At 36.8% G+C, this 115343-nt stretch carries 109 protein-coding genes and 1 tRNA gene (2 of these 110 cut by a window edge); 80 read left to right on the forward strand and 30 right to left on the reverse strand.

Going from position 1 to position 115343, the window contains the following annotated elements; translation table 11 throughout:
• The 8 genes from folB to purD all read left to right on the forward strand — a co-directional run.
• Positions 1-231 carry the 3' portion of a dihydroneopterin aldolase gene (gene folB, locus P278_RS14035; RefSeq protein ID WP_038268260.1) on the forward strand. The gene continues 126 nt to the left of window position 1, outside the view, so only the last 231 of its 357 coding nucleotides appear in the window; the start codon falls outside the window, past its left edge; its stop codon occupies positions 229-231.
• 49 nt (positions 232-280) lie between these two features.
• Positions 281-351 (forward strand) — tRNA-Cys (locus P278_RS14040).
• Positions 352-510: 159 nt separating this feature from the next.
• Positions 511-921 carry a hypothetical protein gene (locus P278_RS14045; protein WP_051413591.1) on the forward strand — a complete coding sequence of 137 codons (411 nt, stop codon included), beginning with the start codon at positions 511-513 and terminating at the stop codon, positions 919-921.
• Between the two features lie 115 nt (positions 922-1036).
• Positions 1037-2722 carry a DUF6909 family protein gene (locus P278_RS14050; protein ID WP_038268263.1) on the forward strand — a complete coding sequence of 562 codons (1686 nt, stop codon included), beginning with the start codon at positions 1037-1039 and terminating at the stop codon, positions 2720-2722.
• 269 nt (positions 2723-2991) lie between these two features.
• Positions 2992-4395, forward strand: coding sequence for a UDP-glucose 6-dehydrogenase (locus P278_RS14055; RefSeq protein WP_038268266.1), 1404 nt, complete (start codon positions 2992-2994; stop codon positions 4393-4395).
• Positions 4396-4401: 6 nt separating this feature from the next.
• Positions 4402-4536: a GIY-YIG nuclease family protein gene (locus P278_RS16780; RefSeq protein ID WP_235444300.1), complete on the forward strand. Its 135-nt coding sequence runs from the start codon at positions 4402-4404 to the stop codon at positions 4534-4536.
• A gap of 209 nt (positions 4537-4745) precedes the next feature.
• Entirely contained in the window at positions 4746-5732 is a 987-nt protein-coding gene (locus P278_RS14065; RefSeq protein WP_038268661.1) for a UDP-glucuronic acid decarboxylase family protein, read from the forward strand.
• A 95-nt stretch (positions 5733-5827) separates the two neighbouring features.
• Positions 5828-7099, forward strand: a complete 1272-nt coding sequence (gene purD, locus P278_RS14070) for a phosphoribosylamine--glycine ligase (RefSeq protein WP_038268269.1) — start codon at positions 5828-5830, stop codon at positions 7097-7099.
• Positions 7100-7298: 199 nt separating this feature from the next.
• On the opposite strand, the gene P278_RS14075 is transcribed toward purD, so the two are convergent.
• Complete coding sequence (locus P278_RS14075; RefSeq protein WP_038268273.1) at positions 7299-7520, reverse strand: DUF6341 family protein; 222 nt, start codon at positions 7518-7520, stop codon at positions 7299-7301.
• A 49-nt stretch (positions 7521-7569) separates the two neighbouring features.
• On the opposite strand from P278_RS14075, the gene P278_RS14080 reads away from it, so the two are divergent.
• Complete coding sequence (locus P278_RS14080) at positions 7570-8493, forward strand: DUF6427 family protein (protein ID WP_038268275.1); 924 nt, start codon at positions 7570-7572, stop codon at positions 8491-8493.
• Here P278_RS14080 and upp read toward each other — a convergent pair.
• A complete protein-coding gene (gene upp / locus P278_RS14085) occupies positions 8482-9141 on the reverse strand; it encodes a uracil phosphoribosyltransferase (protein ID WP_038268278.1) in 660 nt (219 codons plus the stop codon). The genes P278_RS14080 and upp overlap by 12 nt on opposite strands.
• Before the next feature lie 107 nt (positions 9142-9248).
• Here upp and P278_RS14090 point away from each other — a divergent pair, with 107 nt between their 5' ends.
• The 3 genes from P278_RS14090 (at position 9249) to P278_RS14100 (ending at position 12152) form a co-directional block, all read left to right on the forward strand.
• Positions 9249-9977, forward strand: coding sequence for a hypothetical protein (locus tag P278_RS14090; protein WP_038268280.1), 729 nt, complete (start codon positions 9249-9251; stop codon positions 9975-9977).
• Between the two features lie 277 nt (positions 9978-10254).
• Complete coding sequence (locus tag P278_RS14095) at positions 10255-11259, forward strand: TlpA disulfide reductase family protein (RefSeq protein ID WP_161808366.1); 1005 nt, start codon at positions 10255-10257, stop codon at positions 11257-11259.
• A 65-nt stretch (positions 11260-11324) separates the two neighbouring features.
• Entirely contained in the window at positions 11325-12152 is an 828-nt protein-coding gene (locus tag P278_RS14100; RefSeq protein WP_038268283.1) for a carboxypeptidase-like regulatory domain-containing protein, read from the forward strand.
• A gap of 44 nt (positions 12153-12196) precedes the next feature.
• Here P278_RS14100 and P278_RS14105 read toward each other — a convergent pair whose 3' ends face one another.
• Positions 12197-13249: a ferredoxin--NADP reductase gene (locus P278_RS14105; protein WP_038268286.1), complete on the reverse strand. Its 1053-nt coding sequence runs from the start codon at positions 13247-13249 to the stop codon at positions 12197-12199.
• A gap of 190 nt (positions 13250-13439) precedes the next feature.
• On the opposite strand from P278_RS14105, the gene P278_RS14110 reads away from it, so the two are divergent.
• From P278_RS14110 to atpG, 12 genes are all read left to right on the forward strand, one after another.
• Complete coding sequence (locus tag P278_RS14110) at positions 13440-14912, forward strand: DUF5687 family protein (protein WP_038268289.1); 1473 nt, start codon at positions 13440-13442, stop codon at positions 14910-14912.
• A gap of 14 nt (positions 14913-14926) precedes the next feature.
• Positions 14927-15622 (forward strand): ABC transporter ATP-binding protein, encoded by a 696-nt coding sequence (locus tag P278_RS14115; RefSeq protein ID WP_038268292.1) that lies wholly within the window; start codon positions 14927-14929, stop codon positions 15620-15622.
• Positions 15623-15850: 228 nt separating this feature from the next.
• Positions 15851-18400 carry a type IX secretion system periplasmic lipoprotein PorW/SprE gene (porW, locus tag P278_RS14120; protein ID WP_038268296.1) on the forward strand — a complete coding sequence of 850 codons (2550 nt, stop codon included), beginning with the start codon at positions 15851-15853 and terminating at the stop codon, positions 18398-18400.
• A gap of 2 nt (positions 18401-18402) precedes the next feature.
• On the forward strand, positions 18403-18810 hold the full coding sequence (locus P278_RS14125) for a bactofilin family protein (RefSeq protein WP_038268298.1): 408 nt from the start codon (positions 18403-18405) through the stop codon (positions 18808-18810).
• Positions 18779-19027 (forward strand): AtpZ/AtpI family protein, encoded by a 249-nt coding sequence (locus tag P278_RS14130; protein WP_038268301.1) that lies wholly within the window; start codon positions 18779-18781, stop codon positions 19025-19027. The genes P278_RS14125 and P278_RS14130 overlap by 32 nt, the downstream gene beginning before the upstream one ends.
• A gap of 26 nt (positions 19028-19053) precedes the next feature.
• Positions 19054-19434, forward strand: a complete 381-nt coding sequence (locus tag P278_RS14135) for a DUF6168 family protein (RefSeq protein WP_038268304.1) — start codon at positions 19054-19056, stop codon at positions 19432-19434.
• 146 nt (positions 19435-19580) lie between these two features.
• Complete coding sequence (gene atpB / locus P278_RS14140) at positions 19581-20672, forward strand: F0F1 ATP synthase subunit A (protein ID WP_051413592.1); 1092 nt, start codon at positions 19581-19583, stop codon at positions 20670-20672.
• A 40-nt stretch (positions 20673-20712) separates the two neighbouring features.
• Positions 20713-20913: an ATP synthase F0 subunit C gene (gene atpE / locus P278_RS14145; protein WP_008611555.1), complete on the forward strand. Its 201-nt coding sequence runs from the start codon at positions 20713-20715 to the stop codon at positions 20911-20913.
• Between the two features lie 91 nt (positions 20914-21004).
• Positions 21005-21502, forward strand: a complete 498-nt coding sequence (locus P278_RS14150) for a F0F1 ATP synthase subunit B (protein ID WP_038268311.1) — start codon at positions 21005-21007, stop codon at positions 21500-21502.
• A 7-nt stretch (positions 21503-21509) separates the two neighbouring features.
• Positions 21510-22049: an ATP synthase F1 subunit delta gene (atpH, locus tag P278_RS14155; RefSeq protein WP_038268313.1), complete on the forward strand. Its 540-nt coding sequence runs from the start codon at positions 21510-21512 to the stop codon at positions 22047-22049.
• Positions 22050-22112: 63 nt separating this feature from the next.
• Positions 22113-23693, forward strand: a complete 1581-nt coding sequence (gene atpA, locus P278_RS14160; RefSeq protein ID WP_038268316.1) for a F0F1 ATP synthase subunit alpha — start codon at positions 22113-22115, stop codon at positions 23691-23693.
• Positions 23694-23765: 72 nt separating this feature from the next.
• The gene (atpG, locus tag P278_RS14165; protein ID WP_038268319.1) at positions 23766-24626 is read left to right on the forward strand and encodes an ATP synthase F1 subunit gamma; all 861 of its coding nucleotides are present in this window, start codon (positions 23766-23768) and stop codon (positions 24624-24626) included.
• 63 nt (positions 24627-24689) lie between these two features.
• On the opposite strand, the gene P278_RS14170 is transcribed toward atpG, so the two are convergent.
• Complete coding sequence (locus tag P278_RS14170; protein ID WP_038268321.1) at positions 24690-25742, reverse strand: zinc metalloprotease; 1053 nt, start codon at positions 25740-25742, stop codon at positions 24690-24692.
• Positions 25743-25900: 158 nt separating this feature from the next.
• On the opposite strand from P278_RS14170, the gene P278_RS14175 reads away from it, so the two are divergent.
• The 7 genes from P278_RS14175 to P278_RS14205 all read left to right on the forward strand — a co-directional run bounded on the left by P278_RS14175 (position 25901) and on the right by P278_RS14205 (position 32469).
• Positions 25901-26401, forward strand: coding sequence for a hypothetical protein (locus P278_RS14175; protein WP_038268324.1), 501 nt, complete (start codon positions 25901-25903; stop codon positions 26399-26401).
• 55 nt (positions 26402-26456) lie between these two features.
• Positions 26457-27908: a lipopolysaccharide biosynthesis protein gene (locus P278_RS14180; protein WP_038268326.1), complete on the forward strand. Its 1452-nt coding sequence runs from the start codon at positions 26457-26459 to the stop codon at positions 27906-27908.
• Entirely contained in the window at positions 27905-28339 is a 435-nt protein-coding gene (gene dut / locus P278_RS14185; protein ID WP_038268329.1) for a dUTP diphosphatase, read from the forward strand. The genes P278_RS14180 and dut overlap by 4 nt, the downstream gene beginning before the upstream one ends.
• Before the next feature lie 134 nt (positions 28340-28473).
• On the forward strand, positions 28474-29484 hold the full coding sequence (locus P278_RS14190; protein ID WP_038268332.1) for a sugar phosphate nucleotidyltransferase: 1011 nt from the start codon (positions 28474-28476) through the stop codon (positions 29482-29484).
• 7 nt (positions 29485-29491) lie between these two features.
• Complete coding sequence (locus P278_RS14195; RefSeq protein WP_038268335.1) at positions 29492-30415, forward strand: tetratricopeptide repeat protein; 924 nt, start codon at positions 29492-29494, stop codon at positions 30413-30415.
• Positions 30416-30425: 10 nt separating this feature from the next.
• Positions 30426-31208 (forward strand): DUF4292 domain-containing protein, encoded by a 783-nt coding sequence (locus P278_RS14200; protein ID WP_038268338.1) that lies wholly within the window; start codon positions 30426-30428, stop codon positions 31206-31208.
• A gap of 1 nt (position 31209) precedes the next feature.
• Positions 31210-32469: a murein hydrolase activator EnvC family protein gene (locus tag P278_RS14205; RefSeq protein ID WP_038268341.1), complete on the forward strand. Its 1260-nt coding sequence runs from the start codon at positions 31210-31212 to the stop codon at positions 32467-32469.
• A gap of 22 nt (positions 32470-32491) precedes the next feature.
• On the opposite strand, the gene P278_RS14210 is transcribed toward P278_RS14205, so the two are convergent.
• Both P278_RS14210 and P278_RS14215 read right to left on the reverse strand, forming a co-directional pair.
• Positions 32492-33007: an acyl-CoA thioesterase gene (locus tag P278_RS14210; RefSeq protein ID WP_038268344.1), complete on the reverse strand. Its 516-nt coding sequence runs from the start codon at positions 33005-33007 to the stop codon at positions 32492-32494.
• Between the two features lie 233 nt (positions 33008-33240).
• Entirely contained in the window at positions 33241-34179 is a 939-nt protein-coding gene (locus P278_RS14215) for an HU domain-containing protein (protein ID WP_038268347.1), read from the reverse strand.
• Positions 34180-34390: 211 nt separating this feature from the next.
• On the opposite strand from P278_RS14215, the gene dprA reads away from it, so the two are divergent.
• From dprA to P278_RS14265, 10 genes are all read left to right on the forward strand, one after another.
• Positions 34391-35494: a DNA-processing protein DprA gene (dprA, locus tag P278_RS14220; protein WP_038268351.1), complete on the forward strand. Its 1104-nt coding sequence runs from the start codon at positions 34391-34393 to the stop codon at positions 35492-35494.
• A 117-nt stretch (positions 35495-35611) separates the two neighbouring features.
• The gene (locus P278_RS14225; protein ID WP_038268665.1) at positions 35612-36352 is read left to right on the forward strand and encodes a hypothetical protein; all 741 of its coding nucleotides are present in this window, start codon (positions 35612-35614) and stop codon (positions 36350-36352) included.
• Positions 36353-36414: 62 nt separating this feature from the next.
• The gene (locus tag P278_RS14230) at positions 36415-37461 is read left to right on the forward strand and encodes a sensor histidine kinase (RefSeq protein WP_038268354.1); all 1047 of its coding nucleotides are present in this window, start codon (positions 36415-36417) and stop codon (positions 37459-37461) included.
• Positions 37454-38230 carry a LytR/AlgR family response regulator transcription factor gene (locus P278_RS14235; protein WP_038268357.1) on the forward strand — a complete coding sequence of 259 codons (777 nt, stop codon included), beginning with the start codon at positions 37454-37456 and terminating at the stop codon, positions 38228-38230. Before P278_RS14230 ends, P278_RS14235 begins: the two co-directional genes overlap by 8 nt.
• Positions 38231-38308: 78 nt before the next feature.
• Entirely contained in the window at positions 38309-38665 is a 357-nt protein-coding gene (locus P278_RS14240; RefSeq protein WP_038268360.1) for a hypothetical protein, read from the forward strand.
• 203 nt (positions 38666-38868) lie between these two features.
• A complete protein-coding gene (locus P278_RS14245; RefSeq protein WP_038268363.1) occupies positions 38869-39894 on the forward strand; it encodes a carboxypeptidase-like regulatory domain-containing protein in 1026 nt (341 codons plus the stop codon).
• A 144-nt stretch (positions 39895-40038) separates the two neighbouring features.
• Positions 40039-42399, forward strand: coding sequence for an alpha/beta fold hydrolase (locus P278_RS14250; RefSeq protein ID WP_038268365.1), 2361 nt, complete (start codon positions 40039-40041; stop codon positions 42397-42399).
• A 164-nt stretch (positions 42400-42563) separates the two neighbouring features.
• Entirely contained in the window at positions 42564-44108 is a 1545-nt protein-coding gene (locus P278_RS14255) for an arylsulfatase (protein ID WP_038268368.1), read from the forward strand.
• 36 nt (positions 44109-44144) lie between these two features.
• A complete protein-coding gene (locus tag P278_RS14260) occupies positions 44145-44654 on the forward strand; it encodes an O-acetyl-ADP-ribose deacetylase (RefSeq protein WP_038268371.1) in 510 nt (169 codons plus the stop codon).
• A gap of 202 nt (positions 44655-44856) precedes the next feature.
• Entirely contained in the window at positions 44857-45276 is a 420-nt protein-coding gene (locus P278_RS14265) for a hypothetical protein (protein WP_139226581.1), read from the forward strand.
• A gap of 197 nt (positions 45277-45473) precedes the next feature.
• Here P278_RS14265 and trpS read toward each other — a convergent pair whose 3' ends face one another.
• The gene (trpS, locus tag P278_RS14270; RefSeq protein WP_038268376.1) at positions 45474-46445 is read right to left on the reverse strand and encodes a tryptophan--tRNA ligase; all 972 of its coding nucleotides are present in this window, start codon (positions 46443-46445) and stop codon (positions 45474-45476) included.
• A 76-nt stretch (positions 46446-46521) separates the two neighbouring features.
• On the opposite strand from trpS, the gene P278_RS14275 reads away from it, so the two are divergent.
• Complete coding sequence (locus P278_RS14275) at positions 46522-47256, forward strand: lysophospholipid acyltransferase family protein (protein ID WP_038268379.1); 735 nt, start codon at positions 46522-46524, stop codon at positions 47254-47256.
• A gap of 40 nt (positions 47257-47296) precedes the next feature.
• Complete coding sequence (locus P278_RS14280; RefSeq protein WP_038268382.1) at positions 47297-47812, forward strand: DUF3124 domain-containing protein; 516 nt, start codon at positions 47297-47299, stop codon at positions 47810-47812.
• Between the two features lie 169 nt (positions 47813-47981).
• Here the strand turns inward: P278_RS14280 and P278_RS14290 are convergent, their stop codons facing one another.
• From P278_RS14290 to recA, 4 genes are all read right to left on the reverse strand, one after another.
• Positions 47982-49418 (reverse strand): outer membrane beta-barrel protein, encoded by a 1437-nt coding sequence (locus tag P278_RS14290; protein WP_038268388.1) that lies wholly within the window; start codon positions 49416-49418, stop codon positions 47982-47984.
• 9 nt (positions 49419-49427) lie between these two features.
• Positions 49428-49964 carry an RNA polymerase sigma factor gene (locus tag P278_RS14295; RefSeq protein WP_038268391.1) on the reverse strand — a complete coding sequence of 179 codons (537 nt, stop codon included), beginning with the start codon at positions 49962-49964 and terminating at the stop codon, positions 49428-49430.
• 45 nt (positions 49965-50009) lie between these two features.
• Complete coding sequence (locus tag P278_RS14300) at positions 50010-50453, reverse strand: hypothetical protein (RefSeq protein ID WP_038268394.1); 444 nt, start codon at positions 50451-50453, stop codon at positions 50010-50012.
• Between the two features lie 102 nt (positions 50454-50555).
• Positions 50556-51563 carry a recombinase RecA gene (gene recA, locus P278_RS14305; protein ID WP_038268397.1) on the reverse strand — a complete coding sequence of 336 codons (1008 nt, stop codon included), beginning with the start codon at positions 51561-51563 and terminating at the stop codon, positions 50556-50558.
• A 490-nt stretch (positions 51564-52053) separates the two neighbouring features.
• On the opposite strand from recA, the gene P278_RS14310 reads away from it, so the two are divergent.
• The 9 genes from P278_RS14310 to P278_RS14350 all read left to right on the forward strand — a co-directional run bounded on the left by P278_RS14310 (position 52054) and on the right by P278_RS14350 (position 60818).
• Positions 52054-53295 (forward strand): peptidase U32 family protein, encoded by a 1242-nt coding sequence (locus P278_RS14310; protein ID WP_038268667.1) that lies wholly within the window; start codon positions 52054-52056, stop codon positions 53293-53295.
• Positions 53295-53525: a ferredoxin gene (locus P278_RS14315; RefSeq protein ID WP_038268401.1), complete on the forward strand. Its 231-nt coding sequence runs from the start codon at positions 53295-53297 to the stop codon at positions 53523-53525. The genes P278_RS14310 and P278_RS14315 overlap by 1 nt, the downstream gene beginning before the upstream one ends.
• Before the next feature lie 126 nt (positions 53526-53651).
• Positions 53652-54698, forward strand: a complete 1047-nt coding sequence (trhO, locus tag P278_RS14320; RefSeq protein WP_038268403.1) for an oxygen-dependent tRNA uridine(34) hydroxylase TrhO — start codon at positions 53652-53654, stop codon at positions 54696-54698.
• Between the two features lie 111 nt (positions 54699-54809).
• Positions 54810-55979, forward strand: coding sequence for a PSP1 domain-containing protein (locus P278_RS14325; protein WP_038268405.1), 1170 nt, complete (start codon positions 54810-54812; stop codon positions 55977-55979).
• Positions 55972-56457, forward strand: a complete 486-nt coding sequence (locus P278_RS14330; RefSeq protein WP_038268408.1) for a gliding motility lipoprotein GldH — start codon at positions 55972-55974, stop codon at positions 56455-56457. Before P278_RS14325 ends, P278_RS14330 begins: the two co-directional genes overlap by 8 nt.
• 1 nt (position 56458) lies before the next feature.
• Positions 56459-58789 (forward strand): penicillin-binding protein 1A, encoded by a 2331-nt coding sequence (locus tag P278_RS14335; RefSeq protein WP_038268411.1) that lies wholly within the window; start codon positions 56459-56461, stop codon positions 58787-58789.
• Between the two features lie 14 nt (positions 58790-58803).
• Positions 58804-59343 carry an isochorismatase family protein gene (locus P278_RS14340; RefSeq protein WP_038268414.1) on the forward strand — a complete coding sequence of 180 codons (540 nt, stop codon included), beginning with the start codon at positions 58804-58806 and terminating at the stop codon, positions 59341-59343.
• A gap of 114 nt (positions 59344-59457) precedes the next feature.
• Positions 59458-60159, forward strand: coding sequence for a CoA transferase subunit A (locus P278_RS14345; RefSeq protein ID WP_038268417.1), 702 nt, complete (start codon positions 59458-59460; stop codon positions 60157-60159).
• Between the two features lie 2 nt (positions 60160-60161).
• The gene (locus tag P278_RS14350; protein ID WP_038268420.1) at positions 60162-60818 is read left to right on the forward strand and encodes a CoA transferase subunit B; all 657 of its coding nucleotides are present in this window, start codon (positions 60162-60164) and stop codon (positions 60816-60818) included.
• Positions 60819-60867: 49 nt separating this feature from the next.
• Here P278_RS14350 and P278_RS14355 read toward each other — a convergent pair whose 3' ends face one another.
• The 6 genes from P278_RS14355 to P278_RS14380 all read right to left on the reverse strand — a co-directional run bounded on the left by P278_RS14355 (position 60868) and on the right by P278_RS14380 (position 70232).
• Entirely contained in the window at positions 60868-62553 is a 1686-nt protein-coding gene (locus tag P278_RS14355; RefSeq protein WP_038268423.1) for an ABC transporter ATP-binding protein, read from the reverse strand.
• A 67-nt stretch (positions 62554-62620) separates the two neighbouring features.
• Complete coding sequence (locus P278_RS14360; RefSeq protein ID WP_038268427.1) at positions 62621-63364, reverse strand: succinate dehydrogenase/fumarate reductase iron-sulfur subunit; 744 nt, start codon at positions 63362-63364, stop codon at positions 62621-62623.
• 73 nt (positions 63365-63437) lie between these two features.
• On the reverse strand, positions 63438-65441 hold the full coding sequence (locus P278_RS14365; RefSeq protein ID WP_038268429.1) for a fumarate reductase/succinate dehydrogenase flavoprotein subunit: 2004 nt from the start codon (positions 65439-65441) through the stop codon (positions 63438-63440).
• A 12-nt stretch (positions 65442-65453) separates the two neighbouring features.
• On the reverse strand, positions 65454-66113 hold the full coding sequence (locus tag P278_RS14370; protein WP_038268431.1) for a succinate dehydrogenase cytochrome b subunit: 660 nt from the start codon (positions 66111-66113) through the stop codon (positions 65454-65456).
• A gap of 332 nt (positions 66114-66445) precedes the next feature.
• Positions 66446-69289 carry a sialidase family protein gene (locus tag P278_RS14375; RefSeq protein ID WP_038268433.1) on the reverse strand — a complete coding sequence of 948 codons (2844 nt, stop codon included), beginning with the start codon at positions 69287-69289 and terminating at the stop codon, positions 66446-66448.
• An 82-nt stretch (positions 69290-69371) separates the two neighbouring features.
• Positions 69372-70232 carry a ChaN family lipoprotein gene (locus P278_RS14380; protein ID WP_038268435.1) on the reverse strand — a complete coding sequence of 287 codons (861 nt, stop codon included), beginning with the start codon at positions 70230-70232 and terminating at the stop codon, positions 69372-69374.
• Between the two features lie 56 nt (positions 70233-70288).
• On the opposite strand from P278_RS14380, the gene P278_RS14385 reads away from it, so the two are divergent.
• On the forward strand, positions 70289-71593 hold the full coding sequence (locus tag P278_RS14385) for an aminopeptidase P family protein (protein ID WP_038268668.1): 1305 nt from the start codon (positions 70289-70291) through the stop codon (positions 71591-71593).
• 63 nt (positions 71594-71656) lie between these two features.
• Complete coding sequence (locus P278_RS14390) at positions 71657-72040, forward strand: VOC family protein (protein ID WP_038268437.1); 384 nt, start codon at positions 71657-71659, stop codon at positions 72038-72040.
• A 17-nt stretch (positions 72041-72057) separates the two neighbouring features.
• On the opposite strand, the gene brnQ is transcribed toward P278_RS14390, so the two are convergent.
• Positions 72058-73347: a branched-chain amino acid transport system II carrier protein gene (gene brnQ / locus P278_RS14395; RefSeq protein ID WP_038268439.1), complete on the reverse strand. Its 1290-nt coding sequence runs from the start codon at positions 73345-73347 to the stop codon at positions 72058-72060.
• Positions 73348-73412: 65 nt separating this feature from the next.
• Here brnQ and P278_RS14400 point away from each other — a divergent pair, with 65 nt between their 5' ends.
• A complete protein-coding gene (locus P278_RS14400; protein ID WP_038268441.1) occupies positions 73413-74192 on the forward strand; it encodes an alpha/beta fold hydrolase in 780 nt (259 codons plus the stop codon).
• A gap of 293 nt (positions 74193-74485) precedes the next feature.
• Here the strand turns inward: P278_RS14400 and thiL are convergent, their stop codons facing one another.
• Positions 74486-75556: a thiamine-phosphate kinase gene (gene thiL, locus P278_RS14405; protein ID WP_038268443.1), complete on the reverse strand. Its 1071-nt coding sequence runs from the start codon at positions 75554-75556 to the stop codon at positions 74486-74488.
• A 137-nt stretch (positions 75557-75693) separates the two neighbouring features.
• Here thiL and P278_RS14410 point away from each other — a divergent pair, with 137 nt between their 5' ends.
• The 15 genes from P278_RS14410 to P278_RS14480 all read left to right on the forward strand — a co-directional run bounded on the left by P278_RS14410 (position 75694) and on the right by P278_RS14480 (position 88336).
• Positions 75694-76164 carry a DinB family protein gene (locus P278_RS14410; protein ID WP_038268445.1) on the forward strand — a complete coding sequence of 157 codons (471 nt, stop codon included), beginning with the start codon at positions 75694-75696 and terminating at the stop codon, positions 76162-76164.
• A gap of 9 nt (positions 76165-76173) precedes the next feature.
• A complete protein-coding gene (locus P278_RS14415; protein WP_038268447.1) occupies positions 76174-76863 on the forward strand; it encodes an ArsR/SmtB family transcription factor in 690 nt (229 codons plus the stop codon).
• A gap of 144 nt (positions 76864-77007) precedes the next feature.
• Positions 77008-77337 (forward strand): HesB/IscA family protein, encoded by a 330-nt coding sequence (locus tag P278_RS14420; protein WP_038268449.1) that lies wholly within the window; start codon positions 77008-77010, stop codon positions 77335-77337.
• Between the two features lie 44 nt (positions 77338-77381).
• Positions 77382-78827: a Fe-S cluster assembly protein SufB gene (gene sufB, locus P278_RS14425; RefSeq protein WP_038268451.1), complete on the forward strand. Its 1446-nt coding sequence runs from the start codon at positions 77382-77384 to the stop codon at positions 78825-78827.
• A 63-nt stretch (positions 78828-78890) separates the two neighbouring features.
• Positions 78891-79643 (forward strand): Fe-S cluster assembly ATPase SufC, encoded by a 753-nt coding sequence (gene sufC / locus P278_RS14430; protein ID WP_038268453.1) that lies wholly within the window; start codon positions 78891-78893, stop codon positions 79641-79643.
• Positions 79644-79728: 85 nt separating this feature from the next.
• Positions 79729-81045 carry a Fe-S cluster assembly protein SufD gene (sufD, locus tag P278_RS14435; RefSeq protein WP_038268669.1) on the forward strand — a complete coding sequence of 439 codons (1317 nt, stop codon included), beginning with the start codon at positions 79729-79731 and terminating at the stop codon, positions 81043-81045.
• Positions 81046-81051: 6 nt separating this feature from the next.
• Entirely contained in the window at positions 81052-82290 is a 1239-nt protein-coding gene (locus P278_RS14440; protein WP_038268455.1) for an aminotransferase class V-fold PLP-dependent enzyme, read from the forward strand.
• A 221-nt stretch (positions 82291-82511) separates the two neighbouring features.
• Complete coding sequence (locus P278_RS14445; protein ID WP_038268457.1) at positions 82512-83489, forward strand: zinc metalloprotease; 978 nt, start codon at positions 82512-82514, stop codon at positions 83487-83489.
• A 161-nt stretch (positions 83490-83650) separates the two neighbouring features.
• Positions 83651-84736, forward strand: a complete 1086-nt coding sequence (locus P278_RS14450; RefSeq protein WP_038268459.1) for a zinc metalloprotease — start codon at positions 83651-83653, stop codon at positions 84734-84736.
• A gap of 96 nt (positions 84737-84832) precedes the next feature.
• Positions 84833-85240: a hypothetical protein gene (locus P278_RS14455; RefSeq protein ID WP_038268461.1), complete on the forward strand. Its 408-nt coding sequence runs from the start codon at positions 84833-84835 to the stop codon at positions 85238-85240.
• Between the two features lie 335 nt (positions 85241-85575).
• On the forward strand, positions 85576-86019 hold the full coding sequence (locus P278_RS14460) for a hypothetical protein (RefSeq protein WP_038268462.1): 444 nt from the start codon (positions 85576-85578) through the stop codon (positions 86017-86019).
• 34 nt (positions 86020-86053) lie between these two features.
• Entirely contained in the window at positions 86054-86476 is a 423-nt protein-coding gene (locus P278_RS14465; protein WP_038268464.1) for a SufE family protein, read from the forward strand.
• Between the two features lie 18 nt (positions 86477-86494).
• Positions 86495-86824: a DUF59 domain-containing protein gene (locus P278_RS14470; RefSeq protein WP_038268466.1), complete on the forward strand. Its 330-nt coding sequence runs from the start codon at positions 86495-86497 to the stop codon at positions 86822-86824.
• Positions 86825-86849: 25 nt separating this feature from the next.
• A complete protein-coding gene (locus tag P278_RS14475) occupies positions 86850-87359 on the forward strand; it encodes a DUF2480 family protein (protein WP_038268468.1) in 510 nt (169 codons plus the stop codon).
• Between the two features lie 62 nt (positions 87360-87421).
• The gene (locus P278_RS14480; protein ID WP_038268470.1) at positions 87422-88336 is read left to right on the forward strand and encodes a DUF3078 domain-containing protein; all 915 of its coding nucleotides are present in this window, start codon (positions 87422-87424) and stop codon (positions 88334-88336) included.
• Between the two features lie 49 nt (positions 88337-88385).
• On the opposite strand, the gene hflX is transcribed toward P278_RS14480, so the two are convergent.
• Positions 88386-89606: a GTPase HflX gene (gene hflX / locus P278_RS14485; RefSeq protein ID WP_038268472.1), complete on the reverse strand. Its 1221-nt coding sequence runs from the start codon at positions 89604-89606 to the stop codon at positions 88386-88388.
• A gap of 50 nt (positions 89607-89656) precedes the next feature.
• On the opposite strand from hflX, the gene P278_RS14490 reads away from it, so the two are divergent.
• Positions 89657-90646 carry an endonuclease/exonuclease/phosphatase family protein gene (locus P278_RS14490; RefSeq protein ID WP_051413595.1) on the forward strand — a complete coding sequence of 330 codons (990 nt, stop codon included), beginning with the start codon at positions 89657-89659 and terminating at the stop codon, positions 90644-90646.
• A 36-nt stretch (positions 90647-90682) separates the two neighbouring features.
• On the opposite strand, the gene P278_RS14495 is transcribed toward P278_RS14490, so the two are convergent.
• Positions 90683-90877 carry a cold-shock protein gene (locus P278_RS14495; RefSeq protein ID WP_038268474.1) on the reverse strand — a complete coding sequence of 65 codons (195 nt, stop codon included), beginning with the start codon at positions 90875-90877 and terminating at the stop codon, positions 90683-90685.
• A gap of 499 nt (positions 90878-91376) precedes the next feature.
• Between P278_RS14495 and P278_RS14500 the strand changes: the two genes are divergently transcribed.
• Positions 91377-92126 carry a hypothetical protein gene (locus tag P278_RS14500; protein WP_051413596.1) on the forward strand — a complete coding sequence of 250 codons (750 nt, stop codon included), beginning with the start codon at positions 91377-91379 and terminating at the stop codon, positions 92124-92126.
• A gap of 113 nt (positions 92127-92239) precedes the next feature.
• On the opposite strand, the gene P278_RS14505 is transcribed toward P278_RS14500, so the two are convergent.
• The 4 genes from P278_RS14505 to P278_RS14520 all read right to left on the reverse strand — a co-directional run bounded on the left by P278_RS14505 (position 92240) and on the right by P278_RS14520 (position 96094).
• Positions 92240-93688, reverse strand: a complete 1449-nt coding sequence (locus tag P278_RS14505; RefSeq protein WP_038268476.1) for a hypothetical protein — start codon at positions 93686-93688, stop codon at positions 92240-92242.
• 25 nt (positions 93689-93713) lie between these two features.
• Positions 93714-94754, reverse strand: coding sequence for a DUF481 domain-containing protein (locus tag P278_RS14510; protein WP_051413597.1), 1041 nt, complete (start codon positions 94752-94754; stop codon positions 93714-93716).
• Between the two features lie 35 nt (positions 94755-94789).
• Entirely contained in the window at positions 94790-95443 is a 654-nt protein-coding gene (locus P278_RS14515; protein ID WP_051413598.1) for a hypothetical protein, read from the reverse strand.
• A gap of 162 nt (positions 95444-95605) precedes the next feature.
• On the reverse strand, positions 95606-96094 hold the full coding sequence (locus P278_RS14520; protein WP_038268481.1) for a DUF2938 domain-containing protein: 489 nt from the start codon (positions 96092-96094) through the stop codon (positions 95606-95608).
• Positions 96095-96174: 80 nt separating this feature from the next.
• Here P278_RS14520 and P278_RS14525 point away from each other — a divergent pair, with 80 nt between their 5' ends.
• On the forward strand, positions 96175-96564 hold the full coding sequence (locus tag P278_RS14525; RefSeq protein ID WP_038268483.1) for a Fur family transcriptional regulator: 390 nt from the start codon (positions 96175-96177) through the stop codon (positions 96562-96564).
• Positions 96565-96590: 26 nt separating this feature from the next.
• On the opposite strand, the gene P278_RS14530 is transcribed toward P278_RS14525, so the two are convergent.
• The 4 genes from P278_RS14530 to P278_RS14545 form a co-directional block, all read right to left on the reverse strand.
• Positions 96591-98789 carry a DUF748 domain-containing protein gene (locus P278_RS14530; RefSeq protein ID WP_449488629.1) on the reverse strand — a complete coding sequence of 733 codons (2199 nt, stop codon included), beginning with the start codon at positions 98787-98789 and terminating at the stop codon, positions 96591-96593.
• 35 nt (positions 98790-98824) lie between these two features.
• On the reverse strand, positions 98825-100540 hold the full coding sequence (locus tag P278_RS14535; RefSeq protein WP_038268487.1) for an amidohydrolase: 1716 nt from the start codon (positions 100538-100540) through the stop codon (positions 98825-98827).
• Positions 100541-100579: 39 nt separating this feature from the next.
• The gene (locus P278_RS14540) at positions 100580-101386 is read right to left on the reverse strand and encodes a hypothetical protein (protein WP_038268489.1); all 807 of its coding nucleotides are present in this window, start codon (positions 101384-101386) and stop codon (positions 100580-100582) included.
• 83 nt (positions 101387-101469) lie between these two features.
• Positions 101470-103044: an arylsulfatase gene (locus P278_RS14545; protein WP_038268674.1), complete on the reverse strand. Its 1575-nt coding sequence runs from the start codon at positions 103042-103044 to the stop codon at positions 101470-101472.
• A gap of 533 nt (positions 103045-103577) precedes the next feature.
• Here P278_RS14545 and P278_RS14550 point away from each other — a divergent pair.
• Both P278_RS14550 and P278_RS14555 read left to right on the forward strand, forming a co-directional pair.
• A complete protein-coding gene (locus P278_RS14550; protein ID WP_038268491.1) occupies positions 103578-105032 on the forward strand; it encodes a sulfatase in 1455 nt (484 codons plus the stop codon).
• Positions 105033-105041: 9 nt separating this feature from the next.
• Positions 105042-106475, forward strand: a complete 1434-nt coding sequence (locus tag P278_RS14555; protein WP_082436184.1) for an arylsulfatase — start codon at positions 105042-105044, stop codon at positions 106473-106475.
• 90 nt (positions 106476-106565) lie between these two features.
• On the opposite strand, the gene P278_RS14560 is transcribed toward P278_RS14555, so the two are convergent.
• Positions 106566-108131, reverse strand: a complete 1566-nt coding sequence (locus tag P278_RS14560; RefSeq protein ID WP_038268677.1) for an arylsulfatase — start codon at positions 108129-108131, stop codon at positions 106566-106568.
• A gap of 883 nt (positions 108132-109014) precedes the next feature.
• Here P278_RS14560 and P278_RS14565 point away from each other — a divergent pair.
• The 5 genes from P278_RS14565 to P278_RS14585 all read left to right on the forward strand — a co-directional run.
• Positions 109015-110613: a sodium:solute symporter family transporter gene (locus tag P278_RS14565; protein ID WP_038268493.1), complete on the forward strand. Its 1599-nt coding sequence runs from the start codon at positions 109015-109017 to the stop codon at positions 110611-110613.
• 82 nt (positions 110614-110695) lie between these two features.
• Positions 110696-112243 carry a sulfatase family protein gene (locus P278_RS14570; protein WP_038268494.1) on the forward strand — a complete coding sequence of 516 codons (1548 nt, stop codon included), beginning with the start codon at positions 110696-110698 and terminating at the stop codon, positions 112241-112243.
• 11 nt (positions 112244-112254) lie between these two features.
• On the forward strand, positions 112255-113328 hold the full coding sequence (locus P278_RS14575; RefSeq protein ID WP_038268496.1) for a Gfo/Idh/MocA family protein: 1074 nt from the start codon (positions 112255-112257) through the stop codon (positions 113326-113328).
• Positions 113329-113346: 18 nt separating this feature from the next.
• Complete coding sequence (locus tag P278_RS14580; protein WP_051413599.1) at positions 113347-114966, forward strand: alpha-L-fucosidase; 1620 nt, start codon at positions 113347-113349, stop codon at positions 114964-114966.
• 57 nt (positions 114967-115023) lie between these two features.
• On the forward strand, positions 115024-115343 hold the 5' portion of the coding sequence (locus tag P278_RS14585) for an enolase C-terminal domain-like protein (protein ID WP_038268497.1). Its footprint extends 916 nt past the window's final position; only the first 320 of its 1236 coding nucleotides appear in the window; its start codon is at positions 115024-115026; its stop codon lies off the right edge, out of view.

Consider the following 115343-nt stretch of genomic DNA (forward strand, 5'->3'; position numbering starts at 1 on the left):
GTTAGTGATGCCCTGGCAGACACGGTAGATTATGTTCATGTAAACCGCATTGTCAAGGAAGAAATGGCTATTCGTTCGAAGCTCCTTGAACATGTGGCTAAAAGAATCATAGACAGGATCTTTGATGAAATAGCAATTGCGAATGAAACCACAGTTCAGGTATCCAAGATCAATCCGCCTATCGGGGGTAATGTAGAAATGGTTACCATTGAAATGACATTGAAGCGATAATTTTTGTAAATAAATAAAATAAACTCTTATATTTGTCGCCCAAAATAACGGCATCGTGGCCGAGTGGCTAGGCAGAGGTCTGCAAAACCTTGTACAGCGGTTCGAATCCGCTCGATGCCTCAACAGAAAAGCACCTTTTTAAGGTGCTTTTTTTATACTTCTTCTTCAGTTGTTAACAGTTTACTTAAAAGTTAAGCCTATGTAATCTATTTCCTAATATGATATTTTTATTTAAATTTATAGGTATCAATAGATTATAAACTATTAAACTATCACATTATGAGAATTCGTTTGGTAATGCTTTTACTTTTCGTAGGGATCCTTGGAGTAAATGCACAAAGTAACTCCTGGATTAAATTGGCTGAAAAGACCGTAGCTTTTAAAAGTGAAACAGACAAAGTAACCTTAGTAGGGAAAGAGCAACGCGTAGATAGGATTAAAATAAAATGCACGCAGGGAACTCTGCAACTAAAGAAAGTGACCATTGTGATGAGTAATGGCACCAAAAAGGAATACGATGCCAAAGCTGGTGGTGTTCTTACCAAAGGAATGTCATCTCGAAGCTTTGACGTGCCTGGAAAAGATGAAAAAATCAAGCACATAGAGCTGGAGTATGACTCGAAAGGAAATGTAGTCTTAACAAAAAAAGCAAAAGTTGAAATATTAGGAAAACAAGGCAAGGACGATTAAACACCTATCAAACAGGCTAATAATTTGCAGTTTAATACATAGAAACCCCCGATTCTATGTATAAAATAACTATGTTTAGAAAAAGTTCTCGTACTTTTGTTTAGTAAAAATCTTTATGAATACAATTAAAGGAAGAACCAGGGCGCAGGAATCTACGAACGCCATCGAACGGATGTATATAACTATGAGACATCTGTTTAACAGGGGATTTTACAAACCGACAGGAGTCTCCGGAGATACTTTAAGAGAAGCATTACTAGAGTTAAGACCAGAAATATACGGATCTGTAGCTGAGGATAAAGCAGAGCTTAACGGATTGATGTATGTGCTGGATCGATTGCCTATAGGAATAGAAGAATGTCGTTATATTAATCTTATTTCTGATGAAGGGTATAAAGAGTCTCATTTTAAGGTGATCGTCCCTCCTAAAAGACGTAGAAACTGCTACCGTGTAGATGAGGAACAGATGAATATTGAAATCACCCGAGGACGGTCAGATATCTATGATATCTTAACGCATCTTACCTTTTTGTTCATCGAATCGCATAAAATCAGTAAAAATGTTCTGGTCAATAAGTCAGGTGAGGTAACCAGAGATTGGACCAAGATTGAAAATATCGTAGGTAAAAAGAAATTAACCCTGGCAGAACGGGAAAATGCCTTAATTCATTTATCGAATATCTTGGGAAGGACATTCGATGAACTGCTTCAAGCCCATAAAACTTTTGCCACCAAAGAGAATCCTGAACGCTTTCTATCCATTATGTACTGGTTAGGAAAATTAGGTATCGAAGAGGTGGTGGATGAAAATAAAAGAAGTATCACCTTTAGCCCGATACTGCGCGAACGTCTGGGTCACCACATTCACGGGGAGATTTGGGCAAACACTATTAAAAAAACGCTTAAAAAGGAAGAACTGCTAGGTCGTCCTATTCATATTATAAGTGCCAATATGCACAGTGTTATGAATTCTATTTATGCACCAATAGTAATCAATAAGGAAATTAAATCTAAAGGAGAATACAAGGTGTACGAGATGCTAAGCGACCCTAATAATGAGGAGCTTAGGGAAAAAGTGAAACAATATGCTGAAAAGAACGGGATGATTAGTATTCCGGATACATCAGGTACTAACATAGATGTTCAGATATTCGACACTTCCAAAATAAATTATGCCAAAGCAGATCTTAAATTAAAAGAGCATCTGAACAACCAAGAAAAGCCGGTGCTGTTTGTCATGGATTACGCCTTTGGAGAACAGGCTTACGAAACCATTGATGAATTGCTTAAACCTTATAAAGAAGGGAAGCATAAAGAAGAATACTTAAATGTAGTATCAGTATCCATCATGGGTAAAGCTGGAATTTTAGAAGGAGGTAAAGGTGATTTAATGATTCCAACCTCTCACATCTTCGAAGGAACTGCAGACAACTACCCTTTCCATAATGAACTCAAAGTTTCCGATTTTGAAGAAAGTGAACTAAAAGTATTCGAAGGTGCCATGGTTACTGTGTTGGGTACTTCTTTACAGAACAGAGATCTTTTAAAGTTCTTCCATGACAGTACCTGGAATGTGATTGGTTTGGAAATGGAAGGAGCACACTATCAAAAGGCTGTTCAATCTGCTTCAAAAATACGAAGGAGTATCCGGGAGGATGTTAAAGTCCGTTATGCCTACTATGCATCGGATAATCCATTAGAAACAGGTAGTACCCTTGCATCCGGAGGTCTGGGTATTACCGGTGTCAAACCTACCTACCTGATCACTAAAAAAATTCTGGAACAAATATTCGAGGGCTAAGCCTAAAATGCTGGTATTTAAAACTATTCATAGAAAATAAAAGCCCTTAGTCAGCTTTGTTTGTGGAGAAACATAAATATAGTACTTTTATCAGCCGTAAACTTTAAAGCAAATCAAGCATTATACTTAAGGGATGAAATAAGCGTTTTTAAATTTAATCAGATATCAATTGAAGGGTTGAATCGATTAAATTTAATTGGTAAATCTCTGAATATAACTTAGGGTTTAGCGCTTTATTTCGTTAATAGAATTGATAAATTATAAAACAGATGAAAATAAAAAACATTTGTTGTATTGGAGCCGGATATGTTGGAGGCCCCACCATGGCGGTGATCGCACAAAAATGTCCACACATAAATGTAACCGTAGTTGATATCAATGCCGACCGTATCGCTGCATGGAACGATGAAGACGTAAGCAAGTTGCCGGTATATGAACCGGGATTAGATGCTGTAGTAGCTGAAGCACGAGGGCGAAACCTCTTCTTCTCTACCGATGTCGATAAAGCGATCGACGAGGCAGAAATGATCTTTATGTCGGTAAACACCCCAACCAAAACCTATGGTAAAGGAAAAGGGATGGCGGCCGATCTTAAATATATTGAATTGTGTGCCCGTCAGATAGCACGCGTGGCTAAAGACGATAAGATCGTTGTTGAGAAATCTACTTTACCGGTGCGTACTGCATCGGCCATTAAAAATATTCTGGATAATACCGGAAACGGAAACGGAATTAAATTTCAGATCTTATCAAATCCGGAATTCTTAGCTGAAGGTACAGCCATAGCTGATTTAATGAACCCTGACAGAGTCCTGATCGGAGGTGATACCACCCCGGAAGGACAGGAGGCCATTCAGGCCTTGGTAGATGTATATGCCAACTGGGTGCCTGAAGAACAAATACTCACAACCAATGTATGGTCGTCTGAGCTGTCAAAACTAACAGCTAATGCCTTTCTGGCACAACGTGTATCCTCGATCAACGCCATGTCTGAGCTATGTGAAAAGACAGGGGCTGATGTTAATGAAGTGGCTAAAGCCATCGGAATGGATAGTCGTATCGGACCTAAGTTCCTGAAAGCCTCTGTAGGTTTTGGAGGTTCTTGTTTTCAGAAAGACATCTTAAACCTGGTATATATCGCTAAGACGTATGGTTTGGATGAGGTGGCTGATTACTGGGAACAGGTAATTATAATGAACGACCACCAGAAAAGACGTTTTGCGGATAATATCGTAAGTACGCTTTATAATACCGTTTCAGGAAAAAAGATAGCCTTTTTAGGATGGGCATTTAAGAAAGATACCAACGATACGAGAGAGTCTGCAGCGATCTATGTAGCTGACGACCTGTTGAACGAACAGGCCAAAGTGAGTGTGTACGACCCGAAGGTAGTGGCAGAACGTATGTATGCGGATCTGGATTATTTAAACACCCGCACGGCAGAAGAAAACAGAGAAGGCTTAGAGGTTTGCAAAGATTCTTATCAGGCCTGTGAAGGGGCACATGCCATTGCAGTGCTTACGGAGTGGGATGAGTTTAAAACCTACGATTGGAAAAAGATCTATGATCAAATGCAAAAACCTGCTTTTGTTTTTGATGGTCGGGGAATTCTGGATAAGGAGCAATTAAAAGAAATAGGATTTGTATATTACAAAATCGGAGAAGGAGAATAAACCAGAATGGTTTATATTGTAGAAAGTGCTGATGGTTCCTTTTACACAGGAATTACATCTGATATTGAAAGACGAATAAGTGAGCACAACCCAGGTATAGATAATTTGGCATATACATTTAAAAGAAGGCCTGTATTTTAAAGTGGTATGAGCGTTTTTACAGATCCTAGAGAAGCTATTAAAGTTGAAAAACAATTAAAAGGCTGGAGTAAAAGGAAGAAAAAAGCTTTAATAGAAAAAAATTTGGATAAGTTAGTTCGGTTTTCTGAAAATTATACTCAGCATGGGTCTTCGACAAGCTCAGATTGATAAAAACAGGTTATATTAATAGAACGACAAAATTTAAACATTTGAAAAGAGTATTGATAACCGGTGCAGCCGGATTTTTAGGATCGCATCTGTGTGATAGATTTATCAAAGAAGGGTGTTATGTAATTGGAATGGATAATTTAATTACAGGAGATTTAAAAAATATTGAGCATCTTTTCAAATTAGAGAATTTTGAGTTTTACCATCACGATGTGACTAAGTTTGTGCATGTACCCGGACAACTTGATTACATTTTACATTTCGCATCTCCTGCAAGCCCTATAGATTATTTAAAAATTCCAATACAAACCTTGAAAGTGGGAGCATTAGGAACCCATAACCTTTTGGGTTTGGCGAAAGAGAAGAATGCCAGAATTTTAATTGCATCCACCTCTGAAGTCTACGGGGACCCTCTAGTACACCCGCAATCAGAAGATTACTATGGCAATGTAAGTACGATTGGTCCAAGAGGTGTATATGATGAAGCCAAAAGATTTATGGAGTCGATTACCATGGCCTACCATCGTTTTCATGGATTAGACACCCGTATTGTTCGTATTTTTAATACTTATGGCCCTCGAATGCGATTGAACGACGGTCGGGTAATTCCTGCCTTTATAGGACAAGCGCTCCGAGGAGAGAATCTGACGATATTCGGTGATGGTATGCAAACGAGATCCTTTTGTTATGTAGACGATCAGATCGAAGGAATCTATAGGTTGTTAATGAGTGATTACCACTTGCCGGTTAATATTGGGAACCCCGATGAAATAACCATAAAGGATTTTGCAGAAGAAATCATTAAATTAACCAATACCGACCAGAAGGTAGTATATAAACCATTGCCTCAAGATGATCCGCTTCAGCGACAGCCTGATATTTCGAAGGCCAAGGAAATATTAGATTGGGAACCTCAGGTGAGTCGTCAGGAAGGAATGCGTGTCACCTATCAATATTTTAAATCCTTACCTTCAGAGGAATTGTATAAAAAGGCACATAAAGACTTTTCTAATCATAACAAAAAATAAGGTTTCCGTCAATTCGACTAAATTAAATTGCACTATCAGCGCATAAAGCCTTAATTTTGCCGAATCATTTTCATTTTTTAAATAGTAAGAAAATCATGAATATCCTTATTCTAGGTTCTGGAGGAAGAGAACACACGTTTACTTGGAAAATAGCTCAAAGCCCTAAAGTTGGTAATTTATTTGTAGCTCCTGGTAATGCTGGTACCGCTAAAATTGCAACCAATGTAAATATTGGCGTTACAGATTTTGAGGCAATAAAAGAGTTTGTTGTAGGGGAAGACGTAAATATGGTGATCGTAGGACCCGAAGATCCATTAGTTCTGGGAGTGGCTGATTTCTTTTTAGAAGATGATGCATTGAAACATATTCCGGTAATTGGACCGCAAAAGGCAGGTGCTGCCTTAGAAGGCAGTAAAGAGGTAGCCAAAGAGTTTATGTCACGTCATAAAGTGCCTACTGCGGCCTATAAAAGCTTCACAGCTGATAATCTCGAAGAGGGGTACGAGTTTTTAGCATCTTTGAACCCTCCTTATGTTTTAAAAGCAGATGGATTGGCTGCTGGTAAAGGTGTATTGATTATCGATAACCTGGAAGAGGCTAAGACGGAGCTTAAAAACATGTTGGTGGATGCTAAGTTTGGTGCTGCCAGCACTAAAGTGGTTATTGAAGAGTTCCTGAAAGGAATAGAATTAAGTGTTTTTGTGCTTACCGATGGTAAAGATTATGTGATTCTTCCAAATGCAAAAGACTATAAACGTATTGGCGAGGGAGATACAGGGTTGAATACTGGAGGAATGGGGGCTATTTCGCCGGTTCCTTTTGCAAACGACGAGTTTATGCAGAAAGTTGAAGATCGTATTGTAAAACCTACCGTAGGCGGTTTTCATAAAGATGGCATCCCTTATAAAGGTTTTGTCTTTATTGGCTTGATGAAAGTGGATAATGATCCTTTCGTTATTGAATATAACGTCCGAATGGGAGATCCTGAAACTGAGGTAGTACTTCCAAGAGTTAAAAATGACTTCGTTGACCTGTTCCAGGCTGTTGCTGATCAGAAACTAGGTGAAGTTGAGCTCGATATAGATGAGCGTACTGCTACTACGGTAATGGTGGTTTCGGGAGGATATCCGGAAGCGTATGAAAAAGGAAAAGAGATTACGGGAATTGAGGCGATTGAAGATTCTGTCGTTTTTCATGCAGGAACCAAACTGGATGACGGTAAAGTAGTAACCTCAGGAGGTCGCGTGATTGCTATTACCTCTTATGGTTCCGATTTTAAGGAAGCCCTTGACAAATCATATGTGAATGTCAAAAAATTAAACTTTGATAAAATGTATTACAGAACAGACTTAGGGTTTGATTTGTAGTATCATTAAATAATAAAAAAGCCTGCTAAATGCAGGCTTTTTTTATTTCTATACCCATTATTCAACGCTAATAGTGGAAGTTTTCCGTAAAACTCTGTTAATGAGACACAAAAAAATACCCTTTCAATTTTGAAAGGGTATCAATTATATTTTAGCTGAAGTAAAAACCTTCAGTTAATAGACGCTGTAAGTAATCGGATTAAATGTATGAATGTGCTGAAACATCCTTACGTTCCTCGTTATTATCGTTAAATTTCTTTAACTGAAGTACCCAGTATACCAAGGCTACGATACCGATAATTATAAAGATCCAGTTAATCGCGTTAGATCCCCACCAGCTATGCATAAAGCGTAAACTGTTTAAAGGAACAAATAAAATATCTTCAAATAAATATTGAATACCTTCAAAAAAATCTTTCATCAGTAAAAAGTTATATTAATTTTACGCTACAAAAGTATAAAAACACATCATGATTTCAAGCATTTTTGGTAAAACAAAACCCATAAATTTCATTTTTATTGGATTTTTTTTGTTTCTGTACTTTTGGAGTGTACAGTTTTTTGTGTTTGACAGTGCTTTTAAAGGTACTGAATGGCTTGAAAAATTCGGATTGTGTTTATTGCTTATTTTAAGTGCTCTTTTGGTGGATTTTATCAGCAAAAAGAACGATCTATCGCAAAGTAACTCCTATCCTATCCTCCTGTTTGTTTTACTTATGTGCATGTACCCGCCGATTTTAAAATCGAGTAAATTTATTATTGCTAATTTCTTTGTTCTTCTGGCAGTCAGGAGGCTGATGAGCTTACGGACGAACATGGCGATCAAACAGAAGCTTTTTGATGCTTCACTTTTGATTGGTTTTTCGTTTTTATGGTATCAGTGGAGTTTACTATTCGTATTGCTGGTATATACCGGAGTTTTGTTTTACGATGCAAAAGATTACCGAAATTGGCTGGTTCCTGTTATTGGAATTGGTGCGGTGTTATTCTTTGTGGTTACGTATTATTATATAACCGATAACATTTCCGGGTTGATTGAGGTTTTTACCTTTCATGTTGAATTTAATATTCAAAAGTATAAAGATTTAAGCTTCTCCATTCCAATCGTAACTACCCTGATTATTGGAGTCTTTGCGTTGCTGGCATATCTGGTGAATATTAAAATACGCTCTGCAAAAGCCCAAAAAGCTATGGCATTGGTTGTGGCAAGTTTGTTTATTGGTTTGGGCATCTCAACCTTTTCGGAAGATGTAAACGTTGCAGAACTTATCTTTATCGCATTTCCTTTGGCGATGATTATCGCTAATTACCTTCAGATAACCAAGGTTAAATGGGTTAAAGAAACCGTATTATGGATATTTGTCTTGTTGCCCTTCCTGGCGCTAGTGTTGTAATTTAGCTCCATAAGAAAGGTCTCCCGCATCGCCCAAACCCGGTACGATATAGTCTTTTTCGTTTAACTTTTCATCAATGTCGGCTACCCATAATTTAGTATCAGGGCGTAAGGTGTTTTCCAGATGTTTAATACCCTCCGGAGTCCCTACCACTGCTGCTACATGGATATTCTTAGGAGCTCCAACACTTTCAATAGCTTTGTAGGCAGCTTCAAAAGATCGTCCGGTTGCAAGCATGGGGTCGACAAGAATCAACGTTTTATTTTCCAGAGATGGGCATGCTAAGTATTCGATTTCAATGTCAAAAGCATTACTATGATCGCGATGCTTTCGGTACGCAGAAATAAAAGCATTATCTGCCTGGTCGAAATAATTTAAGAATCCCTGGTGTAATGCCAGTCCCGCTCTGAAAATACCACAAATCACTAATTCCTCATTGATTTGATGTGTGTGTTTTATGCCTAAAGGTGTTTGAACCTCCAGGGTTTTATATACAAAGGTTTTACTCATCTCATACGCAAGCAACTCACCTATGCGTTCCATGTTCTTTCGAAACCGCATCCGATCTTGTTGAATATTAATATCTCTAAGGTCAGAAAGAAAGTGTTTTAATACCGAATTGTTTTTAGCAAGATGATGCGTTTCCATAAACCGTTTGTTTTAGAATGAGAAGAATCTCCCTCAAAAATAAGTAATAAAAGGTATATTTGCATTCAAAGTATCAGGAATGATACAATACACTAAAAAAGATTCTAATGCATAAAGATATCCACATATTTTGCATGAAGTGGGGTACCCTCTACGATGCTACTTATGTAAACCGATTGTACAGCATGGTAAAACGCAATTTAAACTTGCCTTTTACTATGGTATGTTTTACCGATGATGAAAAGGGAATAGACGATCATATTAAATGTTTTCCAATTCCTGAAATTGATATTCCCGGCAACCTGCCAGAGCGCATGTGGAAAAAGCTAACCACATTAAAATCAGATCTCTATGGTTTAGAAGGGACGGCCTTGTTTTTAGATCTGGATGTGGTAATTGTCGACAATATCGATTGCTTCTTCGAAGATGATAATCCGTTTATGATCATCAAAGATTATCGAAAGCAATGGCGTATTACGGGAAACTCTTCTGTTTACAGATTCGAAATCGGGAAACACGGTTATGTATTTGACTATTTTGTAGCGAACTTTGATACCATCAGAAAGCAACATAGAAATGAGCAGGAATATTTAACCTGGGCGGTTCACGAGAAAGGAATGCTGAACTATTGGCCAAAACCTTGGTGTCCTAGCTATAAATATGATTGTATTTCTAAATTTCCATTAGCGGTTTGGAAAAAACCTACCATTCCGGAAGGAGCAAAAATTATTATTTTTCACGGAGAGATCAATCCGCCTAAAGCTATTAAAGGCGGAAGAGGCAAATGGTATCGCTATGTGCGACCTGCTAAATGGATTGCTGATTATTGGAAATAAAAACTGTAATAAAAATATACATAAAAAAAGGGCTCTTCTCAGAGCCCTTTTTTTGTGGTTATTCCAACCTGAATAAATTGGTTATGGCGGATTAAAGATATGTTAATTATTATTTTTTAACATTATAAACCCCTACGTATTGTTTTATTTTACTTTCAAAATAGAGCAAATTAAATCTTGAAAAACAATGCTAATAAAGTTTCTATATGTCCTACTTGGATCAATTTTACTCGTGTTTTCATCAACAACTTTTAAAGGTAACCAAAGGAGGTTTGTGTTGAAAGGAAGTATAAATGATCAAAATGGTAAATACATTTTTATAAAATATGAAGGTAAAAAGGATAGCACTTTAATTAAAAATAACTCATTTGAATTTAAGGGTGGGGTAGATTCCCCTACCAGTGCATTCATAAGTTTACCTAATAATACTGATACTCCATGGGCTATTGGCACAGAATTTATTCTTGAGAACAGTACCATTTTTATAACTCTTCATTACTCAACAGAAGTTAAAAAAGATAAAGTTCTTGAAGATTTACATCTTATAGATATTAAAGGATCTAATTCTCAACTTGCATTCGATAATTATAATGAGGATTTAATTAAAGCCTTTCATAAAGAAAAAAATGACAGTCTTAAAGAAGTAAATTTATTTAGGAGCCTAAATAAATTTCTTAGTAAGAACCCACGATTAAAAAAGAGTGGAGATGAATTGATTTTTAGAGCGTATAAAAATGAAAGCTATTTATCTACAGAAAATTTAGAAGCACTTTTTGAACTGCTGGACACATCATATCAGGAAAAGAAGGTTATGCAAAAGATTGAACTTTTAATCCAGCAGAGAAAAAAATTGGGTATTGGTAAGCAGGCTCCTCATTTTAAACTACAGAAAATAAATGGAGAAATGTTTAATAGTGCTCAACTAAAAGCAGATTATATTTTAATAGATTTTTGGGCGTCTTGGTGTATGCCCTGTAGAATTAACCACCCTGAGATGGTTTCTTTTTATAGAACGAATCGTGGTAAGAACTTTGAAATTGTAAGTGTTTCAATTGATAAAGATAAAAAAGCCTGGCAAGAGGCTGTTAAAAAGGATAGCTTAGATTGGATTAATGTTATTGATACAAATAGAGTAATGCTTAAAAAATACTTTATCAGTGGGATTCCAACCTCATTTTTAATTGATAAAAATGGAAAGATTTTGGGTAAAAACTTAGCCCTTTTTAAAAGCAATGATAATAAACCTTCAGTATTAGAAATTTTAGACGCAAAAGAAAAGTGATAGTTAAGGTATTGATTTCTTTAATATAGTTTCAAGATTTGAAAGAACTCCAAATTTTAAAATAGATGAATAAATTAATCCTGGCTACAACCTTTCTCGCAATATTTATTAACAATAATGTTGTCGCACAAGAAATTAAAATGAGTGGAATAATCACCTGCTCAAAAACAAATGAACCAATTGAATTTGTAAATATTGGTGTTTTTAATAAGAACAAGGGGACAGTTACCGATCAGAAAGGCAGGTTTACCATTGTACTCTCGAAAGAATTTTTAAATGATAGTCTAACCATAAGTCATGTAGGTTACAAAACTCTGAAAATCCCTGTTCAAAGGGCTAATAATATCTTCTTTACGCTACAGCCAAAAGCAAATCAATTATCTGAGGTAGTAGTTATTAGTAACAAAAAGAAAAAAAATCGAAAAATTGGAGTAAAAAGCTATAATCCTTTATTGTGGTTAACAGCTATTTCAGAGGATAATGATATCATAGAAAATGCTCAAAAAATTAATATTCCAAACAAATCTATTGTAAAGATAAATTATGTAAATATATACTTGCGGAGGGGGATTGATACGGAAAGTAGCTTTATAAGAGTTAATTTTTATAAAAACTTAAATGATTTACCTGGAGAAAGAATATTATTTGAGAATATAGTTAAAAAGAAGAAAATGGAACCAGGATGGTTACAAATTGATCTTACCGAATTTAATGTTTATATTAAGGAAGACTTTTTTATTGGAATAGAATTCCTTCCGGATTTTAAAAATACTCAGAGCGTATATATGGGAGCCATACTCAGTAAAGGTAAAGGCTTCAGTAGGAGAAGTAGTCAAGGAAAATGGGAAAAACTCCCGGGGGCGTCTGCCATCAATGTTGAAATTGAATTTTAAAAAGAGTTCAACAAGAAGGGCTCTGAGAAGAGCCCTTTTTATTGTTATATATCATCGTAGTCTACTACAATAGTATCTGTAAGAGGGTGCGATTGGCAGGTTAATATTAACCCTTCCTCCAATTCGCTATCGGTTAAGATCTGGTTTTTCACCATTTCAACTTTCCCTTCTTTCAATTTAGCCATACAGCTACTGCAAATACCTCCCTGACAGGAATATGGCGCATCAATATCTTCTTTTAAGGCTGCATCCAAAACACGTTCTTTGTGATCCATGACGAATTCAAATTCTTCATCGTCAACAATCACTTTCACCTTGGTTTTTCCTTCCGGAATGGATGAAAGGTCTTCTTCTCCTTCATCAGAGGTGGTGAATAATTCAAACTTAATATGCTCTTTGGCAATACCCTTTTCAGTTAAAGTGTCAGAAACTGTATGAATCATAGCCTCCGGACCACATAAATAAAAAGCATCGAAGTCGATCTCCTTATGCTTGTTATTAAGCACAAAATTAACGGTTGAGCGCTCTATCCTCCCGAACATGCTATCACCATCTTGCTCCTGGCTGTAAATAAAGTATACACTTAGACGATCAGGATATTTGGCTACAAGGTCTAAAATCTCCTTGTGAAACATGGTTTCAGCAACACTTTTATTACCAAAAACCAATACAAAATTACTATTGGTTTCTTCCAGTACGGTTTTCATGATACTCATTATAGGAGTAATACCACTACCGGCTGCAAAAGCGGCTATATTTTTATTGTTGCTTTCTGCAGGGTCAAAAGTGAAGTGACCTAAAGGGGGGTAAATCTCTAAAACATCACCAGCCTTTAATTCGTTGTTCGCATAGCGAGAAAACAAACCCGATGCTACCTTTTTAATCCCTATAGTTAGTTCGCCATTATTAGGCGAAGAACAGATCGAATAGGAACGACGTAGATCTTGTCCTTCTATTTCCTTTTTAACATTGATATATTGTCCAGGTGTAAACTTAAACTCGCTTTCAAGGTCATTCGGGATCTCAAATGCTACCGTAACTGAATTTGGTGTAATGCGTTCTATATGTTTAACCCTTAGTGGGTGAAAATGACTCATAACTTTAAATTTTTGGTAAAAATAATAAATCCCATTGAACTTAATTCAATAAGTAAACCGCATATAATTATTAATATTATTTGATTACAAAAATCAAATTAGACTTTAAAAGAAAATAAAACCCCTACTTTTATGTAACATATTACGAATTAGACCTACTAATACGTACAAAACAACTAACCAAATAACAATGCTTAAACAATTTATTTCACTTCAGTGGAAGTCCTTTTTTCGGTCTGCTTCCCTAAGTTCTAATCTTTTTTTTAAGATATTAACCATATTCTTTGCCTTGTACCTCATTGCAATGTTTACTTTACTTGGAGGGGGGATTTATTTTATACTTGAAGAAAAGGTACAGAAGGACCCTTTGTTGATTATTAATCAGTTCCTGATCTTTTATTTATTTATAGATCTGGTCTTTAAATACATGATGCAAAAAATGCCAGTAGTAAATATTAAACCTTTGTTGTATTTACCATTCAGCAAATCGAAGATCGTACATTTTAGTTTGTGGAAAACCATATTATCCTTCTTTAACTTTATACACTATTTCTTTTTTATTCCGTTTGCGGTTGTACTCATTATAGAAGGCTACCCCCCGGGACATGTTATCGGATGGACGATGGGAGCTCTTGCATTGATATATTGCAATAACTTCATTAATGTTTTTTTAAACGATGTGGACGCTGTTTTCTATTCATTTCTAGGAGCCTTGGTTATTTTATTCGGGTTGCATTACTATCAAATATTTGATGTAACCGTGTATACCGCTCCCATTTTTGATGCGCTATTCAATCAACCGTATTTGGTGATCATTCCGATATTATTAATGATTTCAATGTATATCCTTGCTTTTAGATATTTCAAAAACATCTTGTATTTAGATGGAGGATTACAACAGAAGCAGCAAGAAGCTAAAACAGAAAGTTTTGATTGGTTAAATCGATTTGGAGGTATTTCCGTGTTTTTAAAAAATGATCTAAAACTTATTAAGCGTAATAAACGCTCGAGAACTGCAGTAATCATGAGCCTGGTCTTTATTTTTTATGGGATGTTGTTTTTTACCGGGGCTGTAGAAGCCTATGAAGGACCGGTTTGGAGAATTTTTGCTGGTTTATTTGTCACAGGAGGGTTTTTATTCACCTTCGGACAGTATGTGCCTAGTTGGGATAGCTCGTATTACCAGCTAATGATGAGTCAGAACATAATGTATCGGGATTATCTGAATGCCAAATGGTGGTTGATTGTAATTGCCACCATTCTCACTACATTAGTGGCATCTTTTTATGCCTACTTCGGCCTTGAAGTATATCTGGCTATTTTGGTCGCAGCGATTTACAATGTTGGCGTGAATAGTCATATGGTTTTATGGGGGGGTGCCTATGTAAAAACACCTATTGACCTAACCTCCAATAAAAAAGCCTTTGGCGATAAACAGGCTTTTAATGTTAAAACCCTATTGCTGACCATTCCAAAACTTTTGTTGCCTATGGCTTTATATGCCGTCGGACATTACACTATTGGACCGATGCTTGGGTATGCCTTGGTGACGCTGGCAGGTTTGCTTGGGTTTGCGTTTAAAGAAAAGGTGTTTGACATTATTGAAAAGGTCTATAAAACAGAGAAATACAAAACGATAGCAGCATATAAACAAAAGAATTAAAATTTTTAGCAGTCATGATAACAGTCAATAACCTAACAAAAAAATACTCGGGCACAACGGTGTTAAATATCGATTCGCTTGAAATCCCTAAAGGTCAAAGTTTTGGGTTGGTCGGAAATAACGGTGCGGGAAAAACTACCTTTTTCAGCTTGTTACTCGATTTAATCAGGCCAACAACTGGGGCCATTGAAAACAACCAGATTAAGGTTAGTGAGAGTGAAGCCTGGAAACCTTATACCGCAGCATTCATAGATGAAAGCTTTTTGATAGGCTACCTGACACCAGAGGAATACTTTTATTTTATCGGCGAATTAAGAGGTCAGAATAAAGCTGATGTCGATAGCTTTTTAGCTCCCTTTGAAGATTTCTTTAATGGGGAAATTTTAGGAGGAAAAAAGTATTTGAGGGACTTATCTAAAGGTAATCAGAAGAAAGCTGGTATCGTAGCTTCATTTATAGGCAATCCTGAGGTGATTATTTTAGATGAACCATTCGCTAATTTGGATCCCACCACTCAGATAAGACTTAAAAGACTTATTAAAGAGTTAGCTGATGGTAATGATGTTACTATTCTAATTTCGAGTCATGACCTGATGCACGTAACAGAGGTATGTGAGCGTGTTGTTGTTTTGGATAAGGGAGAAATGGTAAAAGACATCCAGACCTCGACAGAAACATTGCAAGAACTCGAAACCTATTTTACCCGATAATCGAACTTTAAATTTTGCAACTCATGCATCTGAATATTTTGTTTTTAGGTGTTAGCCTCATCTGGATTGGGATGAGTTCAGTATAGAAATCAACCAAGTTTTTAAATATCTATTTCTAATCAGAGCCCGTTTTACGGGCTTTTTTTATTTATATAAAAAAGAAATGTATTTTTACATGCCTAACAATATTTGGTTTAATAATAAGTTAATCAACTAAACCACCTACGCTTGAAGTACAAATACATCATATATCCCTTATCGCTCCTGCTTTTATGTACATTCGGATGTTCGACAAAAAAAGACGCTTTTGTAAACCGAAACTGGCATGCGTTAAATGCAGAATTTAACACGATTTATAATGGACAGTTAGCGTTAGATAAAGGAGTAGAATTACTCAAGGAGAATTATCGCGATAATTACTGGGAAATATTGCCTGTAGAGCGTATGGAGATAATTGAGGAGGTGAGATTATCCGGTTCGCCAATTAATCCAAATTTTGAAAGAGCAGAAGAGAAAGCTGTAAAAGCGATTCAGAAGCACGGAATGTACATCGATGGACAAGAAAAGAACACCCAGTCTGATGAAGCATATCTTTTACTTGGAAAAGCCAGATATTACGATCAGCGTTTTGTACCGGCCCTGGAAGCCTTTAATTATATCCTGTCTAAATACACCCGTAGCGACATCATAAACCAGGCCAAGATATGGAGAGAAAAGACCAATATCAGAATGGAGTATGAAGAGTTAGCATTAAAAAACTTTAAACGATTGCTCAGAAGTGTTAACATAAAAGATCAGGATTACGCCGATATCTATGCCATCATGGGGCAGGCTTATATTAATATAGAACAGAAGGATAGCGCTGTTCAAAAATTAAAATTGGCGTCTAATTATACACGAAGTAATGAAGAAAGAGGACGGTATAATTTTATTATTGGTCAGTTGTATAATGCCATGGGGTATAAAGATAGTGCAAACCTGGCCTTTGATAAGGTAATCGACTTAAATAGAAGAACTTCCCGTGACTATTATATCAATGCTTTTATAGAAAAAATTAAGAATATCGAAGTGACTCCCGAAAACGAAGAGGCGGTTTTAGAGTTGCTAAAAGATTTGGAGAAAAACAGGGAGAACAGGCCGTATTTAGACAAAATTTATCATCAATTAGCGATGTATTACCTCGATCGGGAGGCTCCGGAAGTAGCGGAGTATTATTTTAATAAATCTCTACGCACTGATAGTCCTGACAAAATTTTAAACGCCATTAATTATGAAACGCTGGCTGAAATAAATTTTGATAATCATGAATTTGCCGAGGCAGGAGCCTATTATGACAGTACACTTACGAATATTGAAGCAACCAGTAAAAAATTTAGGATACTATCTAAAAAGCGCGAAAATCTCGATGATGTTATCAAGTATGAAGGGATTTTAGCTAGAAATGACAGTATTCTGTATGTGGTTAATTTACCCCAGGAAGAACGTGATGCCTACTACCAAAAACATATCGATTCTTTAAAGGCTATTGAAATTGAGAAAGAGGAGCAAGAAAGAATTGCAGCCTTAAGAGAAGCCCAAAACAAAGCCATGGGGCTCGCAGGGCGCACCTTTAAAAGTTCTGATGCCAATACCTTTTATTTCTATAACGATCTTACTGTAAGTTATGGTAGAAATGAATTCAGAAAAAGGTGGGGAGCAAGAGGACTTGAGGATAATTGGCGTTTAAGTGACAGAGCTATAGCCACGAATGAAGTAGTGGTCAATACTCAAAATCGAAGTTCTGACTCTTTGGATATATATTCAATTGCATATTATACAGATCATTTACCTAAGGAAGATAACGAACTCGATAGCATCCATTCAGAACAAAATTTTGCATATTACCAATTAGGTTTGATCTATAAAGAAAAGTTCAGGGAATATGGATTAGCGGTTAATCGTCTTGAATCCTTGTTGGGAAATAACCCTGAAGATAAATTAGTCTTACCTGCAAAGTATAATCTTTATAAAATCTATGAAATAAACGATTCACCATTGGCTCAGCGCCTAAAAAACGATATAATTCTTAACTATCCTGAATCCAGGTACGCCCGTATATTGGAGAATCCGAAGGCTGTCTTAAAAGAAGGCCCAAACAGTCCGAAGGCTATTTATGCTAAGTTGTATAGCGCATTTGAAAAAGAACGGTATGATGAGGTTTTAGCAGGTACTGATAAGTATATAACGGAGTTTAATGGTGACGAAATAGTTCCTAAACTAGCCATGTTAAAGGCTACCACAGAGGCACGTTTAATTGGAGTTGATGCTTATGAACAAGCCTTGAATGCCATAGCGCTTAACTATCCGAACAATGGTGAAGGTAAAAAGGCTAAAGAGCTTTTGGAGACATTAGTACCAAGATTGAAAAAAGACACTTTAGTGAACGACCTGGATACAGCCACCAAGTGGAAACTGGTTTATCCTTTTGCCTCAAGAGATACCAGTGGAATAAATGAGCTTTATAAGGTTATTTCAAAGTCGCTGATAGACCTGGAGTATGATGAATTAAAACTTTCTACAGACCTTTATGATAGTAATCAAACTTTTGTAGTAGTTCACGGACTAATTTCGAAACTTAGAGCAGAAGGATTTGCCGAGTTGCTAAAAATCAACAAATTATATTTAATAGAAAACGAAAATTTTGTAATTTCCGCCTCCAATTATAAAAGCATACAAATTCATAAGAGTTTAGAAAAGTATTTAACCCAAATCTATAATAATAATCAAACCCCATATTAGCCATGTTTGCAGAATCTAAAAAAGGAAGAACCGAACAACCAACAGGACTTACAAATAGAATTTTACCTAATACTAAATTAAAAGGAGATATTATTTCAGAATCTGATATCCGTATTGATGGAGAGTTAGAAGGAAGTGTGAATACTAAAGGAAAATTAGTAATAGGTAAAACCGGATATATTTCTGGTAAGGCAGAGAGTGCAAATGCAGACATCGAGGGTAAGTTTAATGGAACCCTGAAAGTTGATGAGGTTTTAAGTCTAAAGGCTACTGCTTTTATAGAAGGTGAGGTAGTAATTGGTAAACTTGCTGTAGAACCAGGTGCTGCATTCAATGCAACCTGTACCATGAAGGGACATGCTGTGAAATCATTAAAGAATGAATCAGGAAAAGCGGAAAAATCAGCTTAATAACTGGATAAAGTTTTCAAATATAGGCCTTCAAATGGCTATTATTATCGGAGCCGGAACCTATTTTGGGGTCTGGCTCGATGAAAAATATCCAAATAATTTTTCGGCATTTACTATAATATTCTCGCTGTTAAGTGTTTTTGCTGCGTTATATAACGTTATAAGGCAGGTAAAAAACATTAGTGAAAATGAAGATGAAACTCCCGATAAAAATTAAATCCTTATCCATACATACGCACATTAATGAAGCAAAAACTACTCAACTTTTTAAAGATTCTTATTCCGTTTACCTTGGTGTTATTTGTATTGCATCATTTAGCCATTAGAGCACTGTCTGATCAGTATACTTTTTATTATAGCACCTGGAGTATCTACCTTTTTCATTTTACAATTACCTTCTTTATCTATTTGGCTGTTTTATCGGTTAGTAATAATCTGCCTGATAAAACAGGTTTTGCTTTTTTGGCCTGCAGTGGTTTAAAAATGTTCGCTGCCGTTGTTTTTTTAATTCCGATTATCCAGGGAAAAGCCCCGGAGCCTATTGCCGATGTAGCAGCTTTCTTTATACCGTATTTTTTATTTTTATTTTTCGAAACAGTCTTTGCGGTTAAGTTGTTGAAATAGATCAACTAACTATTTAGCTATCAGTAATTCAGGATATTTTTGTTAATGATTAAAAAAATATAGTTGTTAACTTCAAAATGTGAATAAAAAATGTACCTTTGCACCAAATTTTTGGAGACCATTTATTTTTATCAAGAAAAGGTATGATGATAGCACAGAAATCTATCAAGAGTTTGTCACTTTTAGCATTAATGTTTGTTTCGCTAGCGGGTTTTGCTCAGCATGAAAATGAAACACATGAGGAAAAAGCTCAGGAAGAAGAAGCGTTTGACGCGACAGAGCTAATTAACCACCACACAAAAGATTCGCATGAATTTCATATTGCCGACTGGAATGGACATGCTATTTCAATGCCGCTTCCGGTTATTTTATGGACAGATAATGGTTTAGTAACCTTTATGTCAAGTGCGTTTCATCATGATGAAGAAGGAAAAGTTGTTGTAGAGCGTAATGGACAACAATTTGTTCGTGTGCATGATGAAATATATTATGCGAATGCAGAAGGAGGGGTTACTTATGATGCTGAACATCACCCTACCAATAGCAGACCTTTAAACTTTTCAATTACTAAAAACGTGTTTACATTATTTCTAACATCAGCAATTATGTTGTTGATCTTTATTCCTGTAGCGCGTTCTTACAAGAAGAATGATAAAGCACCAAAAGGATTAGCTGGTTTTATGGAGCCACTTGTTGTTTTCGTGCGTGATGATATTGCAAGACCAAATATCGGTGAAAAAAAATATGAGAAGTTTATGCCTTATTTATTAACGGTATTCTTCTTGATTTGGATTGGTAACCTTTTTGGTTTGATTCCTTTCTTCCCTTTTCAGGGAACTTTAACGAATGATATTCTTTTTACTGGAGTGTTAGCAACTATTACATTCCTTATTACAATATTTAATGGTAATAAACATTACTGGGGTCACATTTTCGCAACTCCGGGAGTTCCAAAATGGTTGTTGCCAATTATGATACCAGTTGAGGTGTTAGGGATGTTTACAAAGCCTTTCGCGTTAATGATTCGTTTATTCGCAAACATAACTGCAGGTCACATCATCATCCTGAGTTTAGTATCATTGATATTTATTTTTGAATCAGCAGCGGTTTCGCCAATATCAATAGGGTTCTCATTATTTATGTACGGACTTGAATTGTTAGTAGCTGCTTTACAAGCGTATGTGTTCACGTTATTATCTGCTCTTTTTATAGGACAGGCAGTAGAAGATCACCATTAGAATTGAGTTTTATTTAATAACTATTATAAATTCTTTTATTATGATTTTAGCTGGAATAGGAGCTGGATTAGCTGCAATCGGTGCAGGATTAGGTATCGGTAAAATTGGTGGTTCTGCAATGGATGCAATTGCACGTCAACCAGAAGCAGCTTCAAAAATTCAAACTGCTATGATTATTGCTGCTGCACTTATCGAGGGTGTTGCACTTTTCGCAGTAGTAGTTGCGTTGATCGCAAAATAATTTTTGAAAAAAGAAAGATCACGCTGTGACGGTTGGTTATAGCGTGATTTTAAAGTAGAAAGTAAAGAAACGTTATTTAATATCTATTATAATGAATATTACACATCCTGAAAGTTTGATCTTCTGGTCGCTTATCGTTTTTGTGATTCTTTTTGTGTTATTGCGTAAATATGCCTGGAAACCAATTTTAGGCGCAGTAAAAGGCAGAGAAGAATCTATTAACAGTGCATTGGCTTCAGCTGAAGAGGCTAAGAAAGAAATGCAGAATTTAAAAGCTGATAACGAAAAGCTTTTAAAAGAAGCGCGTGCTGAGAGAGAAGTGATCCTTAAAGAAGCTCGTGAAGTTAAAGAGAAGATGATAGCAGATGCTAAGGAGCAAGCTCAGGTGGAAGCTGACAAAATGATCAAGCAGGCACAGGCAGCAATCGAAAGCGAAAAGCAAACTGCACTTGCTGAATTAAAAGATCAGGTGGCTTCTTTATCTGTTGAGATCGCAGAGAAGGTTGTAAGGACTGAATTGTCTGATAAAGATAAGCAGTTGACATTAGTAGAAAACATGTTAGGAGAGGTAACTACCTTAAATAATTAAGAAACAGATGGCAGGATCTAGAGCAGCAATACGTTACGCAAAAGCAATTTTAGGATTGGCAACCGATCAGAATGCAGCAGCAGCTGTAAACGAAGATATGGGGCTAATCAAAAATACCATTGCCGGAAGTAGTGATCTTAAAGCGTTACTAGAAAATCCTATTGTAAAATCTAATGTAAAGGTTACAGCTTTAAAAGAGATCTTTAAAGGAATCAACACTATTAGTGAAGGCTTATTCGATTTATTAGCCGATTATAAAAGAGTTGATATTTTGGGAGATATCGCAGAAAAGTATATTATCCTTTACGATGAACAAAAGGGAAAACAAGTAGCAGTAGTTACTACGGCCGTTCCTTTAACCGCAGAACTTGAGCAGAAAGTTTTAGCAAAGGTTAAAGAATTAAGCGGAAAAGAAATTACACTTGAAAATAAAATAGATGAAAGCATTATCGGTGGATTCATTTTACGTCTTGGCGATGTTCAGTACAATGCCAGTGTAGCCAATAAATTGAATTCTTTGAGAAGATCGTTTTCAAACAGTTTATAATAACATTATAAAAAAATATAGGCGAATTAAGTAAAACGCCTTTAATCTAAATACTTAATTAAGATGGCAGAAGTTAAAGCTGCTGAAGTATCAGCAATATTAAAAAAGCAACTATCAAATTTTGATGCTACCGCTAAATTAGATGAGGTAGGAACTGTTTTGCAGGTAGGGGATGGTGTTGCCCGTGTTTTCGGTCTTTCTAATGCACAGTATGGTGAATTAGTGGAATTTGAAACCGGAATGCAGGGAATCGTTCTTAACCTGGAAGAGGATAACGTAGGTATCGTATTACTAGGGCCTTCTAAAGAAATTAGAGAAGGTGATACAGTAAAACGTACTGAGCGTATTGCTTCTATCAAAACAGGTGAAGGAATCGTAGGGCGTGTAGTTGATACTTTAGGAAACCCGATTGATGGTAAAGGACCAATTGAAGGTGAATTGTATGAGATGCCATTAGAGCGTAAAGCTCCTGGGGTTATTTTCCGTCAGCCGGTGAACGAACCATTACAGACAGGTGTAAAAGCAATCGATGCGATGATTCCTGTAGGTAGAGGGCAACGTGAGTTGGTGATTGGAGACCGACAGACTGGTAAAACAACAGTTTGTATTGACACCATCTTAAATCAGAAAGAATTTTACGATGCAGGTGAGCCTGTATATTGTATATATGTTGCAGTAGGGCAGAAAGCTTCAACAGTAGCAGCTATTGCTAAGACCTTAGAAGAAAAAGGTGCTTTGGCTTACACTACTATAGTTGCAGCAAACGCTTCTGATCCTGCTCCAATGCAGGTTTATGCTCCTTTTGCAGGTGCTGCTATCGGAGAGTATTTCCGTGACACAGGTCGTCCGGCATTAATCATATATGATGATTTGTCAAAGCAAGCTGTGGCATACCGTGAATTATCATTGTTATTACGTCGTCCTCCAGGTCGTGAAGCATATCCTGGGGATGTATTCTTCCTTCACTCTCGTTTATTAGAGCGTGCTGCTAAAGTAATTGCAGATGATGATATCGCTAAAAACATGAATGACTTACCAGATTCTTTAAAGTCTGTTGTAAAGGGTGGTGGATCATTAACGGCACTTCCAATTATCGAAACACAGGCTGGTGACGTTTCTGCTTATATCCCGACTAACGTAATTTCAATTACTGATGGACAGATATTCTTAGAGTCGGATTTATTTAACTCTGGTGTTCGTCCGGCAATTAACGTTGGTATTTCGGTATCACGTGTAGGTGGTTCGGCTCAGATTAAATCAATGAAGAAAGTTGCTGGTACATTGAAGTTAGACCAGGCACAGTATCGCGAATTAGAGGCCTTTGCTAAATTCGGATCTGACCTTGATGCTGCTACAATGAACGTGATTGAGAAAGGTAAGCGTAACGTTGAGATCTTAAAACAAGCTCAAAACGATCCTTACACTGTTGAAGATCAGGTGGCAATCATCTACGCTGGTTCTAAGAACTTGTTAAAAGATGTACCTGTTGAAAAGGTAAAAGAATTCGAAAGAGATTATATCGAGTACTTGAATGCTAAGCACAGAGATATCTTAGATACGCTTAAAGCAGGGAAACTAACAGACGAAGTTACAGATACATTAGCGTCTGTGGCGAAGGAATTGTCTGAGAAATATAAAGGATAAATTAGATTTTAGTATTGAGTAGTGGGTGTTTTTCTCACTACTGAATACTCAATACTAAATACTATCATATAAATGGCAAACTTAAAAGAAATACGCGGTAGAATATCTTCGGTTTCATCAACCATGCAAATTACCAGTGCTATGAAAATGGTATCTGCTGCTAAGTTGAAGAAAGCCCAGGATGCGATTACTGCTATGCGTCCATATGCAGATAAACTTACCGAACTTCTTCAAAGCTTAAGTGCTACATTAGAAGGGGATTCTGGAAGTGTATTTGCTGAAAAGCGCGATGTGAATAAAGTGTTGGTTGTTGCTATTACATCTAACAGAGGGCTTTGTGGTGGTTTTAACTCAAACATCATTAAAGGTGCGGTTAAATTAGCTACAGAAGATTATGCTGGTAAGGAAGTGGAATTGGTTACCATTGGTAAAAAAGGAAACGATATACTAAGCAAGCGTTATAAGGTTATAGAAAACAATAATGCTATATTCGACGACCTTACTTTTGAAAATGTTTCAGATGTAGCTGAGCAATTAATGGGTCTTTATGCTGAAGGTGCTTATGATAAGATAGTTTTATTGTATAACCACTTTAAGAATGCTGCAACTCAAATTGTAACTGCCGAAGACTTCTTGCCAATTGTTCCTGCTGAATTTGATGAAGATGTGGCATTAGATTATATCTATGAGCCAAATAAAGCTGAGATTGTGGAAACTTTAATTCCTAAATCGCTTAAAACTCAGCTTTACAAAGCAATTAGAGACTCTTTCGCTTCAGAACATGGTGCGCGAATGACTGCAATGCACAAAGCAACAGATAACGCTGGAGAGCTGAAATCTGAGCTTACGCTAACCTATAACAAAGCACGTCAGGCTGCAATTACTGCCGAGATTCTGGAAATTGTTGGAGGTGCAGAAGCATTGAATAGTTAAGAATAGATTATTATATTATAATAAAAAAAGGTTGTCTTTTTAGACAACCTTTTTTTATTGGGGTTATTCAAAGTCTGAAGGTAAATAGTAAGAATCTGGTGTTACCGGGAATAGCCCAGCTTCAAAAAAGTTGTTCATAACTCTGGTAGTTACCGGACTAATTCCTGTATTACTCCCGTCAATTTCATGCGGGTATGTCATGTTGGAAGAATGATTATAACCTATGGTGTGTCCTATTTCATGTGCCGTAATGAAACCAGTCTCTTTTTTGATATAGTCTCTGAGTATGTGTTCTGCAAAACCCAGGGTAGCACCCCCGCCCAATCCTGACACATTAACTACTTTACCACAGTTATAACGAGTTTTGTTTATGATTGCATTATATGCAGCCTCTTTTTCATTCGTGGTTAAAACTGTAATGCCGTCGTTTCCAATAATTGTTTCTTTCATAAACTCATTCTTGAAGGTGTCTGAGGCAAATACGATTCCTAGGTTAATCATTAACCCGGAAAAACGTCGAATATCTTTTGCACTAATATCTTCGGCCCAATTGTTACCAGTGTCATTATTAGGATCAAAATCATGATACTTAATGACCCATTTAAGAGAGCTCAGTTTTTTCAATTGTTGTATGATATCTGTTTCTCCAGTGTAATCAAATGTGATATTTTCAGGAGCTATCCCGGATTCTTTATATTCCGTGAGGTCTATTTCTTTATGATTAACCGTTAAATATTGGGTCGTGCCTTCTATAAAGGGATAATTAATAGTTTGTACCGCATGTGCCCTGATCCTGGAAATTTCGAAAAGTTTAATCGGTGTTTGATAACCTTCAATAGTAGCTGTGATGGTTACATCTTCTAAGGCAATTGGTGCGAAATTAGCAACTTCTATCGTTTTATGGTCAATAGCCTTCACCCTGATAACTTTACTTATTTCGTAGGCTCTCCATTCTGATGTCATGATTTCTGAATTCTCTCCATCCTGATACATAAGGGTAGAGTTAACTTCTGAATCAAATGCATAATCTTTAAGTGCTACATCGGGAATTGATTCTTTCTCGCTACATGATACAATTAGTAAAATGCATACGAAAAGTTTGTAAAATAATTTCATTTATTGTAAGATTTGGATTAATGAAACAAATATAAATCCAAATCAACTTATACCCTATAACATCATAACAGTTATTTTTATCGTAACAAATTCAACCCCATAAATTAAAATGGCATTAATTTTGAAACTGATATCTTTAGCATCTAATAGATTAGCATATGAAACAGTTGTATAAATATATATTAGGAGGTATTACAATCCTGAGTTTTGCGCAATGTGGCAGTTCACAGAAATTTGTGAGTCAGGAGGACGTCCCTTTTCAATTTGGAGAAGTGCTGGTAGAAAATTGGACCATAGAAAATAGCAGCGATACTGGGGTTAATGTGTTTTTTCCTGTTGAAAATAAGGTAGATACAGCTATCGATAGTGTTCATTTTAGGGGTCAGGTGGTCAAGCCTGAAAGGATAAAGCGAGGCACATATTTGGTATATATTGCCCGATTTAGAAATAAAATGTCTCCGGGAGATATTATTATGCATGCTGATCCAAGTAAAGAAGCAGCGAATGCGCCACCTATTATAATAAAACAAAGTCCTTTTGAGTTAGATACAGATGAAGTTGTTATTAGTTATGTTCAGGAAGGAGAAACAAAGTATTATAAGGTTTCGGGTATTAAAGAAACAACTCCCGTTGTTTACCCCCACAAATCAAAAAATTAAAACTTTGTAGCTCGTTGTTAAAACATTACTTTTAACCCAAATAAATATTTACTAGTTGAGCGCACTTAAAAAGCTTTTTAAACATACTTTCATCTATGGTATTGCAACCGTGCTGCCTCGTATCCTGGGTTTGATATTAACCCCTCTTTATATTTCTTTTTTACCAAAAGCGGACTATGGAATATATGTCAGCTTAATGGTGTATTTAATTCTGGGAAATGTATTGCTCTCTTATGGGATGGAAACAGCTTTTTTTCGTTTTATAAATAAGGAGAAGAAAGCTGAAGAAGTGCAATCTACAGCGTTGATTTCTATTTTGATTTCAACTATTTTAGTTTTGGCGGTTTCATTGCTTTTAAGAAACCAAATAGCTGATTGGTTAGAATATAAGATCGAATTTATTGTTTATGCTATTTTTATTTTGTGCCTGGATGCACTTGTGGTTATACCTTTTGCATGGTATAGGAATATGCAAATGCCTAAAAAATACTCTGCAATTAAAATATTCAATGTAATTGTAAACCTTTCTTTAAACTTATTTTTCTTTTTGATTTTACCTAAAATAGGTAAAAGTAATGAGCTGGTTCAGGCATTAACCTTTGATGATAAGGTACATTACATATTCATTTCAAATTTAATTGCCAGTTTTATTACATTAATAATCGTATTACCCCTTTATGTTAAGATTGGAATTAAGTTTAACAGGTCTATCTGGATACGAATGATTCAATACGGTTTTCCCGTATTAATTGCAGGTTTGGCATTCTCAATTAATGAAGGTTTTGACAAGCTATTACTTAGATATTTACTTCCTTCTAATACTTCAGATGCTGTAGTTGGAGTTTACGGGGCTTGTTATAAGCTAGGCGTTTTTATGACGCTCTTTGTAACGGCTTTTAAATTGGGTGTTGAACCTTTCTTTTTTCAAAATGCTAGTAAGAAAGATGCACAAAGAATATATGCTAACATCACCCTTTATTTTACCATTTTTGGTGCTTTTATTTTTTTATTTGTGGTGGCTTATACAGATGTTTTAAAGTATCTTTTAATCCCTCAGAGTGAGTATTGGGAAGCGCTATGGATTGTACCGTTGATTTTGTTGGCTAATTTTTGTTTGGGTATTTATCATAACTTGTCCGTGTGGTATAAAATAACAGACCGCACAAAATACGGGGCCTATATATCAGTAACCGGAGCAGTAATAACTTTAGTGTTAAACTTTTTGCTCATACCAATAATCAGTTATAAAGGATCGGCAATCGCCACCTTAGCTGCATACGGTACTATGATGCTGTTGTCGTACTACTATGGTAAAAAGCATTATCCAATTCCATACAACCTTAAAAAAATAGGATCGTATTTATTAGTTTCTATAGTGTTATCTGTCTTGTCATTCTACGTGTTTGACCGAAACCTTTATGTAGGAACCCTATTTGTTTTGTTATTTTTGCTGATGATATTCATTTTAGAAAAAAACGAACTTAAAAAAATACTGAAAAGAGCATGACAATAAAGATTATTAACAAATCGCAACACGACTTGCCGAATTACGAAACGGAGGCTTCAGCCGGAATGGATTTAAGGGCCAATCTCGATCAATCCATAACACTAAAACCACTTGAAAGAACCATTGTAAAAACCGGGTTATTCATAGAGTTGCCTGTTGGTTATGAAGCTCAGGTTAGACCTAGAAGTGGGCTCGCCGCTAAAAAAGGAATTACCGTGTTGAACGCTCCGGGAACAGTTGATGCAGATTATAGGGGAGAAATCGGTGTAATATTGGTGAATCTTTCAAACGAACCTTTTATTGTTGAAAATGGGGAACGCGTTGCTCAGTTGGTTATAGCTAAACATGAACGAGCCGTATGGGAAGAGGTGCAAGTCTTGAATGAAACTTCCAGAGGAGCTGGTGGTTTTGGAAGTACAGGAGTTAAATAATTAAATTCCTGCTCATGCAGGAATCTATTTAAAATATGCTTGCATAGCGTTTATTAATAATGACTAATAGTGAAATATCGCTTAGCATATTGGAGTGAAAAATAAAAAACTAAACTAATTAATACCACCTTGTAATGAAAATTATTGTACCGATGGCGGGAAGAGGTTCTCGACTACGTCCCCATACCTTAACTGTTCCTAAACCTTTAATACCTATCGCCGGAAAACCAATAGTGCAACGGTTAGTAGAGGATATTGCAAAAGTTTTAAATCAAGACTTGGATGAAGTAGCATTTATTATCCATCGTAGTTTTGGTAAAGAAGTAGAACAAGATCTCTTGGAAATTGCTAAAAGGCTTGATGCTAAAGGAATTATCTATTACCAGGATGAACCATTAGGGACAGGGCATGCAATTATGTGTGCGAAAGATTCCTTATCGGGTCCTTGCGTAATAGCCTATGCAGACACCCTGTTTAAGGCAGATTTTAATTTAGACCAGTCAGCTGATAGTGTTATTTGGGTAAAACAGGTTGCAAACCCTGAGGCATATGGGGTGGTTAGTCTGAATGACGACAGCAATATCATGGGGCTGGTTGAAAAGCCTAAAGAGTTTGTTTCTGATTTAGCTGTAATAGGAATCTACTATTTTAAAGATGCGGAAGTTTTAAAGAACGAATTGCAAAATGTATTAGATCAAAATATAATCCATGGGGGAGAATATCAAATTAATGATGGTATTAAGGCAATGATAGAAAAAGGCATGAAGTTTGTTCCGGGTAAGGTAGATGAATGGATGGATTGTGGGAACAAAGATGTTACCGTAGAAACCAATGGAAAGGTGCTTGGTTTTATTTATAAGGATGGTGAAGATTTAATTGCAAACGATATCACTTTAGAAAACGCCAATATTATTGAGCCTTGTTATATAGGGAGTAATGTAAAGCTTATAAATGCTACTGTTGGTCCAAATGTGTCGCTGGGCGATGGTTGTACTGTAGAAAATTCAACTATAAAAAACAGTCTTATACAAACCAATGCTAGTATAAAAAATGCTAACTTAGATAATGCTATGATTGGTAATCATGCGAAGTTTAACGGAGAGTTCACCGATGTTAGTATTGGTGACTATTCGGTTTTGGAATAGTGTATAGATGAAGCAATGCCTGAAAATATTATTAATATTTACCGGATTAATTATTTATCCGCAGGCTAGTATTGCTCAAGAAGAGGTGAATGCAGATACCACAAACGAGATTGTTCAGGATGCTTTTCAAGAACATTTTTATGAAGCCTTAAAACAGCGAGGCATTGAAAATTATGATAGAGCGGTACAACACCTGTTAAAATGTAAAGAAATATCGCCCGAAATTCGCGTAGTGGACTTTGAATTAGCTAAAAACTATACTGATTTAAAAGAATACCAAAAAGCGGTTTCTTATTTACAACCAATAGTTAAAAAAGATCCCGGCAATGTATGGTATTTAGAGGCGCTTCTCAATGTGTATGAAAGGCAACACGATACGGATCGAGCAATCGAATTAGCAGAGAAGCTCTCTGATAAACGCCCTTATTTTAAGCAAAATTTAGTTTTGTTGTACGCTCGGGTAGGCAGGTATGAGGAGGCTCTGAAGCTTATAGAGGAACTTGAGCTATTGTATGGGGAGAGTTATCTTTTAGACAGCCTTAGAGGTCATTTAAACGCCGTTTTAAAAAGTCAGGAATTGGCCGAGGTTGAGCCAGATGATGAAATGGTATCAGCACCTGACGATATAGATCAGGCCTTGTCAGAAATGCGTGGTTTAATTAAAGTCAATGCTTATCCGGAACTTCTTTCAATGTCAACTCAAACCTTAGAGAACTATCCTTCACATCCCGAGGTGTATTATTGTAAGGGAGTTGCGCTAAACGGGTTGAAAAAGTATAAGGATGCGGCTGAATTTTTAGAAATAGGCTTGAATTATATTATTGATGATAGAAAGCTTCAAGACAATATTTACAGGCAATTAGTGTTAGCATATAAAGGTATGGGAAATACGAAGAAAGAAAGTGAATATCAAAATAAGCTAAAAGGATAAAGCTATAGAAATGAAAATGAACCTAAAAACATATATCGTTTTTGTGATTTTGCCCATGTTGATGATTTTGCAATCATGTGGTAGTAAAAGAGCGGTGGCCTCTAAAGATGCTATTGAAGGGCTGTCTGCAAAAACCATTATAAAAAACCATTATAAAAACGAACTTGATTTTAATACCCTTAGAGGTAGGATAAAAATTGGCTTCGAGAATGAAGAAACGTCAATGTCAAATTCTGTTTCTTTACGAATGGAGAAGGATAAAGCCATATGGTTGAGTGCTACACTTGGTGTTGTAAAAGTGTTAATTACTCCAGAGCGGGTAAGCTTTTATAATAAATTAGATAATACCTACTTCGATGGTGATTTCTCCTATTTAAGTGAGTTGTTGGGAACGACATTAGATTATCAAAAGGTGCAGAACATGTTATTAGGACAGGCCCTGTTTGATTTAAAGAATGACAAATATGATGCAACCGTTGTGCAGAATAAATATCAGTTAAAGCCAAAACAGGATATAGCCTTGTTTGAAAAATTATTTTTAATAGACCCATTAAACTTTAAAATGGCCGGACAGCGTTTAAACCAACCTGGACAAAATCGTGTGTTGATGATTACCTATGATAAATATTATCAAATAAGTGGTAAGTTATTTCCGGAACAGATTGCTATATTAGCCACAGAGGGTAGTAACCAGACTAAAATAGACCTTGAATATAAAAATATAGAGTTTAACCAAAGTGTTTCATTCCCTTATAAGATCCCAAAGGGATTTAAACAGATTACCGTTAAATAATATGCCTACTAAATATCGCGCAAACTTTTTTTTAACGCTTTTAACAGTGTTTTTTGTTGTTTTAGGGGGGCAAGCCCAAAACCAGAAGCAAAAAGAGCTGGAGGCTCAAAAAAAACGCCTTGAACAACAGATAAAACAAATCAATTCGTTGCTTTCTCAACAAAAGAAGGAAAGAGCAAATGTCTTGGAAGAGGTTGAGGGACTTGACCAAAAGATTAAGGTTAGAGAACAATTAATCCGCGTTACGAATAGTCAGGCGAATCTTTTAAATCAGCAAATAAATACCAATCTTAACAATATTACGAGATTAAGGGATGAATTGACTTCATTAAAAGAGGATTATGCAGCGATGATTCAAAAGTCTTACAAAAGTAAGTCTCAGGAAAGCAGATTGATGTTCTTGTTATCATCAGATAACTTTCTTCAGGGATATAAGCGATTGATGTATATGAAGCAATATACAGATTACCGTAAAGAACAGGGTGAGCAAATTCAGGCTAAAACAGAAGAGCTTCAAAAGCTGAATAAAGAACTGGTTGTACAGCGCAAGCAAAAGGAACAATTGGTGGCAGCAAATAGAGAAGAACAAAAGAAATTAAAACAGGAAAAAGAGAATCAGCAAGCGTTAATCGCAAGCATTAAAAAGAAAGAAAGTCAATATGCCGCACAAATACGCAAGAAGCAACGAGAGGCGGATGCGATAGATGCTCAAATTGATAAAATAATTCGAGAGGCTATTGCCCGATCAAAAGCTAAAGCAGCAAAAAGTAGTACCTCAAAATCGGAAGGAAAGCCTGCCACCGCCAGATCTACAAATTTCACACTAACTGCAGAAGCCAAGCTTGTTGGGAATAATTTTCAGGCTAATAAAGGAAGATTACCATGGCCAGTTGAAAAAGGCGTTGTAATAATGGGATTTGGTAAGCAGCGTCACCCGGTGGTTAAGTCTGTAATGATACAGAGTAATGGGGTGCGTATTGCAACGGATAAAGATGCTACAGCAAGAACAGTTTTTGATGGAAAGGTGCTAAAAGTAATGGTGATCCGAGGAGGGAATAAAGCTGTGCTTATACAACACGGAAACTACATTTCTGTATATAATAACCTGGATAAAGTATATGTAAAAGAAGGTCAGACAGTAAAAACAAAGCAGGAAATAGGTCAGGTGTTTACAGGAAATGATAATAAAAGTATTCTGAAGTTTATGATCTACGAAAACTCCAAGATCCAGAATCCATCCAGTTGGGTGTATAAAATGTAAAAAGAGGCGATTGCCTCTTTTTTTATTTGTCTGTGAATAATGCCTTTAATTCAGTAGCATCATTAGGTTTCATTTTACCTGCCAAAACTAAACTTAGCTGTTTTCTCCTCAAAGCAGCTTCGAAACGCTCTTGCTCGAGTTCAGTTTCCGGGTTTAAAGGAGGTACTGCAACGGGCCTTCCGGTTTCGTCGACAGCAACGAAAGTATAGATAGCTTCATTCGCCTTCGTTCTTTTTCCACTTTCCCTATCTTCAATCCATACATCAAGATAGATTTCCATAGAACTTTTAAATGCTCGGGAAACGGCAGCCTCTACAGTTACAACACTACCTAAAGGGATTGCCCTGTTAAAAGCAACGTGATTTACAGAAGCTGTAACGGTAATTCTTCGGCTGTGTCTTCGGGCGGCAATACTTGCGGCTCGATCCATTCTTGCTAATAATTCACCACCAAAAAGGTTATTAAGAGGATTGGTTTCACTAGGTAAAACCAAATCTGTCATGGTTGTTCTCGATTCACTTGGCGTCTTTGCGTCCATTTTTATATGTTTTGAGCAAAGATACGTGCTGTTTGTTAAAGCAAAAAGCATTTTAAGGTTAACCCATTAAAAATGAATAATTCTTAATGTTCGAATTTTTACCTTTAAAAGGATATAGGTGTTTGCAGAAAAATAGTGTTAAGTCATTAAACTTTTCTGTAAAAAACAATGGGAAATAAAAAATCCTTCGCTTAAATAAGGAAGGATTTCAACCAAATTGATATTGTTTAGAGTTATTCAGAGACTAAAAGCCATGCCTCTGAAGATTCTTTTGTTTTGATTTCTCTTAAAAACTGCAAAGCCTCATTAACCTCGGCAAAACTAGCATAAGAAACTTGGTGTAATCCATATTTGTTAACCCCAATTTTATCAGCACTTTTATAGCCCTTAGCTTGCAATTGTTTGATTCTTTTATCTGCATTGGTCTCTACTCTAAATGCACCGGCAACAATATGATATTTCAAAGGCTCCTTTGCCAGGTCAAGCGTTATAGAAGGCATTTCAATAGGGGTGGTGTCAAAAAAAGTAGCTTCCTGTATATTCTTTTGAACTTCTTTTTGGGCTTCTTGTTCTACAACCTGATAATTTTTAACTTGTTGCTTGTTAAGCATCTGGTATCCAACTGCTCCAGATGATATAGCTAATAGAAAAATGGCTGCGTATTTCAGATATGATCTTCGAGCTCTTTTCTCCGGCGTAAATAAGATTGGAGTGTTTTCTTCTAAAGCTTCAACTTCTTGCTTTAAAACTTCTCTTGTTATGGTAGGTGTTACCATGGAAGATAATCCAAATGAAGAAGTAAGATAGTTGATATTATCAACAGGATCAAAAATAAATTTACTGTCTTCAGATAAGGTAAGATCTCCTATGTTTTTTAAATTGATTTTTTCTTTATTGTTAAGAGATTTTTTCCATCGCAGAACAACCTCCTCTATTTGGTGAGCCGCAATCTCATATGAAATGTCCTCAGCTTCAGAGACATATTTTGTTAATAACCCATCATTAGATTTGAGCTGTGCATTAAACGAAAGTAACTTCGTTGGCGGATAGAAGGTATTTGTATTGGTGTCTACCGCGGCTGACTGATTTTGGGTTAGAAAAGAGCCAAAGCCTGGTACCGTTACACACTGATACCTGTAAAGTAAATCGCTGATATATTTTTCTAATCTCATAGAACAAAGATTGTAAAAAAAGTGCCAAGACCGGGATAGTTATTAAACATTTTATTAACAGTTTTTGGAGGTCGTCTTTTTTGTGTTTGTACTCCAACAAGTTAACAAAAAAATATTTTTAAATAGATTTTAATTTATACAATTCGATGTATTCCCTAATCCATACTAGTTAAATATTTTTACTTATTTTTATGAAGAAAATTCTTATAAAATGAATGAAGATGTATTGCTTTATGTATTGGCTTTGCAACACTGTCCTGGAATAGGTGATATTTCAGCCAAGAAGTTGATTAAAAAATTTGGATGCGCTGAGGCTTTATTCAAAGAAAAGGAACATCACTTATTAATGCTTGAAGGAGTTAGAAAAAATGCTTTAAAAGAGTTGAGAGATTCAAAACATTTAATTGCTGCTGAAAAGGAGTTGGATTTTATAAAACAAGAACGCGTAAATTATCATTATTTTACGGAAGAATCCTATCCTCATAGATTAAAAAACTGCATAGATGCCCCCATACTCCTATTCTCTTCGGGGAGTATTGACCTCAGGCAAAAACGCATTATAAGTATTGTTGGAACGCGACAGATAACCGCATATGGTAGGACATTCTGTGAGGAACTGGTAGCGGAGTTAGCCCCTTTAAACCCGGTAATTGTAAGTGGTTTTGCCTATGGCGTCGATATATGTGCTCAAAGGGTAGCACTTGAGTGTAATTTACAAACAATAGGTTGTTTGGCACATGGGTTAAATCAAGTTTACCCCAAGGCTCATAAAAAATATGTCTCACAGATCGAACAGCATGGCGGTTTTTTCACTGATTTTTGGAGTACTGACATGCCAGAACGAAATAATTTTTTAAAACGAAACCGTATTATAGCTGGCCTTTCAGAAGCTACAGTGGTTATAGAGTCTGCAGAAAAGGGTGGTAGTCTGGTTACCGCAGATATTGCAAATTCATACAACAGAGAGGTTTTTGCAGTTCCAGGAAGAGCTATGGATAAATACAGTGTCGGTTGTAATAACCTTATCAAACAGCATAAAGCCCACGCATTAACTTCGGTTGCAGACTTGGTGTATAACTTAGGATGGGAGGTAAATACGAAGCCTCCCCAATTAGTTCAGAAGCAGCTTTTTGTAGAGTTGTCTGAGGTGGAAAGAATTATTTATGATTATCTCGAATTAAATGGAAAACAACTTTTAGATGTAATCGCTTTAGAATGTAAGCTTCCTATCCCTACTTTATCTTCAACTTTATTTGGAATGGAAATGAAGGGCCTTGTGCGCCCATTACCAGGTAAAATGTTTGAAACGGTATAGGTCAATCCGGTTTTTCATTAGTTCATGTACCATTATCCTTATTCCATTGTTTTTCCGTTTCAAAAGATCCTGAACCATTTTAATATTGTATCAGGTAATTATTTAAATCTCGATAAAATGGAAAACACAAAACGCGAATTGAATTTTTTAAGAATATGGACCCTTTGTTCAATGACGATATTCGTTTTAATTACGATTTATGGATTCAATAAATCAGGTAATCCCACATTCAATACCATAGACGTTCAAAGAATTAATATTGTTGAGCCTGATGGTACAGTAAAAATGATTATTACCAACCTAGACCAGTTTCCTAATGGTATGGATACCATTAATGGAAGATCGACTAATGTGAATAGAAAGAAACGATCAGGAATGTTGTTCTTTAATGAAGATGGAATTGAATGTGGTGGGTTTATTTATGATGGTAGTAAAAATGAAAATGGTCATAGTTCGGGACTTTCCTTAACGTATGATCAATATGATGGAGATCAGGTAATGCAATTACTTACCACTGATACTAAAAAGGGCGATAAAAGAACTGTGTCAAGCACCTTAATGTTTCAGGATAGGGCAGTAAATGAAAGTCAAGAAGGGATGCGAGAGATTATGAATGAGTTAAACAGCATAACTGATCCAAAATTGAGAAGAGCGCGGTATAAGGAATATGAACAAAAGCAGTTTATCGGATCGAAGCCCAGAATTATGCTGGGAAAAAGTAAAAGTAATAATAACGGACTTTTCCTCTTTGATCAGGATGGTAAAGCCAAGGCTATGTTTTATGTTGATGGAAACAATAATGCCAAGCTGGAATTTTATGATGACAATGGAGAAATAACAGCTTCCTTTCCTAAATAATTTAACTGAAAGCATCCTTAAAACGTAGATAAGTTTTAAGGATGTTTTGTATTTTTCCGGTCATGAAAAAACTTTTAAACTATCTGCAAATCTCTCCGGGTTTTATATTTTTTATTTTTTTGATGAGTTATTTGCTTGTCGTTGAATCACGAGTCAGAGCTGATGATAAATTGGCTGAAGTGTTTTTACCCGATGCCCCTATTGCACAGTTTCTTGCAGCTTTGTTTATTATATTTATAATACGAATATCAATAAATTATTTGGAGAGAAACCATGACGCTCCTCGTTTAAATTTTAAGTCATATTTAAAATATTTTGGTGTTTCCTTTCTTGTTTATTTGGCAATCTCAAACTTTCTTACTTTTATTGTAGCCTTACTATTTGAAACGGTTTCCAGAAATTTTAATAACTATACTATTACGGTTAATAATATTTCAAGAGGGGTGCAGTTTATCATGTTTGGTAGTATCTATTTGGCGACCTTATATTCCAGAGAAAACACCAAGTATAAACTCAAAATTGATAAGTATAGCCAAGCTCTGGATCATAATAGAATTAAAAATTTAAAGGCACAGTTAAACCCTCACTTCTTGTTCAATAGTTTAAACACCTTAGATCAGCTTATAGAAGAAGACAAAGAAGAAGCGAGTAACTTTTTAAACAGGTTTGCCGATCTTTACCGATATTCATTAGAAACGTTAGAAAAGGACTTGATTCATCTCGAGGAGGAGTTGAACTTTGTGAAAGACTATTTCGAAATCTTAAATATGAAGTATGTTAACTGTTATAAAATGAATATTATTACAAATAACAACCTGGAAAATAGTTTAATTCCTCCATTCGCGTTACAGCTTTTGGTAGAAAATGCAATACAGCATAATCTTGGAACGGATACAGATCCTGTGAAAATTATAATTCGAATTTCAGATAAGATAAGTGTTCTTAATACCAGGGTAATGAAACTAAATAATAAATCAACAAACGGGAGGGCATTGAAAAATTTATCGGCTCAATTTAAGTTATTAAGTGGAAATGATATTCAAATTAAGGAAACCAGTGATAGTTATGAAGTAATTCTTCCCCTGATAAATCTAGAAACAAATGCATAAAATATTAATTGTTGAAGATGAGGTACCAGCAAAAAAGAAACTAATTAGATTTATTGATGAAATTTGTTCTGATTATCAAATTGTCGGGGAGATTCCAACCGTAAAGGATGCTATGTCCTTTTTCAGTTCTCCAAGGGAAATTGATGTTATTTTCTCAGATATTGAATTAAGAGACGGAAATATTTTTGGTGTGTACAAAGAGCTTAGTGTTCCTTGTCCGATAATTTTCGTTACTGCCTATAATAAATTTTTGATGGAGGCTTTTGAAACAAATGGAATAGCTTATCTATTAAAACCATACTCTAAAGATCGATTTTCTAAAGCTTGGGAAAAATTTTTAAAACTGAAAGATCAATCTCAAAAAAATTATCAAGATGTAATAAATACGCTAAATGAATTACTTCTTAAAAGGCATGCAGGTTTTACCGGATATAAGGAAATGTTTCCAATTAGATCCGCAAGAGGAATTTACTTCTTGAAGGTGGCGGAAATTGTTTATTTTAAAGCAGAGGATGGTTTGGTTTTTGCTTTCGATCGCATAAATAAAAAGCATATAATGTCGCAACGTACATTAAAAGAAGTTATAGAATTGCTGGATCCAGATTTGTTTTTTAGCATTAACAGAGGAGAATTAATACATCGTAAATATATAGAGCGTATTGAGAGGTATGATAAAAACACACTTTTAGTAAATTTAAATAAAGGGATGTTTAAATTAAAAACAAGTCAGCAAAAGACGGCTGCTTTTAATCAATGGATAGGGTTGTAAAAGGTTGTATTTCAGTTGTTGTATTGTCTCTTCACGCAACCTTTTAACCTAAAAGGGATCTTATAGAAAACTTTAAAAATGAATAAATTAATCACCACAATTATTATTGGCCTTATTGTATGCGCGTGTTCTTCAGATAACTCAGATTGTTGCACGGTGATCGATATAGGAATGGATATAAAGTATGTTAATCAGGCAGGAGAAAATCTATTTGATATAGAAAATGGATTGGATATTGAAGAAATAAAAGTGTATTATAAAATTGAGAATGAATGGGAACTTCATTACAGCTATAATTTAGATTTACCTAAAGGAATTAGTTTGATTCAACGCGGAGAAGAAACTTACCTACGATTAACCCCAAGCATTGATATTGTTACCGATGGTTATTCAGAAACTAAATTGAGCTTTCTTCAGAAGAATCGGATGTCATAAGAACAATGATAGACAACAGCCAGCCAAATGTTATTGTAACCAAAGTTTGGTACAATAATGATTTGAAATGGGAAGCATATGAAGATGAGCGTATGTTCGAGGTGGTGAAATAATTAGCTGATGTTTATTGTATTCTTTTGGTTATCTTGCACTTGATACGACTTCCATAAGTGTATCTCATCAATCATTAAACAATCAATCATATGTTAGCTAAAAAATGTTTTTTTAGACTGCTGATACTGTGTGTTATTCCTGTTATCAGTTCAACTGCACAAAATAATCAAAACGAAATCAAAGGTGTAGTCTTAAGCGCTAAAGATTCTATCCCACTTATTGGAGTTTCTGTTTATTTCGATGGAACAAGTATAGGAGTATCTACTGATCAGAAAGGAAGGTTTGAATTAAATTTTGAGGCGGGTATTAATTCTCCCATGGTAATAAGTTATGTCGGCTATGAACCTGTTATAGTAGATAATTATGCTACCTATAAAGGATTGGTTCCTGTAATTTATTTGCATGAAAAACCGGAAGAATTAGAGGCCGTTTATTTGGAGGATGACCCGTGGACAAGGAAAAAGAAATTAGCGGTATTTCGAAGGGAATTTTTGGGGAGAACTGAAGCCACAATTCACTGTAAGATAAAAAATGAAGAGGTGTTGAAACTGAGATACTTCCCATCTTCTCAAACCCTCATAGCTTATGCCGATAGTCCTTTGATCATAGAAAATAAATATTTGGGGTATAAGGTATATTATACGCTTCAGGAATTTGAAGCAGAATTCATAACAAACCTTCAAGGTCTTAGGTTAACAAATAGGGTTTATTATGAAGGGGTATGTTTTTTTAATGAATTACGAAAAAAAGCCTCGAAGAAGATTATAAAGAACCGAAACATTAGTTATTTAGGTTCAAGTTTGCATTTTATGAGATCTTTAGCAGCGCATAATCTTGAAGAGAATGGTTTCAAAATTTTTTATAATAGTTGGCAAGTTCCTGCTTATAAATATTTTGAAATGAAAAAGACCACTAATTTTACCAAAGTAACCCTTTTGGTAGACCAGGTGAGTGTCTTGTACCAAGATTTTGAGCAATCGGAATTCATGACTAAAGACTCTTTTTTTATAGACACTTTTGGTAATCACAGTCCGCCTAATGTAATAATATTTGGAGGGCATATTTCCATGAGTGGTGTTTCGGAGCTATTACCATTAGATTATGGAATCCACTAGGATGCATGCGTATAGTTTTTGAAATTACTCATAAATACAGGAATTGTTTGCTTTGAAAGTTTTTAAAGGAGCATTCTGGTGGGAGTGTATAAAAACCATTAAATTGCCCCATTCTAATTTTTTTACCAAAAAACCATAAAATCCATGAAGCATTCTTCTTTATTTCTGTTTCTCTGTGTAATAGTGTTGTTTAATGCACAAAGTCAGAATCAGTCCCAACTTACAATAGATCAGGTTATGAAAGGTGAAGATTTTGTGGGATACTTACCGACAAGAATAGAATGGAAAGATGATAGTGAACGTATATATTTCAGTTGGAATCCTGATAATGATACAATTCGATCAACCTATGGCGTTGATCTTGGATCAAAAAAAATTGAGAAACTGACGTTTGATGAGCTTAAATTAAAATCAAATTCCGGTCATTATTCAAGCGATTTTAAATGGAAAGTTTATGAAAAAGGAGGAGATCTTTTTTTAAAAAATTTGGATAATTATACCGTTAAACGTATAACCAATACGCTGTCATGGGAATCAAACCCTCAGTTTTCGGGGGATCAAAAATTCATTGTGTTCTATAAGGATAATAACATTTTCGCGTGGAGCATTAAAAATGGTACTACCAGACAGTTAACTGATTTTAAAAAAGGGAATGATAAAAAAGAACCCGAACTAAGTGAGCAGGATCAGTGGTTGGAAAACGATCAGTTAGCTCATTTTGATATTCTTAAAAAAAGGAAAAATGAAAGCGATGCTGGGGAATACAGGCGCGATCAAACCAAATTCGACCGACCGGAGTCTATTTATTTTGGTAGTAGACGATTAAGGATAGGAGGTATTTCACCAGATCTGAACTATGTTGTCTATCATTTATACACATCGCCAAACGATAAAAAGACCATTGTTCCAAATTTTGTAACACAAAATGGTTATACTACAGATTTACACTCAAGAAGTAAGGTGGGAAGTCCACAAGCTAATTCAGAGACTTGGATTTATAATTTGAAATCCGGAAAGTACTATCAAATTAAAACGGATGAAATTGAAGGAATTTTTGATAAGCCATTTTATTTAAAAGAGTATGCTGAGGATGCTCAAAACTATAAGGAAGTGTTTGATGCTCCCCGAAAAGTATCTATAAGTTCCCCGGTTTTTTCAGATGATGGAAAAGCCGTTGTTAATATTACCTCTGCAGATTATAAAGATCGTTGGATCATGCTTTTAGATCTTTCAGATGGAAAGTTAAAGCTTATTGATCGACAACATGATGATGCCTGGATAGGAGGTCCTGGCGTCGGATGGTTTTCAAGACCGGAAATAGGTTGGATTGATAATTCCAATATATGGTTCCAATCAGAAAAAACAGGGTATTCTCATTTATATAAAGCGAATGTAAATACGGGTGAAATAATTGCGTTAACAAAGGGTGAATTTGAGATACTCGATGTAAGTATATCCAGGAATAAGAAAACATTCTACATAACGAGTAATAGGGTAAGTCCTCATGAACATCATTTTTATCATTTGCCTGTAAAAGGGGGAGAAATGGTTAAGATTACCTCTAGAAAAGGCGGACATGAGGTTACTTTGTCGCCGGATGAAAAGCAGTTGGCAATTCGCTATTCATATACCAATAAACCTTGGGAGCTATATTTGATGCCTAATAAACCAGGTGCGAAGATGGTACAATTAACAAAATCTACCACTGAGGATTTTGAAGCCTACGATTGGATGGATTCAGAAATCATTCATTTTACAGCCAGAGATGGTGTTAAAGTACCGGCCACGCTATATAAACCTGCAGCTCATAAAAAGAATGGAGCCGCCGTTATCTTTGTTCACGGTGCGGGTTATACCCAAAACGTTCATTATTGGTGGCCATCTTATTACCGTGAATATATGTTTCATAATTTTCTTGCCGATAATGGGTATACAGTTTTAGCAATAGATTATAGGGCCAGTGAAGGATATGGTCGTGATTGGCGTACGGCAATTTATCGTCACATGGGAGGTAAAGATCTCGAAGATCAATTAGATGGAGCAAAATATCTGATAGAAAAGCAGAATATCGATAAAGATCGATTAGGAATTTATGGAGGTTCTTATGGAGGCTTTATGACTTTAATGGCTATGTTTAAAGCCCCTGACACCTTTAAAAGTGGTGCAGCGTTGCGTTCAGTTACTGACTGGGCTCATTATAATCATGGATATACAGCCAATATATTAAATACCCCTGTAGAAGACCCTGTGGCGTATAAACGAAGTTCTCCTATTTATTTTGCCGATGGATTGAAAGGTGAATTGTTGATGCTTCACGGAATGGTTGATCGGAATGTTCAGTTTCAGGATGTGGTAAGATTGTCTCAACGTTTAATTGAATTGAAAAAAGAAAATTGGGACCTTGCTGTTTTTCCTATGGAAGATCATGGTTTTATAGAAGCTTCAAGTTGGTCGGATGAATATCGTCGAATATATAACTTGTTTGAAAACACTCTTAATAGATAAGTACATGTTCATCGACCTACTATTTCTATTGAAGTGTGCCCATTTTTATATGAGTTGAACGTATAATTGATTTACGTCAAACTCAATTTCAACTGGTCGGTTTAGACGAGGAGTTGGTGCTATTTATGTTATATTGCCCCTTTAAATCAATAGAAAAAGAAAGTATGAGAGTTTTGATTGCTTTTGTTAGTTGTGTTTTACTAGTGTTTGTCTCATGTGTTAAGAATGAGAAAAAAGAGAATAAAAGACCTAATATAATATTAATTTATACTGATGACCTGGGGATTGGTTTGTTGGGTCATGAGGGTCAGGAGATAATAAAAACTCCAAATATAGACCGATTAGCCTCAGAAGGAATCCGATTTACCAATGCTTATTCTAATATGTTGTGTGCTCCGGCACGTGCTTCATTGATTACGGGTTTACATGATTGTCATGAAAATGGGTTTCAAGTTACTGGCGGTGGAGCCTATAAGTATGTTCATACAGAAAAGGCTAGTTTAGAGGAGGTCGATAAACGACTGAATGAAGCGTTGGATCCTATTCCGGAAAATCAGGTCTTTTTGGGGCAGGTAGCGAAAGAATCAGGATATAAAACTGCTCAATTTGGTAAGCTTGAATGGGGATTTTCTGCCACTGACCACCAGATGAAGCGACATGGTTGGGATTATTATTTAGGGTATTTAGATCATGTAAGAGCTCATGGGTTTTATCCGCCATTTTTATTTGAAAATGGAGCCATTAAAATGTATGAAGGGAATACTTTAATTAATGCAGGTAAAACCGGAGAGCCCGAAACAGAGGCTATCTACAAGGAGCGTTGGAATATGGAAGGTAAGGAGGTATATTCCCAAGATATTTTTATGGAAGGGATTCTCAGTTTTCTCGAATCGAATAGCGATCAGCCTTTCTTCTTGTACTTTCCGACACAATTGCCGCATGGTCCGGTAGCGATTCCCGAAGTCCATCCTGATTTTATAAATGACGACCGTTTAACGCCTATAGAAAAAGAGTATGCCTCTATGGTTAAATTGTTGGACGATAATGTTGGGCAAATAATGGATAAGCTTGTGGATTTAGGTATTGATGATAACACTTTGATAATTTTTACGGCCGATAACGGCCATGAAATCTATTATGCTCAGGAAGGAAGAGTTACTAAACCTTATTCAAATATTAAAACAGGAGAACGTTTCGATGATCTTGGAAGAAAATATTACAGTGATTTAGCGGGAGATATTTTTGATGGAAATGGTGGTAGAGCAGGAATGAAAAGAAGTAATTTACAGGGAGGGATTAATGTGCCCTTAATCATGAGATGGCCGGATAAAATTAATGAAAATATAACTAGCGATAGGTTAATTGCAAGTTATGACCTTTTACCAACAATTGCTGAAATAGTGGGGTATAATAAACCAATAGAGGTAGATGGGGTGTCGTATTTTAAGGAGATATTTGGGGATGACAATGTTGAAGAACATGAATATGTGGTTTATTCTTCGTTTACAGGACCGACCCTTATCACCAAAGATGGTTGGAAAATTAGGACACATTTAAGGAAGAATGCTTTCGAATTATTTTATCTTCCGGAAGATTTTAAGGAAGAAAAAGACCTTTCTGAACAATATCCCGAAAAGTTTAAAGCACTTAAAGAAATGATGCTCTTGGCATGCGACGGGGATTTTAAAAATGGTTTATATGGGGGGTAAAATTCACTAAATTTGTATATAACAAAGGTTAGTGAAATGAAATTTGAACTCCTTAAGGGTGATATTACAACACTCGAGGTTGATATTATTGTTAATGCAGCTAATAGTTCACTTTTAGGTGGAGGAGGAGTTGATGGTGCTATTCACAGGGCAGGTGGGCCATCCATCTTAAAAGAGTGTAAGGAAATAGTCGACGAACAAGGGAATTGCCCCACGGGAGAGGCTGTTATGACCAATGCTGGAAATCTTAAAGCTCTAAAAGTCATTCACACGGTTGGGCCAGTTTGGAAAGGAGGTCAATTTAAAGAAGCACAAGCTTTGGCTAATTGTTATTACAACAGCTTGAAGCTTGCTGAAATAGCTGAGGTGTCATCTATTGCCTTTCCTAATATAAGTACAGGGGTTTACGGATATCCTAAACAGCAGGCTGCCGAGGTTGCTGTAAAAACAGTGTATGGCTTTGTTTTTAACCATGTTAAAAAAGTTGTTTTCGTGTGCTATGATGACCAGAACTATAACATTTATTCATCTTTGCTATTCCAATAGTTGTACATTCTGTCATTGGATGAGTAAACTTTTTCCTATTTTTACCATTAATACTCGAAAGTGAATTTTTAACCCCAAAATCATGAAACTAATATAGGGTGTCATTATTTCAAATTACTTCAAGGAAATAATTGATGCTTTTGTTAGTTCCTGAATGTGTTCAAATGTTTTGGACCATCAGGAGATTAAAAAATTTAAAAAAATGAAAAAAATCTTAACATTACTCGTGTGCGTTTTATTAATTTCTGCCTGTTCCTCAGATGATGATGGCGAATCCTGGGCAATAGAGAATGTCGATATTGCCTTTAATATTATCTCATCTGATAACAGCCGGGTCTCTGATATTTCATGTGCAATCGAAGGTAAAGGTATTATCGTAGGTGATCAATCCTATAGTAATGAACATTTACCATATTCAAAGGCTTTTACCGACCAGAATGTGGCTTCTGAAACCGTAATGGAATTGAGTTTTAAAGATGATACTAGTGCCGACGGTACTATTTTTGAACCTTATGGTATAACGATGTATATTACTTTAGATGGAGAAACAGTTGCTAGGAAAGAGGTAACGATCAGTGAAGAGGGAATGCTTGAACAATTGAATTATGTTATAAATTTTTAGCGTATAACAAAGTATAAATAATACAAAAACTGTCTCAAATGATTAAACTAGAAGCTTAGCAAAAATCAATTGAGACAGTCTTCGTTTATATTGCATCGCATTTTACATCGATGCGTTGGCACTTAATTTATTTTGTAGTTCATTCATATATTAAAAATCATCAGGATTATAAAGATGATTATATATGACATAGAGTTTTAGTATCCCAAAGTTTCTCTAACTCTGTTAAGGGTGGCATTCGCTACGCCTGCAGCTTTTTTAGCACCTATAGCCAGAGCCTCATCAATTTCTTGAAGATTCTCCATATAATAGTTGAACTTTTCACGAGTCTCGCCAAAACGATCCAGAATTAATTCATATAAGGCTTGCTTGGCATGTCCATATCCATAATTGCCACCTAAATAATTAGCCCTCATTTGCTCAACCTGTGCTGTAGTTCCTAAAATTTTGTATAAGGCAAATACATTACAGGTGTCAGGGTCCTTGGGCTCTTCAAGAGGAGTGCTATCCGTAGCTATTCCCATAATTTGTTTACGTAACTTCTTGTCCGGAAGAAAAATATTAATAATGTTTCCTCTTGACTTACTCATCTTTCCGCCATCGGTTCCAGGGACATACATTGACTCTTCTCGAACTTTGCCTTCAGGCAATACAAATATCTCCTTTTCCATTTTACTATGAATACGCGAAGCAACATCCCTGGTGATTTCCAGGTGTTGTAACTGATCCTTTCCTACAGGTACAATTTCGGCATCATATAATAAGATATCCGCAGCCATAAGCATTGGGTAAGTGAACAGGCCTGCGTTAACATCCTCAAGACGATCTGCTTTATCTTTAAAAGAGTGTGCAAGTGTCAGGCGCTGAAATGGAAAAAAGCAACTTAAGTACCAGGTGAGTTCAGCTGTTTGGGGTACATCACTTTGACGGTAAAAAACTACTCTATTAATATCTAACCCACATGCTAACCAAGTCGCCGCTACGGCATAGGTATTGTTTCTGAGTGTTTCCGCATCTTTGATTTGGGTAAGTGAGTGCATATTGGCAATAAAAAGAAAAGAGTCATTTTCTTTTTGTTGAGCCATCTCAATAGCTGGTAAAATTGCTCCTAAAATATTTCCTAAATGTGGAGTACCGGTACTTTGAATTCCTGTTAATATTCTCGCCATCTTATATATTTTCAACGAAGCACAAAGGTAAAAGGTTTGTGTTAAACTACCTGACAAATTATGTATTTTTGGGACCATGATCGTACTACTTAAGAAATTTTTGATTTTAGTGTGGCGCATATGGTTCTATGTGCTTGTAGCAGTACCAATTATTATAATGTTTCCTGTACTATTGGTCCTGTCCTCTTCAGACAGATTATACCCGCAGTTTTTTTGGGTAGCAAGAAATGTATGGGCAAATATTATCCTGTATGGCATGGGGTTTATTCCGCGAATCGATCGTCAGCAGAAAATGGAAAAAGGTAAGAGTTATATGTTAATTGCTAATCATACCAGCATGACAGATATAATGCTTATGTTGAAAGCGTCTCCTAATCCATTTGTTTTTGTGGGAAAAAAAGAATTGGTGAAGATTCCTGTGTTTGGCTTTTTCTATAAAAGGGTCTGTATAATGGTTGACAGGAATAGTGCAGGGAGTCGAACAGCGGTGTATAAAAGAGCCCAAAAAAGGTTACATCAAGGATTGAGTGTTTGTATTTTTCCGGAAGGTGGAGTTCCTGATGAGGATATCTTATTGGATAAGTTTAAAGATGGAGCTTTTCGTCTAGCAATTCAGCATCGGATTCCAATTGTACCTATGGTCTTTTATGATAATAAAAGACGCTTTCCATATGATTTTTTTGAAGGAAGTTTAGGGCTGATGCGGGTTAAGAAGTTACGTTTTATAGAAACAAATGGACATGCTACTATCGATAAAAATCATATCAGAGAGAAGTGCTGGAGTGTAATTCATGATGAATTATCCAGATAAAGATTCGTTTTTTATATCTTTATTCATTAAGCATCTAATTATGAGGAGTAGCTTTATTATATTATGGGTCTTTTTGGTCTTATGTGCTTGCACTGAAACGAAAAAGATTAGTTCTGTCAATTCGGAGAGTTGGAAGCAGCGTAGTGTATCTTTAGAAGGAAAAGATAGTCTTTTATATGGAAAAACATATTTACCTGTATATTCAGAAATATATAGTTTTTCCGAATCACAAACTACCTTTTTAACGGTAACTGTTAGTTTGAGGAATATTGATATGGATAGTCCTGTTTATATAACTTCAGCGGACTATTACGATACTCATGGAGATCTGATAAGGAATTATTTTAAAGAACCAATTGCTTTAAATCCTATAGAAACAGTTGAAATCATTATAGATGAAGAAGATGATTTGGGAGGTGTCGGAGGTAATTTTATATTTGAATGGGCAATAGACGATGATGCCGTAAATGAGCCATTATTTGAAGCGGTCATGATATCAATGAAGGGGCAACAAGGCTTGTCTTTTACAACCCAGGGAAGAAAATTAAAAAAGTAATTGCAGTAGCATAGTAAAATGAGCTTCATTTTTCATGATAACGATATTTAATACTTTTCCGACCAATAAAATGAAGCTTAGCTTGTCACGTAAAATAAAAAACGCCCCAACCACGAGGCGTTTTTTGAGGCATATTATTGCTTTTGAGCAATGAATAAAACCTAACCAACTAAAACCTAAAACTAAAACCTGTATAAACACCTAGTGTATATGGCTTAAAGCCATTGTTTCCACTAGAAAATGTATTCAATTGATATTTAAACATGGGTTCCATGTTAATGAGGAACCTGTCTGAAAAATTATAATCAAAACCTATGCCAAAATTGGTACTGAAATTAGTGCTGTTAAGATTTGTGGCTTCTCCCATTCTAGTTTTCAGTCCATCAATGGTCTCTAAGGTGATGTTGTTGTGCGTTAGGAATAATGAGCTCATACCCCCTATAAGGTTGATGCCGAATTTATCATCTAAAATTCGATACTTTAATTCTAATGGAACCTCTATATAACCTAGCTGTTGATTCATGGCTCCATCATATATAATGTTACTTTCCGCAGGTGTTTCTGCGATAGTAGCTAAGGTTCCTTTATTTAGGTCGTTACTCACCATGAGCCTTGATGATTCGTTTGAGAAAGCTACATTTGTAATCACTTCCGCATTAAAACTTGAAGGAGAAAATTCAACATTATTAGTGTTATAGCCCATGGCGACCTTATTGACTCCAGAACGCACGCTAAGTTTATCATTAATTTGATAAGCTAAATTAAGGCCATAGCTCATATTTATGTTGCCCGATTTGTTGTTGCCGTCAAATTGAGAATGTATCGGGGAACCGCCGGATAAAGTACTATAATAAACGGGAGCTACCGTAGGGTTTAAACTCCATTTATTTGGTTTCTTGTTTACGGCTAATTCTTTTTCTTTTTCAATAGCATCAAAAATTGATATTTTCCCATCACGAGAATTCTTTGCGGCAACAACCTCTTCTTCTTCTTTTAATGAATTTAGTAGGGTACTACGGTTGGTGAGGGAGTTGTCTTGCTGTACTCCTATTTTATTGTTTTTATCAAGTGGATTATTTGATTCGTTTTGCGCAATTGATAAACCGCCTTTTTTGTTGTTAGCTAAAGATTCATAATTCTTTTGCTTGCTGCTTTCTGAGTATGCTTTACTATTAATTTTGGTGGCTGTATCTGTATTTCTTTGCTTTGAACTTACAGTGCTGGCACTAGTTATGGTGGCGCTTTTGTCTTTTTTAGGGTTGGAGGATGTGTTTATTTGGTTTTTATTGGGGTTTGCTTCTACAACAGCCTCATCCTTGTTTTCAGGGTTACTGAATGACGGGTTGGAATTTTCTTTTATGCTGTTAGTTACCTCAATGGAGTTTGTTGAAGTATCATTGTCAATTAGGTTGTAACCAATCGAAAATAATATAGCGAGTCCTGCGGCAATACCTCCAAACTTCCACCAGAAAGGAATCACCTTTCGATCTTTCTTTTTAGTCTCGAGTTGGGCTTCAATAGTATTCCATAAGTCTTTTGAAGGCGAGGCCTCAAAATCTTTGAACTTTTCTTGAAACAATCGATCTATATTTCTTTTATCGCTCATTCTTTATATTCAATTCACCTTTTTTTTTAAATGATCCAGTTCTATTCTTTCCTTAAGAGATGCCCGGGCCCTGGCTAAATTTGATTTAGATGTGCCCTCGGTTATTTTTAGCATACTGGAAATCTCTTTATGAGAATACCCATCTAGTACATACAAACTAAAAGTAATTCGATAACGGTCCGGGAGTTCTTGAATTATTGATAATAAGTAATCCAGACTGATGTCGTTATCTTCCACCTCAATACTTTCATTCTCGTCGGGTACTTCATTTATAATATCAAAAACACCGTCACTTCTGTATTTTTGAAGTGAAGTGTTGATAGTTATTCGTTTTAACCAGCCTTCAAAGGAACCTTTATAGCTATATTGGTCTATTTTGTTAAAAATAGTCACAAAACTATCTTGAAGATTATCCTGCGCCTGAGCTTCATTACGTGAGTATTTTAGACATAATGAATATAGCTTATTACAAAATAATCTGTATAGCTGTTCTTGTGCCTTCCGGTCACGACGTTTGCATTGGTCTATGAGTTCTTCTAAACTCAAATATCGAGGTGTTATATATTTTGTTAATAAAGATTTACTGTTTCATTAAGGCTTTATTGCTGTTGTTTGCTCTTCCTCAACAGGAATTTCTACTATAATATACTCATCTTGTTGAGTTTCTTCGTTAATTCCTGTCCAAAATCTAAAAGTATAGGTGCCCTTAAACCTCACCTCAAATGGCAGAATCTTTGTTTCAAACGTAATACCTTCAGTACAGGCTCTATCGTCATAAACAGAAGCAACTGCAGTTACTGTTCTTTCTAAGTTTCCACTATGAACATAATCGAAACCTTGAAATACATAGCATGATGACGGCTTTTCATAAGTTATGTTGAAATCATAAGTTTCACCATACACAAAGCTTTCAGGTAAATCTACCTCAGTAATCGACATGGCTTCGAAATGAAAGTTAGATTCATCATCATCTAAGGAACATGAAGTTAAAACCAACGCAGTAAAGGTAAAAACCAAAAACTTAATCTTTTTCATCTTTTGTAAACAACTAGTTTAAATTAATCTTTTATTTATAGATGATAGTTGTTTGAAAAGGTTGCGTTTTGAGCAAAAAAAAATCCCGAGGTAATCGGGATTTTAATTTTGAAGAGTTTTTAAGGCTTCTCGTATTTTTTGTTCCAGTTCTTCCATTAGTTCAGGATTATCCTGTAGTAAAGATTTAACAGCATCTCTTCCCTGGCCTAATTTGGTGTCACCATAGCTGAACCATGAACCACTTTTCTTTACGATTTCGTATTCTACTCCCATATCTAGGATCTCACCTACTCTAGAGATCCCTTCACCAAACATGATGTCGAATTCCGCTGATCTAAATGGAGGAGCAACTTTATTTTTAACTACTTTCACTCGGGTTTTATGTCCTGATGCGTCTCCATCATTTCCTTTTATTTGAGTCGAACGTCTTATATCTAATCGAACAGAAGCGTAGAATTTAAGAGCATTACCTCCAGTAGTGGTCTCTGGATTACCAAACATTACACCAATCTTCTCCCGTAACTGGTTAATGAATATAACCGTACATTTCGTTTTACTGATGGTAGAAGTTAGTTTTCTTAAAGCCTGAGACATTAATCGGGCATGGAGTCCCATTTTAGAATCTCCCATTTCTCCTTCAATTTCGCTTTTAGGAGTAAGAGCAGCAACTGAGTCGATAATAACAATATCAATAGCTCCGGAACGAATTAAATTGTCGGCTATTTCTAGAGCTTGCTCTCCATGGTCAGGCTGAGATATAATAAGGTTGTCAATGTCTACACCTAGTTTTTCTGCATAAAACCTGTCAAAAGCATGCTCTGCATCAATGAAAGCAGCAATACCTCCCGCTTTTTGAGCTTCGGCAATTGCATGGAGTGTTAATGTTGTTTTACCAGAAGATTCTGGTCCAAATATCTCAATAACTCTTCCTCGCGGATAACCACCAACACCTAAGGCAATGTCAAGGGCAAGGGATCCTGTTTGTATAGCTTCAACTTCTTCAACTGCACTATCTCCCATCTTCATAACAGCACCTTTCCCGTATGCTTTATCTAGCTTGTCTAGGGTTAGTTTCAGTGCTTTTAATTTCGCTTCTTTATCTGAACTCATGATTGTGTTTTTCTGTGAATTAATGAATCGTGCTAAAATACTATTTTCTTTTTATACCTATAAATATTTAACTTGAATTATCGGTAAAGAGTATTCAAGTTGAATAAATTTAGAATGTAGCCTGTAAGTGCTTAGCTTTCAGTTTTAAATTAACGATTAATATTACGCAGTTTGTAAAAACATTAACATGTTTTGCCATTCTTTTAACCTTTGTTTTTCTTATCTTTATAATAGGCTGAGTGAGTTAAGATTAAATCAGTTAAAATTATAAAAAACAGGTGTTAGGTGGTGTTGTTTTCTACGACTAAGTCTTTGTAAAATATTAACCGGTCAGGTTGCTTTTAAGGCTAAGATGTTTGATGGTTAGGTAAGATGGTTTTATTGTAACAGGCCGGTTGTGAAAAGCGCTTCATGTATATGAGGCGCTTTTTGTTTCTAAATGATTATCTTTGCCGCGCAAAATGATAGTAAGATTTTAATAATCAACGAAATGACTGATTCTGGAAGGATTGAGCTAATGGCGCCTGCGGGGAACTTTGAATCGTTACAAGCCGCGATTGTAAACGGTGCTGATTCTGTTTATTTTGGAGTGGAGCAGTTGAATATGAGGGCGAGAGCCAGTATCAACTTTACACTTGATGATTTGCCTGAAATTGCACGACGTTGTAAGGAATATAGGGTTAGAACATATCTCACCTTAAACACGATTGTGTATGACCACGACCTTTCTATTATAAAAACTGTGTTAGATGCGGCTAAGCAGGCAGAGATTACTGCTGTAATAGCTATGGATCAGGCTGTTATTGCCTATGCCCGACAGATTAATCTGGAGGTGCACATATCTACACAAATAAACATAACCAACATCGAGACAGTTCGATTCTATGCTATGTTTGCTGATACAATGGTAATGAGTCGTGAGTTAAGTCTTCGACAGGTGAAAAAAATCACCGAACAAATAGAAAAAGAGCAAATCAAAGGGCCATCAGGAAATTTAGTGGAAATTGAGATTTTTGGTCATGGAGCTTTGTGTATGGCAGTTTCCGGTAAATGTTATTTGAGTTTGCATTCACATAATTCATCAGCTAATAGAGGGGCGTGTAAACAAAACTGTAGAAAGAAGTATACCGTAATTGATCAGGAAAGTGGTTTTGAGGTGGAGATTGATAATGAGTATATGATGTCTCCTAAAGACCTTTGTACTGTCGACTTTTTAGATCACGTAATCGATGCCGGAGCTAAAGTCCTGAAAATTGAAGGAAGAGGAAGAGCTCCAGAGTATGTGGCAACGGTTATTCGGACTTATAGGGAGGCTATTGACGCATATTACGAAGGTAATTACAGCAAAGAAAAAGTGTCGGATTGGATGGAGTCTTTACAGAAAGTATATAATCGTGGTTTTTGGAGTGGCTATTATTTAGGTCAGAAATTAGGCGAGTGGAGCGAAGGGCCAGGTTCACAGGCTACACAGAAGAAAGTGTATGTGGGTAAAGGAATGCATTATTTTCCTAAAGCCAATGTAGCTGAATTTAAGATTGAAGCCTATGATATTAAAGTTGGTGATAAACTCTTAATAACGGGGCCGACCACTGGAGTTGAAGAGTTTGAGTTGACCGAGATGATGGTTAATGATGAGAAATTGAACACTGCTAAAAAGGGTGATTCCTGTACGATACCTACAGGTTTCAGAGTTCGTTTATCAGACAAGTTATATAAAATAGTACAGGCTTAATGGTAGTAATTACATTGCAACGTGCAAAATGTATTGGGTGCAATTATTGTGTTGAAATGGCGCCGGGACAATTTCAAATGTCGAAAAAAGATGGAAAATCTGTATTGCTTCATGCTACAGAAAAAAAAGGGTTTTTCACATTAAAATCACATGATGATACCATTTTTGAAGAGTGCTCTGAAGCTCAAAAGGCCTGTCCGGTAAAGATTATCACTACCAAAAAAATATAGTGGGTGATTATCTTGAAAATTACCTCATAAAGTAATGGGGGATTTTTTAATTTTGAATTAGAAATTATAAAATAAATTAAGCTCACCTGGTGAGTAATTATTCTTTAACCTTAAAAATAGTATAGCATGCAACTGTACAATAATTTAAGTGCTGAAGAAAGAGCTGCTTTAATTGAAGAAGCAGGAAAAGATCGTTTAACAATCTCTTTCTACAAGTACGCCAAGATTGGAAATCCTGAAATTCTTAGAAATCATTTGTTTGTTACCTGGAATGAATTAGATGTTTTGGGTAGAATATATGTGGCAAACGAAGGTATTAATGCCCAATTGTCGGTTCCGGCAGATCACTTTCAAGCTTTTAAAAGCCATCTTGATACGATTTCATTTCTTGAAAATGTTAGACTTAATATAGCTGTCGAACAAGATAATTTTTCCTTTTTAAAATTGAAAGTGAAGGTGCGTGAAAAGATTGTTGCTGATGGTTTGAATGATCATACTTTCGATGTTACTGATATTGGTGTCCATGTCGATGCTGAAAAATTTAATGAACTAATAGAGGACCCTAACACTGTGTTGGTTGATATGAGAAACCACTATGAGAGTGAGATAGGGCATTTTAAAAATGCAGTTACTCCAGATGTGGATACATTTAGAGATTCTCTGCCAATTATTGAAGACGATCTCAGTGAGCATAAGGAAAATAAAAAACTCGTTATGTATTGTACCGGAGGAATTCGATGTGAAAAGGCAAGTGCTTATTTTAAACACAAAGGTTTCAAAGATGTTTACCAATTAGAAGGGGGAATCATTAATTATGTAAGACAGGTCGATGAGAAAGGTCTTGACAATAAATTTATAGGCAAAAATTTTGTTTTTGATGAGCGAAGGTCAGAGCGTATTTCGGAAGATGTTATTGCGCAGTGTCATCAATGTGGGAAACCATGCGACACTCATGTAAATTGCGCTAATGAGGCTTGTCATTTATTGTTTATACAGTGCGAGGAATGTGCTGTAAAAATGAATAATTGTTGTTCAGATAACTGTAAAGAAATAGCTGCTTTGCCCTATGAAGAGCAAAAAAGACTTAGAAGAGGACAATATAAAAGCAATGCTATCTTTAAAAAAGGACGTTCAGAAGTCTTAAAATTTAAGAAAAATGTTCCTGAAAGCTAGTTTTTGCTTCAGTTATAATTAATTGTATCTTTACAACATTGAGTAATTAATTATGAACCTTCCCTGTTAGCACTCATTTACTGAAAGTTAACAGGTCAACGATATAAAATTATGGGATGTAGCAGTTGTGCCACCGGTAAGGATGGGCTGCCACGCGGATGTAAGAACAATGGAACCTGCGGTACTGATGGTTGTAATAAACTTACCGTTTTTGACTGGTTGTCTAATATGGCGTTACCTGCAGGTGAAGAGCGATTCGATTGCGTAGAAGTTCGATTTAAAAATAGTAGAAAAGAATACTTTAGAAATCCAGATAATTTAACACTCTCTATTGGTGATGTTGTAGCTACAGAAGCTGCTCCAGGACATGATGTAGGTATTGTTACTCTTACCGGAGAATTGGTAAAGGTACAAATGAAGAAGAGAAAGGTTGATTGGAATGAGGAAACACTTCCTAAAGTATACCGTAAAGCTTCACAGAAAGATATAAATATCTGGCATGATTCGCGTGATAAAGAACCTGCCGTTCAAAAGAAATCCAGAGAGCTGGCATTAGCATTAGGACTTCAAATGAAACTTTCAGATGTAGAGTTTCAAGGCGATGGATCTAAAGCGACATTTTATTATACCGCCGAAGAACGTGTTGATTTTCGTCAGCTTATTAAGGATATGGCACGGGAGTTTGGAATTCGTATTGAGATGCGACAAATCGGGTATCGTCAGGAGGCGGCCAGATTGGGAGGAATTGGATCTTGCGGACGTGAATTGTGCTGTTCAACTTGGTTAACCGATTTCAGGTCGGTAAATACCGCTTCTGCCAGATATCAGCAATTATCACTTAATCCCCAAAAGCTTGCAGGGCAATGTGGTAAGTTAAAGTGTTGCCTGAACTATGAACTTGATGCATATCTTGATGCTTTAAAGGAGTTTCCGGAACAGGATGTTAAACTTAAAACGCAAAAAGGACTTGCCGCTTGTCAGAAAATAGACATATTCAAAGGGTTAATGTGGTTTTGTTATCTGGATGAACCTTCGGCCTGGCATAAGCTAACTGTTCAGCAGGTTAATGAAATCATTGATTTGAGTAAGAAGCGAAAACCAGTGGCTAGTTTAGAAGAATATGCAGCCGAACTTTTGGAAGACGATCAGAAGGACGCTACCTACGAAAATGTAGTAGGGCAAGATAGTCTTACACGTTTTGATAAGCCAAAAAAGGGACGCGGGAAAAAAAGGAAGAAACGACCAAGAAATAACAACAGAAAAAAATCGAAGAATGGCTAAGTTTTCTGCGTATTGTCTGGTGTTGTTTATTATGTTTTCTTGCGACTCAAAAAGCATATACTCAGAGTATAAGTCAATAAGCAATAGTTGGGGAAAAGACGAAAAAATCACCTTTCAGTTCAAGGCGCCCGATTCAGTTCAACCATATAATATTTTTGTGAACCTCAGAAATAATGAGGAATATAAGTACAGTAACTTGTTTTTAATTGTAAATCTTGATTTTCCAGACAATGAAACAATTACAGATACGTTAGAATATATGATGGCTGAGCCCAATGGTGAATGGCTGGGAAAAGGTTTTAGTTCTTTAAAGGAAAGTAAACTTTGGTACAAAGAGAATGTGGTTTTTCCTCGAAATGGAGAATATAAGATTACCGTAGAACAGGCAATGAGAAAGGTTGGATCTGTCGAAGGGATTCAGGAATTAGATGGAATTACGGATATTGGGATTAAAATAGAAAAAGCAAATAAAGAATAACATGGCAAAGAAGTCTGTTGCTAAAAAGAAAAAGGGGAATACAGGTTTCCTTAAATTTATTAAGTGGTTTTGGTTGTTGTTTGCAAGCGGTGTTGCAGCAGGAGTACTAGTGTTTTTGTTAGCATCTTGGGGAGTTTTTGGAAAACTTCCAACATTTGAAGTCTTAGAAAATCCGCAAACAGATCTTGCCTCTGAAATTGTCTCATCTGATGGTGAGACCTTGGGAAAATTTTATATTGATGCCAATAGAACACCTGTAAGTTTTAGTGAATTGCCAGACCATCTGGTGAAAGCTTTGATAGCAACAGAAGATGAACGTTATTACGACCATTCCGGGATAGATGCAAGAGGTACCTTAAGAGCTGTTGCATATATGGGAAGTAAGGGTGGTGCCAGTACCATTACACAGCAATTGGCTAAACTTTTATTTACAGAAAGGGCCTCAAGTAATATTGTAGCTAGGGTTATTCAAAAGGTTAAAGAATGGGTGATTGCAGTGCGTCTGGAAAAGCAATATACCAAAGAGGAGATTATAGCCATGTATCTCAATCAGTATGATTTCGGTTATAATGGAGACGGGATTCGCTCCGCTGCAAGAATTTATTTCGGGAAAGAACCTCAAAACCTGAGCATTCAAGAATCTGCTATGTTGGTAGGTATGCTAAAGAATTCTTCTCTTTATAATCCTTTTCGAAGAGAAAAACTGACCTTGGACAGACGAAATACAGTATTGAGTCAAATGGAGAAAAACGATTTTCTTTCAGAAGAGTTAAAAGATTCTCTCCAGCAGCTACCATTGGAAATAGACTTCCATCCGGAATCCCATAGAGAAGGGATCGCCACGTATTTTAGAGAGTACTTAAGAGATTGGTTGAAAAAATGGGCTGAAGACCCTAAAAACTTTAAACCGGATGGGGAAAAGTATAATATATATTTAGATGGACTTAAAATATACACCACCATCGATTCTAGAATGCAGGCATATGCAGAAGAAGCTGTAAACGAGCACATGCCGCGTTTGCAAGCTGAATTTTTTCATCAAAATACCCCTGATAGAAATCCAACAGCACCATTTTTAGGACTTACAAATGATGAAATTGATAACCTTTTGGAGCGCTCGATAAAGCAATCTGAACGTTGGAGACATATGAAATATGACCTGAAAAAAAATGATAAAGAAATCAGGGACTCTTTTGATAAGGAAATTGAGATGACGGTTTTTAGTTGGGAAGGTGAAATAGACACCTTAATGACACCTCTAGACTCAATTCGTTATTATAAGAAATTCCTGCGTACAGGAATGATGTCTATGGAGCCTCAGACCGGTCATGTTAAAGCATGGGTTGGAGGAATCGATTACAGGCATTTCCAGTACGATCAGGTAAAGCAAGGTTCGCGCCAGGTAGGATCCACGTTTAAACCCTTTGTTTATGCTGCAGCTATAGATCAATTACATGTGTCGCCTTGCGATTCATTACCGGATGTTCAGTTTTGTATAGAGAAAGATAAATATGGAAATCCTGAGCCGTGGTGTCCGAAAAATGCTGATGGTAAGTTTACGGGAGAAATGATGTCGTTAAAAGATGGCTTGGCAAACTCAGTAAACTCTTTAACCGCAAGATTAATGGATAAGGTTGGGCCTCAGCCTGTGGTTAATATGGTAAAAAAGCTAGGCGTTGAAGCAGAGATTTTACCAGTACCGTCTATAGGGTTAGGAACCCCGGATATTTCAGTGTATGAAATGGTAGGCGCCTATGGAACTTTTGCCAATCAGGGGGTATACGTAAAACCGGTGATGGTAACTCGTATTGAAGATAAGAACGGTACGGTGTTATACGAGTATGTGCCGGAAACTCGGGATGTAGTTAGTGATGAAGTTGCTTATACCACTGTAAAACTTATGGAAGGGGTAACTCAAGGTGGGTCAGGAACCCGTCTTAGACATAAATGGGCTAGTACAGCTGTTTATAAAGAGATCATAACGGGTTATCCATATGAATTCAACAATCCGATTGCTGGTAAAACCGGAACAACTGATAATCAAAGTGATGGTTGGTTTATGGGGATGGTGCCTAATCTTGTAACAGGTGTATGGGTAGGTGCTGAAGATCGTGCAGCTCACTTTGCTAGTATTACCTATGGTCAGGGAGCGAGTATGGCACTTCCTATTTGGGCACTATACATGAGGAAGTGTTACAATAATGAGGATCTAGGAGTTTCTAAAGAGGCTTTTCAGGAACCTGAGGAGCTTACCATTAGAGTAGATTGTGATAAACCTGTGGAGGAAGAAGATAAGCCTGTTGAAGCGGAAGAGGTTGAAATAGACTTTTAATTAAGGGTAGCACTATGAAGGCGTTGTTAATAGTCGATGTTCAAAACGATTTTTGCACTGGAGGTGTTTTAGAGGCCAAAGGAGGTGAAGAAATAACAGATGTTATTAATAATATTGCTCATAGATTTGATTTGGTCATTGCTTCTAAAGATTGGCATCCGGACCAAACGGATCATTTTTTAAAATGGCCTAAACATTGCGTTCAATTCTCTAAAGGAGCCGAGTTTCATCCATCGTTAAACACCAATAATATACAGCAGGTATTCTTAAAAGGGACAGGAATTCTTGATGATGGATATTCTGCTTTTGATGCTAGTAATGTTGATCTGGCTGCATATCTCAGGAAACAGGGAGTAGATGAACTTTATGTAGTAGGTCTGGCAACGGATTATTGTGTTAAATCTACTGCCTTGGATGCTGTGGATAACGGATTTAAAACATTTGTTTTAACAGATGCGGTCAAAGCTGTTAATGTAAATCCTGATGATGGTGAAATCGCGTTAAAAGCTATGGCGAATGCAGGTTGTATATTGTTGGATTCTTCTGTAATTTAAAGTATTAAGACCTTAGTTTACTTCATTTATTTTGTTGATAACATATTCTTGATTTTAAAAGATTAATTCTGCAATTCGTTGAAATATTCGTAATTTTCAGCTAAAATTTTACGAATGATCAAAAAGAAAGTCAGTACGGTGTCTGAAGCACTTCTAGGGGTCGATAATGGCATGACCTTTATGCTCGGAGGGTTCGGTTTATGTGGTATTCCTGAAAATACTATATCGGAGCTTGTAAAACTGGGCGTAAAAGATCTTACGTGTATCTCAAATAATGCCGGGGTCGATGACTTTGGTCTTGGTTTGCTTTTACAGAATCATCAGATAAATAAAATGATTTCTTCATATGTTGGAGAAAATGATGAATTTGAACGGCAGATGCTTAGTGGTGAACTTGATGTTGAATTAATCCCTCAGGGAACATTAGCAGAGCGTTGTAGGGCAGCTCAAGTTGGCTTACCTGCAATTTATACCCCTGCTGGTTTTGGAACTGAAGTTGCTGAAGGGAAGGAAACCAGAGAGTTCGATGGTAAGATGTATGTTTTAGAGCATGCCTTCAAAGCTGACTTTGCTTTTGTAAAGGCATGGAAGGGAGATGAAGCCGGTAATTTGATTTTCAAAGGAACTGCCAGGAATTTTAACCCGGTTATGTGTGGGGCGGCTAAAATAACGGTTGCCGAAGTCGAAGAACTTCTGCCTGTAGGGTCATTAGATCCAAATCAAATTCATATACCAGGAATATTTGTACAACGTATTTTTAAAGGTGAAAAATTCGAAAAGCGAATCGAACAGCGTACCGTTAGAAAAAGAGATTAATTATGAGTTTATCAAAAGAACAGATTGCCCAGCGAATCGCTAAAGAGGTTAAAGATGGCTACTATGTTAATCTCGGAATTGGAATTCCCACACTTGTCGCTAATTATGTTAGAGATGATATTTCGGTAGAGTTTCAAAGTGAAAATGGAGTTTTAGGAATGGGGCCCTTCCCTTTTGAAGGTGAGGAGGATGCCGATATAATTAATGCTGGTAAGCAAACGATTACAACCTTGCCAGGAGCAAGCTTTTTTGATTCTTCATTAAGTTTTGGGATGATCCGGGGGAAGCATGTTGATCTTACTATTTTAGGAGCCATGGAGGTGTCTGAGAATGGGGATATTGCCAACTGGAAAATCCCTGGCAAAATGGTTAAAGGAATGGGAGGTGCTATGGATTTGGTGGCCTCGGCGGAGAACATCATCGTCGCTATGATGCATACCAATAAGAGAGGAGATTCTAAATTGCTAAAAAGATGTAGTTTGCCTTTAACCGGAGTACAGTGCGTAAAGAAGATTGTCACTAATTTAGCAGTGATAGAGGTGACAAATAAAGGGTTTAAATTGTTAGAACGGGCACCAGGTGTTAGTGTTGATAGTATAAAGGACGCTACTGATGGTACCTTGATCATTGAAGGGGATGTGCCTGAGATGAATCTGTGAACATTAAAAAATTAAATGTATAATTTGCGGAAGCTAAAAAACGTCGATGCTAAATTCCTTTTGGAATGGCATCGATTAGTTTTTTAGTGTATGAAGATGTCGGGTTTGAGTATATTAAATCTGCGTCTCCTAATTCTTCTATTTTACCATTGTTCATGACTAATAATTGGTCCGCCATGAATTTAACCACCGCCAAATCATGAGAAATGAAGATATAGGTAAAACCAAAAGTTTCTTTTAGTTCATTCAACAAGTTCAATACCTGAGCCTGTACTGAGATATCTAATGCAGATACCGATTCGTCGCAAACGATGAGTTTTGGGTTCAGAGCAATTGTTCTTGCAATTCCTACACGTTGTCGCTGACCTCCACTAAATTCATGAGGATATCGGCTATAATGTTCTTCAGAGAGCCCGACCCGTTCTAGAATATCAATTGTTTTTTTCTTACGGTCCTTTTCGGAGGTATAAATCTTGTGCACCTTCATGGGTTCTGAAATTGCTTTTCCAATGGGGATTCTCGGATTTAATGAGGAATAGGGGTCCTGAAAAATTATCTGAACCTCTTTTCTTAGTTCTCTGAGCGCTTTTTTATTAAGCAGGGTTATGTCCTCTCCCTTATAGAGAATGGTTCCCGCAGTAGCTTTATCCAGTTGAAGAATGGTGTTTCCTAATGTTGATTTACCACAACCACTTTCTCCTACCAGGCCCAGGGTTTCACCTTCATAGAGTTTAAAGCTTACGTTGTTAACGGCTTTTAAAGCATCCTTTTTAAATAATCCTGCCTTTGAAAAATAAGTCTTTTCAATATTTATAACCTCAAGTATCGGAGGTTGCTCATAGATTTTTGCCTGTATTTCTTTTCGTTTATCTTCTGATATTATTTTTGGTTCAAAACTTCCATCCAAAAAATCTTTTATGGTAGCTAGTTTTTCAAGTCTTTTGTTTAGTGGTGGACGCGCATTAAGTAGTGCTTTCGTATAAGTGTGTTGGGGATTGGAAAAGATTTTATTGGTTGCTCCTTTCTCCACAATTTCTCCTTTATACATAACTACAATACTGTCGGCTATTTCAGAGACCAGTGATAGGTCATGAGAGATGAAAATGATACTCATGCCAGTTTCTTTCTGAAGATCTCTTAAAAGAGCTATAATTTCCTTTTGAACGGTAACATCAAGGGCAGTGGTCGGTTCATCTGCAATTAAAATTTTTGGTTTGCATGCAATGGCCATGGCAATCATAACCCGCTGTTTCTGTCCTCCACTTATTTGGTGAGGATAACTGTCAAAAATAGAGGCTGGTCTCGGAAGTTTGACTTTTTTAAAAAGAGCCAGAGTTTCTTCTTTTGCCTCTTTTGAAGTCATTGAGGAATGTTGAAAAAGTATTTCCATAACTTGAGTTCCGCATTTCAAAGAAGGATTTAAGGAACTCATGGGCTCTTGAAATATCATGCTTATTTCTTTTCCTCTGATTTTTCGAAAGTCTTTATGGGCTATGGAAGTTAATTCTTTGTCTTCAAATCGGATGTATCCTGATTCCAATTTTGAAATTTTCTTGGGTAAAAGCCCCATTATGGCAAGTGAACTTACAGACTTTCCGCTTCCGGATTCTCCAACGATTCCTAAAATTTCATTCGTTTTGAGGCTGTAGGAAATATTTCTAACAACGGTCTGGTGTCTTTTTTCTGTGGAAAAAGCAATGGAGAGCTGGTCTATTTCTAATAAGTTGTTTTGCATTGTCTAAAAATAAAAAATCCCGAACAATTTATGTTCGGGATCGTATAAAGACTTTAAAAAATATTAATTACTTTGTAGAAGCTTTTAGATATTCTCTGTTCATTCTTGCAATATTCTCTAAAGAAATACCTTTAGGGCATTCTATTTCACAGGCTCCTGTATTCGTACAGTTTCCAAATCCTTCAAGATCCATTTGACGAACCATGTTCATTACGCGATCCGTAGCTTCAACTTGTCCTTGTGGTAATAAGGCAAATTGAGAAACTTTTGCAGATGTAAATAACATGGCACTGGCATTTTTACAGGCTGCTACGCAAGCACCACACCCAATACAGGTTGCTGCGTCAAATGACTTATCAGCATCGTGTTTGTTTACCGGAATTGAGTTTGCATCTATGGTGTTACCTGAGGTGTTTACCGAAATAAACCCACCAGCTTGTTGAATACGGTCAAAAGAACTTCGATCTACAATTAAATCTTTAATTACAGGAAAGGCGTTCGCTCTGAAGGGTTCTATAAAAATAGTGTCACCATCCTTGAACATACGCATGTGTAATTGACAAGTCGTAACTCCGCGATCCGGACCGTGTGGCTCACCATTTATCTGTAATGAACAAGTTCCGCATATACCCTCTCTACAGTCATGATCAAACTCAACGGGCTCTTCCCCTTTTGAGATTAATTGTTCATTTAAAACGTCTAACATTTCAAGAAAAGACATATCCGGAGATACCTCGCTGATAGGATAATCAACGATCTTTCCTTGAGTGTTTGCGTCTTTTTGACGCCATATTTTTAATGTAAGATTCATAATATTTAGATTTTAGTATTGAGTATTGAGTTTTGAGCAGTTAGTCTAACATCCCATGTCTCAATACTGATATCTATTTATAACTTCTTGTTTTTAATTCGATGTTCTTATACTCTAAGTCCTCCTTGTGAAGTACTGCATCACTTGGTTCGCCTTTATACTCCCATGCGGCTACATACTTAAAGTTCTCATCGTCACGCAAGGCTTCACCTTCTTCCGTTTGATATTCTTCACGGAAGTGTCCACCGCATGATTCATTTCGGTGTAGGGCATCCTTGGCGAATAATTCACCTAATTCCAGAAAGTCAGCAACACGCATTGCTTTTTCTAACTCAGCATTTTTACTGTCAGCACTTCCTGTAACGCGAACATTTTTGTAAAAATCTTCACGTAGTTCTTTGATTTCTTTAATAGCTTCCTTAAGTCCTTGTTCGTTCCTTGCCATTCCACATTTATTCCACATGATTTTACCAAGTTTTTTGTGGTAATGATCAACAGAATTGGAACCATTATTGTTTATTAGAGCGTCAATTTGACCTTGAACATTCTTTTCAGCTTCCTCAAATTCAGGAGTCTCAGTAGATATTTTACCTGTTCTGATATCTTGCGATAAATAATCTCCTATAGTATAGGGAAGTACAAAATAACCATCGGCTAATCCTTGCATTAGCGCTGAAGCTCCTAGACGGTTAGCTCCGTGGTCAGAGAAATTGGCTTCACCAATGGCATAACATCCCTCGATAGAAGTCATTAAATTATAATCAACCCAAATACCACCCATTGTATAGTGAACGGCAGGGTAAATTTTCATTGGCGTTTTATATGGATTCTCATCAACGATCTTCTCATACATCTGGAAAAGGTTTCCGTATTTATTTTCAACAACCTCTTCCCCAAGTTTACGAACCTCTGCATCGCTTGGATTGTGATTACCGTGAATAGCGGCTTGTTCTCTACCGTAGCGCATAATAGCAGATTCAAAATCTAAAAATACGGCCTCACCGGTAGCATTAACACCAAACCCGGCATCACATCTTTCTTTTGCTGCTCTTGAAGCAACATCTCGAGGTACCAGGTTACCGAATGAAGGATATCTTCTTTCCAGGTAATAATCTCTGTCTTCTTCCGCCAATTCAGTAGGTTTTAGTCTTCCTTCACGAATTGCAATCGCATCTTCCTTTTTCTTTGGCACCCATATACGGCCATCGTTACGAAGTGATTCAGACATCAATGTTAGTTTTGATTGATGATCACCTGAAACTGGAATACAAGTCGGGTGGATTTGCGTGAAGCATGGATTGGCAAAATACGCACCTTTCTTATGGATCTTCCATGAAGCTGTCACGTTACTTCCCATTGCGTTTGTTGAAAGAAAGAATACGTTCCCATATCCTCCTGAAGCAATGACAACCGCATGCGCAGCGTGTCTTTCAATTTCACCTGTAACCATATTTCTTGCAATGATTCCACGTGCTTTACCATCTACAACTACGATGTCGAGCATCTCATGACGGTTAAAAGACTCAATTTTACCTCGGTTGATTTGACGGTTCATAGCCGCATAAGCACCCAATAAAAGCTGTTGTCCTGTTTGACCCTTAGCATAGAACGTTCGCGATACTAAAACACCACCGAAAGAGCGATTATCCAATAACCCACCATATTCACGAGCAAAAGGAACTCCTTGCGCCACACATTGGTCGATAATGTTTGCAGAAACCTCTGCTAATCGATAAACATTCGCCTCGCGAGCGCGGTAATCACCACCTTTAACGGTGTCGTAAAACAAACGATAGGTGGAATCACCATCGCCTTGATAATTTTTAGCAGCGTTGATACCTCCCTGGGCTGCAATCGAGTGTGCACGACGAGGTGAGTCTTGATAGCAGAAAGTCTTTACATTATATCCAAGTTCTGCTAATGTAGCTGCAGCCGATCCTCCGGCAAGACCAGTACCAACTACGATAACATCTATGTTTCGTTTGTTGGCTGGATTTACCAGGTTTATATTGTTCTTGTGATTTGTCCACTTATCGCCTATTGGCCCCTGTGGTATTTTTGATTCTAATGTTGCCATTTGAATTGATCTTTAATGGTTAAAATGATGGAAAAGAGCAATGAAAATAAACCCAAGAGGGATCAAGATTGCGAAGTATTTCCCGAAAGCCTTTAATGCCGGTGTGTATTTGCCATTACATCCTACAGATTGAAAAGATGACTGAAATCCATGCAAAAGGTGTAGAGATAACAAGGCAAAAGACACAACATAAGCGCCAACTCTTAATGGGCTTTCAAACTTATGAACTAGCTCACCATAATAACGGGTTGGGTCTTCAGGGTTGAACTGAATGTACTTATAGTTCATTTCAGGAATCCAGAAGTCAATGAAGTGTAACACAAGAAAAGCTAAGATCACAAGGCCGCTGTATATCATATTCCTTGACATCCATGACGAATTTGCGCCACCATTATAGCTAACATACTTGATTTTACGAGCACTTTTATTTTTAGCTTCTAAAATAAAGCCCATTACAAAGTGAAAAACAACGGCAAAAATCAGTACAGGTTGCATGACAGCCTGAATTAGAATATTTGTGCCCATAAAATGAGAAAGCTCATTAAATAGATTTTCACTGATAACAGATGTGAAATTTATTAAAAAGTGTTGTAAAAGGAAGATTAATAAGAATATAGCAGAAAGAGCCATTGCGACTTTTCTCGCTATTGATGAATTTAAAATTCCGCTCATTAGTAGATGATTTTTATTGATGAACAAAAATACTGTACAGGCAATTCATTAACAAACTTTAGATTCTAATTTGAGCGCAATTTAGAATGAGTTTAAAATAAATTGAAATTTAACAAAGAATGGCAGCTAAAACGATTGAAATTTAACAATAAACGGGAGGAATACTATTAACAATGGGGAAATAACCCCTGTTTTAAAATGTACTGAATGGTTATATTTGAGATAACCAATTAAAACCCTACATAGATATTTGTAAGTTAATTTAAGTTAGTTTTAAAAAAGCGTTGGTTTTCAGTATTTAGGTGGCTTGATCAAGCCACCTAAATTTTTAATTACTTTACAGTGAATTGTTTTTCTTTGGTTCCTGCAATTATTTTATATGTCCCTTTAGGTAGGTAGTATTTGCCATTCGCTGCCTTTTTCAGGTTGGCGTTTTTATTCTTTTTGGCATATGCCTTTCTCCCATTATCCGAAAAAGTGAGATCAAATTTCTTATAATTTAACCCTTGGTCTGCATCCAGAGCTAACGAGTTTACAACGATGTTGTTTGTGGTTACTACATTGGCTTTTAATTGTTTAGAGCTAGACACATAAAAAGGAATGGTAATGTGTGGCTCATAGGTTTCAGACCACTGGTTCCACTTGTTACCCCAACGAGTAGAATGTCTAATATCATTAATATCAAAAAGAATAACCTCTTGTGTCATGGAATTTCCCGTTAATTGCTGTAATTGAGCAATGTCAGCAATGTAGATACTCCTTCCATGAGTCCCAACAACGAGGTCCTTAGCTTCGGGCTGAATGACAAGGTCGTGCACTGCTACCATAGGAAGGTTTTTACCGAATGCCTCCCACGAATTACCGCTGTTTAATGAAACAAACAAACCATTATCGGTTCCAAGGTATAACAGATCTTGATTCGTTGGGTCTTCTCTAATCACATTCACTGGAGAAATTGGAAGATTCGAACTGATGTCTTTCCAGTTTTTTCCATAGTCGTCACTCATGTAAACATAAGTATTAAAATCGTCCCAGCGATAACCGTTTAAAGTGACATAAACTCTTTCTTTCTTGTGAGAGGAGGCAATAACCCTTGATACCCATAAATCCTTTGGCAGGTTTGAGGAGATAACTTCCCAGCTGGCACCGGCGTTCTTGGTTACATGTATCATTCCATCGTCACTTCCTGTGTAAATCAGACCAAATTCAAAAGGAGATTCTGAAATGGTTGTGAGTGTTCCATAGGCTACATTACCTGGTTTTCCCCCATTTGTTAAATCTTCTGATATCGCAGTCCAATCATTGCCCTGATTCATGGAGCGCATTAGCTTATTACCTCCTAAATACAAAATGTCCTGATTGTGCGGAGAGAGCAGTATTGGGGTTTGCCAGTTGAATCGATAAGGGCTTTCGCCAAGTTCATGTTTTGGTTGTATATAAACTCTCTTGTTTTTTTCTTGATCTATTCTGTAGTAATTTCCAAACTGATAACCCGTATAAATAATGTTATGATTTCTGTTGTCAATCTGTACTTGCATTCCGTCACCGCCCATTAATTCCTTCCAGGGGTAGCTACCATACTGTTTCCAGCTTTGATCTTGTCGAGCGTTATGAGGTGCGGTCCATACCCCATTGTCCTGTAATCCTCCGTATATATTGTAAGGCTTTTGATGGTCGATATTAACTGCATAAAACTGACCTACTGCAGGAGTGTTATTTTTAATCCAGTGTTCGCCGTCATCATAGGAAATGTTAACGCCACCATCATTTCCATTGATTAAGTGTCCTGACTTATTCGGGTTGATCCATAATGCCTGATGATCAGCATGTACGTTTTCCTTGCTGATGATTTTCCAGTTTTTACCACCATCATCGGATTTAACGAGTGGAACTCCGCCTATATAAAGTTTATTGGCATTGCTTGGGTCGACCCTGATTTCTCCAAAATAATAACCATAGCTATAGAATAATCCATCGATGTACTCTTCATGTGTTTTATGCCAGGATTTTCCACCATCAGTGCTTTTATATACCTCAGCGCCTTTTACTGGTGTGTCAAAAAGTAAAGCGTTGGCGTCTTCTAGATACTTGGCCAAATCATTTGGTTTTACAGTTCCGGTGCTAACTAGTTGTTTTACATTTTGAGCGCGGTATTTTTCGTGAAACCCATTCGTTTTTAAGAACTCATTTAGCTTTTTATTGTCAAGCTTCATAAACTCTTCCGTCGGCATGGATTTAAAGTCGTCTTTGGTGAGTTTATCTGAACTGTCGGAAGTATCGTCTTTTTTCTCTCTGTGAAATTGACTGTCGTGGACAGCAAATAAGGTGTTGTCGTCATATACGGCCAATCCGATTCTTCCAACACCCTCTCCTGTAGGAAATCCACTGTTTTTAGAAGTAATTAATGACCAGCTATCTCCACCATCGGTACTTTTGTAGATTCCGGAATTGTCACCACTACCTGTAAAATTCCATGCTTTACGGTCTCTTTCCCATGCAGCAGCATACATGACATTAAAATTATCAGGAGAATGTACTAAGTCTATTATACCTGTTTCGTCATTAATATAGAGCGTTTTCTTCCAGGTTAATCCTCCATCCGAAGTTTTATAAACACCTCTTTCGCTGTTTTTTGAATATAAATGTCCTGTAACCCCGATTATAACCTCATTAGGATTTGTTGGATTTATGATAATTCTCCCGATATGATGGGAGTCATTGAGTCCCACATTTTTCCATGTTTTTCCCTGGTCAGTCGTTTTTAAAACTCCAATACCTGCATATGAAGAGCGAGAGGAATTGTTTTCTCCGGTTCCTACCCAAATGGTGCCATTTTTCCAGTCAACTGCTATGTCACCGATATTTTGAGTTGGAGCTTGGTCCATTATGGAAGTGAAGCTTGTCCCGTTATTATTAGTGTGCCATACACCGCCGGAAGCGTAGCCAACATAAAACTCCGTAGGGTCATTGGGGTTAACATCCAAATCCACTACCCGTCCACTCATAATAGTGGGTCCGATACTGGTGAAAGGAAGGTTTTTGACTATTGATTTTTCACGCATGTTTTCATGGTCTGAAACGCTTTTCTCAACAAGATCTGGAGCGGTGGGGGGTTGTTGTGCCTGAATAAGGTTGAAGGCTGATATAATACCAGCTAGGAGTATATGTTTTTTCATATTAATGATTGTTTTACTAGCGGATGAAAATAGAGATTGTTAAAATAACCTCAAAAAGATTAAAAGAAGTTTAACGGTTTTATCAATACGTTTTAGTCATATCCTTGTCAACAACTATAATGTAGTGAGCCGAATTCATATGTTCTGCTTCTGGTTTCCTGAGTGCTTTTTGTTCTACAATGTTAATGGTTTTTATGTTTAATTCTGAACGTTGTCGTTTTAAATACCAACCAATTCCTTCAAAATTATTAGAATGATAAGACCCGTTGTAATGGATGAAGAGGTGGTTGGGTTTTAAATGTTTTAATATAAAGAAGGCCATTGTAGCATCCTTAATTGCTTGCGCCTTGGGCAGGTTTGCTCCTCCATGTCCCGGCATCATTTCTAGCATAGCCTTATATGAGGGGAGGTTCGGGTCATAAACGATTGGAAGTTTAGCTATATAGTTTTTTTCCTGATCAGTAAGGGGTTCGAGGGCTTCGAATCCTTTTTTGAATACCAGGTTGGCGTATTTCCGGGGTACATTAGTAGCAATAAAACTAAGCTTGTTTCTTTTTGCTAAATCCACCAATGGTTTATAGTCCGTTTTATAGTTTGGCCAGGGACTGATGATTGAATCCATGGTTTTTGCATTTATGAACCCCATGAGGTAATCATTAAGAGTGTTTTGGTCATCTGCTTCAAACATCTCTGCCCCAAGAATTAAAGAATCGGATTTCAATAAATCAGAAGTGACTTCATATTCAAGCCAATGGGCTATAGGGTTGTTGTGCAGTTCGCCAAAAAGTATGACTTCCGACCTGGAGAGATCTTTAAGCATTTTTTTATAAGACACTTGCTTGCCTTTCTGGTTAAAAATGCGATATGGATCTTTGATTTGAGCGGTGGCGCTGAGCGTGATGAATCCTGTAAAGAGCAACAGGTAGTTAGTTATATTTTGCATCCGATTAATATGTTATTCATTATCAAATGTATAAATTTGTTTTTAAATATATTGATATGAAATACCTTCCGATAGACAAAAATCTTTTTGTAAAAAATAGGACAAAGTTCATGGCTGCTATGAAGCCAAAAAGTATCGCAATTTTTAATTCAAATGACATCTATCCAATTGGAGCTGACTCAACTATTCCGTTTCAGCAGGCAAGAGATCTCTTTTATTTAACCGGAGCCGATCAGGAAGAGACCGTATTGTTGTTATTTCCTGATGCTCATGAGGAGAAGCATAGAGAGGTTTTATTTGTTAGAGAGACTAATGAGCATATAGCGATTTGGGAAGGCGAAAAACTAAGTAAAGAAAAGGCATTCGAAATAAGTGGGGTCAGAACTGTTTATTGGTTGTCTGAGTTTGAAAAGATCTTCTTCGAATTAATGACTGAAGCAGATACTGTTTATTTCAACACTAATGAACATTACCGTGGAGGATTGGCGGTTGAAACTGAAACCAGGGAAGATCGATTTATAAAATGGTGTAAAGAGAAATTCCCAGCCCATAAATGGGAAAAAAGTAATCCGGTAATGCATCAGTTAAGAGGAGTGAAGGAGATAGAAGAAACAGCTATTTTAAAGCATGCCTGTGAAATTACTGAAAAAGGATTTAAACGGGTTCTGAATTTTGTAAAGCCCGGAGTAATGGAGTATGAGATAGAAGCTGAATATATGCATGAATTTTTGCGTAATAGATCGCGAGGATTCGCTTACACCCCAATAATCGCCTCGGGTTTTAACGCTTGTGTATTGCATTATATTGAAAACAACCAGGAATGTAAGGATGGTGACATGCTTTTGATGGATGTGGGAGCCGAATATGCTAATTACAGTAGTGACATGACAAGAACAATTCCTGTGAATGGTCGTTTTACGCAAAGGCAAAAGGATGTGTATAATGCAGTTTTGAGGGTTAAGAAGGAGGCGACAAAAATGTTGGTTCCAGGCACAATTTTGAAGGAATACCATAAAGAAGTCGGTAAATTCATGACTTTTGAGTTGTTAGAGTTGGGGTTGTTAGATAAAGCCGATGTGCAAAATGAGAACCCCGAATGGCCGGCATATAAAAAATATTTTATGCATGGAACAAGTCACCATTTAGGCTTAGACACTCATGATTATGGCGAACTTAAAACCCCAATTAAATCCAATATGATATTTACGGTAGAACCTGGGATTTATATTCCAGATGAAAACTTGGGAATTCGACTTGAAGATGATGTGGTGGTTCAGGAATCTGGTGAACCAATTAATTTAATGAAGAATATACCAATTGAAGTAGGTGAAATCGAAGAATATATGAACAACAAGAAATAGTTTTCATATTCAATAATATTTCTCTTCATTCGTTATTGCACTAATTCAAAAATCAAGTGCAAGATGAAAAGAACGAAAATAACCGTTGGGCATCAGCAAATGATGCCCTTTTTAATGCTAAAGGACATCGATATGTTTATTGATTTCACTCGAAAAATATTTAATGCTGAAGAAAGAGTGAGGAGATTGGATAGACACAAACGGGTAGAGTATTCGGAATTAAGAGTGGGGGATACCACGGTGATGATTACTCAGGCCGTTAAGGGTGATGTTTCTTCAAAATCAGCATTTTATATTTATGTCAATGACGCAGATGCTATCTTTTACAAGGCGCTGGATAATGGTGCAGTTCCTCTAATGTTTCCGATGAATGAAGATGATGAAACAAGAAGTGCCGGGTTCGAAGACCCAATGGGATGTGTTTGGTGGATAACCACCTTGAATTAAAAAGGAAAAGAAATGAATTAGCTTGTCGATTTAAGCTTGTCAGAATATTTTAAAAAAATGTTTGTTGCTATTAAAGCAATAAGGGCAGGTGCGGTCCAACCCAATTGGTGTTCCGAAAATGGTATAAATTGATGCCATAATGAGAAATCCTGATGAAGTCCCAGGGTTTGTATAAAATCTGGAATGCTGAATAAAATGGTGGTGATTACTACCATTTTGAAAACAACAGAAGAAGTATATTTCGCAGGAATTGCATTGAGTATGATCAGTACGATGGTGATTGGGTAAATAAATGCCAGCGCAGGAATTGCTATGTCAATAATGTAACCAACATTAAGTTGCCCCACCAGTATGCCCAGACTGCAACCCAGGATAGCTGTAATGAGGAAGGCAGTTTTGGAATTGTTGAAGATTTGTTTTGCGTAGTCTGAAGTTCCCGTAACTATACCTACTGCAGTCGTGAAACACGCAAGCGTAACCAGGATACTTAGAAACTGACGACCAATGCTGCCTAAAGTTTTGGCAGCTATTCCGTTGAGGAGATTAGTTCTCGAAACATTATCTGAAAATTCAGGGCCATACAAAGCACCGGTAAAGATAAGTCCGGTGTAAATTATAAATAGTCCCAGGCCTGCCAGAATCCCTGCTCTGCTGATTAGCTTTCTTTTTGCTATATAGGTCTCATTACTTCTTATGTTAATGGAAATTATGATAACGGCGCCTACAACAACAGCTCCTATGGCGTCAAAAGTTTGATATCCTTCTAAAATTCCCGAAGAAAAGGGTTTTGGATAAGGTGAATTTGCGGCTGGGCTGTTATTCGAAAAGATAGATACACCCATGATGCTTATTAATATAAATAGAATTAATGGTGTTATAAATTTACCGATAACCTCGATGAGTTTGGAGCGATTAATGACGATTATAAAAACCAATATAAAATAAACTGTACTGGTGATTAACGGTGAAACATTAAAATAAGGACTAATGGCCATTTCGTGGGTAACAGAGGCCGTTCTCGGGGATGGTAGACCTATGGCTATCAGGTATACTAATGAGCAGTATACAAAACTAAAAACAGGAGACACTTTTTTTGCGAAGTCGATCATAGTCCCTTGTATCTTTGCGTGTGCATAGATACCGAGTATTGGTATTAGGACCGCTGAAATTGAAAACCCAATCGATGTTAAAAACCATTGATCGCCACTATTGTATCCCAAAAATGGTGGGAGTATAAGATTTCCGGCGCCAAAGAATAAAGAAAACAAGGCAAAAGCGGTTAGCAGAGTTTCTTTCGTTTTGTTCATGTAGTTAATATCTTTGACGCGTTTTTAATAGAAGTCTAAATTAAGAATTTTAAACAAAGAAGGTGATGGAGATTTTGCATAAAGGAACTTCAGTTTATTTTGAAGATGAAGGCAAAGGGACTGCTGTAGTTTTTCTGCATGGATTTTTAGAAAATAGTACTATTTGGAAAGAGGTGAAGTCATATTTTGTTTCTAAATACAGGGTGATTAGCATTGATCTTCCCGGGCATGGTAAAACTGGATGTTTTGGTTATGTACATACCATGGAGATGATGGCTGAAGTAGTGGAGGCTGTTTTGAATTATCTTAAAATACGCAAATCTGTATTCGTTGGGCATTCAATGGGAGGATATGTGGCTTTGGCATTCGCTGAGAAAAATCCTGACAATGTGAAGGGTTTAGTTTTGCTAAATTCTACTTCGAGAGCTGATTCCGAAGAAAAGAAGAAGAATAGGGATCGTGCTATTGAAGCTGTAAAATATAACCACAAAAGCTTTATTAGAATGGCGATCACAAATTTATTTAGACCTAAGAACAGGAAAATCTTTGCTGAAGAGATTAAGGAGTTAAAAAAACAGGCACTTCAGACTCCTTTGCAAGGAATTGTGGCCGCTTTAGAGGGGATGAAAATAAGAGATGACAGAGAAGTGTTGTTGCATTTTTCTCCTTATCGGAAAATGATAATTATTGGAAAAAAGGATCCAGTATTGAACTATAATGACTTATTAGAGCAGACCAGAAACAACAATGTAGAGGCTGTTGAGTTGGAGGATGGGCACATGTCTTATGTAGAAAATCAGGAAGAATTTGTGGAAAACTTGCTTATTTTTTTAAAAAGTATTTGATAAAAGGCTAGATTTTAATAAATTAGACCACCCAAATCAAAAATACGTATGTCAAAATCTAAGCAAACCCCCGGATTTTCGTTGGCTAATTGCTTATGCAGCATTTTTGGTCATCGATACAAAGTCTCAAAAAAAGTGACCCCACATGTTACAGAATTTCAATGCTCTGTTTGCAAATGTGAAAAAACTACCGATGATAGAGGTCATATAGTGAGCTTGACCCCCGAAAGAAAAGAAATCAATAATACATTGGCTCATTTCTACCGTAAAAGGCATAGGCAAGCCTTAGAATACTAATCTTTTTCCGTCTCATTGTTGTTTTCACTATATGAATTCCAACCCATAGATGTGATTGGAATTTTTGTGTTTGCTCGTGTAATGAGATGAATGCCTTCACCCTCTGCTGTCATGTGGCCTATGACGGTAAGGTGTGGATTTGCCTTAATTTTAGGGTAATCATCCTGAGAAATAGTGAATAATAATTCATAGTCTTCGCCGCCGCTCAGTGCAACTGTAGTGCTATTGAGATCAAATTCCTCACATGTGGAAATTACCTGAGGGTCCAAAGGTATTTTATCCTCAAACAAATTGCATCCTACTTTAGAGTTCTTGCAGATATGAATGATTTCTGAAGAAAGTCCGTCGCTAATGTCAATCATCGAAGTAGGTTTTACCTCAAGATCTTTCAAAAGTTGTGGTATGTCTTTGCGAGCCTCTGGCTTTAATTGTCTTTCGATAATATATGAATATGGAGAAAGATCAGGTTGGTTGTTAGGGTTTACTTTGAAAACTTCTTTTTCACGCTCCAGTATTTGTAAGCCCATATATGCCCCGCCAATATCTCCACTGGTAACAAGGAGGTCGTTGGGTTGTGCCCCACTTCTATAGGTGATTTCATTGTCTGTAGCCTTACCTATTGCAGTGATAGAGATTAAAAGCCCTTTGTTAGACGAGGTGGTATCGCCTCCTATCAGGTCCACCTTATAGTTTTTACAAGCTAATTGAATACCTGCATAGAGTTCTTCAAGAGCCTCAAGAGGGAATCTGTTAGAGGCAGCAATGGATACCGTTATTTGGGTAGCAAGCGCATTCATTGCATAGATGTCAGATATGTTAACCATTACAGCCTTGTAGCCTAAATGTTTTAAAGGCGTGTAGCTGAGGTCGAAGTGAACCCCCTCAACCAGGAGGTCTGTTGAGATTACCGTTTTATGACCCTTAAAATCTAAGACAGCCGCGTCGTCTCCGACGCCTTTGATGGTAGATTCATGGATGGGATCAAAATATTTCGTAAGATGATCGATCAGGCCGAATTCGCCAAGATCTGATACTGATGTGCGCTTTGGATTCTTATCTTCTAACATGTTGCAAAGGTAATATAAAGTTGGAAGTTAAAAATTAAAAGTAGGTTGTCTTTGTGTGGTGCTAAAGTAGACACTTCATTATAAAATGAAATATTCAAGGTTCGGTTGATATAGTTTTGCTGAAAACAAGAAAGATTATGAGTGCAACAGAATTGTTAAGATTAAACTTCTCCGAAACAAGACGGCGAAGTGCTAAATTATGGAGAGGAATTCCTGTAGAATATTTAAATTGGAGGCCTGATAAAAATGCGTTTTCCTTTATAGAAATAATTCGCCATGTACTAGAAGGGGAGTATTTATATCATAAAATTATAGAAGGTGAAGGAGTTTTAGGTGTTTATAAATCTCCTTGGGAAAGTCTTAGTTATGGAAATGTGGAAAACGAACTTGACTTTGCCCAAAAATACAGGGAAAGTTTTATTGAAATGATCAAAAAACTTTCTGATACTGATCTTGATAGCATAAGAATTGTGAGGAAAGAATTAGGGCAGAACAAAAAATTAGGGGATTATTTAAATCGGATGGTGTATCATGAAGCTGTTCATGCAGGACAAGTATTGAGCTATTTAAGAACACTTGGAGTCGATCGTCCGCTTGTTTGGGATTAATAAGTAATAATGGAAGAATTAGAAGATCAATTTAGTCGAATAGCAGTATTGATAGGTGATAAAAGTCGCGCTATAATGCTTTGGAATTTGCTTGATGGAAGATCCTATACGGCTTCTGAGCTAGCAGTATGCGCTGATGTTTCTCCACAGTCAGCCAGCAATCATTTGACTAAATTGGTAGCTTCCGAAATCCTTGCTGTTACAAAGCAAGGTAGGCATAGGTATTACACCTTTCAAAATGCTTCAGTTGCTCAGGCTATTGAGTCTATAGCTAGCTTGATTCCAAACCATGAAGGGTATAAAAGGGTTAAAAGGCCCTGTCCTAAAGGGCTTACTGAGGCCAGAACATGTTATGATCATCTCGCTGGGGCTCTGGGGGTGAAACTTACAGAAGCTTTAATTGATAACAGTATATTAAAATTCTTAAATAAGGATTATGTAGTTACTTCCTATGGAGAAAAATGGTTTTTGTCTTTTGGGATCGATGTACGTCAGTTGAGGAATGAAAAGAGATCTTTGGCGTATCAATGCCTGGATTGGAGCGAAAGAAGGCATCATATCGCCGGAGCGCTTGGTGCAAAAATATTTGAAAATATGCTTCAAAAAGGATGGGTTAAAAAAGTAAAAAATTCCAGACAAATCATATTGCTTCCTGAGGGGAAGAAAATGTTGAAAGAGCTGTTAAACCTAGATGTGTAAAGACTTCTCAACTTATGTTCGTTTCATAAAGAATAGTTATAATATAAATCTATAGAACGATTTGTTATAATAATGTTGTAACTTATGGTAAATCGGCTTTAAAATACTATTTTTGCCTACTATTTAGAACTAATCTGTTTAAAGATGATAAAGGTTTCTGAAACAGCGAAAAATAAGTTAGTAGAACTCATGTCAGATGATGGGTTCAACGCCGCACAGGATTACGTTAGAGTAGGTGTGAAGAGTGGCGGTTGCAGCGGTTTGTCTTACGATTTAAATTTTGATAAGAGTAAAACCGACGACGATAAACTTTTTGAAGACAACGATATAAAGCTTGTAGTAGACAAAAAGAGTTTTTTGTATCTCGTAGGCACCACTTTAGAATATTCTGGCGGACTAAACGGAAAAGGTTTTGTGTTTAACAATCCAAACGCACAGCGTACCTGTGGGTGTGGTGAAAGCTTTTCGTTATAAGAATCGACTAATAAATTGGTTGACTAATTTTGAAATTGACAAAGATGGCGTATACTGAAGAAGAATTAAAAAAAGAACTCGAAACTAAAGAATACGAATACGGGTTTTATACAGATATTGAAGCTGAAACGTTTCCAAATGGTCTGAACGAAGACATCGTGCGTGCTATTTCTAAAAAGAAGGAGGAGCCGGAATGGATGACCGAATGGAGACTTGAGGCTTTTAGAGCTTGGGAAAAAATGGAAGAGCCTGAATGGGCGAACGTAACGTATAAAAAGCCGAGTTTTCAAGATATATCATATTATTCTGCTCCGAAAAAGAAACCGGAATATGAAAGTCTTGATGAGGTAGATCCTGAATTGCTGGAAACTTTCAAGAAATTAGGGATTTCTATTGAAGAACAGAAAAAATTGGCTGGTGTAGCTGTTGATGTTGTAATGGATTCAGTGTCCGTTGCTACAACTTTTAAAAAGACATTAGCTGAAAAAGGGATCATTTTTTGCTCGATATCAGAAGCGATCAAGGAACATCCTGAGTTGGTTAAAAAGTACATAGGTACCGTGGTTCCGCAAAGAGATAATTTTTATGCGGCCTTAAATTCAGCGGTCTTCTCTGACGGTTCATTTTGCTATATACCGAAAGGTGTAAGATGTCCGATGGAGCTGTCGACCTATTTCCGTATCAATCAGGCGGGAACCGGACAGTTTGAAAGAACTCTCGTGGTTGCTGACGAAGGTAGTTACGTGAGTTATCTCGAGGGCTGTACAGCTCCTCAGCGAGATGAAAATCAATTACATGCTGCTGTAGTAGAGCTTATTGCTTTAGATGATGCAGAGATAAAGTATTCGACTGTTCAAAATTGGTTTCCGGGAGATAAAGAAGGAAAAGGTGGAGTTTTTAACTTCGTTACCAAAAGAGGGCTGTGTGAAAAGAATGCTAAGATTAGCTGGACCCAGGTAGAAACTGGTTCGGCAGTTACCTGGAAATATCCTTCATGTATTCTTAAGGGAGATAATTCGATTGGTGAATTTTACTCGATAGCTGTAACAAACAACTACCAACAGGCTGATACCGGTACTAAGATGATTCACATTGGTAAGAATACCAGGAGTACCATCATCTCAAAAGGTATTTCTGCCGGAAAGTCACAAAATAGTTACCGTGGATTAGTGCAGGTTAACAGAGGTGCTGAAAATGCAAGGAACTTCTCGCAATGTGATTCGTTGTTGATGGGTAATTTATGTGGAGCACATACATTTCCTTACATAGAGGCAAAAAATAAAACGGCGCAGATAGAACATGAGGCCACTACCAGTAAAATTGGTGAAGATCAAATATTCTATTGTAATCAGAGAGGGATCGATACTGAAAAAGCAATTGCGTTAATTGTTAATGGGTTTAGCAAAGAAGTGTTGAATAAACTTCCGATGGAGTTCGCAGTAGAAGCTCAAAAATTATTGGAAATTTCCCTGGAAGGATCAGTAGGATAGGATTAAAATTTAGAAGATTAAGGGGCAACCCTAAAAATAAAGATATAAATTCAAATAGATAAGATGTTAACGATTAAGAATTTACATGCCGGTATAGAAGAGAAAGATATTTTGAAAGGTATCAACCTTCAGGTAAACCCAGGTGAAGTACATGCTATTATGGGACCAAATGGTTCTGGTAAAAGTACTTTGTCGTCTGTGATAGCAGGTAAAGAGGAGTATGAAGTAACAGAGGGAGATATCGTTTTCGAAGGAGAGAATATTAACGAATTTGCACCTGAAGAACGTGCGCATAACGGAATATTTCTTTCGTTTCAATATCCGGTAGAAATTCCTGGAGTAACGGTTACCAATTTTATAAAAACAGCTATTAACGAAACGCGTAAGGCAAGAGGTTTAGAAGAAATGCCTGCAAATGAGATGTTAAAGCTTATCCGAGAAAAATCTGAGTTATTAGAAATCGATAGAAAATTCCTTTCGCGTTCCTTGAATGAGGGATTCTCAGGAGGTGAGAAAAAGAGAAATGAAATTTTCCAGATGGCAATGCTAGAGCCAAAACTTGCCATTCTTGATGAAACAGATTCAGGATTGGATATTGATGCCTTGAGAATTGTTTCTAATGGAGTTAATAAACTTAGAAGTAAAGATAATGCGGTAGTAGTAATTACACACTACCAGCGATTACTTGAATATATCGTTCCGGATTTTGTTCACGTATTATTAGACGGTAAGATTGTTAAATCTGGAGGAAAAGAACTTGCTTTAGAACTAGAGGAGAAAGGTTACGATTGGTTGAAGCAAGAGCTATCGGTATAATTTTCTTGAGGAAAGATAAGTTCTCAGGATTTAAAAAAATTTCGAATGAAGTTTCTGTGTGAACAGAAATTACAAAAAGTATAAAATGGATTTGAAAGAAAAATTGGTTTCATCTTTCATGGCTTTTGAAGGTCAGATTGATGTAGATGCACCGGTTCATGAAATAAGATCTGAGGCCATTAAGGTTTTTGAACAAAAAGGCTTTCCTACAAAGAAGGAAGAGTCTTGGAAGTATACATCCTTAAATGCGCTTTTGAAAAACGACTATACTGTTTTTCCTAAAGAGGAATCAGCACTTCAATTTCAGGATGTTAAGAAATATTTTTTACATGAAATCGATTCATATAAGATCGTTTTTGTTGATGGAATATACAGTTCTTACCTTTCTGAGACTTCACATGAAGGACTTGATGTGTGTTTGATGAGTGCTGCACTTTCAAAACCAAAGTATCGATTAATTATTGATAATTATTTTAATAAAATAGCCCCAAAAGATGATGGTTTAACAGCTTTGAATACGGCATTTAGCCGCGAGGGTGCATTTATTAATATACCTAAGGGAAAGGTTGTTGAAAAACCAATTCAGATATTGCACTTTTCTACAGGAAAGGAATCGGCCTTAATGTTGCAGCCAAGAAATTTAGTGGTTGTCGGAGAAAATGCCCATGTACAAATTATTGAACGTCATCAAAGTTTGACAGAGAATCCTGTGTTGACCAATTCGGTAACCGAGATACATGCCAATAGAAATTCAATCGTTGATTACTATAAAATTCAGAATGACGCCCAAACGGCATCTTTAATAGATAATACTTATATCGCTCAGAAGAAACACAGCCACGCTTCTGTGCATACTTTTTCTTTAGGTGGAAATATCACTCGTAATAATCTTAATTTTTATCATTTAGACGAGCGAATTGATTCTACGTTAAAAGGAATTACGATTATTGGAGATAAGCAGCATGTAGATCACAGTACGTTGGTTCATCACGCTCAGCCTAATTGTGAAAGTCATCAAGACTACAAAGGTATCTATGCGGATAAGAGTACAGGTGTGTTTAACGGAAAGGTTTTAGTTGATAAAATTGCTCAGAAGACGAACGCATTTCAGCAGAATAATAATATTCTGATCGATGACAGAGCAGTAATTAACACTAAGCCACAGTTAGAGATTTTTGCGGATGATGTAAAATGTTCTCACGGATGTACTATAGGTCAACTGGATGAAGAAGCTTTGTTCTATCTACAGTCAAGAGGGATTCCTTCAAAAGAAGCAAGAGCATTGTTAATGTATGGTTTCGCAAACAATGTATTAGCTAGTGTTAAGATTGATGAAGTAAAAAAGAGAATTAAGAAGCTAATAGCGATGAAGCTTAATGTGAATATTGGTTTCGAATTATAATATTTTATGAGTACAGTAATTCAGAATATGCCCTTTGATGTAGATGAAATCAGAAAAGATTTTCCTATCCTTAAACGTGAGGTAAATGGATATCCTTTGGTGTATTTTGACAATGCTGCTACATCGCAAACCCCTCAGCAGGTAATCGATGTTATTGTAGACTATTACAGTAACTACAATGCAAATATCCACAGAGGAGTGCATACCTTGTCTCAGGAAGCTACGGATGCATATGAGCAGGCACGCGTAAAAATTCAAAAGCATTTTAATGCTGATAAGTCTCATGAAATCATTTTTACCTCAGGTACCACTCACGGTATTAACCTGGTTGCTAATGGTTTTACTGCCATCTTACAAGAGGGGGATGAAATCATAGTATCTGCCTTAGAGCATCACTCTAATATAGTGCCTTGGCAGATGTTATGTGAGCGAACTGGTGCCATTCTCAAGGTAATACCTATGAATGAAGAAGGCGCGCTGATAATGAGCGCATATGATGCCTTGTTATCTGAAAAGACCAAATTGGTTTTTTGTAATCATATATCTAATGCTTTAGGAACTATAAACCCTATTGAAGAGATTATTACAAAAGCACATATGGTTGGAGCTGCTGTTTTGATTGATGGTGCTCAGGCATGTCCGCATGTTAAACCAAATGTAAAGGAGCTTGATGTTGATTTCTATGTAGCTTCTGCTCATAAAATGTGTGGTCCTACGGGTGTGGGTGTTTTATATGGTAAGGAGGAATGGCTTCAAAAATTACCACCATATCAAGGAGGTGGGGAAATGATTGCAGAAGTAACCTTTGAAAAAACCACCTATGCGGGTTTGCCTCATAAATTTGAGGCTGGGACACCTAATATCTGTGGTGGAATTGCATTTGGAGCTGCTTTAGATTACATCAACAAGATTGGTTTCCAGGCCATTCAGGATTACGAGCATAAATTGCTGGCCTATGCTACAGAAAAATTGCTGCAAATAGATGGGCTCAAAATCTATGGAACTTCTGCCAATAAGACCTCTGTAATTTCTTTTAATATTGATGGGATACATCCCTATGATATAGGGACCATTATAGATAAATTGGGTATTGCTGTCCGTACCGGGCACCACTGTGCTCAACCTATAATGGATTATTTTAATATCCCAGGTACGATCCGTGCCAGCTTTGCTTTCTATAATACTACAGAAGAAATAGATCGTTTCGTTGAGGCCGTGGTAAAGGCTAAAAATATGCTGTTATAACCCATTCTTTTATTTATCGATAATTGCTCGTCTGGTACCTTGTATTAAGACCAATTTCTCTTTTTATTTTTTGAAGTTTATATGCTCGTGAATTAGCGCTGTTTCTTACAGATATGTGTATTTCATCGAAAAATTGTTAAAAATCCTTAACGGACTACTAATGATTTGTTAAAAAAATATATATATTCGCTTCGCTAATTTATAACTAAAACTAATTTTTTATGAAAAGAGTATTGTTAAGTATGGCTGCTATAGCTATACTGATGACTTCGTGTGAGAATACCTCGTCGGAGGTTAAAGATGAGGGGGTTACCCTCGGGGAAGATCAAGAATTTGCATTATCAGATGATCAGTGTGGAACAATGGGTGTTCTGGATGAGCTCTTAGCCAAGGATCCTTCGATAGCAACCAACATGGCCGCTATTGAAATGCATACCGCTAATGCTATTAAAAGTGGTTTAGCTCAGCGAATTGCTGCCGATGGTGTTCTTGAAATTCCAGTGATTTTTCATGTGATTTACAGAACGCAGAGTGAGAACATTCCTTTGTCTCAACTGGAAGATCAGATTGATGCTTTAAATGAAGATTTTAATCTTAACAACCCAGGGCGAAATACAATTCCTGCAGAATTTGCTGCGGTGGAGTCTAATGTAGGTATTCGCTTTGTATTAGAAGATGTAATCAGAGTGCAGTCTAATAAGCGTCAGTGGAGACCTGATGATTCTATGAAATTTACTTCAAGCGGAGGGTCTGATGTTGTAAACCCTCAACAGAATCTTAATATCTGGGTGGTAAACAATATGCCATATAGAGGTGGTAATATATTGGGTTATGCTCAATTCCCTGGAGGTAGCTGGTCTACTGATGGTGTGGTATTAGATCATCGTTTTACCGGAACAACGCAGTATTCAACGGGTAGAACTGCTACTCATGAAGTTGGACACTGGTTAAATCTACGTCACATCTGGGGAGATGGTGGTTGTGGCGCTTCGGATTTTGTTGCCGATACACCTGACTCTGATGGACCAAGTAGAGGATGTCCAACATATCCACAGGTTAACTGTGGTACGAATGACATGACTATGAACTTCATGGATTATTCAGACGACCCTTGTTTAAATATGTTTACCGAAGGTCAGAAAAACAGAATGATGAGTGTATTTGCTTCTGGCGGATTTAGAGAAGCTATGGCTCAGTAAGATTTAATATTTGAGTTAGTATGAAGGCATTCCGTAGCGGATGCCTTTTTTTATGTTGTATTTCGTCGAAAAACTACTTAAAAAATTTAACAAAACTGAGTATTATTGTTAAAATAATATATCTTAGTGCAGCTAATTATTAATTTTTAAACTAATTTTTTATGAAAAAAGTATTGTTTACTGTGGCTGCACTCAGTCTGTTAACCCTTTCATGTGAAAATGAAAAGGTAACTGATACGAGTACAGAAGCAGTGGTTGCTCAGGAAATAGACATGAGTGACTTTTATGTGTATCCGGAAGAAGATGATTTGGCCTCAAAGTCAGCCAATGAAGGAAAAAATTGTTATTCCATGCAGGTGTTAAAAAGACAGTTGGATCAGGATCCAAATCTTTATAATCGTATGTATAACATTGAGAAAAATCTTAGAACGTTTATTGCTGCTAAAAAGCCTGACGGTGTAGGTAATGGAAATGGCAATGGCAATGGAGGAAATGATGGAGGAGGAGACCCGCCGGTTGATGATGGGTTAGGAACGATTAACATTCCGGTTGTGGTTCATGTGCTGTATAATACGGATCAGGAGAACATTAGTGATGCTCAGATTAATTCTCAAATTCAAATATTAAATGAAGATTTCACAGCTTCAAATAATGACTTAAATCAAGTGCCTGGAGAGTTTGAACCAGTAGTTGCAGATGTTAATGTTACCTTTACTTTAGATCAGGTAATTCGCAAGTTTTCAACGAAGACTTCCTGGGGGACCAGAGATGCAATGAAAGATGCTTCGCAAGGAGGTTCTGACGCTGTAGATCCATCTAATTATTTGAATATTTGGGTTTGTAATATTGGTGGAGGCATATTGGGATATGCTCAATTCCCTGGAGGTAATGCATCTACTGATGGTGTGGTTATTTCTCCTCAATATTTTGGAGATCAGGGGTATGTGTCTGCTCCATTTGATAAAGGAAGGACTGCCACGCATGAGGTTGGGCACTGGTTAAATCTTCGTCACATTTGGGGTGATGGTAGATGTAGACAGGATGATTTTGTTGCCGATACACCTGCTTCAGACGGACCAAATTATGGTTGTCCATCGTATCCAACCGTTAATTGTAAATCGAATGACATGACCATGAATTATATGGATTATGTTGATGATGCCTGTATGTATATGTTCTCTGAAGGTCAAAAAGCAAGAATGAGAGCGATTTTTGCGGCTGGAGGGCCGAGAGCAGAATTTAGATAAAATGGCACTGGTTCTTCAACATCAAGATTAGAACCGGACTATGAAGAAGGAAACGATTCTCAAGAGTTTGATGCAATACAATATGAGAGTTCAGAAGTGGAATCTTTAAGTTATAATCAAATTTCTGAAGTAGAGACCAAAAATTTGATTTCACCATATTTGGAAAGTAGTGTACAATTTTTTTACGCAAGAGGTTTCTCCGAATCAGATTTAATAGCTGAGTTTGGAAACTTAAATAATCCTAACATAGTAGCTTCAGCTGATTATTTAAAGAGAATTGAGTTAATGCATCCCGATAATAATTCAAATTATCGAATGGAACCAGATTTTTATTACTGTTTGTTAAGGGCGGTTGGTATAGATACAGTAATTGAACTTATTAATGGTAAAGTAACAAAGCAATTAGCAAAAAAGGCCATTAGAAAAATTGTTGGCAGAACATTATGTTGGGTAGGAGCTGTCTATGCAATGTATGAATTTGGAACTTGTATGGAATGGTATTAATTTTATGAAACTAGATTTAAGTTTTTAGTATGAAGAATCTAAAAATGACTACGCCGAGGATCATTTTATATGTATTTTTAATTTTGGTAACCATATATTATTTGATTTTATATGGTTTTCAAGTGGGAAATATGTTCAGATCTATAGTGGCGTTACTCATTATTCTAATTTTGGGGTTTAATGTGATTACTTTTTTTAACAAAAAGCAAGAATGAGAGCGATTTTTGCAGCTGGTGGAGCTCGTGAAAGTTTCTTGAACTAATTCAAAATACGCAATGAGAATTGTTAAAGGCACCTTCGGGTGCCTTTTTTTGTACCTTTATAAAAAACACAGGATGAAAATAGCAGCAATACTATTTGTGATTATAACCTCAATTTCAATGACATGTGATTCGTTAAAAACTAATCAGGAATCGGTAACCGGCTTTCAGTATGAAACCTACACCAGGGGTTCCCAGTATAAAATTATAATAACCTCAAACAGAACACTCGTAAGACAAACGGGCTTAAATTCCTTTCAGCAGGAACTTAATACTCCGGAGAGTAAATGGAATGAATTGATGCAATTGGTGAGGAAGGTTTCATTAGACGAACTGAGTGCCTATAAACCTCAAAGTAGTGGCAGGTCATTAGATGCAGCACCACATGCCACTTTGGAGGTGTTAACGGCCGATAAAAACTATAAATCGAGTACATTCGATCATGGAAATCCTCCCACAGAAATTGAGTCATTGGTTAAAGCTATCCTAACATTGGCAGAAACTGTTGAAAAGCAGTAATTCTTATTGTATTTTTGTCTCAAAAGAAATAGAAATGACTATTCAGGAGATACAGGATAATATAGTGGATGAGTTTTCGATGTTCGATGATTGGATGCAGCGATATGAGTATATGATTGAGCTAGGAAAATCGTTACCTATTATAGATGACCAATACAAAATTGATGAAAACCTGATTAAAGGTTGTCAAAGTAAAGTATGGGTACATGCAGAGCTTGAAGATGATAAATTAGTGTTTACTGCCGATAGTGATGCTATTATCACCAAAGGGATTATTGCCATTTTGGTACGTGCCTTTTCAAATCAAAAGCCACAAGATATTATAAATGCAGAAACAGACTTTATTGATGAAATTGGGTTGAAGGAACATTTATCACCTACGCGGGCTAATGGCTTGGTGAGCATGATCAAGCAGCTTAAATTGTATGCAGTGGCCTATCAAACTCAACTGAATTAAAATTATAAAAATTAAACGATGAGCGATCAACAAACAATAGATACAGCACAGTTAGGAGAAAAAATAGTAACGGTTTTAAAAACCATCTATGATCCGGAAATTCCAGTAGATATATATGAACTTGGATTGATATATGATGTTTTTGTCAATGAGGATAGTGAAGTAAAAATATTAATGACGTTAACAACGCCTAACTGCCCGGTAGCAGAGACTTTACCTGTTGAGGTGGAAGAGAAAGTTAAAACAGTTGATATGGTGAAAGACTGTGTGGTTGAGATTACTTTCGATCCACCATGGAGTCAGGATTTAATGAGTGAAGAAGCCAAACTGGAGCTCGGTCTTTTATAAGGTCGGCTTATCAAAAATTGTTTAAATGGCTGATGAAATTGTAAATAGGGTAGCCCAAAGTAAACTGGTTACCATTAATCTTGAAGACTTTTATCCGGAAGGAGCGCGAATTCAAATTGATGTTTCTGATTGGTTAGAACAAGGTTTCTTACTTCGTGAAAAAGATTTTCGTACCAAGGCCCAGGAGCACGAATGGGAGCAATATGCCAATAAATATGTAGCATTATATTGCTCAACCGACGCTATAATTCCTGCATGGGCCTATATGTTACTAACAACCTATTTGTCCTCATATGCCAGAAAGGTAGTCGTTGGGGACCTGGAAATGCTGGAGTCTGTCTTATATCAGGAACAGATTGCAGCTTTAGATGTTTCAGCATATCAGGATCTTCCGGTTATTATTAAAGGGTGTTCTGATAAACCAGTTCCAAAAAATGCGTATCTTTTCCTTATTCAAAAGCTCCAGCCAATTGTGAAGAGTATGATGTATGGCGAAGCTTGTTCCTCCGTGCCGCTTTATAAAAGAAAAAAGTAAGATCTAGTTACTGGCTTAAACAAAAGTAACCTTATATACTATCAAACATCAAAGAATCTATTATGAAGAAAGTTTTATTCACCTTATTCATTTTAACAGGAGTTTCTTTTAGTTATGCGCAAGAAGCTGCTGAAGAAAAACAAAAAGAAGGTTGGACAAAGAAAGGAACCTTTACTTTTTTACTCAATCAGTCGGCATTTAAGAACTGGGTAGCAGGAGGGCAAAACAATGTTTCTGGAACTGTTGGAGTTAATTATGATTTTAATTATTTAAAAGGAGATTGGTCTTGGGACAACAAGGTAATAGCCTCGTATGGTCTCACGAATACCAAAGATCTGGGTACGCGCAAAACGGATGATCGTTTTGAATTGAATTCACTGGTAGGTAGAAAGGCCTTCGATAATTGGAATTACTCATTCTTTCTCAACTTTAAAACTCAGTTTACAGACGGGTATGATTATGATAATGATGAGGATTCTGATTTTCCTACTTCTGGCTTGTTCAATCCGGCATACTTAACCTTTGGACCAGGTATGGAGTGGAAGAAAAGTGATAATCTTAAGTTTAATTTATCACCGGCTACCTCAAAAATGACTTTTATTAAAGATGATTTGTATATATACGATTCTGATTTAGGAAGCTTTGTGCAGCACAGTGGGATTGATAATGTAAATGCATTACAAGCCTATGGAATTGATCCTGGTGATACATTTCGTTATGAATTAGGTTTTTATGCCTCTGGTTATTACAAGTTTAATATCATGGAAAATGTGAGTATGGAGAATATTTTGAGTTTGTATTCAAATTATCTTGAAGATCCGCAAAATGTCGATTTAGACTATACCATGAATATTGTAATGAAGATCAATAAATACCTTTCAACCAACCTTACAGTGCAAACAGTTTATGATGACAATGCTGTAAGTGCATTACAGCTGAGAGAAGTTTTTGGTTTAGGAGTGAATTTAGGTTTTTAATAAAGAAAATATAATAGTATAAAAAAGCGCCTGACAAGGCGCTTTTTTATTATAAGTCTTTTTCCATTTCGTCGTATTCGGGATATAAAAAATGATTATACGGGAAGCGGGTAATATGTATTTTTCGAACTTCCTGATAAACCCTTTTTCTAAACTCTTCCATATTCTCTTTGTTCAGGGCAGAGATAAAGAGGGCGTAATCGCCTATTTTCCCCATCCAGGTGTTCTTCCATTCTTTAAGCGTAAAGTGCTTTGCTGTTTTTTCGGTCACCAAATCATCTTCATCAATGCTTTCATGTTCGTAAGCATCAATCTTGTTAAACACCATGATGGTTGGTTTGTCTGCACTTTCTATCTCATCTAAGACTTTATTTACAGAGGCTACATGCTCTTCAAAATTAGGATGAGAGATGTCTACCACATGTAGCAATAAATCAGCTTCCCTAACTTCGTCCAGGGTACTTTTAAAGCTTTCTACCAACTGTGTAGGTAATTTTCTTATAAAACCTACCGTGTCGCTTAATAAAAAAGGAAGGTTGCCAATAACAACTTTTCTAACGGTTGTGTCCAGGGTGGCAAACAATTTATTTTCGGCAAAAACTTCACTTTTACTGAGTACGTTCATTAAAGTAGACTTGCCGACATTCGTATACCCTACAAGGGCCACTCGAACTAAAGAACCTCTGTTCCCTCTTTGAGTAGCCATTTGCTTATCTATTTTCTCCAGCTTCTTTTTTAATAAAGCGATTCGGTCACGTACAATACGACGGTCAGTTTCAATTTCTGTTTCCCCCGGACCTCTCATTCCGATACCCCCTCGCTGTCTTTCAAGGTGAGTCCATAACCCGGCTAATCGAGGTAACAAATATTGATATTGAGCTAATTCAACCTGGGTTCGTGCATAACTGGTTTGAGCACGCTGCGCGAAAATATCAAGAATTAAACTGGTACGATCCAGGATTTTACAGCGAAGAATTTTTTCAATATTCTTTTGTTGCGCCGGACTTAATTCATCATCAAAAATAACGGTTCCAATGTCGTGAGTTTTTACAAAAGCACGGACATCTTCCATTTTTCCGGTTCCGATAAATGTTTTGGGATTTGGCGTGTCTATTTTCTGCCAAAACCGCTCAATAACCTCACCGCCAGCTGTATAGGCCAGAAATTCCAGTTCGTCTAAATATTCTTTACATTTTTCCTCATCTTGTTCTTGGTTTACAACACCGATAAGAACAACCTTTTCATAGTCTAATGTTTTCTTTTCAAGCATATATTTGATTAAAGTACAAAGGTAAGTATTTGATTTACTATTTTTAAATAATGAAAGATATTAAACATATACCGCCATTTTCTGGAAAATCTGCTAGCAATTTATATACAGTTGCATTTTACAATCTTGAAAATTTATTTGACACCAGAAATAATCCAAATACGCTCGATGATGATTTTACCCCGGGAGGGGAAAAACGTTGGGATGACAAGCGTTATCAAAATAAAATTTACAAATTAGGAAAGGCTATATCGGAAATTGGTTATCAGGCTGCAAAAACAGCTCCTTCAATAGTGGGGCTTGCAGAGGTTGAAAATCAATATGTGCTGCAAGATCTGATAGATTCTAAAAATTTGAACGGATATGATATGGGTTATGTACATTTCAATTCTCCGGATGAAAGAGGAATTGACACTGCTCTTTTGTACCGTAAGAGGGATTTTGAAGTAATTAACTCTGAAGCCATTCCTTTATTGATTGATAATGTAGATGGTGCCCGCGATTATACGAGAGATATATTGTATGTAAAAGGAGTTTTAAACCATCAGGAAGTACATGTATTGGTAAATCATTGGCCTTCCAGGAGAGATGGGGCTGCTCAAACTGATTACAAGCGCATTGAGGCCGCTAAAACAATTCATAGCGTAATGGATGGTATTAAAGAAGAAGAAGCTGATCCTAACGTTATTATAATGGGAGATTTTAATGATGATCCGATGTCTACGAGTATAAAAGATCATTTAATGCTCCCCGATTTGTATAATCCGATGTCCAAACTAGTGGATCCATTTAATAAAGGGAGCTTGAGTTATCGCTCAAGATGGAATTTGTTTGATCAGATTATATTTACCAATAATTTTTTTGAAGATACTCCAGGAACTCATTCATTTGCCCATGCGGATGTGTTTGATAGAATGTTCTTGCGAGAATGGCATGGTCGGTTTAAGGGAAACCCATTTAGAACATATGCCGGAAGAAAATATCTGGGAGGATATAGCGATCACTTTCCTGTTTATGTTCTTTTAAAGAAAAATGATTAAAAAAGGCCATCTTATTGATGGCCCTTCGTTTATCAGTTAATCGATGATTTCAACGTTTACTGCATTTAGACCTTTTTTTCCTCTTTCGGTCTCAAATTGTACTTTGTCATTATCACTAATGTTGTCAATCAAACCACTTTCATGAACGAAGATATCTTCGTTAGAGTCAGTTGTTGTGATAAATCCAAATCCCTTGGTTCTGTTAAAGAACTTTACTGTTCCTTCTTTCATTGTATACTAAATTTAAAATGTTCTAATTATAATGATATAGTCATACGTATTGCTTTAAGAAGTAATGGCCTTCTCATGAACAATTGACGAAAACATCAAAAGTCATCCAGCAAAGAATCAAAAATTAGGAATAAATTATTGTGTGAAGAATAAAAAATTGCTAGCCCTTGTGCTCTATGTTGCTAATGCTGTGCAAAGTAACGCCATTAAATCGGATAAAACTATTTAATTATTACTTTTTTATTTACTAAGTGAGTCCCGATGGGAATAGGCCCCTCAATACCAGTCCGTCTGAATTGTTCCAAACGCGAATTTCAGAGGGCTTGAGTCGTTTTTTCTTTTTCGTGTCTACTATCTCAGATGATTACATGATAGTCAGATTTAGAAATAAATAAAAAACGCTATATATACGCTATATACATATCGTAAATACGGTGTATATATACTATAAATATTTTCTATGTATATTTATATAGTGACTGAACCAAACTTTATTGACATGGCAAAGCAAAAAGGCATTATTAAATTAACAGGCACTATTGGCGATATTAATTTTTATTATCGAAAAGGTGTTCCGGTAGCTCGAAAAGCCGGTGGAGGCTTTAACTCGGAGGCTATAAAGAAATCTCCAAAAATGAAAAGAGTACGGGAAAACAGCAGTGAGTTTGGTTTCTGCTCACGTGCCAAAAAAGTTTTTAAAAATAGTCTGCATCCTTTTTTAATACATTATAATGATCCTACTTTACATGGTAGAATGATGAGGTTATTTCAAGAAATAAAGGTTTGTGATGTCTGGTCAGAACGTGGTAAACGAACAGTAGGCAATGGGTTAAAATCTGATGCCGGACGCAAGTTGTTACTGGATTTTAGAATTACTCCTAAAAGGGATGTTGCCTCCAGTCTTATGTGTAAGATTACCTTTGATAAGGATAATTATATCTGTCGTATATCAGAGTTTAATATGGAACAGTTTAAATTTTATGGAAATGCCTCACATTTTGAATTGCGATTTGGGATTGTTCGGATGGACTTTGATACGTTGAGCGCTACAACCTATATGGCAAAGTCGAGGGTGATAGGAAAGGATTTTGATAGTAGTACAATTGCGTTAAGATCTAAAGACATCCCGACAGGGGGAGGTATAAAGTTTGCTTTTTTGGGTATTTGTTTCTACCAGGAGGTGTCTGGACAACTAGAGGTATTAAAAGCTGAAAGTGCTACAGGGCTACAACTTCTCAAGATTTTTTAAATTGCTTGTTGCGGCGTATACATTTAAGGAGCTCTAAATTGGAAGGGCCTGTGATTGTGAGGTGTTTAGTTATTGTGAATTGGTTTGGCTTCGTTGAAGCTCGAGGCTAAAGTTTAATCATTCTGAAGTTCAAACTTTTTAAAATAGAACGTATAGCCAAGTAAGAACCCTAACGAGTTGTATGAGGCTTTCGTAATGGTTCTTGAACCTTGTAAAAGGTTTCCTTCAGCCGGATTGTTTAAGCTTCCTTTTTGCTCGTAATTGTTGGTAACGCCAGTGCTGTAAAGTAATCCGAGACTTAATTGACTTTTTTGTTTCTTTAGGGTAATACCGGAAGCAAAGTGATATAGATTCCAATCACTTATGGTGGCTTTAATTCCATTCGATTCATTCAATCTTTTATCAAAATATGTTAAATCACTACGTCCGCTTAAATAGAGGGATAAATCATTTTTGAGCATGTACTCGTATCCAACGGCTATATTAAATACATCTTTGGCCGCTGCCTGTGCCCTCATAAAATAATCGCTTGTTAATTCTGGGGCTAGTGAGGCTGGTCGTACGAATGTATTTGGGGCAACATCCATGATATCGTAGACATCGATACTGGCGTAATATTGAAAAGCAATTCCAATTTTAGATTTATCTTTATTGTAATTAACGCCACCGGAAATCGAAAATGGCGATTTGTAAGTGGTTTTCAATTCTGCCTGTCTATCCGTGGCAACACCACTAATTCTTTCATCATCGATAAGTTTAAGGTTTCTTGCTGCGATATTCGAAGCTACGGTTCCTATTCCCATAAAACTTATTGAAGGGGTCGTAATGGTTAGTCCTGTTTTCCAGTTTCCTTTTTGATAAGATAAACCCAATTTTGCCGCATACCTAACATTATAGTAATCGATATTTTGAGAAAGATTACCTCCTACCAGGGTGCTATTGGCGTCGTTCATAAAAACATATGCCGAATAGTTGCGATTAAATGTATGTGATCTGGCGGTTATGAGATTACTTACCCCAAATGACCAGTTGTCATTAAATCGGTGAGCTACCCCAAAGGCAACTAGAATTTCAGATAGTTTGTTGGTAATGCTGGATTCGCCAAAAAGTTCTTCTAATCCCGGACTTTCATCATTGGCAATAATGTCAAAATTTCCATCACGTCTCGCAATAGCTTTAAAATCAAAATTAACCGGGGCCATGAAACCATAAGCGATTTTCCAGTCTTCATTTTTGGTGTCAATCATTCCTCCTGCTAATAATGGAACAGAGCCTAATTGCTTACTGTTAAAACTGGCTTTTTCTCCCAAAGCATTCGCGATACTAATATTTTCAATCCTGTAGGCGTTGGCATTTACAGAAATGGAGGTGTTGTCCAGAAATCCTAATGCACCTGGGTTGTAAAAGAGCATGGTATTATCGTTTGCACCGCCTATAACAGCGCCTGACATTAACGCCGATTCTGTTCCGAACTGCTGACTCCAATAATGCGTATCCTGGCTGTACACAATCAGGTTACTGAAAAAAACAAGAATTGTTATGAGTTTACTGCAGCTTTTCATTTACGATCCTTTTAATGGAGTTCAATTATAATTCCCAACCAAAAGTGGTTTGTAAAATGTAGTCATCATATGCCGATCCCTGTACGGGTTTATTGTCGTAGTTATACGTTATACCTAATTTGATGAAAAAATCCAATGGCAAATCGTATTTTAAGTCTACCTTAAAATCGGTTCTCCACCTTCCACTTTCAGTTAAACTGGGATAGACAGTGAGGTTAGAAAGTAGACTGATGTTTTCGTAATCAAACATATTAACCTCGACCATCCCGAACAGTTCTGCACTTTTCCGGTCATCATCATCATTGAAATAATTTTCATTGTTGAGAGCTATTCCTCCTCCACTTCCTAAATACATTCTATTGGTGTGAACAAAATATTTACCAAATCCTAATTTATGAGTAAGTCTCAGGTCTAACTGTTGTTCTGTATTGGCAAGGAACTCTGATGAAAATAATATGAAACGATCTTTTTTAAGAAAATAATTAAAGGCAACATAAGCGTCAGTTCGATGAATTTCATCCGAATCGTCCTGATTACTTCTCACCGAGTTATATGAGCCTTCTACACTCCAAAAATTTGCCGTATAACCCAGGGTGCTTCTAACAGTTAACTGTTTGAGGTTTTTTGATTTCGTGAAGTTAAATCCGAAAGAGAGGGAAGCATCCAAACGAGAAATAAAATCTTTTTTTACAGACCGTATAAAAACGATGTCTTCCACATGAATGGTGATGACCTTATTATCTTCTTCTTTTAATATGATCTCATCAGAGCTTTCTTTATGACTTATCTGGGAAGCGTTTATTCGGCGTCCGTCCTTAAGAGTAACCAGGAAATTCTGAGTACTTATAATTTGTTGTATTTCAACCCATGTAACTTTAAAGTCATCATCGCTATAATCAGTTTCAATTGTAAGAACTCCTTTAGACATTTGTTTGATTTCGCCAATGAGTCGATCCTGATTCTTCAATGTAATGGTGTCATTTTGCCCATGGGCTTTGAAGAATAAAAGACACAAAAAAACATAAATGAGTTTGAATGTGCCTTGATGTGGTTGATAAAACTTCATGTTTTTTTTGTGTCTCTTTGAGCAGTTATGAGTGTTTATTTCTTTGATTTTAACACGCCATCATTTATAAGTTCTTTAATGATAGCCCTGGTATACCCTTCAACAAAACTGTCTAAATCAGATGGGTTGTAAGTTTTGGACTGAGCGGACCATAAAAGTTCTTCCGTATTAGCATCATATAGGTTACTCTCTAAGTAATAAACCTTATCTGTGGTATAATAACCAGGGTCGTAGGCATAGGGGTAAATGTTATTATAATATCCCCAGAAACTGCCATAATAACCATAATACCCTAGTGGAGCGTAGCCCATAGCATAGTTTGTAGTTCCCGGAACGTAACGAGTTTCGCTTTGTTGATCCTTAAGAACAACCGTAAAAATAGTTTCGGAGTTGGTACCTCTTATAACTGAAAGCAACTCTTCCTTTGAAGGCTTACTTTCCTTAGTAAAGGTCGTGCGAAAGGTATTGTGCGATTTAATTGCCTTGATGCCGGCCTGTTGAGCTTCATAACCGAGCTGATCTTCTAAAAGGGTTTTGGCAGCTGTATTTGAGGACAGCACGGCGATGAAAACACTGCTGAATGATTTGTTTTCTAGTTTTTCTTTGTTGGTCCATGCCCCGGTGATTTTGGTATTACTTCCACAGGCAACCATTACCAAACCAATGACTAGTAGTAATTTTGATTTCATAGATTAATTATGTTTTTGAATTTCAGTTATGAAGACACGCAGTTTTGCGTTACTCTTTATAAAAATACATAAAAATATTTTGTCCTAAAGAAAGAATGATAATTGTTTTTTGAAAGATATAACTTACTATATATTACAATGTCGTCTATTCATCTTAGCGCTTTAAAGTGTAAGTAGCCAAATGAGTTTAGCGGTTGCATATAATCCAAGACCATATATTAAATGGGTGAGTAAACTTTTTAATCTTACTAAATTAGGTTGAGGAAGTTTTGAGCCTGCTACACCAAAGCCAAATGCGGGTTGCATTATAAAGAAAGGGGCAATGATTGTTGTAAGACCAATAATAATAGCTGGCAGAATTGTGGGGTCACTTAACCATGCTTCACCATAAGTATGTCTTAAAATAAAAGCGAAACCTATACCGATGCTGTAGTGGGCGATCCAACCAAGAGCAAGCTCCTTATTAATGGGGGTAGAGGTAATTATATTCAGATGATAAAACTTACCCTTGGGGATATGGCCAAGCCATCTACCTAGTAAGGCGTAGTTCAATGAAGGGATTTTAAAAAGATTTCGAAGGGTTAAGGCGTATAGGTCCATAAAGATGGTAGCGCCAATTCCAACCAAGGTTGTTTTGAGGATGAGTTCCATTTGCGTAGTTTTATTTTAATGGGATTTTAGAATTTCAAAGATAATAATATATTTGCTATCGCAACATAGTCGCGTTAATTATGAGTAGAAGAAATACGAAATCGCAACAGGAAGTTTTAGATATTTTAAAACAATCGGGGCTGGCCTTAAATCATGAAATGATACAGGAACAAATGAGCCTAAATACGGATAGAGCGACAATTTATCGCATTTTGAATAGGTTTAGTCAGGATGGTATCGTTCATAAAGTTGTTGGTGATGATGGAAAGCAATACTTTGCCTTTTGCAGTAATTGTACTAATGGGCATCAGCATAATCATTTTCACTTTAGATGTATTGAGTGTCGGAATGTAATTTGTATAAAGAATGAGCTTAGAGTTCAATTGCCAGAGGGCTATGAACCCATTAATTTCAACGGTGTAATTTCAGGGTATTGCTCAAAATGTTGTAAGCAACGAAATGGAGTTTAGATAAGAGGAATTTATTACGTAAGGCTCTAATTTTTATCGTTGGGAGTTTCCTGTAGCTCTTCCTTGTTACCAGCTGAACTATCTTTCATAGTGTATTTCATTTTAAACTGGGTTACAGCACCTACATTTTCCGGTTTTTTTTGATCAGCTTTCTGAACTTTAATGATCGTTTCCGGCTGTTTTGTTTTCAGGTAATTTTTTATATTCAACATTAAAGCATCCGAATATTGTTGGGCTATAGAGTCTAGTTGTGGAGAGAGATTTGATTTTTCTAAACCAATTTCCACGCTTACACTATCTCTTGAAAGGCTGTCAGCTGGAAGATTAGTTTTAATATTTTCGTATATGGTGTCCTCAGATGCATTTTTTAAAGAGTCCAACCCATTCACTTTGGCTATTTCTTCTCTGAGCAGATCATTATCCGCGATATAATTCATCTCAATTTGCAATCCGGGTTTAATTTTTTCCAATCGTAGTAAGAGATCTAATTTTCGTTGTTGCTCGGTGTTGATAATTGTATCGGGATATTTAAAGGTAATTTGCTCCAGGTCTTTAGGTTTTGCATCTACCAATTGGGCTAAATGTTTTACCGGGTTTTTGGTGGTATTAAAGATGAGCTTTTTTAAGGTAGCCCAAACAATTTTCCAGACATCTATTTCAGGTTTGTTCAAATCACCTCTTACTGGTACTGTAAGCTCAATGTCTCCATTCTTGTCTTTTAACAATAAAACAGCAAATTTCAACGGTAAAGAATAAAGTCCACCTTTAATATTTTCAACAGAAACATTTTTTATTAATAAGTTGTTGTTGCTTTCTATAATACCATTGGTAATTTTAGAATCAGTAAAATAAAACATATCACCACGCAGTACAGAGTGTCCGGCATAATAGTTCGCATAAATATTGAGGTCTGAGAGTAAAAAGTCTTTAATGGCAATATCGAGATGCATGTTCTTCAAATTGGCAGGATTAAAACCAACCTCAGCTTTAAGGGTCCCCCTATTATTTAGAAGCATGTCGGAAGTGAACTCAACCCATTCACTTTCACTTTTAATACTGTCAGTGTCTATCAGAATTTCGCTAAGATGGTAATCAAATGGCTTTCCGGTGAGATTATCGGTATAATCTAAGACTCCATTTTTAACCTCTACATTATTTATAGCATAATAAATTTTCTTTTCACCAGACAAATTTTCTGAATTTTTTTCATCACTCTCCTTAAGATCTTCAAAGGGATTAAAAATGCGAGAAAGATTGTTGGAAACAGTATCAAGCTCGAATTTAATGTAAGGTTCTTCAACATTCAGGGATTCTATGATATATGAAGCTTTGGCTGGGTCGATTTTCTTTAATTTACAAGTAACTTTCTCCCCTCCCAGAATTTTTTGATTGTTTTGGTCAGTCAGCATTAATTTCAAACCTTCTATTGTGCCTGATAAAATGGTTTCATTAGGATTCTTACTATTCCCGTTAAAGTTAATAGTAGAATTTACGGTTCCTTCTAATGCATTAATACGGGCATATTGGGCTACATACTTATAAAAAGAATTTAGTGGTAATTGATTGAAGCGTATGGTTCCATTAAATTCGCCGGTTTGCGGAAACATATTAAAATCAGATTCAACGTAGCCATCATTATCCAAATTGAATTTTAGTTTGGCATTACTTTCCTGTTCCTGATCCCAACTTATTCTTGGAATTAAAAATGAAAAGTTATCAATACGGGTTTCGTCGTCTACATTGGCATTATAATAAAGAAATGAAGCATTTTTTAACTCCAGGTTTTCAAGCAAATATTTAACTGATGCTTTACCTGTAGTGTCTGTCTTAACTGAATCAGAAGGCTTATGGTAGGCAAGGAGATCATCATAATTAAATACGCTGTCTTTTTTGGAGATATTTACCCTTAAGCCTTCCAGGTAAAATTGCTCCAAGGCCTTAACATTGCTGAGATATTTTAAGGGTGCTACATTTATCAATAAGGTGTCAAACGAGGTGAAAATGTCTTTATCATTGGCTTCATACATTTTAAAATTATAAACTTTTAAAGTGCTTGTAAAGTAATTGATACGTAATTTTTCCATATCAATCTGCCTTCCTAGAAACTCCTTGCTGTTTTTTATCAAATAGTTTTTAGCGAAAGAAGGAAAGGCTAGCATTATAATAATGATTACCATAAATAATGTTACTAGCGCGTTCCTTATATGTCGCTTCCTGATTTTCACTTATGGGGATATTTGTTGAACTTAAATGGAATTGTTTATGGGTGCCGATAAACCGTTTTACCTTCTTTAATACTTTCTATAATTTCTATGTCTTTTATATTTAAGGGATCTATCTTTAATGGGTTTTTATCTAAAATCACCAGGTCTGCCAGTTTTCCTTCCGTAATGGTTCCTTTGCGATCTTCCTCAAAATATTGGTAAGCAGCCCATTCAGTTAATGTTTTCAAACCTTCATATGGGCTAATACGTTGTTCCGGACCTAAAACGGCACCACTCCTTGTAACTCTGTTTACCGTGGCATCCAGTACTCTCAAAGAGTTAGGAAAAGTTACCGGGGCATCGTGATGAGACGTGATTTTTAGTCCGGCATCAATAACATCCCGACATGGTGAAATATAGTCAGCCCGAGGATGTCCTAGAACTGATTCAACATGCCAATCCCCCCAATAAAAGGTATGCATCGGGAACAATGAAGGCATAATTTCCAGATCTACCAGCTGAGGAATTTGATCCTTTCGTAAAGTTTGTCCATGTATCATTACCGTTCTATGATCGTCATATCCATAAGCTTCCTCGGCGGCTTTTACAGCCATTATGTATTGATCGATTGCCGCATCCCCATTGGTATGACAAAGCAGCTGCCATTTATTTTGGAATGCTTCTTTTACATATTTAATCGCCATGGAGTCTGGCATGACCGGGTATCCCTTATAATCTTTATCCTGACCTTGAGGCGGAACGTGATAATGCTGAGTTAACCACGCAGTTTTACCTTGTGGTGAACCATCTAGGGTTAATTTAACTCCTCCTATTCTATAATTGTTTTTATATTGGTGATCCGTACTGTAGTAATCTTCAGTTACGTTTTCAGGTCCTAAGGTAATATCAGGGTAAGATACCACATCAATATAAAAAAGCCCATTTTCGGCTCCTTTGATAAAAGCAGCCATTTGTGCGGTTGAACTTCTGCCATCTTGAGCGGTGAGATATCCTTTTTTGGCGTATTCCTCTTGTCCTTTTTTGATGCATTTGGAATCAAAGTCTTCATCAGCTTTTCCAAGAATTGGCACCAAAACATTGTACATGGCATTTTCTTCGAGAACTCCATTTGGATTCCCGTTGGCATCTCTTCTTAGGGACCCCCCATTTGGATTAGGGGTGTCCTTAGTAATTCCTAGGATTTCCTTCGCCTTCGAATTAATAACTCCAAGGTGTCCTGATTGATGTAAAATGATAATAGGGATATCAGTACTTACTTTATCCAGATCTATGCTTTTGGGGTGATCCTTTTCTTCTAGTTGAGAGTCATCATAGCCGTTTCCAATAATCCAGCCGAATTTATCGATGAAATATTTACCATCTTCGCTTTCTTTCCATTGATTCAAGGCATCTACGATCGACTCATAATTATGGCCTGGTCCATCCGGAGGAGGTAATATGTTGGCTACAATTGAAGCAAAACCTACGCTGTAAAAATGACCATGACCATCTAAAAATGCAGGTAAAAGCGTTTTACCATTCAGGTCTTTTTGGATCGTTGAATCACCAACCATGCTCATTAGTTCTTCCTGAGTCCCCACACGAGCAATCCTTCCATCCTTAATACCAATAGCCTCCACATAGCCAGGTTGATCTCCTTCCATAGTGATTATATCACCATTGAAGTATATACTGTCTAAATGAGCAGTTTCTTTTTTAGTGTCTGTGCATGATACAATGCAAAACGCAAGAACAATATAGATGAATTTCATAATACGTTTAAATAATGAATTATTCTATTATAACCTCGCTTATTTAGGGAATAACAGGGTCAAACCTCCTCTTATTCCCCAGTCGGCAGCGTTACCATTACCATAGTGAATTCGCGGACCGACAAAAACTTGTGCTAATTGTGATCCGAGAGAAATTACTTTAGATCCTACTAAATGAAAACTGCCGGATGAGGTATCCGCTTCCCAGTTTTGAGTAAACTCTGTATTAAAAGCCAAAGCATAACCACCTGAAAAGTTATGGGCGATAAAAGGTTGTAAAAAGGTGGCATTTACATCTGCTCTGTCCTGATTACCTGCTATGGACCATATATGATTAACTAAAGCCCCAATAGTATTACTCCCAATTTGTTTTAATATGACTCCTGTCGGACCTAAACCAAATTTCTTGGTTCCAAGGAGGTCATCAGTCGCTGTTGGAACCAGCATTACTGGACCTGCTCCCCAGATAATCCCTCCTTTGGTCGGTTCTTTTGGTGAGAAGAAACCGCTTATCACAGCATCACCAAGTCCGGTTTGATTGCCGCTATTCCCAAAAACATCCGATTGAGAAATAACTGGTAAAATAGCACGCCCTATTAAGTTCCAGTTTTCACTGATACTAATGGGAATTACCGGTTGAATATTCATTGTGAATCGGGTTCCATCATCTGGGCCAACGCCAAAATCCATATTTCCCTGAAAGGGAACGCTGATCAGACTGGCAACGGGATTTTGTAATTTTTTTGCTAATTCGTCGGCCGATGGGCCGTCTTCTTGTCCGTAAATAAGCGATACGCCAAAAAGGATGGTGAACAAGAATAGATGATTTTTTATTCTTTTTTGCATTTTTCGTAGTTTCAATTCGAGTTAAGTTTATTTGATTAAAGGGCTTATAACACAATAAGCCCTTTAAGTAAATCTGTTGAGTTTTATTGACGAGTATCTGATTTTAAGATTGCATCAATGGCGTTGTTAATATCTAACGAAGCAGCAGCCTGACGTGGGGGGAATTCCTTAAATGTCGATAAGTGCTCACTCAATAATCCGATGGCGGGTTGCATGACCCAGGATTTATTCATGATTAAATGAAACCCGGTAATATCGTCGTATTTTTCAAATGGGTCTTTTCTCAGATTGAATAATTGTGGCATGGTATGCGCTACCATATCATCGAAATAACGTTCTTTGGTAGCAAAGTGCATTTTCCACGGACCGACACGCATCGCAGTTAACCCCGATTCATAATAATAAAAAAAATAATTTCTTGCTGATTTGTCAGCCTTACCGGTCCAGTAGTCCAGGTTGTTAAATCCATCTATATATACCTTATAGGTCATATCGCCTACTTTTTTGCCATTCTTCAATTCATCTTTAATGCGATCATTCCCAACGGCGGCCATTATGGTAGGTAGTACATCTTCATGAGCAGAAATTCCATTTTTTATAGTTCCGGCAGGAATTTCATCAGGCCAGCGTACCATAAACGGGGCTCTAACCCCACCTTCATAAGTGGTCATTTTCTCTCCTCTGAACATAGTAACCCCTGCATGTGGCCATGTGCTCTGCTCAGGACCGTTATCGGTTGTATAGATAACAATGGTGTTTTCATCCATCCCTAATTCATCTAAATAATCCAGTATTTCTCCTACATGACCATCGTGCTCCATTAAACCGGAACCAAAAAGATCCATATCAGTACTAATAGGGGTTGCCAGGTTTTTTGATTCTTCTTTTAAGTGTGTATATACATGCATACGGCTGGTCGCGTGCCAGATAAAGAATGGCTTTTTAGCGTCCTTCGCGCGCTTCATAAAGTCTTTCGTTTTGTCAACTAGTTCCTCGTCAAAGGTCTCCATACGTTTAGAGGTTAACTTACCTATATCTTTTACCCTTTGCTTGCCGATTACCCCAAATCGAGGATCCTCAGTGCTGTCGTAGGTGTCGGTTGCATAAGACTCAATAATCCCGCGAGGACCATATTTTTTATAAAACTCTTCGCTTTTTGGGTAATCCGCCTGTTCTTCCTCTTCTGATACATTTAAATGATAAAGATTCCCGAAGAACTCGTCAAATCCATGCACCGTTGGTAAATGTTCGTTCCGGTCTCCTAAATGGTTTTTTCCAAATTGTCCGGTCATATAACCTAGTGGCTTTAAAAGTTCGGCCAATGTAGGGTCTTCTTTCTTTAGGCCTAATGGATTACCTGGTTGTCCCACGGTAGTAAGGCCTGTTCTTACAGGTTTTTGTCCGGTAATAAAAGCAGCCCTCCCTGCGGTACAGCTTGGTTGTGAATAATGGTCCGTAAATAGAACCCCTTCCTTTGCAATACGATCGATATTAGGTGTAGGGTATTGTAAACCTAAGCTGTAACAGCTAAGGGAGTTAGGAGCAACGTCATCGACCATGATCACCAGAATGTTTGGTCGATCTTGTGCATGTATTCCCTGTGTTAACATCCCCGCAAGAAGGATTAAAATACTAATTGCTAAACAATTGTTTTTCATGAGGTTAATGGTTTTATAATTAAACATGAGTTGTTGAATATTCAGATGTATATGATAGGGTCGGTAAATTTTATATTAGTCCTGTTACATATCCGGGAGTTATAATTTTACTTTTATTACAAGCTGTACAATAGCATTCTATGCTAATAATTCTATATTTTAATGTAGGTTAAAGATTAAATTGAGGGGGTGGTAAATCTTTACTTTTTACTACATTATGAAAGAACTTCTTTTACCATTTGTTTTTAATGAAGTTCAAATTTACAAGGGGGGTATTAAAGATATAAAAAAAATGATTAAAAATATAGGGGGCTTTTCAGATTATTGTTTTCGTCTTAACAGGCGGTAATTCAGTTGTTTAGTGTGTGTTTTTGAGTTTTGGGGTTTGGATTGAGTTTAAAAGACAAAATATCCTGATCTCATTCTGTTTTACCAAAGAGCTATGGGTAAATTATAGAAACTGTTTGGATTAAAAATACTTAGATTTCAATTTTATGTAACTTTCCCGGTTTAATGCAAATTATTAAATTAAGATGTTTAAGCGTTACGTTTACTTTTTGTTGATACTTCCAATATTTGTTGCCCTTTTATCCTGCAATGGAAAAACAGGGGATCAAAATAAGAGGAAACAACTCCCTAATATTATTTACATTAATGTTGATGATTTAGGATGGAAGGATACCGAAGTATTTGGAAGTAAATACTATGAAACCCCTAATATAAATCAATTGGCGCAAGAAGGAATGACTTTTACCCGGGGTTATGCCAGTGCTGCAAATTGTGCCCCTAGCAGGGCTTGTTTAATGAGTGGTCAAAATACACCGCGCCATGGAATTTATACAGTGGCAAATTCAGACCGGGGTGATAGCAGAACAAGAAAAATTATTCCCATTCAGAATACAACCGTATTAAAAGACTCTGTAATCACCATAGCTGAAATGTTAAAGGCTATAGGTTATAACACAGGGACTTTTGGTAAGTGGCATTTGGGTGAAGATCCCCGAACACAGGGTTTCAATGTTAACATTGGAGGTGGCGAGCAGGGGAACCCTGGTGCTAAAGGGTATTTTGCGCCCTATAATGTGCCGTCAATTGGCCAGGGACCTAATGGAGAAAACCTTACTGAACGTCTTACCACTGAGGCTATAAGCTTTATGGAAGACGCAAAGGAATCCCCATTTTTTGTTTACCTGCCATATTATGCAGTACATACCCCTTTGCAAACCTTTAAAAAACTTGAAGAGAAATACACGGAAAAAGGAGGGGATGAATTCCAACATAATGCCAAATATGCCGGCATGGTGGAAACTGTTGATACGAATATAGGACGAATTATGTCCTTTTTAAAAGAAAAAGGATTAGAGGAAAATACCCTGATTATATTTACATCCGATAATGGCGGTATAAGAGATGTCAGCTTTCAGGACCCATTACGAGCTGGGAAGGGTTCTTATTACGAAGGAGGCATCAGAGTGCCATATATTTTTAAATGGAAAAATGTTATTTCGGCTAACACGAAATCAATTGAACCCATAACAAACCTGGATATATATCCAACCTTAAAGGAAATCTCAGGTTCAAAGGTTTCTAATACTATTCTGGACGGAATTTCTTTATTACCTGCTTTAAAAGGAGGTGAATTACCTGATCGTGAACTTTATTTTCATTTTCCTGTCTACCTTCAGGCTTATAAGCCCAAAACAGATCAGGGAAGAGATCCTTTATTCAGAACACGTCCGGGTTCTGTGATTATTGATGGAGAATGGAAACTACATCATTTCTTTGAAGATGACGAATATGAACTCTATAACCTTAATGAAGATCTTGGAGAACAACATAACCTTGCTTCTAAGGATCCGGAAAAAACAGAACAACTTTTAAGAAAATTAGAGCGTTGGAGAGAGGAAGTGGGAGCACCCATACCTGTAGATCCAAATCCTGATTATGACCACGAGTTTGAAGCAGAAAAAATAGCTAAATTAAAATAGTAACCTGAGATGAAATCAATTCTAAGTATTCCTGTTAGATTAATCGTATTGATGACTTTAATAGCAGGAGTTTCCTGTAACACAAATTCAAAAGAAACAGCTGATCAGTCAGTATCTAAACCCAATATTGTTTTTATTATAGCAGATGATATGGGTATAGGAGATCTGGGGAGTTACGGGCAAAAACATATAAAAACACCCAACCTCGATCAATTGGCTCAAGGAGGTATGCGGTTTACTCAATTTTATGCAGGAAGTACCGTATGTGCGCCTTCCAGGGCAAGTCTAATGACCGGACAACATACTGGGGTCACACATATTAGAGGGAACGGGGAATTTCCATTACGAGGGCAGGATACCATAATTCCTCAATTACTAAAAAAACAAGGGTACCGAACCGCTATGTATGGAAAATGGGGATTAGGAGTACAAGGAACCCCTGGATCTCCGGAGAAAAAGGGTTGGGATGAGTTTACAGGCCATCTTCATCATGTTGATGCTCATTTTCAGAGGCCTGATTCTCTTTGGACCTTAACAGAAGGAAAGTCAGTTAAGATAGCCACTCCCGAAGACAGCTATGGGAATAATATATTTACCCAAAAAGCTTTGAACTTTATTAATGACCAATCGGAAGAAACGCCATTCTTCCTGTATCTTTCATTTACGGTTCCTCACGCAGAGTTGGTAGTACCTGAAAAGTATATGAAACCTTATTTGGATGAGGATGGGAATAGTATTTTTGCTCCTGAGAAAGCATGGCCCGATGGCAGGCACTATGGAGGCCAGCCGTTTCCTAAAGCTGCCTATGCTGCAATGGTTGGCAGTATAGACGATTATGTTGGTGAAGTTGTCGACGCTTTAAAGAAGAAAGGACTTGATAAAAATACGTTGGTTGTATTTACAAGCGACAATGGAACCCATATTGAAGGTGGCCGTCAAAGGAGTGATGTTGACTTTTTTAAAAGCAGTGGTGTTTACAAAGGTGTTAAAAGAGATCTTTATGAAGGGGGAATTCGAGAACCGTTTATTGCCTATTGGCCTGGCACAATTAAAGCTAGTGAGGTAAGTGATCATGTGGGAGCTTTTTGGGATATTCTGCCTACCTTCTATGAACTCTCCGGTGGAAACCCTGAGGGAATAAACACCTCAGGCATCTCGTTCGTTAATGAACTTTATGGGAAGCCGGAGCAAAAGAAGCACGATCACCTGTATTGGGAATTCTATGAAGGCGGTGGAAAACAAGCAGTCTTAAAGGATGAATGGAAGGCGATTCGTTTAAAGGTAAAAAAAGACCGTAATGCTCCTATAGAATTATATAATTTGGCGAATGATCCTTCGGAAGAAAAGAACGTAGCTGATGATTATCCGGATGTAGTAAAAATGATGGATTCGATTATGACAGCATCTCATACAGAAAATCCGTTATTTTCATTTGATAAATAAGATATTCCTATTTAGAATAATAAGTTCCTGAAATGAATAAAAGCTGGCTTTAATTATTAAAGCCAGCTTTTTTATGGATGATTATTTACGTTAATTACTACCTATTGATTTAATTTTTTCTTCAATGGCGCTTAGGTTAAAAGACCCTGGAGTCTGACTGGGAGGATAGTCTTGCATGGTTTTTAAGAAATTAGCGGCCAACCCCTGTATAGGAACTATAACGAAGGCGCGATCGAGTAACCAGTCGTAATAAGTGTTAGAATTGTGTTGAGACTTCTCAAAAGGATCCCTTCTTAAGTTGAAAATAAGAGGTACACGTAACTCTGTGAAAGGCTCCATCCATACCCCAAATTGTTTGCCCCTGTTTTCATAAAATACAATTTTCCAATCATCATATCGGGCGGCAACAACCTGGCCGTCATCATTAACATACCAAAATTCATGACGTGGAGAATCCTTTGTAGACCCCATGAGATATGAGGTCAAATCGTAGCCGTCAATGTAATTTCTATAGTTTCTTCCATTAAGCGATACACCGTTACGTAGCTTTTCCTTAATACTATCCGCTCCTGCAATGGCGGCAAAGGTAGGTAACCAATCCTCATGAGAAACAATTCCGTTTAAGGTTACACCTGCCGGAAATTTTTCTGGCCATTTTATAAAGGCCGGTACTCTATAGGCCCCCTCCCAGTTTGAGTTCTTTTCACCGCGGAAAGGAGTAGTTCCTGCATCCGGCCATGTGTTGTAATGAGGACCATTATCGGTTGAATACATAACAACAGTGTTATCAGCAATACCAAGATCATCCAATAGTTTTAAAAGTTCTCCGACATGCATGTCGTGTTCAACCATACCGTCAGAGTATTCATCCTGCCCACTAATTCCTTTATGTTCGGCTTTAACATGAGTCCTGAAGTGCATCCGCGTTCCATTCCACCACACAAAAAAGGGTGTTCCTGCGTCATTAGCCGCTTCGATGAACTTTTTGGCTGCTGCCACTGTTTCATCATCGATAGTTTCCATACGTTTTTTAGTAAGAGGCCCCGTATCTTCTATGCGTTGCCCACCGTTGCCATCTGCCCATGTATGGAGAACTCCCCTTGGCCCATATTGCTCTCTGAAGGTTTTTCCGTTCTGTAACTTCTTATCTCCCGGATAATCAAAATTTTCAGGTTCTTCTTCAGCATTTAAGTGGTATAGATTTCCCATGAATTCATCAAAACCATGCATCGTTGGAAGATGTTCATCCCTATCTCCCTGGTGGTTTTTACCAAATTGCCCTGTAGTGTACCCCTGACTTTTTAGTACAGTGGCCATAGTAACATCCGTCATTTGCCATCCTTGGGCAGCTCCGGGTAATCCAACTTTTGTCATACCGGTTCTAACAGGGACATTACCTCCTATAAAGGCCGCTCTACCTGCAGTACAACTTTGTTGCGCATAATAATCAGTAAAAGCAATTCCTTCTTTAGCGATTCTATCAATATTTGGGGTTTTATATCCCATCATTCCCCTATTATTATGACTAATATTCCAGGTTCCTATATCATCACCCCAAATAACAAGAATATTAGGTTTGTCTTGGGCCAATGATTCGAGACACATAAAGACTGATATAGCCAATACCATTAATACATTGAGCTTTTGTAGTTTCATAATGATTTTTTTTAGTTGATTCATATTTATTGAGAGTTTATACGCTTTTGATATGCCAAATGATTCCCCTCAAACAATTTGATTAAGAAGAAAAAATAAAAGGGGGAGTGGGTTAAATATGAGCCGGAATGGATTAAAATGAGGTGATAAAACTATTTTGTGGTTTAATGGTTAAGGTTACTTAATTAATAATAATCAACCACAAATCCAGGTTGACTATATAGCGCAATAATTACTTAAAACATAGAAAGAAAATCTCCATATGCATTAATAATAAAATTTAAGAAAATACGACATTGAATTCGTCGTTAGCGCTATTAATCAACTGAATACGACCTTTAAATTACATATAATTTTGTGATTCATGACAATATCATTGTAATATTTGTGTTAAAGAAGGTGAGGTGATTATCCAATATTAGTAATTTGCTAATTGTTGAGGTTGAGATTGTTGAGTGGTATTGTTAATCTTATCCCAAATAATGTTAAGGAAGAATTGATTCTTTAAAAGATTACTTATGTTTGAATTCTCATATACAAGATTTAGAGGAACAGGCGTTTCATTTTTTGCGGGTGGAGCGCCTGCTTATTTGTATATACTTCGTATTGCTCAGTTTCCAGGATAAGACAATAGTTTTTCGATAGGAGTAAATTATCATCCGTACACTAAATATTCATGTGTTAAGCTTATCAGTCATTTTAAAAGGCAAGGGTGAATCTATAGGTGTTTCATGCAAAAAACTATTTTCTTCATGTCTCATACCGTTGTGATTTAGGTCGTGTATAACAGGTATAAAAAATAAAAATAAAATAGTGCATTTGTACTAATTTTGTATATTGCTGCTTGTAATTTTAATAAATAAGGTCTAAAGCCTCAAATTATATGCAAAAAGCGTCAGCCATAGACATCGTTGTTATTATTCTATATTTGGCCCTCATCCTATTTGTAGGTTTATGGTATAGCCGTAGAAGTAAAAACACAAGTGAAGGCTATTTTCTGGCAGGAAAATCATTAACCTGGAGCGTTATTGGAGCCTCATTATTTGCTTCAAACATTTCTACAGTTCATTTGGTGGGTTTGGCTGAATCAGGTTTCGTTGATGGAATTGTATGGGGCAATTTTGAATGGTTTTCAGCTTTTGAACTTATTATTCTGGCATTCATATTCGTGCCTTTCTATTTAAGAACCAAAATAACCACCCTACCTGAATTTCTTGAAAAAAGATATGACAGTCGATCAAGAGTTCTATTAGCTATTTTTAGTATTACAGCAGCACTATTCATGCATATTGGCGTTAGTTTTTATGCCGGGGCAGTTGTTTTTGAAAAAATGTTTGGAATACATATTATTATTTCCATTGTAATAATAGCAATTGCAACAGGTATATATACCGTTATTGGAGGTTTGGTTTCAGTGGTGGTGACGGAAACCGTTCAAACCATTATACTCATTATAGGTTCGCTTACCATAACCATTCTGGCAATCTATCAATTGCCCGAAGTTGGAATTCATTCCTATGAGGCATTGAAAGAAGCCGTAGACCCAGATAGGTTTAAAGCTGTAAGTTTTGATGAGGTTAAAAAGGGCTTTTCATTTTTAGATATTCTTTTTGGACATCTAATATTAGGTATTTGGTATTGGTGTACCGACCAAACGATAGTTCAGCGCGTTCTGGGTGCACGATCTGAAAAACAAGCGAAATTAGGTGCTTTGTTTGCAGGTTTTCTAAAAATCCTCCCTGTATTTATTATGGTTATTCCGGGTATTCTGGCATTCGCACTCTTTAAAGAAGATGTCGGAGCCAATACAAAGAGTGTACTTCCGGTAATGATATTAAAATTAATGCCGATCGGATTAAAAGGACTTATGGTGGCTGCCTTATTGGCGGCTGTTATGAGCAGTGTTGCGGCCGCCCTTAATAGCTGCTCGACCCTGATTGTATATGATGTATTCAATAAATTGAAGCCCAATCTTTCTGATGCTCGAAAAATTCAAATTGGAAAAATAACCAGTATTGCTGTCTTGATTCTTGCGGTAGCCTGGTCACCTTTCCTGGGAGATTTGGGGGCTATATTTGAACTCATTAACCAAATGTTTAGCATTTTTGCGCCATCTATAGTTGCTGTGTTTTTATGGGGGATTTTGTCAAAAAAAGGAACGGCAAATGCTGCTTTCTGGACCCTCTTGGGGGGCAGTCTTATCGCAGCAGTTATATTTTTAATCGAAAAATATGCTACCATTGGAGGGATTAAAAATTATATATCAAATCCGGAAGGTTTAGGAATAAATTGGCTAAGACAGACCTATGTATACTTTATTATTTCTTCTTCTATTTATGTACTAATTTCATTTTTTGATAAATCAGAACAGCATATACCGGATACTTTTTATCTGAAAGCAACCCGATCTTCTAAAATTGTAAATTATTTAAGCATATGCCTGGTAGTTATAATGCTAATCATTTATGCTATTTTCTATTAATTTAAAGTTTTGATAGCTAAATGTAGTTCTGAGGGAAGTTGAAAAATAAGGATAGGATGTACTATTTTAAAAATTACTAATTATGAAGTTTAAAACATTGAAGCGTTTTGTTTTTTGCGCAGGAATCTTTGTGGGATTGATGTCTTGTAATTCTGAAACTAAAGGTACCGAGCAGTCTCCTAATATAGTAATTATTTTAGCAGACGATCTGGGATATGGCGATCCCCAGATATATAATGTCGATTCTAAAATTCCGACTCCAAATATAGATAAGTTGGCACGAGGCGGTATGCGTTTTACCGATGCCCATACCCCTAGCAGTGTATGTACTCCAACGCGTTATGGCTTGTTAACCGGACGATACGCCTGGCGAACTCCTTTAAAAAGAAGTGTTCTTTGGGCATGGGATAAACCTTTAATTGAAAAAAACAGATTAACCTTACCTAAACTCTTAAAGTCTAAACAATACCACACTGCCTGTATAGGAAAGTGGCATTTAGGCTGGCGATGGCCATCGAATACTGATGATGGCTTTGTTAACGACACCATTAAAATAGGTGATTATGGACTCAAGGGAAGAAATGATCTTTGGAAAAAAATGGATTTTTCTAAGGCTTTGGCAGGTGGTCCGCTTGAGGCTGGTTTCGATTACTATTTTGGAGATGATGTGCCAAATTTTGCGCCATATACCTTCTTTGAAAATAATAAGCTGATCCAAATTCCCGATCGCCTAAAGCCAGCAGATATGTTTGGAACGCCGGGACCTATGGCTGAAGGATGGGAATTAGACAAGGTGATGCCAACAATTACCGAGAAAGCTGTTGATTATATAAAAGAACAATCAAAAACAGAGAATCCGTTCTTCCTTTATTTTGCACTAACCGCCCCGCATACGCCAATTGCCCCGGCTTCAGAATTTAAAGGTGCAACCGAAGCTGGTCCCTATGGTGATTTCGTTTACCAGGTTGATTATACCGTTGGTCAGGTGGTTGAAGCTTTAGAGGCATCTGGTCAGCTGGAAAATACTTTGGTTATTTTTACTTCTGATAATGGGTCGCCACAAAGAGATGGCACCAATATGGCTGGAGTTGCCGGGTCGGTAAAAAAGTATGGGCACGACCCAAGTAAACCATGGAAGGGAATGAAGGCTGATATTTTAGAAGGTGGCCATCGTGTGCCTTTTGTGGCTTTATGGCCTAAAAAAATAAAAGGGAATTCTATAAACAATCAGGTTGTTTGTTTGACAGATATAATAGCAACAGTGGCTTCACTTGTAGAAATACCATATGACGAAAAGAATGCCATGGAAGATAGTTATGATATTTCATCCTTATTGATGGGGTCTGATGCTCCGGTTCGAACTGATATCGTACATCACGCTATCAATGGTACTTTTGCCATTAGAAAAGGAGCTTGGAAACTTATTTTAGGTAAGGGGCCTGGTGGTTTTAGCCGAAGTTTAAATCTTCCGGAGTTTCCGGTAAAAACGGAGGGGCAATTATACAACCTTTCGAATGACCCTTCTGAAACAGATAATGTATATGCTGAATACCCTGAAAAGGTGAGAGAATTGACGGAGTTGCTCAATCGGTATAAAATTAACGGTTCCAGCAAACAAATAGAAATCTAAGAATATTCCTTATGGATTTACCAATTGCATTAAAATTGCCTCAACCTTCTCTGCCAATTGTTATTATTGGAGCGGGGGGTATCGTTAAAGATGCGCACTTACCAGCCTACGCTAAGGCAGGGTTTAAAATACAAGGAATTTACGATATAGATATCCGGAAAGCCCAGGTGCTAAGAGAAAAATTTCCCGAAATTCAAAAGGTCTATGCTTCTTTCGAAGAGATGATTTCAGAAACTAAAAATAAACAAGTCGTATACGATCTTGCGGTACCCGCTAACTTACATTCCGAAATACTGGAAAAGTTACCCAATGGGGCGAATGTTTTATTACAGAAACCCATGGGTGAAAACTTAGAAGAGGCTAATGCTATTTTGGATATTTGTAATAGAAAGAAGTTAACAGGAGCTGTTAATTTTCAACTTCGATATGCACCTTATTGCCTTGCAGCGAAGAAAATGATCGAAGAAGGAATGATAGGTGAAGTTTATGATATGGAGGTGAAAGTATGTGTTTACACACCATGGCATTTATGGGATTTCCTTTTCTCCTTGCCACGGGTGGAAGTGTTGTACCATAGTATACATTATTTGGATTTAACAAGGAGCTTTTTAGGAACCCCCAATAAAGTATATGCGAGTACCTTAAAACATCCTAAGATGAAAGATCTGGCCTCTACCCGATCGACCATAATACTGGATTATGATGAATATACACAAGCTCGTATTATAACCAATCATGGTCATGATTTGGGTTTGAAGCATCAAGAGTCTTATTTGAAAATTGAAGGAACTGAAGGGGCTATAAAAATAAGAATTGGATTGTCATTAGATTACCCAAAGGGAATGCCGCCAAAATTTGAGTATAACTTGTCGAATGATGGAAAAGGTTGGCAAGAACTACCCTTAGATGGCGCATGGTTTCCGGATGCTTTTATGGGTCCAATGGCAGCCTTGCAAATGCATGTTATAGATAACAAACGAGATATAGGAGTAAGCTTGGAAGATGCTTATGAAACTATGCGATTGGTAGAAGCGGTGTATCAATCAAGTGACCGTGGGGGCATATCAATGGAAACTATTAAATAATTGTATTATACCAACTTTATGCAAATTTTTAAGCGATTTGTTAGCTGTTCATTCATCCTGATCTTAATATCGGGATGTTCAAATACCGAAAACAAACAAAGAAAAATTAAATTCGAGCCGACCGTGGCTTCCCTGCAACAGTATAGAACTCCTGACTGGTATGCTGATGCTAAATTTGGAATTTACTGCCACTGGAACGCCCAATCCGCATCCAAAAGTAAATTTAGCGGATGGTATGCCAGGCACATGTATGAACAAGGTAGTCCTGCCTATAAGGATCATTTAAAGAATTGGGGACATCCTTCTGAAGTGGGCTATAAGGATATTATTGAAGCTTGGAATCCCGATAAATTTGATGCTGACCGTTGGGTAAAACTATTTAAAGAGGCTGGAGCTAAATATGTACTAACCATGGCGGTTCATCACGATAATTTCGATTTCTGGGACTCGAAATATCAACCGCGTTGGAATTCGTTAAACTATGGACCCAAAGTTGACGTATGTAAAGAAATGCGGGAAGCGTGCTTAAGAGAGGGGATCCGATGGGGTGCCAGAACTCATTTGGGACGATCTTACAGCTGGTTTCAAACAAATAAAGGAGCAGATACCATAGGCCCTAAAAAAGGAGTTCTGTATGATGGTAATAACCCTGATTATGAAGATTTATACATTGAAAAGGCTACTCCTGAACAAATAGGAACCAACTATAGTCAAATCAGACATCCGCTGAATCCTTCTAAAGAATGGATGGAGCATTGGAAAAATAGAATGTTCGACCTAATAGATAATTACCATCCGGACCATTTGTACTTCGATGGCGCTAGCCCTTTTATGAATGATGAAGGTCAGGCAGGATTAGACGTAATTGCTCATTTTTATAACCATAATGCTTCAAGACATGATGGTGAAAATGAAGGAGTAATGGTGATAAAAGACATTAAAAATCACGGCTTTTTTTATGATAAAATATCCACAGTGGTATTAGAGCGAACCCGGGAAAATAATATTGTTGAAGAACCTCGGGAAACAGAAAATTCAACCGGCCCTTGGTTTTATACAGGAGATGAAACAGGTTATCGTAGCTCTGAAAGCTTATTACATGAAATGATCGATGTTGTTTCGAAGAATTGCAATTTTGTGTTAAACATTCCTCCCCGACCTGATGGTAGTTTCGATGATCAATCCTTAAAAATTCTTAAAGATTTCGGTATGTGGTTTAAAAGAAATGGAGAAGCCATCTATGGTACCCGCGCATGGCATACATTTTCAGAAGACGAATTCCGATTTACTGCAAAAGCAAAAAGCTTGTTTGCAATAGCTTTAAAGAAACCTGGTGAAAAAGTGTTGATACGTTCTTTAAATTCATGGAAACCAGAAGACATTATGTCTGTGGAATATGGATTTAAAGAAAAGTTAAATTGGGAATTAACCACTGAAGGTTTAGAAATTAAAATACCTGAAGAATTCTTAGGTGAAGAACTTGCTTATGTATTTAGAATTTCATGTTCCAGAGAGGTTAAGAATTTGCCCTACAGAAAAGTGGCTATTCAATCTGTAAAAGAAGATAACGAGGAAAATAGCAAAAAGTTCGGTGCCGATGGTAATGGAGGAGAAACCCTGCCAACTCGTAAACAATAAAACAGGAAGGATTAGCACTATGGCTAAGATCATCAAAATAAGAAAATTAATGATAAAATGAATAAACCCGTGTACATAAAAAAGGTAGAAGCAGTCGATACGCAATTTAATCTTAAAGATGGGGCAGGTTCCGATGCCATACATACTACGCCCGTATATGCTTATGCAGTTTGTAAAATACATACCGATAAGAATGTTGAAGGCACAGGATTAGCTTTTACCCTTGGAACGGGTAATGCCCTTGTTTGTCAAGCCATCAATTATTTGGCAAAGCATATAGAAGGAAAAGAGATAAACGAATTAATGTCAGATTTTGGCAGTACTTATAAGGCCATGGCAGACGATCCGAATTTTCGCTGGCTGGGCCCTCATAAAGG

Source organism: Zhouia amylolytica AD3, from assembly GCF_000511935.2.
Lineage (GTDB): Bacteria > Bacteroidota > Bacteroidia > Flavobacteriales > Flavobacteriaceae > Zhouia > Zhouia amylolytica.

Bases quoted from the DNA above. Each gene is read 5' to 3' on its own strand.
- P278_RS14130 (WP_038268301.1), top strand. From the start codon at position 18,779: ATGAATCAGGAAAAGCGGAAAAATCAGCTTAATAACTGGATAAAGTTT.
- P278_RS14490 (WP_051413595.1), top strand. From the start codon at position 89,657: ATGAAAGATATTAAACATATACCGCCATTTTCTGGAAAATCTGCTAGC.
- P278_RS14080 (WP_038268275.1), top strand. From the start codon at position 7,570: ATGATTTCAAGCATTTTTGGTAAAACAAAACCCATAAATTTCATTTTT.
- atpH (WP_038268313.1), top strand. From the start codon at position 21,510: ATGGCAGGATCTAGAGCAGCAATACGTTACGCAAAAGCAATTTTAGGA.
- P278_RS14100 (WP_038268283.1), top strand. From the start codon at position 11,325: ATGAATAAATTAATCCTGGCTACAACCTTTCTCGCAATATTTATTAAC.
- P278_RS14460 (WP_038268462.1), top strand. From the start codon at position 85,576: ATGAAAATAGCAGCAATACTATTTGTGATTATAACCTCAATTTCAATG.
- P278_RS14280 (WP_038268382.1), top strand. From the start codon at position 47,297: ATGAGGAGTAGCTTTATTATATTATGGGTCTTTTTGGTCTTATGTGCT.
- P278_RS14390 (WP_038268437.1), top strand. From the start codon at position 71,657: ATGAAAAGAACGAAAATAACCGTTGGGCATCAGCAAATGATGCCCTTT.
- P278_RS14545 (WP_038268674.1), bottom strand. From the start codon at position 103,044: ATGAAAAACAATTGTTTAGCAATTAGTATTTTAATCCTTCTTGCGGGG.
- atpG (WP_038268319.1), top strand. From the start codon at position 23,766: ATGGCAAACTTAAAAGAAATACGCGGTAGAATATCTTCGGTTTCATCA.
- P278_RS14465 (WP_038268464.1), top strand. From the start codon at position 86,054: ATGACTATTCAGGAGATACAGGATAATATAGTGGATGAGTTTTCGATG.
- P278_RS14370 (WP_038268431.1), bottom strand. From the start codon at position 66,113: ATGAGCGGAATTTTAAATTCATCAATAGCGAGAAAAGTCGCAATGGCT.
- P278_RS14045 (WP_051413591.1), top strand. From the start codon at position 511: ATGAGAATTCGTTTGGTAATGCTTTTACTTTTCGTAGGGATCCTTGGA.
- P278_RS14190 (WP_038268332.1), top strand. From the start codon at position 28,474: ATGAAAATTATTGTACCGATGGCGGGAAGAGGTTCTCGACTACGTCCC.
- P278_RS14355 (WP_038268423.1), bottom strand. From the start codon at position 62,553: ATGCAAAACAACTTATTAGAAATAGACCAGCTCTCCATTGCTTTTTCC.
- P278_RS14200 (WP_038268338.1), top strand. From the start codon at position 30,426: ATGAAAATGAACCTAAAAACATATATCGTTTTTGTGATTTTGCCCATG.
- P278_RS14055 (WP_038268266.1), top strand. From the start codon at position 2,992: ATGAAAATAAAAAACATTTGTTGTATTGGAGCCGGATATGTTGGAGGC.
- P278_RS14330 (WP_038268408.1), top strand. From the start codon at position 55,972: ATGGCTAAGTTTTCTGCGTATTGTCTGGTGTTGTTTATTATGTTTTCT.
- P278_RS14420 (WP_038268449.1), top strand. From the start codon at position 77,008: ATGATAAAGGTTTCTGAAACAGCGAAAAATAAGTTAGTAGAACTCATG.
- P278_RS14440 (WP_038268455.1), top strand. From the start codon at position 81,052: ATGAGTACAGTAATTCAGAATATGCCCTTTGATGTAGATGAAATCAGA.
- P278_RS14540 (WP_038268489.1), bottom strand. From the start codon at position 101,386: ATGCAAAAAAGAATAAAAAATCATCTATTCTTGTTCACCATCCTTTTT.
- P278_RS14125 (WP_038268298.1), top strand. From the start codon at position 18,403: ATGTTTGCAGAATCTAAAAAAGGAAGAACCGAACAACCAACAGGACTT.
- dut (WP_038268329.1), top strand. From the start codon at position 27,905: ATGACAATAAAGATTATTAACAAATCGCAACACGACTTGCCGAATTAC.
- P278_RS14050 (WP_038268263.1), top strand. From the start codon at position 1,037: ATGAATACAATTAAAGGAAGAACCAGGGCGCAGGAATCTACGAACGCC.
- P278_RS14325 (WP_038268405.1), top strand. From the start codon at position 54,810: ATGGGATGTAGCAGTTGTGCCACCGGTAAGGATGGGCTGCCACGCGGA.
- P278_RS14300 (WP_038268394.1), bottom strand. From the start codon at position 50,453: ATGAAAAAGATTAAGTTTTTGGTTTTTACCTTTACTGCGTTGGTTTTA.
- P278_RS14450 (WP_038268459.1), top strand. From the start codon at position 83,651: ATGAAAAAAGTATTGTTTACTGTGGCTGCACTCAGTCTGTTAACCCTT.
- P278_RS14480 (WP_038268470.1), top strand. From the start codon at position 87,422: ATGAAGAAAGTTTTATTCACCTTATTCATTTTAACAGGAGTTTCTTTT.
- P278_RS14245 (WP_038268363.1), top strand. From the start codon at position 38,869: ATGTTAGCTAAAAAATGTTTTTTTAGACTGCTGATACTGTGTGTTATT.
- purD (WP_038268269.1), top strand. From the start codon at position 5,828: ATGAATATCCTTATTCTAGGTTCTGGAGGAAGAGAACACACGTTTACT.
- P278_RS14345 (WP_038268417.1), top strand. From the start codon at position 59,458: ATGATCAAAAAGAAAGTCAGTACGGTGTCTGAAGCACTTCTAGGGGTC.
- P278_RS14210 (WP_038268344.1), bottom strand. From the start codon at position 33,007: ATGGACGCAAAGACGCCAAGTGAATCGAGAACAACCATGACAGATTTG.
- P278_RS14550 (WP_038268491.1), top strand. From the start codon at position 103,578: ATGTTTAAGCGTTACGTTTACTTTTTGTTGATACTTCCAATATTTGTT.
- P278_RS14380 (WP_038268435.1), bottom strand. From the start codon at position 70,232: ATGCAAAATATAACTAACTACCTGTTGCTCTTTACAGGATTCATCACG.
- P278_RS14335 (WP_038268411.1), top strand. From the start codon at position 56,459: ATGGCAAAGAAGTCTGTTGCTAAAAAGAAAAAGGGGAATACAGGTTTC.
- P278_RS14365 (WP_038268429.1), bottom strand. From the start codon at position 65,441: ATGGCAACATTAGAATCAAAAATACCACAGGGGCCAATAGGCGATAAG.
- sufC (WP_038268453.1), top strand. From the start codon at position 78,891: ATGTTAACGATTAAGAATTTACATGCCGGTATAGAAGAGAAAGATATT.
- P278_RS14090 (WP_038268280.1), top strand. From the start codon at position 9,249: ATGCATAAAGATATCCACATATTTTGCATGAAGTGGGGTACCCTCTAC.
- brnQ (WP_038268439.1), bottom strand. From the start codon at position 73,347: ATGAACAAAACGAAAGAAACTCTGCTAACCGCTTTTGCCTTGTTTTCT.
- P278_RS14535 (WP_038268487.1), bottom strand. From the start codon at position 100,540: ATGAAATTCATCTATATTGTTCTTGCGTTTTGCATTGTATCATGCACA.
- P278_RS14570 (WP_038268494.1), top strand. From the start codon at position 110,696: ATGAAGTTTAAAACATTGAAGCGTTTTGTTTTTTGCGCAGGAATCTTT.
- P278_RS14215 (WP_038268347.1), bottom strand. From the start codon at position 34,179: ATGAGATTAGAAAAATATATCAGCGATTTACTTTACAGGTATCAGTGT.
- P278_RS14385 (WP_038268668.1), top strand. From the start codon at position 70,289: ATGAAATACCTTCCGATAGACAAAAATCTTTTTGTAAAAAATAGGACA.
- P278_RS14170 (WP_038268321.1), bottom strand. From the start codon at position 25,742: ATGAAATTATTTTACAAACTTTTCGTATGCATTTTACTAATTGTATCA.
- P278_RS14520 (WP_038268481.1), bottom strand. From the start codon at position 96,094: ATGGAACTCATCCTCAAAACAACCTTGGTTGGAATTGGCGCTACCATC.
- sufB (WP_038268451.1), top strand. From the start codon at position 77,382: ATGGCGTATACTGAAGAAGAATTAAAAAAAGAACTCGAAACTAAAGAA.
- atpB (WP_051413592.1), top strand. From the start codon at position 19,581: ATGATAGCACAGAAATCTATCAAGAGTTTGTCACTTTTAGCATTAATG.
- P278_RS14235 (WP_038268357.1), top strand. From the start codon at position 37,454: ATGCATAAAATATTAATTGTTGAAGATGAGGTACCAGCAAAAAAGAAA.
- P278_RS14075 (WP_038268273.1), bottom strand. From the start codon at position 7,520: ATGAAAGATTTTTTTGAAGGTATTCAATATTTATTTGAAGATATTTTA.
- P278_RS14225 (WP_038268665.1), top strand. From the start codon at position 35,612: ATGGAAAACACAAAACGCGAATTGAATTTTTTAAGAATATGGACCCTT.
- P278_RS14555 (WP_082436184.1), top strand. From the start codon at position 105,042: ATGAAATCAATTCTAAGTATTCCTGTTAGATTAATCGTATTGATGACT.
- P278_RS14290 (WP_038268388.1), bottom strand. From the start codon at position 49,418: ATGAGCGATAAAAGAAATATAGATCGATTGTTTCAAGAAAAGTTCAAA.
- atpA (WP_038268316.1), top strand. From the start codon at position 22,113: ATGGCAGAAGTTAAAGCTGCTGAAGTATCAGCAATATTAAAAAAGCAA.
- P278_RS14500 (WP_051413596.1), top strand. From the start codon at position 91,377: ATGGCAAAGCAAAAAGGCATTATTAAATTAACAGGCACTATTGGCGAT.
- P278_RS14175 (WP_038268324.1), top strand. From the start codon at position 25,901: ATGAAACAGTTGTATAAATATATATTAGGAGGTATTACAATCCTGAGT.
- P278_RS14350 (WP_038268420.1), top strand. From the start codon at position 60,162: ATGAGTTTATCAAAAGAACAGATTGCCCAGCGAATCGCTAAAGAGGTT.
- P278_RS14375 (WP_038268433.1), bottom strand. From the start codon at position 69,289: ATGAAAAAACATATACTCCTAGCTGGTATTATATCAGCCTTCAACCTT.
- P278_RS14105 (WP_038268286.1), bottom strand. From the start codon at position 13,249: ATGAGTCATTTTCACCCACTAAGGGTTAAACATATAGAACGCATTACA.
- P278_RS14415 (WP_038268447.1), top strand. From the start codon at position 76,174: ATGGAAGAATTAGAAGATCAATTTAGTCGAATAGCAGTATTGATAGGT.
- dprA (WP_038268351.1), top strand. From the start codon at position 34,391: ATGAATGAAGATGTATTGCTTTATGTATTGGCTTTGCAACACTGTCCT.
- P278_RS14510 (WP_051413597.1), bottom strand. From the start codon at position 94,754: ATGAAGTTTTATCAACCACATCAAGGCACATTCAAACTCATTTATGTT.
- trhO (WP_038268403.1), top strand. From the start codon at position 53,652: ATGCAACTGTACAATAATTTAAGTGCTGAAGAAAGAGCTGCTTTAATT.
- P278_RS14475 (WP_038268468.1), top strand. From the start codon at position 86,850: ATGGCTGATGAAATTGTAAATAGGGTAGCCCAAAGTAAACTGGTTACC.
- P278_RS14310 (WP_038268667.1), top strand. From the start codon at position 52,054: ATGACTGATTCTGGAAGGATTGAGCTAATGGCGCCTGCGGGGAACTTT.
- P278_RS14315 (WP_038268401.1), top strand. From the start codon at position 53,295: ATGGTAGTAATTACATTGCAACGTGCAAAATGTATTGGGTGCAATTAT.
- sufD (WP_038268669.1), top strand. From the start codon at position 79,729: ATGGATTTGAAAGAAAAATTGGTTTCATCTTTCATGGCTTTTGAAGGT.
- P278_RS14110 (WP_038268289.1), top strand. From the start codon at position 13,440: ATGCTTAAACAATTTATTTCACTTCAGTGGAAGTCCTTTTTTCGGTCT.
- atpE (WP_008611555.1), top strand. From the start codon at position 20,713: ATGATTTTAGCTGGAATAGGAGCTGGATTAGCTGCAATCGGTGCAGGA.
- P278_RS14565 (WP_038268493.1), top strand. From the start codon at position 109,015: ATGCAAAAAGCGTCAGCCATAGACATCGTTGTTATTATTCTATATTTG.
- P278_RS14515 (WP_051413598.1), bottom strand. From the start codon at position 95,443: ATGAAATCAAAATTACTACTAGTCATTGGTTTGGTAATGGTTGCCTGT.
- P278_RS14150 (WP_038268311.1), top strand. From the start codon at position 21,005: ATGAATATTACACATCCTGAAAGTTTGATCTTCTGGTCGCTTATCGTT.
- P278_RS14205 (WP_038268341.1), top strand. From the start codon at position 31,210: ATGCCTACTAAATATCGCGCAAACTTTTTTTTAACGCTTTTAACAGTG.
- thiL (WP_038268443.1), bottom strand. From the start codon at position 75,556: ATGTTAGAAGATAAGAATCCAAAGCGCACATCAGTATCAGATCTTGGC.
- P278_RS14525 (WP_038268483.1), top strand. From the start codon at position 96,175: ATGAGTAGAAGAAATACGAAATCGCAACAGGAAGTTTTAGATATTTTA.
- hflX (WP_038268472.1), bottom strand. From the start codon at position 89,606: ATGCTTGAAAAGAAAACATTAGACTATGAAAAGGTTGTTCTTATCGGT.
- P278_RS14135 (WP_038268304.1), top strand. From the start codon at position 19,054: ATGAAGCAAAAACTACTCAACTTTTTAAAGATTCTTATTCCGTTTACC.
- P278_RS14580 (WP_051413599.1), top strand. From the start codon at position 113,347: ATGCAAATTTTTAAGCGATTTGTTAGCTGTTCATTCATCCTGATCTTA.
- P278_RS14195 (WP_038268335.1), top strand. From the start codon at position 29,492: ATGAAGCAATGCCTGAAAATATTATTAATATTTACCGGATTAATTATT.
- trpS (WP_038268376.1), bottom strand. From the start codon at position 46,445: ATGGCGAGAATATTAACAGGAATTCAAAGTACCGGTACTCCACATTTA.
- P278_RS14410 (WP_038268445.1), top strand. From the start codon at position 75,694: ATGAGTGCAACAGAATTGTTAAGATTAAACTTCTCCGAAACAAGACGG.
- P278_RS14115 (WP_038268292.1), top strand. From the start codon at position 14,927: ATGATAACAGTCAATAACCTAACAAAAAAATACTCGGGCACAACGGTG.
- upp (WP_038268278.1), bottom strand. From the start codon at position 9,141: ATGGAAACGCATCATCTTGCTAAAAACAATTCGGTATTAAAACACTTT.
- P278_RS14255 (WP_038268368.1), top strand. From the start codon at position 42,564: ATGAGAGTTTTGATTGCTTTTGTTAGTTGTGTTTTACTAGTGTTTGTC.
- P278_RS14250 (WP_038268365.1), top strand. From the start codon at position 40,039: ATGAAGCATTCTTCTTTATTTCTGTTTCTCTGTGTAATAGTGTTGTTT.
- P278_RS14360 (WP_038268427.1), bottom strand. From the start codon at position 63,364: ATGAATCTTACATTAAAAATATGGCGTCAAAAAGACGCAAACACTCAA.
- P278_RS14575 (WP_038268496.1), top strand. From the start codon at position 112,255: ATGGATTTACCAATTGCATTAAAATTGCCTCAACCTTCTCTGCCAATT.
- P278_RS14505 (WP_038268476.1), bottom strand. From the start codon at position 93,688: ATGAAAAGCTGCAGTAAACTCATAACAATTCTTGTTTTTTTCAGTAAC.
- P278_RS14560 (WP_038268677.1), bottom strand. From the start codon at position 108,131: ATGAAACTACAAAAGCTCAATGTATTAATGGTATTGGCTATATCAGTC.
- P278_RS14470 (WP_038268466.1), top strand. From the start codon at position 86,495: ATGAGCGATCAACAAACAATAGATACAGCACAGTTAGGAGAAAAAATA.
- P278_RS14445 (WP_038268457.1), top strand. From the start codon at position 82,512: ATGAAAAGAGTATTGTTAAGTATGGCTGCTATAGCTATACTGATGACT.
- P278_RS14260 (WP_038268371.1), top strand. From the start codon at position 44,145: ATGAAATTTGAACTCCTTAAGGGTGATATTACAACACTCGAGGTTGAT.
- P278_RS14275 (WP_038268379.1), top strand. From the start codon at position 46,522: ATGATCGTACTACTTAAGAAATTTTTGATTTTAGTGTGGCGCATATGG.
- P278_RS14340 (WP_038268414.1), top strand. From the start codon at position 58,804: ATGAAGGCGTTGTTAATAGTCGATGTTCAAAACGATTTTTGCACTGGA.
- P278_RS14265 (WP_139226581.1), top strand. From the start codon at position 44,857: ATGAAAAAAATCTTAACATTACTCGTGTGCGTTTTATTAATTTCTGCC.
- P278_RS14230 (WP_038268354.1), top strand. From the start codon at position 36,415: ATGAAAAAACTTTTAAACTATCTGCAAATCTCTCCGGGTTTTATATTT.
- P278_RS14400 (WP_038268441.1), top strand. From the start codon at position 73,413: ATGGAGATTTTGCATAAAGGAACTTCAGTTTATTTTGAAGATGAAGGC.
- recA (WP_038268397.1), bottom strand. From the start codon at position 51,563: ATGAGTTCAGATAAAGAAGCGAAATTAAAAGCACTGAAACTAACCCTA.
- P278_RS14240 (WP_038268360.1), top strand. From the start codon at position 38,309: ATGAATAAATTAATCACCACAATTATTATTGGCCTTATTGTATGCGCG.
- P278_RS16780 (WP_235444300.1), top strand. From the start codon at position 4,402: ATGGTTTATATTGTAGAAAGTGCTGATGGTTCCTTTTACACAGGAATT.
- P278_RS14495 (WP_038268474.1), bottom strand. From the start codon at position 90,877: ATGAAAGAAGGAACAGTAAAGTTCTTTAACAGAACCAAGGGATTTGGA.